Annotated in this window: 97 protein-coding genes, 1 other RNA gene and 2 pseudogenes (2 of these 100 cut by a window edge); 76 read left to right on the top strand and 24 right to left on the bottom strand. The window is 64.5% G+C overall.

Annotated elements, in window-relative coordinates; translation table 11 throughout:
- The 22 genes from AB4Y31_RS19080 to nagZ all read left to right on the top strand — a co-directional run.
- Window positions 1-309, top strand: partial view of a YceD family protein gene (locus AB4Y31_RS19080; RefSeq protein WP_368675244.1) — the end only. Its footprint begins 354 nt before the window's first position; 309 of the gene's 663 nt are visible here — the last part of the coding sequence; its start codon lies beyond the left edge, outside the window; it ends in the stop codon at window positions 307-309.
- A 115-nt stretch (window positions 310-424) separates the two neighbouring features.
- On the top strand, window positions 425-604 hold the full coding sequence (gene rpmF, locus AB4Y31_RS19075; protein ID WP_018441573.1) for a 50S ribosomal protein L32: 180 nt from the start codon (window positions 425-427) through the stop codon (window positions 602-604).
- A gap of 204 nt (window positions 605-808) precedes the next feature.
- A complete protein-coding gene (plsX, locus tag AB4Y31_RS19070; protein ID WP_368675243.1) occupies window positions 809-1,912 on the top strand; it encodes a phosphate acyltransferase PlsX in 1,104 nt (367 codons plus the stop codon).
- Complete coding sequence (locus AB4Y31_RS19065; protein ID WP_368675242.1) at window positions 1,912-2,901, top strand: beta-ketoacyl-ACP synthase III; 990 nt, start codon at window positions 1,912-1,914, stop codon at window positions 2,899-2,901. The genes plsX and AB4Y31_RS19065 overlap by 1 nt, the downstream gene beginning before the upstream one ends.
- Window positions 2,902-3,049: 148 nt before the next feature.
- Complete coding sequence (fabD, locus tag AB4Y31_RS19060; RefSeq protein WP_018441576.1) at window positions 3,050-3,991, top strand: ACP S-malonyltransferase; 942 nt, start codon at window positions 3,050-3,052, stop codon at window positions 3,989-3,991.
- Between the two features lie 72 nt (window positions 3,992-4,063).
- Complete coding sequence (fabG, locus tag AB4Y31_RS19055) at window positions 4,064-4,813, top strand: 3-oxoacyl-ACP reductase FabG (RefSeq protein WP_368675241.1); 750 nt, start codon at window positions 4,064-4,066, stop codon at window positions 4,811-4,813.
- Between the two features lie 157 nt (window positions 4,814-4,970).
- Window positions 4,971-5,210 carry an acyl carrier protein gene (gene acpP / locus AB4Y31_RS19050; protein WP_004197638.1) on the top strand — a complete coding sequence of 80 codons (240 nt, stop codon included), beginning with the start codon at window positions 4,971-4,973 and terminating at the stop codon, window positions 5,208-5,210.
- 174 nt (window positions 5,211-5,384) lie between these two features.
- On the top strand, window positions 5,385-6,623 hold the full coding sequence (fabF, locus tag AB4Y31_RS19045) for a beta-ketoacyl-ACP synthase II (protein WP_368675240.1): 1,239 nt from the start codon (window positions 5,385-5,387) through the stop codon (window positions 6,621-6,623).
- Between the two features lie 41 nt (window positions 6,624-6,664).
- The gene (locus tag AB4Y31_RS19040; protein ID WP_368675239.1) at window positions 6,665-7,084 is read left to right on the top strand and encodes a hypothetical protein; all 420 of its coding nucleotides are present in this window, start codon (window positions 6,665-6,667) and stop codon (window positions 7,082-7,084) included.
- Window positions 7,085-7,184: 100 nt separating this feature from the next.
- Entirely contained in the window at window positions 7,185-7,784 is a 600-nt protein-coding gene (gene rpoE, locus AB4Y31_RS19035; RefSeq protein ID WP_368675238.1) for an RNA polymerase sigma factor RpoE, read from the top strand.
- Window positions 7,785-7,898: 114 nt separating this feature from the next.
- Window positions 7,899-8,534, top strand: a complete 636-nt coding sequence (locus tag AB4Y31_RS19030; protein WP_368675237.1) for a sigma-E factor negative regulatory protein — start codon at window positions 7,899-7,901, stop codon at window positions 8,532-8,534.
- 4 nt (window positions 8,535-8,538) lie between these two features.
- Window positions 8,539-9,579 carry a MucB/RseB C-terminal domain-containing protein gene (locus tag AB4Y31_RS19025; RefSeq protein ID WP_368675236.1) on the top strand — a complete coding sequence of 347 codons (1,041 nt, stop codon included), beginning with the start codon at window positions 8,539-8,541 and terminating at the stop codon, window positions 9,577-9,579.
- Between the two features lie 117 nt (window positions 9,580-9,696).
- Window positions 9,697-11,232, top strand: a complete 1,536-nt coding sequence (locus AB4Y31_RS19020) for a DegQ family serine endoprotease (protein ID WP_368675235.1) — start codon at window positions 9,697-9,699, stop codon at window positions 11,230-11,232.
- On the top strand, window positions 11,229-11,513 hold the full coding sequence (locus AB4Y31_RS19015) for a glutaredoxin family protein (protein ID WP_368675234.1): 285 nt from the start codon (window positions 11,229-11,231) through the stop codon (window positions 11,511-11,513). Before AB4Y31_RS19020 ends, AB4Y31_RS19015 begins: the two co-directional genes overlap by 4 nt.
- A gap of 151 nt (window positions 11,514-11,664) precedes the next feature.
- Window positions 11,665-13,458 carry a translation elongation factor 4 gene (gene lepA / locus AB4Y31_RS19010; protein WP_368675233.1) on the top strand — a complete coding sequence of 598 codons (1,794 nt, stop codon included), beginning with the start codon at window positions 11,665-11,667 and terminating at the stop codon, window positions 13,456-13,458.
- 16 nt (window positions 13,459-13,474) lie between these two features.
- Window positions 13,475-14,368 (top strand): signal peptidase I, encoded by an 894-nt coding sequence (lepB, locus tag AB4Y31_RS19005; protein WP_368675232.1) that lies wholly within the window; start codon window positions 13,475-13,477, stop codon window positions 14,366-14,368.
- Between the two features lie 145 nt (window positions 14,369-14,513).
- On the top strand, window positions 14,514-15,932 hold the full coding sequence (gene rnc / locus AB4Y31_RS19000; RefSeq protein WP_368675231.1) for a ribonuclease III: 1,419 nt from the start codon (window positions 14,514-14,516) through the stop codon (window positions 15,930-15,932).
- A gap of 67 nt (window positions 15,933-15,999) precedes the next feature.
- Window positions 16,000-16,899, top strand: a complete 900-nt coding sequence (gene era / locus AB4Y31_RS18995) for a GTPase Era (protein ID WP_107152885.1) — start codon at window positions 16,000-16,002, stop codon at window positions 16,897-16,899.
- Window positions 16,886-17,773: a DNA repair protein RecO gene (gene recO, locus AB4Y31_RS18990; RefSeq protein WP_368675230.1), complete on the top strand. Its 888-nt coding sequence runs from the start codon at window positions 16,886-16,888 to the stop codon at window positions 17,771-17,773. The genes era and recO overlap by 14 nt, the downstream gene beginning before the upstream one ends.
- Window positions 17,770-18,534, top strand: a complete 765-nt coding sequence (pdxJ, locus tag AB4Y31_RS18985; protein ID WP_018441591.1) for a pyridoxine 5'-phosphate synthase — start codon at window positions 17,770-17,772, stop codon at window positions 18,532-18,534. The genes recO and pdxJ overlap by 4 nt, the downstream gene beginning before the upstream one ends.
- A gap of 9 nt (window positions 18,535-18,543) precedes the next feature.
- Window positions 18,544-18,969: a holo-ACP synthase gene (gene acpS / locus AB4Y31_RS18980; RefSeq protein WP_018441592.1), complete on the top strand. Its 426-nt coding sequence runs from the start codon at window positions 18,544-18,546 to the stop codon at window positions 18,967-18,969.
- Window positions 18,966-19,994, top strand: coding sequence for a beta-N-acetylhexosaminidase (nagZ, locus tag AB4Y31_RS18975; RefSeq protein WP_368675229.1), 1,029 nt, complete (start codon window positions 18,966-18,968; stop codon window positions 19,992-19,994). The genes acpS and nagZ overlap by 4 nt, the downstream gene beginning before the upstream one ends.
- A 16-nt stretch (window positions 19,995-20,010) precedes the next feature.
- On the opposite strand, the gene AB4Y31_RS18970 is transcribed toward nagZ, so the two are convergent.
- The 3 genes from AB4Y31_RS18970 to earP all read right to left on the bottom strand — a co-directional run bounded on the left by AB4Y31_RS18970 (window position 20,011) and on the right by earP (window position 23,595).
- Window positions 20,011-21,393: a sigma-54-dependent transcriptional regulator gene (locus AB4Y31_RS18970; protein ID WP_368675228.1), complete on the bottom strand. Its 1,383-nt coding sequence runs from the start codon at window positions 21,391-21,393 to the stop codon at window positions 20,011-20,013.
- A 385-nt stretch (window positions 21,394-21,778) separates the two neighbouring features.
- Window positions 21,779-22,336 (bottom strand): elongation factor P, encoded by a 558-nt coding sequence (gene efp / locus AB4Y31_RS18965; RefSeq protein ID WP_018441595.1) that lies wholly within the window; start codon window positions 22,334-22,336, stop codon window positions 21,779-21,781.
- Between the two features lie 83 nt (window positions 22,337-22,419).
- Window positions 22,420-23,595 carry an elongation factor P maturation arginine rhamnosyltransferase EarP gene (earP, locus tag AB4Y31_RS18960; RefSeq protein WP_368675227.1) on the bottom strand — a complete coding sequence of 392 codons (1,176 nt, stop codon included), beginning with the start codon at window positions 23,593-23,595 and terminating at the stop codon, window positions 22,420-22,422.
- Between the two features lie 141 nt (window positions 23,596-23,736).
- Here earP and uvrC point away from each other — a divergent pair, with 141 nt between their 5' ends.
- Window positions 23,737-25,824, top strand: a complete 2,088-nt coding sequence (gene uvrC, locus AB4Y31_RS18955; protein WP_368675226.1) for an excinuclease ABC subunit UvrC — start codon at window positions 23,737-23,739, stop codon at window positions 25,822-25,824.
- A gap of 90 nt (window positions 25,825-25,914) precedes the next feature.
- Window positions 25,915-26,511 carry a CDP-diacylglycerol--glycerol-3-phosphate 3-phosphatidyltransferase gene (pgsA, locus tag AB4Y31_RS18950; RefSeq protein ID WP_368675225.1) on the top strand — a complete coding sequence of 199 codons (597 nt, stop codon included), beginning with the start codon at window positions 25,915-25,917 and terminating at the stop codon, window positions 26,509-26,511.
- A 54-nt stretch (window positions 26,512-26,565) separates the two neighbouring features.
- On the opposite strand, the gene AB4Y31_RS18945 is transcribed toward pgsA, so the two are convergent.
- Window positions 26,566-28,518, bottom strand: a complete 1,953-nt coding sequence (locus tag AB4Y31_RS18945) for a tetratricopeptide repeat protein (RefSeq protein ID WP_368675224.1) — start codon at window positions 28,516-28,518, stop codon at window positions 26,566-26,568.
- Between the two features lie 135 nt (window positions 28,519-28,653).
- Here AB4Y31_RS18945 and AB4Y31_RS18940 point away from each other — a divergent pair, with 135 nt between their 5' ends.
- Window positions 28,654-30,438: an FAD-dependent monooxygenase gene (locus AB4Y31_RS18940; protein ID WP_368675223.1), complete on the top strand. Its 1,785-nt coding sequence runs from the start codon at window positions 28,654-28,656 to the stop codon at window positions 30,436-30,438.
- A gap of 1 nt (window position 30,439) precedes the next feature.
- On the opposite strand, the gene AB4Y31_RS18935 is transcribed toward AB4Y31_RS18940, so the two are convergent.
- Genes AB4Y31_RS18935 through AB4Y31_RS18920 form a run of 4 tightly spaced genes read right to left on the bottom strand, consistent with a single transcriptional unit; the run spans window position 30,440 to window position 35,756 of the window.
- Window positions 30,440-30,682, bottom strand: a complete 243-nt coding sequence (locus tag AB4Y31_RS18935) for a formate dehydrogenase subunit delta (protein WP_368675222.1) — start codon at window positions 30,680-30,682, stop codon at window positions 30,440-30,442.
- Between the two features lie 11 nt (window positions 30,683-30,693).
- Window positions 30,694-33,642, bottom strand: a complete 2,949-nt coding sequence (fdhF, locus tag AB4Y31_RS18930; RefSeq protein ID WP_368675221.1) for a formate dehydrogenase subunit alpha — start codon at window positions 33,640-33,642, stop codon at window positions 30,694-30,696.
- An 18-nt stretch (window positions 33,643-33,660) separates the two neighbouring features.
- Window positions 33,661-35,232, bottom strand: coding sequence for a formate dehydrogenase beta subunit (locus AB4Y31_RS18925; RefSeq protein ID WP_368675220.1), 1,572 nt, complete (start codon window positions 35,230-35,232; stop codon window positions 33,661-33,663).
- A complete protein-coding gene (locus AB4Y31_RS18920; protein WP_368675219.1) occupies window positions 35,229-35,756 on the bottom strand; it encodes an NAD(P)H-dependent oxidoreductase subunit E in 528 nt (175 codons plus the stop codon). Before AB4Y31_RS18920 ends, AB4Y31_RS18925 begins: the two co-directional genes overlap by 4 nt.
- Window positions 35,757-35,909: 153 nt before the next feature.
- Here AB4Y31_RS18920 and AB4Y31_RS18915 point away from each other — a divergent pair, with 153 nt between their 5' ends.
- Together AB4Y31_RS18915 and AB4Y31_RS18910 are read left to right on the top strand one after the other, a co-directional pair.
- Window positions 35,910-37,004: a substrate-binding domain-containing protein gene (locus AB4Y31_RS18915; RefSeq protein WP_018441606.1), complete on the top strand. Its 1,095-nt coding sequence runs from the start codon at window positions 35,910-35,912 to the stop codon at window positions 37,002-37,004.
- A 152-nt stretch (window positions 37,005-37,156) separates the two neighbouring features.
- Window positions 37,157-37,420, top strand: coding sequence for a hypothetical protein (locus tag AB4Y31_RS18910; RefSeq protein ID WP_018441607.1), 264 nt, complete (start codon window positions 37,157-37,159; stop codon window positions 37,418-37,420).
- A 770-nt stretch (window positions 37,421-38,190) separates the two neighbouring features.
- Here the strand turns inward: AB4Y31_RS18910 and AB4Y31_RS18905 are convergent.
- From AB4Y31_RS18905 to AB4Y31_RS18895, 3 genes are all read right to left on the bottom strand, one after another.
- Window positions 38,191-38,802 (bottom strand): hypothetical protein, encoded by a 612-nt coding sequence (locus tag AB4Y31_RS18905; protein WP_018443293.1) that lies wholly within the window; start codon window positions 38,800-38,802, stop codon window positions 38,191-38,193.
- Between the two features lie 85 nt (window positions 38,803-38,887).
- Window positions 38,888-39,481 (bottom strand): hypothetical protein, encoded by a 594-nt coding sequence (locus AB4Y31_RS18900; RefSeq protein WP_018443292.1) that lies wholly within the window; start codon window positions 39,479-39,481, stop codon window positions 38,888-38,890.
- A 1,193-nt stretch (window positions 39,482-40,674) separates the two neighbouring features.
- Window positions 40,675-41,091, bottom strand: a complete 417-nt coding sequence (locus tag AB4Y31_RS18895; protein WP_368675218.1) for a DUF5329 domain-containing protein — start codon at window positions 41,089-41,091, stop codon at window positions 40,675-40,677.
- Between the two features lie 419 nt (window positions 41,092-41,510).
- Between AB4Y31_RS18895 and AB4Y31_RS18890 the strand changes: the two genes are divergently transcribed.
- A complete protein-coding gene (locus AB4Y31_RS18890) occupies window positions 41,511-41,756 on the top strand; it encodes a hypothetical protein (protein WP_368675217.1) in 246 nt (81 codons plus the stop codon).
- Window positions 41,753-42,583, top strand: coding sequence for an undecaprenyl-diphosphate phosphatase (locus tag AB4Y31_RS18885; protein WP_368675216.1), 831 nt, complete (start codon window positions 41,753-41,755; stop codon window positions 42,581-42,583). Before AB4Y31_RS18890 ends, AB4Y31_RS18885 begins: the two co-directional genes overlap by 4 nt.
- Before the next feature lie 191 nt (window positions 42,584-42,774).
- On the opposite strand, the gene AB4Y31_RS18880 is transcribed toward AB4Y31_RS18885, so the two are convergent.
- Window positions 42,775-43,527 carry a phosphatase PAP2 family protein gene (locus AB4Y31_RS18880; RefSeq protein WP_368675215.1) on the bottom strand — a complete coding sequence of 251 codons (753 nt, stop codon included), beginning with the start codon at window positions 43,525-43,527 and terminating at the stop codon, window positions 42,775-42,777.
- 55 nt (window positions 43,528-43,582) lie between these two features.
- Between AB4Y31_RS18880 and AB4Y31_RS18875 the strand changes: the two are divergent.
- Together AB4Y31_RS18875 and AB4Y31_RS18870 are read left to right on the top strand one after the other, a co-directional pair.
- Window positions 43,583-43,858: pseudogene (locus tag AB4Y31_RS18875) on the top strand (integrase); the annotation flags it as partial.
- A 1,345-nt stretch (window positions 43,859-45,203) separates the two neighbouring features.
- Window positions 45,204-45,914, top strand: a complete 711-nt coding sequence (locus AB4Y31_RS18870) for a response regulator (RefSeq protein WP_368675214.1) — start codon at window positions 45,204-45,206, stop codon at window positions 45,912-45,914.
- Here AB4Y31_RS18870 and AB4Y31_RS18865 read toward each other — a convergent pair.
- Window positions 45,863-46,612: a sensor histidine kinase gene (locus AB4Y31_RS18865; protein WP_368675213.1), complete on the bottom strand. Its 750-nt coding sequence runs from the start codon at window positions 46,610-46,612 to the stop codon at window positions 45,863-45,865. The two genes, AB4Y31_RS18870 and AB4Y31_RS18865, sit on opposite strands and share 52 nt — an antisense overlap.
- Window positions 46,613-46,932: 320 nt before the next feature.
- Between AB4Y31_RS18865 and gspG the strand changes: the two genes are divergently transcribed.
- The 20 genes from gspG to AB4Y31_RS18765 all read left to right on the top strand — a co-directional run bounded on the left by gspG (window position 46,933) and on the right by AB4Y31_RS18765 (window position 74,311).
- Complete coding sequence (gspG, locus tag AB4Y31_RS18860) at window positions 46,933-47,400, top strand: type II secretion system major pseudopilin GspG (protein ID WP_368675341.1); 468 nt, start codon at window positions 46,933-46,935, stop codon at window positions 47,398-47,400.
- A 61-nt stretch (window positions 47,401-47,461) separates the two neighbouring features.
- On the top strand, window positions 47,462-48,664 hold the full coding sequence (locus tag AB4Y31_RS18855) for a type II secretion system F family protein (RefSeq protein WP_368675212.1): 1,203 nt from the start codon (window positions 47,462-47,464) through the stop codon (window positions 48,662-48,664).
- A 7-nt stretch (window positions 48,665-48,671) separates the two neighbouring features.
- Window positions 48,672-50,393 (top strand): GspE/PulE family protein, encoded by a 1,722-nt coding sequence (locus tag AB4Y31_RS18850; protein WP_368675211.1) that lies wholly within the window; start codon window positions 48,672-48,674, stop codon window positions 50,391-50,393.
- On the top strand, window positions 50,374-51,291 hold the full coding sequence (locus tag AB4Y31_RS18845) for a hypothetical protein (RefSeq protein ID WP_368675210.1): 918 nt from the start codon (window positions 50,374-50,376) through the stop codon (window positions 51,289-51,291). Before AB4Y31_RS18850 ends, AB4Y31_RS18845 begins: the two co-directional genes overlap by 20 nt.
- A 19-nt stretch (window positions 51,292-51,310) precedes the next feature.
- Window positions 51,311-51,844, top strand: a complete 534-nt coding sequence (locus tag AB4Y31_RS18840; RefSeq protein ID WP_368675209.1) for a PilN domain-containing protein — start codon at window positions 51,311-51,313, stop codon at window positions 51,842-51,844.
- Entirely contained in the window at window positions 51,841-52,407 is a 567-nt protein-coding gene (locus tag AB4Y31_RS18835) for a hypothetical protein (RefSeq protein ID WP_368675208.1), read from the top strand. Before AB4Y31_RS18840 ends, AB4Y31_RS18835 begins: the two co-directional genes overlap by 4 nt.
- Complete coding sequence (locus AB4Y31_RS18830) at window positions 52,404-53,063, top strand: secretion system X translation initiation factor (protein WP_368675207.1); 660 nt, start codon at window positions 52,404-52,406, stop codon at window positions 53,061-53,063. The genes AB4Y31_RS18835 and AB4Y31_RS18830 overlap by 4 nt, the downstream gene beginning before the upstream one ends.
- Window positions 53,064-55,457, top strand: a complete 2,394-nt coding sequence (locus AB4Y31_RS18825) for a secretin N-terminal domain-containing protein (RefSeq protein ID WP_368675206.1) — start codon at window positions 53,064-53,066, stop codon at window positions 55,455-55,457.
- 3 nt (window positions 55,458-55,460) lie between these two features.
- Complete coding sequence (locus tag AB4Y31_RS18820; protein ID WP_368675205.1) at window positions 55,461-56,009, top strand: type II secretion system protein; 549 nt, start codon at window positions 55,461-55,463, stop codon at window positions 56,007-56,009.
- Between the two features lie 8 nt (window positions 56,010-56,017).
- The gene (locus tag AB4Y31_RS18815; RefSeq protein ID WP_368675204.1) at window positions 56,018-56,422 is read left to right on the top strand and encodes a type IV pilin protein; all 405 of its coding nucleotides are present in this window, start codon (window positions 56,018-56,020) and stop codon (window positions 56,420-56,422) included.
- 116 nt (window positions 56,423-56,538) lie between these two features.
- Complete coding sequence (locus AB4Y31_RS18810) at window positions 56,539-57,051, top strand: type II secretion system protein (protein WP_368675203.1); 513 nt, start codon at window positions 56,539-56,541, stop codon at window positions 57,049-57,051.
- A gap of 172 nt (window positions 57,052-57,223) precedes the next feature.
- The gene (locus tag AB4Y31_RS18805; protein WP_368675202.1) at window positions 57,224-58,774 is read left to right on the top strand and encodes a multicopper oxidase domain-containing protein; all 1,551 of its coding nucleotides are present in this window, start codon (window positions 57,224-57,226) and stop codon (window positions 58,772-58,774) included.
- Between the two features lie 10 nt (window positions 58,775-58,784).
- Window positions 58,785-60,440 carry a multicopper oxidase domain-containing protein gene (locus AB4Y31_RS18800; protein WP_368675201.1) on the top strand — a complete coding sequence of 552 codons (1,656 nt, stop codon included), beginning with the start codon at window positions 58,785-58,787 and terminating at the stop codon, window positions 60,438-60,440.
- 21 nt (window positions 60,441-60,461) lie between these two features.
- Window positions 60,462-68,681, top strand: coding sequence for an Ig-like domain-containing protein (locus tag AB4Y31_RS18795; protein WP_368675200.1), 8,220 nt, complete (start codon window positions 60,462-60,464; stop codon window positions 68,679-68,681).
- Window positions 68,682-68,743: 62 nt separating this feature from the next.
- Complete coding sequence (locus AB4Y31_RS18790; protein ID WP_035468206.1) at window positions 68,744-69,241, top strand: hypothetical protein; 498 nt, start codon at window positions 68,744-68,746, stop codon at window positions 69,239-69,241.
- A gap of 63 nt (window positions 69,242-69,304) precedes the next feature.
- Window positions 69,305-70,183, top strand: coding sequence for an outer membrane lipoprotein-sorting protein (locus AB4Y31_RS18785; RefSeq protein WP_368675199.1), 879 nt, complete (start codon window positions 69,305-69,307; stop codon window positions 70,181-70,183).
- 16 nt (window positions 70,184-70,199) lie between these two features.
- Entirely contained in the window at window positions 70,200-71,045 is an 846-nt protein-coding gene (locus tag AB4Y31_RS18780) for a hypothetical protein (protein ID WP_368675198.1), read from the top strand.
- Window positions 71,046-71,157: 112 nt separating this feature from the next.
- Window positions 71,158-72,741 carry a cytochrome C gene (locus AB4Y31_RS18775; RefSeq protein WP_368675340.1) on the top strand — a complete coding sequence of 528 codons (1,584 nt, stop codon included), beginning with the start codon at window positions 71,158-71,160 and terminating at the stop codon, window positions 72,739-72,741.
- 248 nt (window positions 72,742-72,989) lie between these two features.
- Window positions 72,990-73,625: an SCO family protein gene (locus AB4Y31_RS18770; protein WP_368675197.1), complete on the top strand. Its 636-nt coding sequence runs from the start codon at window positions 72,990-72,992 to the stop codon at window positions 73,623-73,625.
- Between the two features lie 35 nt (window positions 73,626-73,660).
- Window positions 73,661-74,311: a lytic transglycosylase domain-containing protein gene (locus AB4Y31_RS18765; RefSeq protein WP_368675196.1), complete on the top strand. Its 651-nt coding sequence runs from the start codon at window positions 73,661-73,663 to the stop codon at window positions 74,309-74,311.
- Window positions 74,312-74,509: 198 nt separating this feature from the next.
- Here AB4Y31_RS18765 and AB4Y31_RS18760 read toward each other — a convergent pair whose 3' ends face one another.
- The 5 genes and pseudogenes from AB4Y31_RS18760 to AB4Y31_RS18740 all read right to left on the bottom strand — a co-directional run.
- The gene (locus tag AB4Y31_RS18760) at window positions 74,510-75,190 is read right to left on the bottom strand and encodes a cytochrome c (protein ID WP_368675195.1); all 681 of its coding nucleotides are present in this window, start codon (window positions 75,188-75,190) and stop codon (window positions 74,510-74,512) included.
- Window positions 75,191-75,320: 130 nt separating this feature from the next.
- The gene (locus AB4Y31_RS18755) at window positions 75,321-76,706 is read right to left on the bottom strand and encodes a cytochrome C (RefSeq protein WP_368675194.1); all 1,386 of its coding nucleotides are present in this window, start codon (window positions 76,704-76,706) and stop codon (window positions 75,321-75,323) included.
- Window positions 76,707-77,047: 341 nt separating this feature from the next.
- A complete protein-coding gene (locus AB4Y31_RS18750) occupies window positions 77,048-79,261 on the bottom strand; it encodes a hypothetical protein (protein ID WP_368675193.1) in 2,214 nt (737 codons plus the stop codon).
- Window positions 79,258-80,814: a cellulose biosynthesis cyclic di-GMP-binding regulatory protein BcsB gene (locus AB4Y31_RS18745; RefSeq protein WP_368675192.1), complete on the bottom strand. Its 1,557-nt coding sequence runs from the start codon at window positions 80,812-80,814 to the stop codon at window positions 79,258-79,260. Before AB4Y31_RS18745 ends, AB4Y31_RS18750 begins: the two co-directional genes overlap by 4 nt.
- A 901-nt stretch (window positions 80,815-81,715) precedes the next feature.
- Window positions 81,716-82,616 (bottom strand): annotated as a pseudogene (locus AB4Y31_RS18740) (glycosyltransferase); the annotation flags it as partial.
- 553 nt (window positions 82,617-83,169) lie between these two features.
- Here AB4Y31_RS18740 and AB4Y31_RS18735 point away from each other — a divergent pair.
- The 5 genes from AB4Y31_RS18735 (at window position 83,170) to AB4Y31_RS18715 (ending at window position 87,010) form a co-directional block, all read left to right on the top strand.
- Window positions 83,170-84,150, top strand: coding sequence for a protoglobin domain-containing protein (locus AB4Y31_RS18735; RefSeq protein ID WP_368675191.1), 981 nt, complete (start codon window positions 83,170-83,172; stop codon window positions 84,148-84,150).
- 4 nt (window positions 84,151-84,154) lie between these two features.
- Window positions 84,155-84,529, top strand: a complete 375-nt coding sequence (locus tag AB4Y31_RS18730) for an STAS domain-containing protein (RefSeq protein WP_368675190.1) — start codon at window positions 84,155-84,157, stop codon at window positions 84,527-84,529.
- Complete coding sequence (locus tag AB4Y31_RS18725) at window positions 84,519-84,920, top strand: anti-sigma regulatory factor (RefSeq protein ID WP_368675189.1); 402 nt, start codon at window positions 84,519-84,521, stop codon at window positions 84,918-84,920. The genes AB4Y31_RS18730 and AB4Y31_RS18725 overlap by 11 nt, the downstream gene beginning before the upstream one ends.
- Before the next feature lie 108 nt (window positions 84,921-85,028).
- Entirely contained in the window at window positions 85,029-85,649 is a 621-nt protein-coding gene (locus AB4Y31_RS18720) for a SpoIIE family protein phosphatase (protein WP_368675188.1), read from the top strand.
- Window positions 85,646-87,010 (top strand): PAS domain-containing protein, encoded by a 1,365-nt coding sequence (locus tag AB4Y31_RS18715; protein ID WP_368675187.1) that lies wholly within the window; start codon window positions 85,646-85,648, stop codon window positions 87,008-87,010. Before AB4Y31_RS18720 ends, AB4Y31_RS18715 begins: the two co-directional genes overlap by 4 nt.
- Window positions 87,011-87,067: 57 nt before the next feature.
- On the opposite strand, the gene AB4Y31_RS18710 is transcribed toward AB4Y31_RS18715, so the two are convergent.
- Window positions 87,068-87,517: an ATP-binding protein gene (locus tag AB4Y31_RS18710; RefSeq protein ID WP_368675186.1), complete on the bottom strand. Its 450-nt coding sequence runs from the start codon at window positions 87,515-87,517 to the stop codon at window positions 87,068-87,070.
- A 333-nt stretch (window positions 87,518-87,850) separates the two neighbouring features.
- On the opposite strand from AB4Y31_RS18710, the gene AB4Y31_RS18705 reads away from it, so the two are divergent.
- The 3 genes from AB4Y31_RS18705 (at window position 87,851) to AB4Y31_RS18695 (ending at window position 91,690) form a co-directional block, all read left to right on the top strand.
- Entirely contained in the window at window positions 87,851-89,503 is a 1,653-nt protein-coding gene (locus AB4Y31_RS18705) for an acetolactate synthase large subunit (RefSeq protein WP_018439117.1), read from the top strand.
- 54 nt (window positions 89,504-89,557) lie between these two features.
- Window positions 89,558-90,994 (top strand): aldehyde dehydrogenase family protein, encoded by a 1,437-nt coding sequence (locus AB4Y31_RS18700; RefSeq protein ID WP_368675185.1) that lies wholly within the window; start codon window positions 89,558-89,560, stop codon window positions 90,992-90,994.
- A gap of 186 nt (window positions 90,995-91,180) precedes the next feature.
- The gene (locus AB4Y31_RS18695; RefSeq protein ID WP_368675184.1) at window positions 91,181-91,690 is read left to right on the top strand and encodes a hypothetical protein; all 510 of its coding nucleotides are present in this window, start codon (window positions 91,181-91,183) and stop codon (window positions 91,688-91,690) included.
- Between the two features lie 139 nt (window positions 91,691-91,829).
- Here AB4Y31_RS18695 and ssrA read toward each other — a convergent pair.
- The 4 genes from ssrA to ompA form a co-directional block, all read right to left on the bottom strand.
- Window positions 91,830-92,188: a transfer-messenger RNA gene (gene ssrA, locus AB4Y31_RS18690) on the bottom strand.
- A gap of 106 nt (window positions 92,189-92,294) precedes the next feature.
- Complete coding sequence (locus AB4Y31_RS18685; protein WP_368675183.1) at window positions 92,295-93,017, bottom strand: HAD-IA family hydrolase; 723 nt, start codon at window positions 93,015-93,017, stop codon at window positions 92,295-92,297.
- A 67-nt stretch (window positions 93,018-93,084) separates the two neighbouring features.
- Window positions 93,085-93,783, bottom strand: coding sequence for a bifunctional 2-polyprenyl-6-hydroxyphenol methylase/3-demethylubiquinol 3-O-methyltransferase UbiG (ubiG, locus tag AB4Y31_RS18680; RefSeq protein WP_368675182.1), 699 nt, complete (start codon window positions 93,781-93,783; stop codon window positions 93,085-93,087).
- A gap of 213 nt (window positions 93,784-93,996) precedes the next feature.
- Window positions 93,997-94,659: an outer membrane protein OmpA gene (gene ompA / locus AB4Y31_RS18675; protein ID WP_107152935.1), complete on the bottom strand. Its 663-nt coding sequence runs from the start codon at window positions 94,657-94,659 to the stop codon at window positions 93,997-93,999.
- A gap of 607 nt (window positions 94,660-95,266) precedes the next feature.
- Between ompA and gyrA the strand changes: the two genes are divergently transcribed.
- The 17 genes from gyrA (at window position 95,267) to cysM (ending at window position 114,755) form a co-directional block, all read left to right on the top strand.
- Complete coding sequence (gene gyrA / locus AB4Y31_RS18670) at window positions 95,267-97,876, top strand: DNA gyrase subunit A (RefSeq protein WP_368675181.1); 2,610 nt, start codon at window positions 95,267-95,269, stop codon at window positions 97,874-97,876.
- Between the two features lie 153 nt (window positions 97,877-98,029).
- On the top strand, window positions 98,030-98,641 hold the full coding sequence (locus tag AB4Y31_RS18665) for a DUF2059 domain-containing protein (protein WP_368675180.1): 612 nt from the start codon (window positions 98,030-98,032) through the stop codon (window positions 98,639-98,641).
- Between the two features lie 297 nt (window positions 98,642-98,938).
- Window positions 98,939-100,021 carry a 3-phosphoserine/phosphohydroxythreonine transaminase gene (gene serC, locus AB4Y31_RS18660; RefSeq protein WP_368675179.1) on the top strand — a complete coding sequence of 361 codons (1,083 nt, stop codon included), beginning with the start codon at window positions 98,939-98,941 and terminating at the stop codon, window positions 100,019-100,021.
- 107 nt (window positions 100,022-100,128) lie between these two features.
- Window positions 100,129-101,211, top strand: a complete 1,083-nt coding sequence (gene pheA / locus AB4Y31_RS18655) for a prephenate dehydratase (RefSeq protein WP_368675339.1) — start codon at window positions 100,129-100,131, stop codon at window positions 101,209-101,211.
- Window positions 101,212-101,281: 70 nt separating this feature from the next.
- The gene (gene hisC / locus AB4Y31_RS18650) at window positions 101,282-102,394 is read left to right on the top strand and encodes a histidinol-phosphate transaminase (RefSeq protein WP_368675178.1); all 1,113 of its coding nucleotides are present in this window, start codon (window positions 101,282-101,284) and stop codon (window positions 102,392-102,394) included.
- A 6-nt stretch (window positions 102,395-102,400) separates the two neighbouring features.
- A complete protein-coding gene (locus AB4Y31_RS18645; RefSeq protein ID WP_368675177.1) occupies window positions 102,401-103,339 on the top strand; it encodes a prephenate dehydrogenase in 939 nt (312 codons plus the stop codon).
- A gap of 47 nt (window positions 103,340-103,386) precedes the next feature.
- On the top strand, window positions 103,387-104,760 hold the full coding sequence (gene aroA, locus AB4Y31_RS18640; protein WP_368675176.1) for a 3-phosphoshikimate 1-carboxyvinyltransferase: 1,374 nt from the start codon (window positions 103,387-103,389) through the stop codon (window positions 104,758-104,760).
- Between the two features lie 7 nt (window positions 104,761-104,767).
- Window positions 104,768-105,442 (top strand): (d)CMP kinase, encoded by a 675-nt coding sequence (cmk, locus tag AB4Y31_RS18635; RefSeq protein WP_018439100.1) that lies wholly within the window; start codon window positions 104,768-104,770, stop codon window positions 105,440-105,442.
- A 206-nt stretch (window positions 105,443-105,648) separates the two neighbouring features.
- Window positions 105,649-107,361, top strand: coding sequence for a 30S ribosomal protein S1 (gene rpsA / locus AB4Y31_RS18630; RefSeq protein WP_018439098.1), 1,713 nt, complete (start codon window positions 105,649-105,651; stop codon window positions 107,359-107,361).
- 23 nt (window positions 107,362-107,384) lie between these two features.
- Window positions 107,385-107,708 carry an integration host factor subunit beta gene (locus AB4Y31_RS18625; protein ID WP_018439097.1) on the top strand — a complete coding sequence of 108 codons (324 nt, stop codon included), beginning with the start codon at window positions 107,385-107,387 and terminating at the stop codon, window positions 107,706-107,708.
- 325 nt (window positions 107,709-108,033) lie between these two features.
- Window positions 108,034-108,327 (top strand): lipopolysaccharide assembly LapA domain-containing protein, encoded by a 294-nt coding sequence (locus AB4Y31_RS18620; RefSeq protein WP_018439096.1) that lies wholly within the window; start codon window positions 108,034-108,036, stop codon window positions 108,325-108,327.
- Window positions 108,328-108,397: 70 nt separating this feature from the next.
- The gene (lapB, locus tag AB4Y31_RS18615) at window positions 108,398-109,573 is read left to right on the top strand and encodes a lipopolysaccharide assembly protein LapB (RefSeq protein ID WP_368675175.1); all 1,176 of its coding nucleotides are present in this window, start codon (window positions 108,398-108,400) and stop codon (window positions 109,571-109,573) included.
- Between the two features lie 57 nt (window positions 109,574-109,630).
- Window positions 109,631-111,049: a UDP-glucose/GDP-mannose dehydrogenase family protein gene (locus AB4Y31_RS18610; RefSeq protein WP_368675174.1), complete on the top strand. Its 1,419-nt coding sequence runs from the start codon at window positions 109,631-109,633 to the stop codon at window positions 111,047-111,049.
- A 22-nt stretch (window positions 111,050-111,071) separates the two neighbouring features.
- Window positions 111,072-112,070 carry a D-glycero-beta-D-manno-heptose-7-phosphate kinase gene (gene rfaE1 / locus AB4Y31_RS18605; protein ID WP_368675338.1) on the top strand — a complete coding sequence of 333 codons (999 nt, stop codon included), beginning with the start codon at window positions 111,072-111,074 and terminating at the stop codon, window positions 112,068-112,070.
- A gap of 104 nt (window positions 112,071-112,174) precedes the next feature.
- A complete protein-coding gene (gene rfaD, locus AB4Y31_RS18600; RefSeq protein ID WP_368675173.1) occupies window positions 112,175-113,167 on the top strand; it encodes an ADP-glyceromanno-heptose 6-epimerase in 993 nt (330 codons plus the stop codon).
- 81 nt (window positions 113,168-113,248) lie between these two features.
- Window positions 113,249-113,608, top strand: coding sequence for a ComEA family DNA-binding protein (locus tag AB4Y31_RS18595; RefSeq protein ID WP_368675172.1), 360 nt, complete (start codon window positions 113,249-113,251; stop codon window positions 113,606-113,608).
- Between the two features lie 244 nt (window positions 113,609-113,852).
- Window positions 113,853-114,755, top strand: a complete 903-nt coding sequence (gene cysM / locus AB4Y31_RS18590; protein WP_368675171.1) for a cysteine synthase CysM — start codon at window positions 113,853-113,855, stop codon at window positions 114,753-114,755.
- On the opposite strand, the gene mltB is transcribed toward cysM, so the two are convergent.
- A protein-coding gene (gene mltB, locus AB4Y31_RS18585) for a lytic murein transglycosylase B (protein WP_368675170.1) crosses the window boundary here: on the bottom strand, window positions 114,725-115,343 show its 3' portion. 578 nt of this gene lie beyond the right edge of the window; the window shows 619 of its 1,197 coding nt (coding positions 579-1,197); its start codon lies beyond the right edge, outside the window; the stop codon is at window positions 114,725-114,727. The genes cysM and mltB overlap by 31 nt on opposite strands.

The following is a 115,343-nucleotide window of genomic DNA, read 5'->3' as shown; positions in this document are numbered from 1 at the left end:
GACGAATACCCGCTCGACGACGATGACCTCGACGTGATCGTAGGCTCGCGCCAGTTCGATCTCGTCGATCTGATCGAAGAGGAACTGCTGCTTTCCCTGCCGCTCGTGCCGAAGCACGATGTCTGTCCGCAGGTGCACGAGAGCCTGAGTTCGGGCGCCGCCGGCCGCGCGGAAGGCGATGACGGCGAGGCGGCCGGGGAAAACGAAAACGGCGAGTCCGGCGAGTCGGGCAAGCCAAATCCGTTCGCGGCGCTGGAAGCGCTCAAGCGCGGCGCGGGCGGAAAAGACGGCGGCGGCAAAAAGCACTGAAAAGCCGCTCGACGAGCAAATGGCAGCGCGACGCGGCACCCCTCGCCTGGCCTTTCGGCCATGGCGTTTCGCCGATCGGGCTGTGTTAGAATCCCGGAAATTTTTAGGAGTTATCATGGCAGTCCAGCAAAACAAGAAGTCGCCGTCGAAGCGCGGCATGCACCGCTCGCACGATTTCCTGACGGGCGCGCCGCTCGCGGTGGAGCCGAGCACGGGCGAAGTGCATCTGCGTCATCACATCAGCCCGAATGGCTATTACCGCGGCAAGAAAGTCGTCAAGACGAAGAACGACTGAAACTGACCGCGTTCTTGCGATGCTTGCCGAGCCCGGCCGTGGCCTGCGCGGCGAGCGGCTTGCGTGGCAGCTTGCTTGGAGGTTCCCGGGCTCGCCGAAGAGAGCACCCTTTCGAGGGGCTTTCTGAGGAAGTACTCTCGGGGTACTCAACGAAAAGGCGGCATTCGATTGCCGCTTTTTTGTGCCTGAAATTCGTCGCGGTTCATGACCACTAAGCTCACGATAGACTGCATGGGAGGCGACCACGGCCCGTCCGTGACGGTTCCCGCGGCAGTCAGCTTCGTACGTTCGCATCCCGATGCGCATCTCGTGCTCGTCGGTCTCGAAGCGCCGATTCGAGCTCAACTGAAAAAAGCGAAGGCGCTCGATCTGCCGGCGCTCAGCGTCGTGCCGGCTTCGGAAGTCGTCGCCATGGACGACCCGGTCGAAGTCGCGCTGCGCAAGAAGAAGGACTCGTCGATGCGCGTGGCGCTCGGCCTCGTCAAGGACGAGTCGGCGCAGGCTTGCATATCCGCCGGCAACACGGGTGCGCTGATGGCCGTCTCACGCTACGTGCTGAAGACGCTTCCCGGCATCGAGCGCCCCGCGATCGCCTCGGCGCTGCCGAATTCGCGCGGCTACACGATGATGCTCGACCTGGGCGCGAACGTCGATTGCGAGCCGCAGCATCTCGTTCAATTCGCCGAGATGGGGCACGCGCTCGTGTCCGCTCTCGAAGGCAAGGATCGGCCGACGATCGGTTTGCTCAACATCGGCGAAGAAGTCATCAAAGGCAACGAAACGATCAAGCGCGCGGGCGAGCTGTTGCGCGCGAGCACGCTGAACTTTCGCGGCAACGTCGAAGGCAACGACATCTACAAGGGCACGACGGACGTGATCGTCTGTGACGGTTTCGTCGGCAACGTCGCCTTGAAGACGTCGGAGGGTCTCGCGCAAATGCTCTCGGAGATCATCCGCGAAGAGTTCGGGCGCTCGCTGCTCACGAAGCTGATGGCGCTTCTCGCGTTGCCGGTCCTCATGCGCTTCAAGAAGCGCGTCGATCATCGCCAATACAACGGCGCCGCGCTGCTCGGGCTGCGCGGACTCGTCATCAAAAGCCATGGCTCGGCGGACGCGTACGCGTTTGAGTGGGCCATCAAACGCGGGTATGATGCAGTCAAAAATGGCGTCCTCGAGCGCCTCGCGCGGGCGATGGAGGAGAATGCCTATCCGCTCGAGCAGGCCGCGCGCGCCTCGGGCGGCGCCGGCTCCGCCAATCCCGCCGGCCGCCCGGCCGAGCCTTACGCCGCGGTATCTTCGAAAGCATAATGGCCCAATCCAAAATCTATTCCCGCGTGCTTGGCACGGGCAGCTACCTGCCGTCCAACCGCGTCACCAATCAGGAGCTGGCGGATCGTCTTGCCAAGCGCGGTGTGGAAACGAGCGACGAGTGGATCGTTGCGCGCACGGGCATCCATGCCCGCCACTTCGCCGATCCTGACCAGACCACGAGCGACCTCGCGCTCGTCGCGTCACAGCGGGCCATCGAGGCCGCCGGCATCGATCCGCAGTCGATCGACCTCATCGTCGTCGCCACGTCGACGCCCGATTTCGTCTTTCCGAGCACGGCCTGTCTGTTGCAGAACAAGCTCGGCATCAAAAACAACGGAGCCGCGTTCGACGTGCAGGCCGTCTGTTCGGGGTTCGCTTACGCAATCGCAACCGTCGACGCGCTCATTCGCAGCGGTCAGCATCGGACGGCGCTCGTGGTCGGCGCCGAGACGTTCTCGCGCATTCTCGATTTCGATGACCGCACGACGTGCGTGCTGTTCGGCGACGGTGCCGGCGCCGTCATCCTCTCGGCTTCCGAGGAGCCGGGCGTGCTCGCGAGCGCGCTGCACGCCGATGGCAGCCATGCGGACATTCTTTGCACGCCGGGGCATGTGAACGGCGGAGTCGTCGCCGGCAGCGCATTCCTTCATATGGATGGGCAGGCCGTCTTCAAGCTCGCCGTCACCGTTCTCGAGAAGGTCGCCGTCGAGGCGCTCGACAAGGCGCATCTGTCGCCCGGCCAGGTCGATTGGCTAATACCGCACCAGGCCAATATCCGTATCATGACGAGCACCTGTCGCAAGCTGGGCCTGCCGGCGGAGCGCATGGTCGTCACGGTCGGCGAGCACGGCAATACGTCGGCGGCGTCGATTCCGCTCGCGCTCGATGTCGCCGTGCGCGACGGGCGCATCAAGCGCGGCCAGCATGTGCTGATCGAAGGTGTCGGCGGCGGCTTCACGTGGGGAGCGTCCGTCATTCGCTATTGATGATCGGCGCTTGGCGTCGGCTATCGGGGCGGTGTTCTCCGGGCATGCGTGAGCGTTCCGCCGCGCGTGGGTTCCCCTGCAGTGGGCAGCCGCGACGCTCGATGCTCGCACTGACTTCCATAAAAGAACTTCTGTAATCGAGGAAGAGATGAAATTCGCGTTCGTATTTCCTGGGCAAGGCTCGCAATCGGTCGGCATGCTGGGCGCGTTCGCCGATAATGCGGCCGTGCGCGAAACGCTTCAGGAGGCGTCCGATGCGCTCGGGCAAGATCTCGGCAAGCTGATCGCCGAAGGTCCGGCCGACGAGTTGAACCTCACGACGAACACGCAGCCCGTCATGCTCACCGCGGCGTATGCGCTCTATCGCGCGTGGCGCGCGGCGGGCGGTCCCGCGCCGTCCGTCGTCGCGGGGCATAGCCTCGGCGAGTACACGGCGCTCGTTGCGGCTGGCGCGCTCGCTTTTCGAGATGCGCTGCCGCTCGTGCGCTTTCGCGCCCAGGCGATGCAAACGGCGGTTCCCGTCGGTGTCGGCGGCATGGCCGCGATCCTCGGTCTCGACGACGACACGGTGCGCGCGGTGTGCGCCGAGGCCGCGAGCGAAGGCGCGGGCGTCGTGGAAGCGGTGAACTTCAATGCGCCGTCGCAAGTGGTGATTGCCGGTCACAAGGCGGCCGTCGAAAAGGCCTGCGAACTCGCGAAGGGCAAGGGCGCCAAGCGCGCACTGCCGCTGCCGGTCTCGGCGCCGTTTCACTCGTCGCTGCTGAAACCGGCTTCGGACCGCCTGCGCGAGTACCTGGGGAGCGTCGAAGTGAATGTGCCGCAGATTCCCGTCGTCAACAATGTCGACGTGGCGACGACCATGGAGCCGGCCGCGATCAAGGACGCACTCGTGCGCCAGGCCGCGGGTGCCGTGCGCTGGGTCGAATGCGTGCAGTCGATCGCGAAGAGCGGCGCGACGCACGTGATCGAATGCGGTCCCGGCAAGGTGCTCGCCGGCCTCACGAAGCGCATCGACGCGAATCTCGTCGGCGGAGCGATCACGGACCCGGCCTCGCTCGAAGACATGCTGAAGGCCGTCGCGGCCGGGTGAAGCCGGCAAGGCTCGCCATCGGCGCCCGGCAATGAAGTCAACGGTAAGCGCAAAAGGATCAATCGGACGGATATGGAAAAAGCTCTCGATAAACAGGTCGCCCTCGTGACAGGCGCTTCACGTGGCATCGGCCGCGCCATCGCGCTCGAGCTCACGCGCCAAGGCGCGACCGTCATCGGCACGGCGACGAGCGAGGCCGGTGCGCAAGGCATCGGCGAGGCGCTCGCGGCGCAGGGCGGAGCGGGTCGCGGCGTGGTGCTCGACGTGAACGACGGCGCTGCGGTCGAAGCGCTCATCGAGAGCACGATCAAGGAGTTCGGCGCGCTCAACGTGCTCGTCAACAATGCCGGCATCACGCAAGATCAACTCGCGATGCGGATGAAGGACGACGATTGGGATGCCGTCGTCGATACGAATCTGAAAGCCGTGTTCCGTCTCTCGCGCGCGGTGCTGCGCCCGATGATGAAGGCGCGCGGCGGACGCATCATCAACATCACGTCGGTCGTCGGATCGACGGGCAATCCGGGACAGGTCAATTACGCGGCGGCCAAGGCCGGGGTCGCGGGCATGACGCGTGCGCTGGCACGGGAGATCGGCAGCCGCGGCATCACCGTCAACTGTATCGCGCCCGGGTTCATCGACACCGACATGACGAAGGTGCTGCCCGAGGAGCAGCAGGCGGCGCTCAAGGCGCAGATTCCGCTCGGCCGGCTCGGTTCGCCCGACGACATCGCGCATGCCGTCGCATTCCTCGCGTCGCCGTTCGCCGGGTATATCACCGGCACGACGTTGCACGTCAACGGCGGCATGTTCATGTCGTAACCGAAATCGGGTAACATCCGCGCCTTGGCGTATTTCCCCCTTGCGGGGAGCGCCGTTGCGACGGGTTTTGCCCTACCTTGCGCGTGCTTTTTCGCAGAACCAAACCTGATAAAATGCGCGCACTTGCATTTTTGAACTACTTTCCCTCGGAGGGGTAATGGACAACATCGAACAGCGCGTCAAGAAGATCGTCGCGGAACAACTGGGCGTCGCCGAAGCTGAAATCAAAAACGAGGCCTCGTTCGTGAACGATCTCGGTGCGGACTCGCTCGACACCGTCGAACTCGTCATGGCGCTCGAAGATGAGTTCGGCATGGAAATTCCCGACGAAGAGGCCGAAAAGATCACGACGGTTCAGCAAGCGATCGATTACGCTCGCGCGAACGTCAAGGCCTGACGCTCGTCGGACCTTTCGCTCGTTTTCGAGCTGGCCACGTCGCGCTCGTCAAGCGCGCGTCACGCCAATGCCAGGTACGGGCTGATGCTGAATTCATAGCCACGGGGCATGCAGGGCCGTTCCCTGCGGCCGCTGTGGCTTTTGCTTTTGTCATTCTATGGAAAAGAGGTTACCGTGAGCCGTCGTCGTGTTGTCGTTACAGGCTTGGGGCTCGTCTCGCCTGTTGGCAATGATGTTGCCGACGGATGGGCCAATCTGGTGGCCGGAAAGTCCGGCATTGCCAACATCACGAAGTTCGATGCGACGAACTTCTCGACGCGCTTCGCAGGCGAGGTGAAGGGCTTCAACGTCGAGGATTATCTCGAGGCGAAAGAAGCCCGCAAGATGGATACGTTCATCCATTACGGCCTCGCCGCCGGCATTCAGGCGATCAAGGATAGTGGCCTCGAAGTGACTGAAGCGGATGCGGAGCGCATCGGCGTCGTGGTCGGCTCGGGCATCGGCGGCCTGCCGATGATCGAAGCCACGCAAATGGAGCTGCACAACCGCGGCCCCCGGCGGATTTCCCCGTTTTTCGTGCCCGCCTCGATCATCAACATGATCTCCGGTCATCTGTCGATGATGTACGGTCTGAAGGGGCCGAATCTCGCGATCGTGACGGCCTGCACGACGGGTCTGCACTGCATCGGCGAAGCGTCGCGGCTCATCGAGTACGGCGATGCCGACGTGATGGTCGCGGGCGGTGCCGAGTCGACGGTCTCCCCGCTCGGCATCGGCGGGTTCGCGGCGGCGCGCGCGCTCTCGCAGCGCAATGACGACCCCGCAACGGCGAGCCGCCCGTGGGACACGGGCCGCGATGGCTTCGTGCTCGGCGAGGGCGCGGGCGTCATGGTGCTCGAGGAGTACGAGCACGCGAAGGCGCGCGGCGCGAAGATCTACGCGGAGATCGCCGGCTATGGCATGAGCGCCGACGCTTACCATATGACGGCGCCGCTCGAGGATGGCGACGGTGCGCGCCGCTGCATGCAGGCGGCGTTGCGCAACGCGGGCATCAATGCCGACGAAGTGAACTATGTCAACGCGCATGGCACGTCGACGCCGCTCGGCGATCTCGCCGAGACGATCGGCATCAAGCGCGCGCTCGGCGAGCAGGCGAAGCGCGTCGTCGTCAATTCGACAAAGTCGATGACGGGCCATCTGCTCGGCGGCTCGGGCGGGCTCGAGTCGGTGTTCACGGTGCTCGCCGTCCACCATCAGGTTTCGCCGCCGACGATCAACATCTTCGAGCAGGATCCCGAATGCGATCTCGACTACTGCGCCAACAGCGCGCGGGAAATGAAGATCGACGTCGCGCTGAAGAACTCGTTCGGGTTCGGCGGCACGAACGGGACGCTCGTTTTCAAGCGCATCTGAGTCGCTTGCCTGGCGGACCCGAACGTTCCTGGGCGCAGCGCGTGCCGCAAGGCATCGCGCTGTCGCGCTCGGTGGCCGTTCGGGCGAGCCTCTTCGTTTTCACGCTGCTCGCGGCGCTCGCGGTTCGGAGCGTCGTCATGCCGCATGGCGGCGACATGGCTGCCTTCGCGCTCGCCGCGGCCACCTTCGGTGCGCTCTCGCTTGCCGCGTTGGCTCATGAGCGCCGGCAACCCGCGGCGCTTTCACTCGAGCCCGACGGCATCGCGGCCTATGACCGCTCGGGGCGCTTGCTCGTGCGGGGCCGCATCGTCGGCTGCGCCCAATGGGCGAGCCTGCTCCTCGTCATCGCTGTCATGCCGCATGGCGGGGCGCGCCTGTCGAGGCTTCTCGTCGCGGCCGATGCGCTCCCCGCCGAAGCCTTTCGCGAACTGGCCGTGCGGGCGAGGCATGCGGCGATGTAACGACGGTAACCAACGTTACAGCCCATCCGGCGTCAGGCGTTGAAGGGGGCGCTACAATAGCGGTCCGCAACGCGCCCCCCAAAAGTAAACGGACCATCAGGTGAGCGAAAAAGAGATTGACCAGCTACTGGTCGAACGCGTGCAAAAAGGCGATAAAGCCGCGTTCGAGCTCCTGGTCTCCAAGTACCATCGGAAGATCATCCGGCTGATCTCGCGCCTCGTGCGCGACCCGGCGGAGGTCGAGGATGTCGCTCAGGATGCGTTCATCAAGGCGTATCGCGCACTGCCGCAGTTTCGCGGCGAGTCGGCGTTCTACACGTGGCTGTACCGGATTGCAGTCAACACGGCCAAGAACTATCTGGCCACGCAGAGCCGTCGAGCCCCGACCTCGACGGAGGCCGATGCCGAGGAAGCTGAAACTTTCTCGGACGCCGATCAACTAAGGGATATCAACACGCCCGAGTCTGTGTTGATGAGCAAGCAGATTGCCCAGACGGTCAATGCCGCGATGGCGTTGCTGCCTGAAGAGCTGCGCGTCGCCATTACGCTTCGGGAAATCGAAGGCCTCAGCTACGAGGAAATCGCCGAGATGATGGGGTGCCCGATCGGCACCGTGCGGTCTCGCATTTTTCGCGCGCGCGAGGCAATTGCGGCAAAATTGCGTCCGTTGCTCGATACGCCGGAGGGCAAGCGCTGGTAGCGGCTGCTGCTAGCGGCCAGGGGTGCGCCCCGCGGGTGCGACGGGCTACGGGCGGTGCTGGACGGGCGCGCGGAGCGGTTTGATTACGGGTGTTTGCAAGAATTGGGGAGCGTCATGGGGTCGGTATCGAAGGTTACGCAGGGCTCGCGAGGCGAGCGTTTATCCGCCTTTGTAGACGGCGAGTGGTTCGATGGAGCGGAACAAGCCGATGCCGTCCTTTCGGGGTTGAGCGGCGCCGATCGGGCCGCCTGGTCCGACTACCACCTGATCGGCGACGCGTTGCGCTCGGATGATCTGGCGGTTCATCCCGCGGCGAGCAGCGCATTCCTGCGCGGGTTCGCCGCGCGGCTCGAAGCGGAGCCGCACGTGCTTGCGCCGGCTTCTTCAGCGGCACCGGCCCCGCGCCGCGACGGTCGCGGCCTCTCGTTAGTCGGCCGGCGGTTCGCGCCGAGTCTCGCGGCTGCCGCTGCCGCGGCCGTGCTGACGTGGATCGTCGTTCCGCAAGTCCAGCATGCCGGCGGGCAGCAGGCGGCGCTGCAAACGGCGGCCGTTCAGGCCCGGCATGATCCGGTGCAAACGGTCGCGATGGCCGGTGGCCGCGATTCGTCGAATGCCGGCGAGCTCAACATCATTCGCGACGCCCGGCTCGACGAGTACCTCGAAGCACATCAGCAGTTCGCTCAGCAACCCGTGGTGCCGGGCTCCGCACCGTTCATCCGCGCGGCCGCGCTGACTTCGCAAGGCCAATAAGCTGATGCCGATATCGGGGGTTAGGCGCATCGCCGCAAAGAGTCGGCTGCCGCTCTGGCTGATCTTCGTGGCCGCGTTGCTGTCAGTTGCGCCGCAGGCGTTTGCTCAGGCGGGTGGTACCGCCGATTCGTCGGCCGAGGCCGCGAACCGGCTCGATCGGATTCCGCGCGCCGCGCAGCAGGAGAACTACGAGGGCGTGTTCGTCTATCAGCGCGGCACGTTCGTTCAATCTTCGCGGATCTCCCATTACGCGGTCCACGGCAGCGAGTACGAAGCGCTCGAAACGCTCGACGGCAAGCCGCGCAAGCTGTTGAGGCACGATGACGACCTCTTCACGTTCGTGCCCGAGCGCCATCTTTGCGTCGTCGAGAAGCGGCAGAACCGCGACGCGTTCCCCGCGCTCTTGAGCGAAAGCGGGCGCGACGTCCTTGCCGTCTACGATTCGAAGATGCTGCCTCCCGATCGCGTGGCCGGCATCGACGCGCAGGTGATCGAGCTCGATCCGAAGGATGCGTATCGTTTCTCGTACAAGCTGTGGACCGATTCGAAGACGGGGCTTTTGCTGCGCGCGCAGACGCTGGACGCAAGCGGCCAGGTGCTCGAGCAGATCTCGTTCACCCAATTGCGGATCGGCGTGCCGGCCCAAAAGGCGCCTATCGCGGCCGGGATTCGCAACACGGCCGGCTGGACGCTTGTGCATCCGCCCGTCGAGCCCGTCGACATGGAAGCCCAGGGCTGGTCGCTCAATCCCGACGTGCCGGGTTTTCGCAAGATTCGCGAGGTGCGGCGGCCCATGGCAGCCCGCGATGCGGGCGATCCGCCGATTCCCGTCGATCAGGCCGTCTTTTCCGACGGGCTCTCGACCGTTTCCGTCTTCGTCGAGCCCACCGAAAAAAATTCACGCAAGGAAGGCGCGGGCGCGAGCGGCGCGACGCACGTGCTCGTGACGCGGCACGGCGATTATTGGATCACCTTGCTTGGCGAGGTTCCTCAAGGCACACTGCAACTATTCGCCTCTGCCATAAAATACAAGGCTGCGAAATAAGCTTTCGATCCCTTTGAGTATTCAGCCGTTCGAGCGCTTCGGGTCCTTTTGCGTGATTCGAAGCATCGGCGGCGTGGCGGCAGCCTTTCGGTCAACGATTTCGGTCCAATCCCCCTTATGAATCACTCGGTGCGCAAATTCTTCGCGGCCGCCGCGCTGCTGGCTTGCCTGCCTTTCATGCCCGAGCTCGCCGCCGCCATGCCGGCCGCCAGCCTGCCCGATTTCACCGACCTCGTCGATAAAGTCGGGCCGGCCGTCGTCAACATTCGGACGACGGCGCATGTTTCGAGCGCGGGCCCGCAGCGCGCGCTTCCGCCGGGCACGGACGAAGGCGACATGTCGGAGTTCTTCCGGCGCTTTTTCGGCATTCCGCTGCCGCAGGCGCCGAACGGCCAAAACGGCAACGGCCAAAACGGGCAGAACACGCCGCGCGGCGGCCAGAACGACGGCGGCAACGGCGGCAACCAGGACGGGCCCGACAGCGACTCCGAGCAGAATGCCGGGGTCGGTTCCGGCTTCATCGTGTCGCAGGACGGCTACGTGATGACGAACGCCCATGTGGTCGACGATGCGGACACGATCTATGTCACGCTGACCGACAAGCGCGAGTTCAAGGCGAAGCTGATCGGCTCGGACGACCGCACCGACGTGGCGATCGTCAAGATCAATGCCGCGAATCTGCCCACGGTCACGATCGGCGATTCGAACAAGGTGCGCGTCGGCGAGTGGGTCGTGGCGATCGGTTCGCCATTCGGCCTCGACAATACGGTGACGGCCGGCATCGTCAGCGCGAAGGGGCGCGATACGGGCGACTATCTGCCGTTCATCCAGACCGACGTGGCGGTGAACCCGGGCAATTCGGGCGGGCCGCTCATCGACATGCAAGGGCAGGTGATTGGCATCAACTCCCAGATCTATAGCCGCACGGGCGGATTCATGGGCATTTCGTTCGCGATTCCGATCGACGAGGCCATGCGCGTGGCCGATCAGCTCAAGGCGACGGGGCGCGTCGTGCGAGGCCGCATCGCTGTCGCGATCGGGCAGGTGACGAAGGACGTCGCCGATTCGCTGGGGCTGCCAAAAGCCGAAGGCGCGCTCGTCAGCAATGTCGAGCCGGGCGGTCCCGCCGACAAGGCCGGCGTGCAGCCCGGAGACATCATCCTCAAGTTCAACGGCGCGCCCGTCGATACCGATACCGATCTGCCGCGCATGGTCGGCGACACGAAGCCCGGCACGCGGACGACGGTGACGGTCTGGCGCAAGGGGCAGTCGATGGACTTGCCGATCACCGTCGTGGAGACACCGTCGGAAAAGACGACGAAGACGGGCGACCATGAAGCGCCGTCGGCGAAACCGCAGCCGCGCAATCCGCTAGGGGTGACGGTCAGCGACATCCCGGCCGATCAGCGCAAATCGTTGAAGCTGAAGGGCGGCGTGCAAGTCGAGACGGTGGAGGGGCCCGCTGCGCGCGTCGGCCTGCAAAAGGGCGACATCATTCTGCGCATCGGCGATACCGACATCGGCAGCGCGAAGGATTTCCAGCAAGCCGTCGCGCACCTCGACCCGCAGAAAACCGTGGCCGTGCTCGTTCGGCGCGGCGAGAACACGCAGTTCGTACCCATGCGCCCGCGTGTGGCGATGGCGCAGAAATGACGCCGAGCTCGCGCGTGCCGACGCCGTTCGCGCCGACGCTCGCGCTCTATAGCCGCGCGTGGTGCCACTTGTGCGAAGAGATGCGGGCCGCGCTTGTCCCGCTGGCCGCCGAGTTCGGAGCGAATGTCGAGGTGATCGACGTCGATGCCGACCCGGCGCTCGTCGCCCGCTATGACGAACTCGTGCCGGTCCTGGTCTTGGACGGCATCGAGCTTTCCCGTTACAGGCTCGACGCCGGGCGCGTGCGTGCCGCGCTGGCGGCTCGGCGCATGGACGTCTGACGACGGGCCTGTGCAATACCCGCCGCAATGCGCCGTCGAGCCCGTCATTTCGGGTAAAATAGGCCGTTTTTCAGTACTCCCGAGGCGTGCTCAGCAGTTCTCCGAGCGCGCCTTTTTCGCTTCGATCGGCACGGCCTGCCTCACGCACTGAATGAATCATATTCGCAACTTCTCGATCATTGCCCATATCGACCACGGCAAGTCGACGCTCGCCGATCGCATCATTCAGATTTGCGGCGGCTTGTCCGACCGCGAAATGGAATCGCAGGTGCTCGATTCGATGGATCTCGAACGCGAGCGCGGCATCACGATCAAGGCGCAGACCGCGGCGCTCAGCTATCGCGCGCGCGACGGCGAGCTCTACAACCTCAACCTGATCGATACGCCGGGACACGTCGATTTCTCCTACGAGGTGAGCCGCTCGCTGTCGGCTTGCGAAGGCGCGCTGCTCGTCGTCGATGCGAGCCAGGGCGTCGAGGCGCAGACGGTCGCCAATTGCTATACGGCGATCGAGCTCGGCGTCGAAGTCGTGCCCGTGCTCAACAAGATCGACCTTCCCGCGGCCAATCCCGAGAACGCGATCGCCGAGATCGAGGACGTCATCGGGATCGATGCGGCCGATGCGGTACGCTGCAGCGCGAAGACCGGTCTCGGCGTCGAAGACGTGCTCGAGGCGCTCATCGCGAAGGTGCCGCCGCCGAAGGGTGACCCGCAAGCGCCGCTGCAGGCGCTCATCATCGATTCGTGGTTCGACAACTACGTCGGCGTCGTCATGCTCGTGCGCATCGTCAACGGCACGCTGCGGCCGAAAGACAAGATCCGGCTCATGGCGACAGGCGCGCAATACGGCGTCGAGCATATCGGCGTCTTCACGCCGAAATCGAAGAACCTCGACGAGCTTTCTGCCGGGCAGGTCGGCTTCATCATCGCGGGGATCAAGGAACTCACGGCGGCGAAGGTCGGCGATACGGTGACGCTCGCCAATCGGCCCGCCGACGAGCCGCTGCCCGGCTTCAAGGAAGTCAAGCCGCAGGTGTTCGCGGGGCTTTACCCCGTTGAAGCTAACCAATACGACGCGCTGCGCGAGTCGCTCGAGAAGCTCAAACTCAACGACGCTTCGCTGCAGTACGAGCCGGAAGTCTCGCAAGCGCTCGGCTTCGGCTTCCGCTGCGGGTTCCTCGGGCTCCTGCATATGGAAATCGTGCAAGAGCGGCTCGAACGCGAGTTCGACATGGACCTCATCACGACGGCGCCGACCGTCGTCTACGAGGTCGCGCTGAACGACGGCACCACGATCATGGTCGAGAATCCGGCCAAGATGCCCGATCCGTCGAAGACCGAGGAAATTCGCGAGCCGATCGTGACCGTGAACCTGTACATGCCGCAGGACTACGTCGGCTCGGTCATCACGCTTTGCACGCAAAAGCGCGGCTCGCAGATCAACATGCAGTACCACGGCCGCCAGGTGCAGCTCACCTACGAAATCCCGATGGCCGAGATCGTGCTCGACTTCTTCGATCGGCTAAAGTCGGTATCGCGCGGCTATGCGTCGATGGACTACGAGTTCAAGGAGTACCGCGCTTCGGACGTCGTCAAGGTCGACATGCTGATCAACGGCGACAAGGTCGATGCGTTATCGGTCATCGTCCACCGCTCCCAATCACAGTATCGCGGGCGCGAGGTGGCCGCGAAGATGCGCGAGATCATTCCGCGCCAGATGTACGATGTCGCGATTCAGGCGGCCATCGGCGCGCACATCATCGCGCGTGAGAACATCAAGGCGCTGCGCAAGAACGTGCTTGCGAAGTGTTATGGCGGCGACATCACACGCAAGAAGAAGCTGCTGGAAAAGCAAAAAGAAGGCAAGAAGCGAATGAAGCAGGTCGGATCCGTCGAGATTCCGCAGGAGGCTTTCCTCGCAATCTTGCGCGTCGAAGACAAATAACGAAGGACCTGACTACATGAACTTCGCGTTGATTCTTTTCGTGCTCGTCGTTTTGACGGGCTTTGCATGGATCGCGGACAAACTCGTTTTCTTGCCGCAGCGGCGTCAAGCCGCTGAAGCCGCCGTCGTGGAGTTCGATCGGCAGCAGGCGCGCGTCGGCGAGCGCTTCGCCGATGAGAACGCTCCCGTCACGCGCGCCCGCCTGCGTGACGAGAAGCTGCGCCAGCCGTGGTGGCTCGAATATACGGCGAGTTTTTTCCCGGTGATTCTCATCGTCTTCCTCGTGCGCTCGTTCGTCGTCGAGCCGTTCAAGATTCCGTCGGGCTCGATGGTGCCGACGCTGCTCGTCGGCGATTTCATCCTCGTCAACAAGTTCGAATACGGGCTTCGGCTGCCGATCACGAATACGAAGATCACGCAGGGCGAGCCGTTGAAGCGCGGCGACGTCGTCGTGTTTCGGTATCCGAAGGATGAATCGGTCGACTACATCAAGCGCGTGATCGGCTTGCCCGGCGACGTCGTTGCGTACGAAGACAAGAAGCTCACGATCAACGGCAAGCCGGTGCCCGAGACGCCGCTGTCCGATTACTTCGACGAAGAGCGCGTCGGTTATGCGAAGCAGTTCGAGGAAGACCTCGGCGACCGCAAGAACGCCATCCTGAACAATCCCGCCGTGCCGCCCTTCATCATCGGCGCCGAAGATTATCCGTATCGCGACAACTGCTCGTACAACAACCGCGGTGTCGTCTGCAAAGTGCCGCCGGGCAACTATTTCATGATGGGCGATAACCGCGACAACAGCGCCGACAGTCGCTATTGGGGCTTCGTGCCCGATGCGAACATCGTGGGACGCGCGTTCTTCATCTGGATGAACTTCAGCAATCTCAAGCGCATCGGCTCCTTCGAGTAGCGCCAGGCGCACGCGAAGCGGCGTCGGCTCGACGCATTGCGCTTTCGTTGTCCGCCATTCGGGGCCTCAGGCGGCCCCGATCCGCTTTTTTCGCGTCCCAAGCCCGCCAAGACGGTAGGCGAAAGGCGCGCGTTATACTCTGCACATGCCGCTATCTCCGCTGGAAAGCCGGTTGCGCTACGAATTTCGCAATGCGGAATTGTTGCGCCAGGCCCTCACTCACCGCAGTCACAGTGCCTCGCACAATGAACGGCTCGAATTTTTGGGCGATTCCGTTCTAAATTGCGCGGTGGCGGCCCTATTGTTCCAGCGATTCGGCAAACTCGACGAGGGCGACCTGTCGCGCGTGCGCGCGAACCTCGTCAAGCAGCAGTCGCTGTACGAGATTGCTCAGGCCCTCAATATTGCGGAAGGCCTTCGCCTCGGGGAGGGCGAGCTCCGCAGCGGGGGGTTCAGGCGCCCGTCGATTCTCGCCGACGCCTTCGAGGCGATCCTCGGCGCGATCTTCCTCGACGGCGGTTTCGAGGCCGCCCAGACCGTCATCAAGCGCCTTTACGTGCCGATTCTCGATCACATCGATCCTCGTACGCTCGGCAAGGACTCGAAGACGCTGCTGCAGGAGTACTTGCAAGGCCACAAGATCGCGCTGCCGACGTACACCGTCGTTGCCACGCATGGTGCCGCGCACAATCAACAGTTCGAAGTCGAATGCACGGTGCCGAAGCTCGACGTGAAGGTGTCGGGGTCGGGGGCGAGCCGCCGGGCAGCCGAGCAGGCCGCAGCGAAGAAGGCGCTCGAGGAGGTGATGGCGCTGGCGCCGGCGATGGAGGTCAAAGGGAAGCGTTCGCGCGGTTCGCGCGCTGCGAAGCAGGGTGAACCCGACATCGTGCCAGGCGTCAAGGGTGTGCAGGCGGCGCTCGATTTGCGCGCGCCCGATCGCGGCAAGCTTGAGAAAGACAAGGGTTCGCGCGGCGATGCCGACAAGGCCGCGCGCACAAGCGCGGAAGCAAAAGCGGCGCAGCCGGAGGCTGCGGACCGGGCGATGCCCGCGCCGCCTCCCGCGATGATTCGGGCCGCTCACATCGAGCATAAGCCGGCGCCGCGGGCCGATGCGCCGGCTGGGAAGGTCGAAGCAGGCGCCAGGCTAGAATCGCCGGCGCCGCAAAAGGCCGAAGGCCCTGGCAAGAGCGAAGCAGCGGCAAAGGCGGAGGCCGTGGCCGGCAAGTCGGAATCGGCGCCGCCCCAAAAAGCGGAAGGTGGCGGCAAAGGCGAGGCGACGGCCAAACCGGAAACCGCAGCGGTAAAGGCGGAAACTGCAATGGCCAAACCGGAAACCGCAGCGGCAAAGGCGGAAACCGCAACGGCCAAACCGGAAATCGCAGCGGCCAAACCGGACGCCGCAACGGCCAAACCGGACGCCGCAGGAGGCAAGCCGGACGCGTCGCCATCCTCGCAGCACGAAACTGAAGGCGGCGGCAAGCGCGCATCGGGCGGCGATGCCGAACTTGTCTCCGATATCGCGGGCGCGGCCCGGCTCCGGGCAGCCGAACCAGACCATTCTTGAGCGATACGGGCCTTCGCCACGCGACAAGCGAAGCGGGAGCCTTTGCTCATACCGGCACTAGAACAGCATGAACGCCTCCACTACTTCAGGTTTTCGTTGCGGCACGGTTGCGATCGTCGGCCGCCCGAATGTCGGCAAGTCGACGCTGATGAACGCGCTCGTCGGCCAGAAAATCAGCATTACGTCGCGCAAGGCGCAGACGACACGTCACCGGATCACCGGTATCCATACATTCGACGACGCCCAGTACGTCTTCGTCGATACGCCCGGCTTTCAGACGCAGCATAGCGGTGCGTTGAACCGATCGTTGAACCGTGCCGTCACGTCTACGCTGACGTCGGTCGACGCGGTGCTGTTCGTCATCGAAGCAGGCCGGTTCGGTGCCGACGATCAGAAGGTGCTCGACCTGATTCCGCCATCGGCGCCGACGCTGCTCGTCGCCAACAAGCTCGACCGCATCGCCGACAAGACGACGCTCTTTCCTTTTCTCAAGGCCACGAGCGAACTGCGCGAGTTCAAGGAAATCGTGCCGCTTTCGGCCAAGCAGCACGGCGATATCGAGCGGCTTTTGGCGACGATCAAGCCGTATCTGCCCGAGGGTGACCCGATCTATGGCGAGGACGACCTCACCGATCGCAGCGAGCGCTTTCTCGCCGCCGAGATCCTGCGCGAGAAGGTCTTCCGTTGGACGGGCGACGAGCTGCCCTATACGAGCACCGTGCTCATCGACAAGTTCGAGGAGGAAGGCCGCCTGCGCCGCGTCTTCGCGACGATCCTCGTCGATCGCGACTCGCACAAAGCGATGATCATCGGTCAGAAAGGGGCGAAGCTGAAGCAGATCAGCACGGAGGCGCGCCTCGACATGGAGAAGCTCTTCGGCGGCCCCGTCTACCTGGAGACGTTCGTGAAGGTCAAGAGCGGATGGGCCGACAACGAGGCCGGGCTGCGCGCCTATGGATACGAATGACATCTGCATGACTGTCGAAGGCGGCGAAGGCGGTGACGGCGGCGACAGCCGCGACACCGATCGCGATACGGGACGAGCGGCGCTAACGCCGGCCGAGCCCGAGCCGCGCAAGGGTGCCCGGCGCGCGAACGGGGAGCGGCGCTCGTCCGCTCGCGCATCGGAACATCGCGTCACCGGGCAGCCGGCCTTCGTCCTGCACAGCTATCCGTACCGCGAGACGAGCCTCATCGTCGACATCTTGACGCGCGACCATGGGCGGCTCGCGCTCGTCGCGAAGGGCGCGAAGCGTCCTCATTCGGCATTGCGCGGCGTGCTGCAGACGTTTCAGCCGCTTTCGATCGCATGGTCAGGCAAGTCGGAGATGCGCACGCTGACGGGAGCGGAGTGGGTCGGCGGCATGCTGCCGCTTTCGGGCGATGCGCTGCTCTGCGGCTTTTACGTCAACGAATTGCTCGTCAAGTTTTGCGCGCGGGAGGATCCGCATCCGCAACTCTTTCACCACTATGTCGTCACGCTCACGCGTCTGGGGCATGACGAGCCGGCCGTGCAGGTGCTGCGTTCGTTCGAGCGCGTGCTGCTGCGCGAGACCGGTTATGCGATGTCGCTCGATCGCACGGCGGCGCGCAAGGCCGTGATCGCGCACGGGCGCTACGTGTTCGACCCCGAGCGCGGCGTGCGCGAGGCATCGGACGATTTTCCGCGCCATTGGCCCGTCGTATCGGGCCAGACATTGCTCGATATGGAGAACGACGATTACCATCGTGCGCAGACGGTCGCGCAAAGCAAGACGCTGATGCGCTTTTTGCTCAATATCTATCTGGGCGGCGCGCCGCTTGCGACGCGTCAGATTCTGATCGACTTGCAAAATCTATGAGCTTCTTTCTGACGTCTCCCGAGGTCATCCATCTCGGCGTGAACATCGACCATGTCGCCACGCTGCGCAACGCGCGTGGAACGACCTACCCGGATCCGATCCGCGCCGCGCTCGCCGCCGAAGACGCGGGCGCCGATGCGATCACGCTCCATTTGCGCGAAGACCGCCGGCATATCGTCGATACCGACGTGCGCGCGCTGCGGCCGCGGTTGAAGACGCGCATGAACCTCGAATGCGCCGTCACGCAGGAGATGCTCGACATCGCCTGCGACGTCCGTCCGCACGACGTTTGCCTGGTGCCCGAGAAGCGCGCGGAGCTGACGACCGAAGGCGGGCTCGACGTGGCCGGCCGCTTCGAAGCCGTGCGCGCGGCCTGCCGCCAGCTTGCCGATGCGGGCTCGCGCGTATCCCTCTTCATCGATGCCGACGAGGCGCAGATCCGCGCCGCGCACGAGGCCGGCGCGCCCGTCATCGAGCTTCACACGGGCCGCTATGCCGATGCGCACGATGAAAGCGAGCAGCGCGGCGAGTATGAGCGGATCGTACGCGGCGTCGAGCTTGGCAACTCGCTGGGCTTGAAAGTCAACGCGGGTCACGGGCTTCATTACACGAACGTGCAGCAGATCGCCGCGATCGAAGGCATAGAAGAGCTCAACATCGGCCATGCGATCGTGGCGCAGGCGATTTTCACGGGATGGGAGAGCGCCGTGCGCGAGATGAAGGCGATCATGGTTGCGGCGCGGCTCGCCGCCATGCACTGAGCCGCGCGTATGGGAATCTACGGCATCGGCACCGACGTCGTTCAGGTGAGCCGCGTCAAGGGTGTCATGGAGCGCACGGGCGGGCGCTTCGCCGAGAAGGTGCTCGGCCCCGACGAACTGCGCGTCTATCACGCGCGCCGGGCGCGCTCCGAGGCGCGCGGTCTCGCTTATCTCGCGACGCGTTTTTCGGCGAAAGAGGCGTTTTCGAAGGCGATCGGCCTCGGAATGCACTGGCCGATGACGTGGCGAGCGTTGCAAACATTGAACGAGCCGAGCGGCAAGCCCATGATCGTCGCATCGGGCGAGCTCGCGGAATGGCTGGCCGCGCGCGGCATCCGCGCCCAAGTCACGGTCAGCGACGAGCGCGATTACGCCGTCTCGTTCGTCATCGCCGAGACGGACACCCCCTGGAACAATCTCCCGACGGAGCAATGAAAAATACTTTGGGACCGGTCATGCTCGACGTCGAAGGGACGTCGCTCAACGACAACGACAGGCGGCGCCTGGCGCATCCGCTGGCAGGCGGCGTGATTCTCTTCGCACGCCACTTCGAAAACCGGGCGCAACTGGTGGCGCTGACCGACGAGATTCGCGATGTGCGAGACGATCTCGTGATCGCCGTCGATCACGAGGGCGGACGCGTGCAGCGATTTCGCACGGACGGTTTCACGGTATTGCCGGCCATGCGCCGCCTGGGCGAGCTATGGGACAAGGATGTCCTGTTCGCGACGAAGGTGGCGACGGCGACGGGCTTCATTCTGGCCGCCGAACTGCGCGCTTGCGGCATCGACATGAGCTTCACGCCCGTGCTCGATCTGGACTACGGGCAATCACAGGTGATCGGCGACCGCGCGTTTCATCGCGACGCTCGCGTCGTGACGCTGCTGGCGAAGAGCCTCAGCCACGGCCTCGCGCTCGCGGGCATGAGCAACTGCGGCAAGCACTTTCCGGGGCACGGGTTCGCGGCGGCCGATTCGCATGTCGCATTGCCTGTCGACGATCGTCCGCTCGAGGCGATCCTGCGCGAGGACATGGCGCCTTACGACTGGCTCGGCATGACGCTCGCCTCGATCATTCCCGCCCATGTCATCTACTCGCAGGTCGACGACAAGCCGGCCGGATTTTCACGGATCTGGCTGCAGCGGATTCTGCGCGAACGGCTGCGCTTTACCGGGGCGATCTTCAGCGACGACCTTTCGATGGAGGCCGCGCGCGCGGGCGGCACGCTGACGGAAGCCGCCGGCGCGGCGCTGGAGGCCGGCTGCGATATGGTGCTCATCTGCAATCAGCCGAGCGCCGCCGAGATCGTGCTCGAACAGTTGCGATACACGCCCTCGAAAGAATCGGCGCGGCGCCTTCAGCGCTTGCGCGGCCGCGGCAAGGCGCCGGCTTGGCACAAGCTCGTCGCGCACGCCGACTATCAGGAGGCGCAGGCGCTTTTGCGGCGCGCGTTCGGTTAGCCGGACCTCTGCGCGATCACGACATCTTCATTCGCTGCAGCTTGTTGTAGAGCGTCTTTGGACTGATGCCGAGCAACGTAGCGGCCCGGTGGCGCGTGCCGCCGACGGCGTCGAGCGTCGCCCGGATCAGGAGGTCCTCGACGTCCGACAGCGGCGTGCCGACCGTCACCTGCACGCTGCCGCCGTTCAGGCGCCGGCCGCCGACCGTCGTCGTCTCGTCGGCGCGCAGCGTGTCGACGATCTCGTCGGAGATGTTGTAGGCGCGGCGGACGCGCTCGTGCAGCTCACGAACGTTGCCGGGCCAGTCGTAGGTCAGGCACTCGCGTATCAGATTCGGGCCGATCCGCTTGTGCACATGGGCGAGGCCGCTCGCATTGACGTCGCGATTGAGGTCGTCGACGAGCGCTTCGGCGAGCAACACCGCATCGTCGTCGCGCTCGCGCAACGGCGGCAGCACGATCGAGGCGGCGTCGAGCCGCAGCCATAGGTCCTCCCGCAACGCGCCGTCGGTCACGGCCTCGCGCGGAGACTTGCGCATCGTCGTCACGATCCGGCAATCGACGCTCACCTGACTCGTTCCGCCCACGCGCATGTAGGTCTGCGAATCGAGCGCCTTCGACAACGCCTCTTGCTGCGCAAGCGGCAGCTCCGCGATCTCGTCGAGCAAGAGCGTGCCGCCGCTTGCCTGCTCGAAAAGGCCCGGCTCGCGCCGCTCCGCGCTTGCTCCCAAACCGGGCTCCTGGCCGAACAGCAGGCTGTCGAGCCCGCGCTCGCCGCTGGGCTCGCGGGCGTAAGTGTGGCAATCGAAGACGACGAACGGGCCCTTGCGCCGCCGGCTCATCTCGTGCAGCGTGCGTGCCGCCACTTCCTTGCCCGTGCCGGCCTCGCCGCAGATCAGCACGGCCGTCTCGGTCGGCGCCAGGCGCTCGATCGTATCGTAGACGTGCTGGATCGCGTCGCTGCGCCCGATCATCGGCCCGAAGCGCCCGAGCCGCCGCAGCTTCGTGCGCAGCATCTGCACCTCCTCCGTCAACTCGTAGGGGCGCGGGATGCGAGCGAGCAGGCTGCGCAGGCGCGGTATGTTGACGGGCTTCAGCAGGTAGTCCCAAATGCCGTGGCGCAGACCTTCGATGGCGCTCTCGACGGTCGCATTGCCTGTCATGACGATGACGGGCAGCACGCCGTCCGGCTGCGCCGGCAAATGCGAGAGCAGGTCCAGACCGCTGCCGTCAGGCAGGTTCAGGTCGATCAGCACGACGTCGGGAATGAAACGGCTCAACGCCGCTCGCGCTTCCGCGAGCGAAATGGCCGTGTCGACGGAAAACCCGTCGGCTGCGACGATCGCCGATAAGCCGGACAGGCTGTTGGGATCGTCTTCGACAATCAGAGCATGTGGCATGACGGAGGCAAGCATTGAAGACCGGACGGCACCGGAATCGGGGCGCCATGCGCAGTCGGAAATCGTTTCATCGAAAGCGGCTAAATTGTCTGGCAAGCACGTTTCAGGCCATCATGGTTTTTTCTGTCAAAACAATGGTTTGGGCTCGAAGGCCATGGCGTCCCGCAGATTCCGCCGGGCCAAACGGTAAAATTCGACCGGTAAAGTTTTCTTCAACCATACACCACTCGTACGAAAAAAAAAGCGCCCACGAAGGGCGCTCGGATAATTCTCAACTCGCTGGCATGGCGCGGTTCGCTCTCGCGCCCCGGCTCGGCGGTTCCAGCAACCGTGCGCCGTCGTACGCGCACTTTGCTCCGGCAGCCCGTCGAGGGCGGCGATGCGCTTAGGCGCGGCTGCGGTACTCGTGCGTGCGCGTATCGATTTCGATCTTGTCGCCAATGTTGCAAAAGAGCGGAACCTGAAGTTCGAAGCCCGTGTTGATGCGCGCGGCCTTCAATACCTTGCCCGACGACGTGTCGCCCTTCACGGCCGGTTCCGTGTAGGTGATTTCGCGCACGAGCGTGGTCGGCAACTCGACCGAGATCGCCTTGTCGTTGTAGAAGACGACTTCGCAAGGCATGCCGTCTTCGAGATAATGAAGCGCGTCGCCCATCATCTCTTGCTCGACTTCGAATTGGTTGTAGTCCGCATCCATGAAGACGTACATCGGATCCGCGAAGTACGAGTACGTCACTTCCTTGCGCTCGAGCACGACGACGTCGAATTTGTCGTCCGCCTTGTAGACGGATTCGGTGCCGGCACCCGTCAGCAGATTCTTGAACTTCATCTTCACGACGGCGGCGTTGCGGCCCGATTTGTTGTATTCGGCTTTCTGCACGACCATCGCGTCGTTGCCGATCATGACGACGTTGCCCGTGCGGAGTTCCTGTGCGGTCTTCATAAAAAACACTGTCCTTGAAAAGCGAATGGGTCTTGCGAACGTCGGAGTGAGGGAACGCAAGGCCGTTGCAAATAGATAACCGCTTATTTTAACTGGGTTTTTATGAATCGCGCTAGGTTTTCCGCCAGCTCGCCGAGGGTCGCAAGCTCGTCGGCCCAGGCGGCCGCGCGCGCCTCGTAAGCGGCACGATGCGACCAGAATTCGCCCCAGTCGGGCGTTCCGGCCCCGTTCCAGGCATGCCAGAAGCGGCCCATCGCCGCTCGCGCCGCGGGGGGAAGCGGAGCAGCGTAGTGCGCGAGCGCCGCGTCGAGCTTCGGCAGGTGGGCGTCGTCGGCCTGCGGATAGATGTGCCAGACGAACGGGCGGCGCGCCCACTGCGCGCGCACGAACGAGTCTTCGCCTCGAACGAAGTTGAGGTGACTCGCCCAAAGCAGCGCGTCGTACCGCGCCTGAGGAACGAACGCGAGCGCGTGTGCACGCAGGCTGCCGCGCTCGGCATGCGCGCCCGAGGCAGCGCCGCCGGGCGCGGCCGCGAACGACGGCAGCCCGAAGAAACGCGCGACGGCGCCCGAGATGCGGCCTTCGGGCACGAGCAGGACGATCGGACCGGCGGCGTTGCGCCATTGCTCGAGCAGGCCGTCGACGACCGGGTTCTCATAGGCGAAGAGCGAGATCACCGTGGCTTCTTCCTCGGGCGGCGCCGCGCCCGTCGCCTGACGCCACCAGGCTTCGCGCGTGCCGGGCGAGCGCTCGAACGCTTCGCGCGCGGCGTCGAGCCCGCGCTCCTTCAACACGCCGCCCGTCCCCGGCCCCAGGCCGGGGAAGAAGAAGGTCTTCGTGAGCGGGTGAAGCGGGTGCGGCGACGGCTTCAGATGGAAATCGGCGACCCAATCCTCGCCGCTCAGATATTCGAGATTGATCCAGACGGGTGCGCGCGCGCGCCGCGCCATTGCCGCGATATAGGCGGGCGGCAATTCGCAGGCGAAAGCCTCGATGACGACATCGGGCACCGCGATCGTATCGCCCGCGTGCATCGGCTCATGCCAGCGTTCGATCGTGATGCCCGCGACCGTCTGGCGATCGCGCGCGATAGCGATGGCCGGCTCGAGCCGCGCGAACGTCCGTAGATCGTCGACGACGAGCCTCACTTGCCAGCCGTGCTCGTCGGCGAGCTCGCGCGCGAGGCGCCAGGAGACGCCGACATCGCCGAAATTGTCGATGACGGCGCAGAAGATATCGCAGGCGATCGGGGCAGACATGATGCGGGCGGGCGGGCGCACGCGGCGCGGCTCGCGCGGCGCTTGTCGCATGCGCAAATGTTCTAAACTGGCGATTCTAAAGCACGCTGCCCCGATGCGAGGCCCTTCGGCCGCATTGCGCGGCGCACTGTCCGAATCCGCATGACCGAACCGCAAGATCAAGAGACCGTTTTCGAACCGAAGCGGGTCCTCGCCCAGTTGCCGCATCTGCCGGGCGTGTACCGGTACTACGACAAGCTCGGCGAGGTGCTCTATGTCGGCAAGGCGCGCGACCTCAAAAAGCGCGTGTCGAGCTATTTCACGAAGACGCTGCTGTCGCCGCGCATCGCGATGATGGTGACGCGCATCGCGCGTATCGAGACCACGGTGACGCGCTCCGAGGCCGAGGCGCTGCTGCTCGAGAACAATCTCATCAAAGCCCTCGCGCCGCGCTACAACATCCTTTTTCGCGACGACAAGTCGTATCCGTATCTGAAGCTGACGGGGCACGCGTTTCCGCGCATGGCGTACTATCGCGGCGCCGTCGACAAGAAGAACCAGTACTTCGGCCCGTTTCCGAGCGCGTGGGCGGTGCGCGAGAGCATTCAGATCCTGCAGCGCGTCTTTCAACTACGGACCTGCGAAGACTCGGTCTTCAACAATCGCACGCGGCCGTGCCTGCTTCATCAGATCGGGCGCTGCACGGCGCCTTGCGTCGGTGCGATCGACGCGGCGGACTACGCGCGCGACGTGGAGAACGCCTCGCGTTTCCTGCTCGGCCGGCAAAACGAGGTCATGAAGGAGCTCGAAGCAAAGATGCATGCGTTCGCGGCCGAGCTCAAGTTCGAGCAGGCCGCCGCCGTGCGCAATCAGATGAGCTCGCTCGCGACGGTCCTCCATCAGCAGGCGATCGAAGTGGGCGGCGACAGCGACGTCGACATCCTCGCGGTCGTCGCGCTCGGCGGGCGTGTTTGCGTCAATCTGGCGATGGTTCGCGGCGGGCGCCATCTTGGCGACAAGGCCTATTTCCCGACCCACGCCGACAGCGCGATCGCGGCCGTGGAGGCCGAGCTCGACGAGGAGGAGAAGGAAGCGGCGGAGGATGTGGGCAAGAACGCGGGCGGGGGAGCCGTCGAGCAGCCGGCGGAGGCGGCGCCCGAGGCGCCGGCGCCCGCGACGGCCGCCGAGGCGATACCCGCACCCGGCGTCGAGGCCGAAGTGCTCGATGCCTTTATCGCGCAGCACTATCTCGGCAACCGCATTCCGCCCGTGCTCGTGGTGAGCCATGCGCCGGCGAACCGTGAGCTCGTCGAGCTGCTGGCGGCCGAGGCCGGGCACAAGGTCACGCTCGTGCGGCAGCCGCAGGGGCAAAAGCGGGTCTGGCTCGGCATGGCCGAGCAAAACGCGCGGCTCGCGCTCGCGCGGCTGCTCTCCGAGCAAGGGTCTCAGCAGGCGCGTACGCGCGCGCTCGCCGAGACGCTCGGCCTCGAATGCGAGGACCTCGCGCGTCTGCGCATCGAATGCTTTGACATCAGCCATACGATGGGCGAAGCGACGCAGGCGTCGTGCGTCGTTTATCGCGATCACAAGATGCAATCGGGCGAGTATCGTCGCTACAACATCACGGGGATCACGCCCGGCGACGACTATGCCGCGATGCGACAGGTTCTGACGCGCCGCTACGAGAAGCTCGTCGAAGCAGCCGCCGGCAATGCCGATGACCGCGCCGCGGCGTTGCAGATCGACGCGGCGACCGCTCCGGAACGCGCGGCCGATGCCGCCGCGCCCGTCGCGGCCGGCGGTGTGCTGCCCAATATCGTGCTCATCGACGGCGGCAAGGGGCAGGTCGAGATCGCGCGGCAGGTGTTCGCCGAACTCGGCATCGATCCGTCGATCATCGTCGGCGTGGCGAAGGGCGAGGGCCGCAAGGTGGGGCTCGAGACGCTCGTTTTCGCCGACGGTCGATCGTCGCTCGAGCTCGGCAAGGAAAGCGCGGCATTGATGCTCGTCGCGCAGATTCGCGACGAAGCGCACCGGTTCGCGATCACGGGGATGCGCGCGAAACGCGCGAAGGCACGGCAGACCTCACGGCTCGAGGAGCTCGACGGCGTCGGCGCAAAGCGCCGGCAGCGCCTGCTCGCGCGTTTCGGCGGCTTGCGCGGCGTCGTTGCGGCAAGCGTCGACGAGCTGGCGAGCGTCGAAGGCATCTCGCGCCAGCTCGCCGAGCAGATTTATCGACAGCTGCATTAATGTCCGAGGTCGGGAATTCCTGACCCACAACGCCGGGATGCGATAATCGCGGCATTTCCCGATCCCGCTCAAGCGCACCGCCACTCGCTCATGCCGTTCAATTTCCCGATCTTTCTGACATGGCTGCGGATCGTGTTGATTCCGCTCATCGTAGGCGTGTTCTACATGCCCGATACGGCGATGAGCGAGTTCTATCGCAATGTCGCGGCCTGCGCGATCTTCGTGCTGGCCGCGCTCACCGACTGGTTCGACGGCTTTCTCGCGCGCAAGTGGAACCAGACGTCGGCGTTCGGCGCCTTTCTCGATCCCGTGGCCGACAAGCTCATGGTCACCGCGGCGCTGCTCGTCCTCGTCCAGCTCGCGCGGATCGAGGCCGCGATCGCACTCGTCATCATCGGCCGTGAGATCGCGATCTCCGCGCTGCGCGAATGGATGGCGCACATCGGCGCGGCGAAGAGCGTCGCCGTCAATCGGCTCGGCAAGTTCAAGACCGTCTGTCAGATGATCGCGATCCCGATGCTGCTCTATTACGGCCCGTTGCCGCTGGTGCCCGGCCGGTTCGTCATCGATACGCGGGTCTGGGGGGGTTGGCTCATCTACGTCGCCGCGATTCTGACGGTTTGGTCGATGCTTTATTACATGAAGCTGGCCTGGCCGGAGATCCGCCAGCGCGGCCGCGCACTCTGAAATCGTCCCGTCGATTGACTGGGGTTAACCCTGGTACGGTAATCGAACCCCTCGCTAAGCGCGGCCCAACCCGTCTTCAAGCACGCGGACGGTCGCCAGAACCACTTCATCCCACGCCCCCGGCGCGCGCTGCCTGACGAGCCGCGCACTCGGATACCACGGGCTCCGGTCCGCGCCAATCTCGCGCAGCACCTTGCTCTGCGGGGCGAACCATCGCCAATCGGCCGCGAAAGGCAGCATCAGCAACAGCGGTTTGCCGAGGGCGCCGGCCAAGTGCGCGATCGACGTATCGATCGAGACGACGGCATCGAGGCCGTCGACGATCGCAGCCGTATCGGCGAAGTCGCGAATCCGGTCGTCGAAACGGTGAATCGACGCCGCGCGCGGATGCGCGTCGAGCGCACCGCGTTCGTCGTCGCTTAGATCGGGCTGCAGGACGATCCATTCGATATCGGCCAGCGCGAAAAGCGGCTCCAGCGAGGAGAGCGGCATCGAGCGCGTTTCATGCCGCTGGATGCGACCCGACCAGGCGAGCCCTACCTTGCGCTTTGTCGGCCCGCCCGGCAGATCGCGCCATCGATCGCGATACTGCTTCGGCACGTCGACATAGCGGCTCGCGGCCGGCAACGAGTCGGCCGCCGTGCCGAGCGCGAGCGGTAGACTCAGCAACGGGCAGTGCACATCCGCGTCGACGCGCGCCTCCCCGCGTCCCACGACATCGACCCGCCAAGCCTCGGCGAGCGGCGCGACGAGCGGCAGCAGTTCGCGCTGCACGGCGAAAACGATGCGCTCGACGCGCTCGCGCGCGAGCGGAACGAAGCGCATGAATTGCAGCGTGTCGCCGAAGCCTTGCTCGGCGTCGATCAACAGCGTGCGATCGGCGATCGGCTCGCCTCGCCAGCGCGGCAGCGTATCGGCCCACTCGTCGAAAGCACGCGTTCGTTCGTTTTCCCTTGCGCCGGCGTCATCGTGCTCAGCTTGCGCGCGTGCCGCGCGGACGAGATCGAGCCGCGCCTCGTAGTCGCGAAGCCCGCGATCGAAGTCGCCGAGCGCGAGCAGCGTCATGGCGCGATTGAGACGCGCCGAGGCCAGCTCGGGACGCAGCCTCAACGCCTGATCGTAAGCACGCAGCGCCGCCTCGTGCGCGCCTGTCGCATGGTGAGCATTGCCGAGGCTCAGCCAAGCGAGGCCCAAATGCGGATCGAGTCCCACCGCGCGTTCGAGCGCGGCAATCGCTTCCGCATGTCGGTCGAGCGCGGCCAGTGCGTTGCCGAGTCCGAGCAGCGCGGGCGGAAACCGCGGATGCAGCGCGAGCGCCGCTTCGAAGGCCGCCGCGGCTTGCCGATGCCGGCCGATCGCGTCGAGCGTGTTGCCCAGGTTGAAATGCGCCGCCGTAAAGCGCGGCTCGGCGGCGAGGGCCCGCTCGAAATGGACGACGGCTGCTTCGGCACGCCCGAGCGCGGAGAGCGCCATGCCGAGGTTGTTGTGCGCTCCCGCGTGCCCGGGACGCAGCTCGAGCGAGCGCGTGAACGCGTCGATCGCTTCTTCGTGGCGTCCGATCGCGTGCAACGAGTTGCCGAGGTTGTTCCAGATCGAGGCGTCGTCGGGCGACAGTCGCAGTGCCCGGCGAAACGCGTCGACGGCGTCTTCGTGGCGGCCGATCACCGCGTAAGCATTGGCCAGGTTGTAGTGCGCGAGCGCAAATCCGGGGGCGAGCGTGAGCGCGTTTCGAAAACGCTCGATGGCGCCATCGAGCCGGCCGAGCGCCTTCAGCGCGTTGCCGAGATTGAGCTGCAGGCCCGCATCGTTCGGGCGCAGCTCGACGGCGCGGCCGACGAGATCGGCCGCTTCGGCATGGCGTCCTTGCTGATGCCTCAGAACGCCCAGTAGATGCAGGGCGTCGGCGTGAGCGGGGTCGGCGTCGAGCGTGGCGCGATAATCGCGCTCGGCCTCGGCGAGGCGACCGTCGCGGTGAGCCGCAAAGGCGCGGGCGAAAAGTGTATCCATTGGCAGGGCAATCGGCGAAGGCGGCATTTTCCCATACCTGTGCCCCGTTGCCGCTCGGACGCATTGCCGCGAGCCTCCGGCCGGGTCGCGGCCAGCGTACACTAGGCGACGTGTCATGTTCGCCGGAGATAAAGCATGGCCGCCGCTCTCAACGACCAGCCGGTGTTGATCGTCGGCGCGGGCCCCACTGGGCTTTCCGCCGCGATGAGCCTTGCGCGCGCGCACATTCCCGTGCGCTTGATCGATCGAGCGCCGCGGCCAGCGCAACACTCGCGTGCGATCGGCATCCAGGCCCGGACGCTCGAGCTCTTCGAACAGCATCGCGTGGTCGAGCCGTTTCTCGAGGCTGGCCACCGGCTGCGCGCGGCCAATCTCTACTCGAACGGCCATCGGCTCGCTCGGCTCGACTTCGATCCGTTGCAGACGCGCTATCCCTATTTGCTCGCGCTCGATCAGACGGTCACGGAACGCTTTCTGACTGACCATCTCGCCACGCTCGGGGTCGCGATCGAGCGCGGCGTCGAGCTCGTCAGTCTGACGCAGGGCGCCTCGCGCGTGGAAGTCGGTCTTCGGCAAGCGGACGGCCGCGAGGAAACGGCGCACGTGTCGTATGTGGTTGCGGCCGACGGCGCGCACAGCACCGTGCGGCACCTGCTCGGGCTCAACTTCGCGGGCAAGGCGTTCGAGCAGACGTTCATGCTCGCGGATTTGCATGCCGACTCGGACCTCGCCGATGACGAGTTCCATCTCTTCGCGTCGGGCGACGGGCTCGCGGCGATTTTCCCGTTGGGCGGCGGGCGTCATCGATTCATCGCCGACAATCCGCCGGGCGACCCCGACGGTGCGCCGCCGAGACAGGAAGAGGAAGAAGCGAGCAGTGTGCCTGAGAAGCTGATGGCCGTGATGGCGGCGGGCGAAGCGCACGAGGTGGCCGCCGCCACGTCCGTCGAAGCGCGCGACCCGCTGGCGCCGCGCATCGAGCGCTTGCGCGCAGCCGCGCAACGACGCATCCACCGGCCGCTCGAGTTGTCGGCGCTCGAGTGGTCGTCGTATTTCAGGCTCCACAGCCGCATGGTCGAGAAGCTGCGCGTGCAGCGCGCCTTTCTTGCGGGCGATGCGGCGCATGTCCACAGTCCCGCCGGCGCGCAGGGGATGAATACGGGGATACAGGAGGCGTTCAATCTCGGCTGGAAGCTCGCGCGCGTTCTGTCCGGCCACGCGCCCGAATCGTTGCTCGACACCTACCAGACGGAGCGTCATCCGATCGAGCGCGATGTGCTGCGGCAAACGAGCTTCATCACGCAACTGGCCGAAGCCGAGCGCGGCCCGCTCAAGCTGCTGCGCGATCGGGCGATGCCGATGCTCGCCGCGTTCGGTCCGCTGCGCGACGCGGCGCGGCTGATGGTGAGCGAGCTCTCGATTCAGTACCGGCGCAGTCCGCTGACGCTCGAGCGCGTGCTCGACGGCGGCCCGCGTGCGGGCGAGCGGGCGCCCGATGCGCTCGTGCAGGTGATCGACGGGCCGCTCGGGCGCGCGCCGGGCACCGGATACATCTACGATCTGCACGATCCGGCGTGCTACACGCTGTTTTTGCTTGTTACGTTGCCGATCGATGCAAAGAAGCGTTTCGACGCGACGGGCGCGCTTCCGCCCGAGGCGGTCGGCGTCGATGGCGATCTCGACCGCCTCGCCTCGACGATCGACGGCGCCCTATCGGGCGCCGTGCGGATCTGGCGCGTCACCGACGCATTGACGGGCGGGGGGCCGTCGTTGACGGAGGCCTACGGGCGCACGCGGCCCGCGTTCTACTTGCTGCGGCCCGACGGGTACCTCTGCGCGCGCGGACGTCCCGCGTCCGATGCGAGCGCGCTCTTGCGGCATTGCGAGACCTGGTTCGCGGCCGCGCGCAAGCAACGATGATTCATGCGGCCTCGCGCGGCGTCAGTTCGCCGCGCGCCTTCACGAGCGCCTCTTTGACGATCGGCAGCAGCGGCGCGCTGGCGGCCGGATCGTCGAGCATGGCGAGGATCGTGCGCCGCATGCGCGGCTCCCAGAACTTGTGAATATGGTCGGCGATGCCGGCGAGCGCTTCGTTGTGATCGGGCATCGATCCGAAAAACTCGCCGATGCTGTTCGCCATATCGACCAAATGGTGTTGATTCATGATGGCGGCCCTCACTTGCCCGCGGTCACGGCGCCGAGCGCGCGCTCGCGCTCGTGCAGCAACGCGAGCTGCGTTTCCGAAAACCGCGAATAGTGCTGCTGCCACTCGGATGGCTGCTGTACCGGCAATACCTGGACGGCCGTCACCTTGTACTCCGGACAGTTCGTCGCCCAGTCGGAACTGTCCGTCGTGATGACGTTCGCTCCCGATTCGGGGAAGTGGAACGTCGTATAGACGACGCCCGGCTGCATGCGCTCGGTCACCAGCGCGCGCAGCACCGTGTACCCGGCGCGTGACTCGATGCCGACCCAGTCGCCCGTCTTGATACCGCGGTCTTCCGCATCGTGCGGATGGAGCTCGAGCCGGTCCTCGTCGTGCCACTGCACGTTTTCCGTTCGCCGCGTCTGCGCACCGACGTTGTACTGCGAGAGGATGCGACCCGTCGTCAGCAGCAACGGGAAGCGCTGCGTTACCTTTTCGTGCGAGGGCACGAACTTCGTGATGACGAACTTGCCCTTGCCGCGCACGAACTCGTCGACGTGCATCGTCGGCGTGCCTTGCGGCGCGGCCTCGTTGCAGGGCCACTGCACGCTGCCCAGTTCGTCGATGAGATCGTACGAGACGCCGTGGAACGTCGGCGTAAGCCGCGCGATCTCGTCCATGATCTCGGACGGATGCGCGTAGTTCATTTCATAGCCGAGCTCGCAAGAGAGCATTTGCGTGACTTCCCAGTCCGCGTAGATGCCAAGCGGCGTCATCACGCGCCGCACGCGGGAAATGCGCCGCTCGGCGTTCGTGAACGTGCCGTCCTTTTCGAGGAACGACGAGCCAGGCAGGAAGACATGCGCGTACTTGGCGGTCTCGTTGAGGAAGATGTCTTGGACGACGATGCATTCCATCGACGAGAGCGCCGAAGCCACATGCTGAGTGTCGGGGTCGGACTGCACGATGTCCTCGCCCTGGCAGTAGAGCCCCTTGAAGCTGCCGTCGAGCGCCGCATCGAACATGTTCGGGATGCGCAGCCCCGGCTCCGGATCGAGCGCGACGTGCCAGGCTTCCTCGAACTGTCCGCGCACCTCGGCGCCGCCTATATGGCGGTAACCGGGCAACTCATGCGGGAACGAGCCCATATCGCACGAGCCTTGCACGTTGTTCTGTCCGCGCAGCGGATTGACGCCGACGCCCTCACGGCCGATGTTGCCCGTCGCCATCGCGAGATTGGCGATGCCCATCACCGTCGTCGAGCCTTGCGCGTGCTCGGTGACGCCCAGGCCGTAGTAGATCGCTCCGTTGCCGCCCGTGGCATAAAGGCGCGCGGCCTCGCGCACCTGCTTCGCCGGCACGCCCGTCACGGCTTCCATCGTCTCGGGCGAGTTCTCTTCTTGCGCGACGAAATCGCGCCATTGCGCAAAGGCGAGCGGCTCGCAGCGCTCCGCCACGAACTTCTCGTCGACGAGCCCTTCGGTCACGATGACGTGCGCCAGCGAATTGACGAGCGCGACGTTCGTGCCGGGCCGCAATGGCAGGTGATAGTCGGCCTTCACGTGCGGACCGTCGACGAGATCGATGCGCCGCGGATCGGCGATGATGAGCTTCGCGCCCTCGCGCACACGCCGTTTCAGGCGCGAGGCGAAGACCGGGTGGCCGTCGGTCGGGTTCGCGCCGATCACGATGATCACATCCGATTTCGCGACCGAAGCGAACGTCTGCGTGCCGGCCGATTCACCGATCGTCGTCTTCAGGCCGTAGCCCGTCGGCGAATGGCACACACGCGCGCAGGTATCGACGTTGTTGTTGCCGAATGCCGCGCGCACGAGCTTCTGCACGAGGTAGGTTTCTTCGTTCGTGCAACGCGAAGACGTAATGCCGCCGACGGAGCCGCGCCCATACTTGTCCTGGATCCGGCGAAACTCGGAGGCCGCATACGAGATCGCCTCCTGCCAGCTCACCTCGCGCCAGGGATCCGTGATCTTCGCGCGGATCATCGGCTTCGTGATGCGGTCCTTGTGCGTCGCGTAGCCCCAGGCAAATCGGCCCTTCACGCAAGCATGACCCTCGTTGGCCTGGCCGTTCCTGTAGGGCACCATCCGCACGACTTGACCGCCTTTCATCTCGGCCTTGAACGAGCAGCCGACGCCGCAGTAGGCGCAGGTCGTCACGACGGAATGCTCGGCCTGGCCGAGCACCGTGACGCTCTTTTCCATCAGCGTCGCGGTGGGGCAAGCGGCCACGCAGGCGCCGCACGAGACGCACTCCGAGTCCATGAACGGCTGGTTTTCGCTGGCGGCGACGCGCGACTCGAAGCCGCGCGCGGCGATCGTCAGCGCGAACGTGCCCTGCGTTTCCTCGCAGGCGCGCACGCAGCGGTTGCAGACGATGCACTTGGACGGATCGTACGTGAAGTACGGGTTCGATTCGTCCTTCGCGTCTTTGAGGTGGTTGTCGCCGTCGAATCCGTAGCGCACTTCGCGCAAGCCCACGACGCCCGCCATGTCCTGCAGTTCGCAGTTGCCGTTGGCCGGGCAGGTCAGGCAGTCGAGCGGGTGATCGGAGATGTATAGCTCCATCACATTGCGGCGCAGCTCCTGCAGCCGCGGCGTTTGCGTCGAGACACGCATGCCGGCTTCGACCGGCGTCGTGCAGGAGGCCGGATAGCCGCGCTTGCCTTCGATCTCGACGAGGCAGAGGCGGCAAGAGCCGAACGGCTCGAGCGAATCGGTCGCGCAGAGCTTCGGCACGTTGATGCCGGCCTCGATCGCGGCGCGCATCACCGAGGTGCCCGCGGCCACCGTCACGGGGCGCCCGTCGATTTCGAGCGTCACGTCGGTGTCGGCGTAGCGGCGCGGCGTGCCGTAGTCGATGTCGTCGAGCGGGTTCAGGTTCAGCGCGGCGCTCTTGCAGGCACAGTTTCCCGAGCCGCAGCCACCGGTCGCTTTGGGTTGTGCGAATGCGTCGGACATGATGAGTTGCTCCATTCGTCAAGCCGCAGCCGCATTCGGCTGGACTGGGCGAAGACCGAAGTCTTCCGGGAAATGATCGAGTGCCGAGATGACCGGGTAGGGCGTCATACCGCCCATCGCGCAAAGCGAGCCGGACACCATCGTGTCGCAGAGGTCGCGCAAGAGCGTGACCTGCTTCTCGGACGTATCGCCATTGCGGATGCGCTGAATGACCTCGGCGCCGCGCGTCGAGCCGATCCGGCACGGTGTGCACTTGCCGCACGACTCGAGCGCGCAAAAATGCATCGCGTACTGCGCCAGCTCGGCGAGATTCGACGTGTCGTCGTGCACGACGATGCCGCCGTGGCCCACCACCGCGCCGACTGCCGCATAGGCTTCGTAGTCCAGCGGAATGTCCCACTGGCTCTCGGGCAGGTAGGTGCCAAGCGGTCCGCCGACCTGTGCCGCGCGCGCGGGGCGTCCGCTCGCGGTGCCGCCGCCGTAGTCGAATATGAGTTCGCGCAGCGTGACGCCGAACGCAAGTTCCACGAGCCCGCCTTGCTTGATGTTGCCGGCGAGCTGGAACGGCAGCGTGCCGCGCGAGCGGCCCATGCCGAAGTCTTTGTAGAACGCCGCGCCGCGCGCGAAGATGATCGGCACCGTCGCGAGCGTAATGACGTTGTTGATGACGGTCGGCTGGCCGTGCAGGCCCGCGAGCGCCGGGACCGGCGGCTTCGCGCGAACGATGCCGCGCTTGCCTTCGAGCGATTCGAGCAGCGCCGTTTCCTCGCCGCAGACATAAGAGCCCGCGCCCTTCGCGACGAAGAGATCGAACGCGCGATCCGAGCCGAGCACGCTCGTGCCGAGCCAGCCTGCCGCGCGCGCCTTCTCGATCGCCGCCTCGAGCGTCGCGATCGCGTGCGGGTATTCGCTGCGCACGTAGATGTAGCCCTCGGTCGCACCCGTGGCGACGCCCGCGATGATCATGCCTTCGATGAGCCCGAACGGGTCGCCTTCCATCGAGAGCCGGTCCGAGAACGTGCCCGAGTCGCCTTCGTCCGCGTTGCAGACGATGTACTTCTGCGGGGCCGAGGCGGCTCGCACGGTCCGCCATTTGATGCCGGCCGGAAACGCCGCGCCGCCGCGACCGCGCAGACCCGACTCGAGCACGAGCTCGCAGGCTGCCTCGCCGCTCATCGCGAGCGCGGCCTTCAGGCCCGCGAGCCCCTCGTGGGCCACGTAATCGTCGATCGAGAGCGGATCGGTGATGCCGAGCCGCGCGAACGTGAGGCGCTGCTGGCGCTTCAGATACGGGATGTCCTCGACGAGTCCCACCGAGCGCTCGTGCGCACCGCCCGAGAGCCATGCCTCGACGAGCGAGGGTACGTCCTCGACGCCGACGTTCGCGTAGCCCACGCGCCCATCGGCCGTTTGAACCTCGACGAGCGGCTCTAGCCAGAGAAGTCCGCGCGAACCGTTGCGGACGATGTCGACGGCCAGGCCGCGCGCCGCGGCAACGCTCGCGATCGCCTGCGCGACTTCGTCGGCGCCCATGGCGAGGGCCGACGAGTCGCGCGGCACGAAAATGCGGTGCGTCGTGGGCGAGTTCATGCGGACTCCTTGGCATTCGCTTCGACGCCCGCGGCGGCGCAGGCCGCGTCGAACAAGGCGTCGAACTTCGGCGGTGTCATTTTCGCGTAGAGCTTGCCGTTGATCGTCATGGCCGGCGAGAGCGCGCATTGCCCGAGGCAGTAGACGGATTCGAGTTCGACGGCTTCGTCATGACCCTGCGCCGCGGTATCGCCGCTGCCGTGCTTCGCATCGAACCGACAACCCGTGTGCGCTTCGACGTGCCGCGCGAGCGCCTCGGTGCCCATGCTGCGGCACGATTCCGCGCGGCACAGGGCGACCGTCACGCGTGCGGGCGGTGTCGTACGGAAATGATGGTAGTAAGTGATGACGCCGTGTACTTCGGCGCGCGAAAGATTCATCGCGCGCGCGAGCGGCGCAACGGCCTCTTTCGGGATGAATCCAACTTCATTCTGGATGGCGTGCAACACTGCAAGCAGCGATGCGCCTGCTTTGACGTGCCGGCGGACGAGCTCGTCCGGCGCGGCGGCGCGGGGATGTTCCACGTGGGGTCTCCTTTCTGTCCCTTGATTCAGGGCAACTGCCTTGCAATATGCACTTGCGGTACATATAGCCTGCAGATATGCTCGGCTTCTTCACTTGTTCTGGAACAATAGGCGCGTGCTTTTCGATATGCAATAGGAAATCGGACCACATAAATGATCGACATCCGGTGCGTCACTGAACTGATCGTGCGCGATAGCGCGGGCCATGAGGCGAGTTTGACCGATATCGCGCCGCTGCTCGCGCTCGTGGACGAGACGGGCAGCATCGCCCAGGCGGCCGAGCAGAGCCGCCTCTCGTACCGCCATGCGTGGGGATTGCTGCGCCTTTTCGAGGCGCGCCTCGGCGGTGACCTGATTTCGAAGGAGCGTGGCAAAGGCTCGGCCCTGTCGGATCTCGGTCACGCCGTCGTCAGGGCGCAGCGCCTCTGCGCGGAGCGGCTTGAAGGACCCATGCAGATGCTCGCGAGCGAAATCGCCGAGGAGCTCAACCGTCAGCTCGGGCGCGGCAGCGCGATCCGCATTCACGCTTCGCACGGCTACGCGGTGGCGGCGCTCGTCGCCGAGCTCGGGAGCCGCGGCGTCGTCGCGGTGGATATCAAGTATCGCGAGAGCGCCGAGGCCGTCGCGTCGCTCGCGCGCGGCGAGTGCGATTTCGCCGGTTTTCACCTGCCGGCCGGCCCGTTCCGCGAGCTCTGCGCCGACATTTACCGGCGCTGGCTCGACCCTCGGCGCCATGTGCTCATTCATCTGACGAAGCGCAAGCAGGGCCTTTTCCTCCAGAAGGGCAACCCGAAGGGCGTGCGGGGGCTCGACGATCTCGCCCGCAACGACGTGCGCTTCGTCAATCGGCAGCCCGGCTCGGGCACGCGGCTTCTGATCGACCTCGAGCTGCGCCGCGTCGGCGTCGACCCGGAGCGCATCAACGGCTATGCGTCGACGGAGCTGACGCATACGGCGATCGCGGCTTTCGTCGCGAGCGGGATGGCCGACGTCGGCTTCGGCGTGGCGCCGGCCGCGCACCATTTCGGGCTCGACTTCATTCCCGTCGTCGACGAGGATTATTACTTTGCCTGCGAGCGTGGGCGGCTCTCGTCGGCGCCGCTCGCGGCCGCGATCGAGGTGCTCAAGAGCGAGGCCTTCCAGGCGAGCGTCTCGCGTCTCGAAGGCTACGACCCGGCCGAGTGCGGCCTGCTCGTGGACGTCGCGAGCGGGTTGCGCGGCGGCGCGCCGGCACGAGTGTCGCGCTAGCGTCGTAGGGGCAGGGGCACCAGGCCTTTCGCCATGTATACGTGCGTAATACGAATCGATGCACAGCCGGCCGGTTCTGCGTTAGGCTTACCAGTCTCTTGGGTCGTCCCCAGCCATGACAGATGCGCCGACGAGGCGCAGCAAGAACGAACATGAAACCGCTCATCAATGCCTGCGCCGCCGCCCTCGCAGCCGGCGCGTTGACAGCCGTCGCAACGCTTGCCTTCGCCCAGAACTCGCCGGGCGTGCCGGGCGGCATCCTGAACGATCAGTTCCGGCTGCAGCAGCATCCTCAGCTGCAATTCGCCGCTTCGGCGCCGACCAAGAAGTATCAGACGCGCCGGTCCGAGCTGCGCAAGAAGGGCGACCTCGGCGATCCGGACGGCTGCAATCTCAAGTGCCCCGAAGATCAATGAGTGGCGCATAACACGGACACGCGCTTCGTCCGGTTGCCGCGGGCGATAAAGCATGCCCTCACGGTTGCTTCGAAGCATTCGCGCATTGAAATCGGCGCGGCTCCGCGCGAAGGGCGAATAGCCTCCCGCGCGGAGAATCGGATCGGCGGCTGCCTTATGAGTTCAGCGCCGTAGCATGCGTTGTGCTTGCAAGTCCCCGCGCCGGGCTTCCTGAGCTGTCTGCACGGACGTCTCCGTCGCCTCGGCGAGTGCGGCGCGCGCCGCGCTGCTGATCGAAACGGAATAGGATGCAGCCGGTTTTGTCGATTGCGCGGACGACGTGCTGTTCGGTTGCGGCGTCGCAGTCGCTTGTGTAGTGCCTTTCGCCAGCTGTGGCGGCGCACGGGAGGCGTCTGCTACGGGGCCGGCTGTTTGGCCGGTTATTGCGTTTATCGCCATGCTTCCCTCCAAAAGGTTGTGCCAGTTTGTGGCATCTAGTTTTATCGGCGCGCAGATGCATGGCTTGAGCAGTATGTTTTTTGTAACAACGCCGATTCTTAAGCTTGCCATAAGCAAGGGATGCTGCCGCGACAACGGATTCGTCGAGCGGGTGTGGCGCATTATGAAGATACTCGCGCTTATCCGGGAGTCAACATCAGCGAGCTACCCCTTGAGATCCCGTGCGGCGAAGGCCTGATCGAACTGCGGGGCGCACTGAACGGACTCCCGACCATATAGCGGAGCTCGAGCCGATTCAGCAGCGCTCACGCCGGGAGTTTGTTGAGAAACTACTATCGCGATAACGGAGCCGGCGTGTCCGCGAGGCGGTACTGCATGACACCGGGCGAGCCTGCGACTGGCACTAGCTTCGGATTGGATTGCGCCTCGGTATTCACGGTGGATGCAACTTTCGGCTTGTCCTCAAGGCAAGGAGAGTTGGTCTGCGCAGCCGCTGCCCGGAACGAATCGTCTTGGCACATGATGTTAAACGCGATGTCCTTGCGGTCCATCCGCCATGCGACCGCTGCATTGAGCCGGCGGTTGCAGTCGGCGTCTTTTATGGTCGCGGCGCCCGTAGCGCCGACGCCTACGACGGAGACCGCCGCCGATACAGAACCCCAACAGGTCTCTGTTACTGACGCCGTTAGCGACGGGGCATATACCGTCGGTGCGCTTCTGACCGTGTACGAACCGCTATATCCCACGGTAGATTCCGCAGGTACGGTCTGCGCATTCGCAACACCGGCCGGTCCGGAGCCTTGGCTGCCGGTACCGACGTTCACATTGACGTTTGTCGCTTGCTGCGCTGTTGACTGCGTACCATTCGTAATCGTTCCGTTTGCCTGTGCCATCGCGATTCCGCTCAGCAGCATCGCAGTGACAGCAAAAATGGCCTTTTGCATTTTTATTCCCCGATTTTTTGCCGGGCCGCGTATGGCCCGACACCGCTCAGATCACGTCTATCTTTGATCGCGGCATTCGCGCTGATTACCAGCGGTTGAAGCCCGTCTTCGACATAGATCCTTCGAATGAGCCAAAGCTGCCAAAGCCTGCACCCGCCACGCCGACAAAGCCATCTGCATTTGCTGTCGAGCTCCCCGTGGCGTCCGCCCATCCGCTCTGATCGGAGTCTCCCGCCCCCTTGGCGCTGAACGTGCTCGTGCCGAAATCTTCTGAACCCGTGTTGCTCGAAATCGAGAAACCGGTATTCGTGAAGTTGTTTTGGCCGTACGTGCTCGTTACCCCATTGTTCCCGTTGCCAGAGTTAGTGTTGGTGATGGAGTGCGTGTTGGTGAAGCCCGCGTTGGTACCGAACGTCACCGCGGTGTTCGCGAAGCTCTGATTGCCGGCTGTGAACGAACCGGCGCTTTGTCCCGGACCGTACATCGAGGCGCTGTAGTTGCCGTTGACGGTGGAGGTTGTATCGTTGCTCACGGCAAAGCCGCCGATACCGAGCGCACCACTTACCCCGCCGTTGGCGTTAGCCGCTATTGAACTATTCATGCCCGGCGCCGGGCCGCCTGCGAACGCAGTCGTTGAAAGGACGAATACCGCAACCGCCAGTACCATTTTCTGTTTCATTTTGGACTCCTAAGTAAAGAGGGGCGATATGGATTTCCGAGGCAGCCCCCCTCTTGCCCCGTAGCGCTTTTTGTCCTTGCGAATCGCAGTCACGGCATATGTTGGTAGCTTTGCAGTCGTCTTTTGCTCAGCCACCAGCAATACGGTATTCGCTACCGATGAGGAGCTTGCAGCCCGTCTTCATCCGCAATGTGATTCGTCTGTCCTCTGAGTGGGCATAATGTACGGTCGGCGCCGACACGGGGTATGTTCGGCTACAAACCAATCATAAGTTCCGTGAAGGTGCGTTCGGCCGATACATCGTGCGGTGGCTCGCTTTCGTCCAGTCCGAACGAGCCATATGCTGGGAATCGCGATGCCTTTTCGCCCACGGGCAATGGCGTACGGAACTTCAGCCCGCTCGTTCCCTTGCGGCGTATTCAGGCGAGCGCTCGTATGAATGGCTTCCCGCCATGGCTGGCAGAGCTCCCTCCGATGTACGCGGCGGCACGCTCGTTTCTGCGCTGTGGGCGGGTTAGTGCTAGCCAGCGTCATGAACGCGATACGCGATACGCGATACGCGGGACGTGACGTCACTGCGGCGATCGTCTTGCGCTGCCCATGCCAAGGCGGAATCAGGAATGAGACGCCGAGCAAAAACTGCGATCGGCTCTCGAAGCCGGGCAATTGGCGGGGTCGGCCTACTTGCCGTGCTCGCTGATGGGTTGCCCTCGATGACGGCGCCTAACGTTATGTGGCGCCACCCACGATCTCGAAAGGGCAAATCCGGATAGGATAGGTTCACTCACCCCCTGTCCTACGTTCAGGGGGCCTCGCCGCTCTTGTCCCCCGGCAAGAGCGGCATTTTTTGTCGATACGGTCAAGCAAAGCGGCCAGCTCAAAGCGATCGGCGCTTTCCAGCGTTGCCTGTCAACCGACACCTGATTGCGTTCCCACGCTGGCGTCGCGACTTCTCGATCGATGGCTACTCGCAAGAACGAACGTCGGCGCCCTCGCCGCACGCCGGTCCCTTAGCGCGCTCGCCGATGACGTTGGCGGGCTGCGCGGATGGTGGCCGAGGGGAGCCTAGCCGCGCAGCCCGATAACCGTGGTCATGATTCCAGCTTCGGCCACGTCAAACGCAGCATGCAGTTTTCCCGCGCGACGCGTTCCTATCTGCTGGAATCTTGTTGCGCTGGGCACGGCCAGTCATTTCACGGGGGTGCTGCCGGCCTAGACGACGTATTCGGACTGCTTGCGCGAGCCGCGCGCAGCGATTGCAATTGCGTCGTCAGCCACGTTGCGCTCGGGAGGGATGGCGCGTCGCCGCACTGGACCAAGTAGGGCTTGCCGCTGATGCTGCTTTTGCTCGCGGCAAGTCCAATGAACTGTTCGGTGCTCGTCAGGGTAGTGCGGTTTTCAAGGTAGTGGAGCTTGGTGAGCAAGTGCGCCTTCGCTTCCTTTCCCGAATACCACGCGCCGTTGCGATTGAACCTGCAGTTCGATGTTTCAACGCGGTTTAGCAAGGACATAATTTCCGCCTGCACAACGGGCTGAGTCTCGCCCGGCTGTGCGGTCATCGTCATGCCGACAGCCAGGACAACCAGCCCCATGCGAATGAGTTGCGACACAGCTGTGCTCCATGCGAATGCGCTCATGAGCGAGAGTCTCTTTCTTTCTGGATCCTAGAAAATGTCGTCCGGTCCCACGACGACAGACAGCACAGCGAAAACCATGCTCGGAAATTTCCCCGCGAGCTGCTGCGCTTAGTTCTCGACGCGACACGGCGATCAAACTCGCGGTTGTCGCTACGCCACCCAACTAGCCACGCGTGAGCGAAAAGAGGCTCTCCCGAAACCCTGCATGATGGAGGACAGGAGAGCCAAGATACCGCGTTCCGGGGAGCGGTGATCGCGGTATCATTGCAATTCTGTTGCATGTCGGGGCATCAACATGGGGCATCCAAGGCATGTTGAGAGGGCTTCACCCCTACGATTCGATGGGGGACTATGCTTTGCTTTGGTGGTTGTCGATGGTTCTGGGAGGCTCCATGGCGAGCTCATTGAAAGACAGGCTTTTCCAGGCCGCATTAGCCCGCATCGTCGCATCGCAAGTTCTTTCCGGCTGCATCGGCACTGGCGCGAAGCACGACCAGATAAAACGAAGTAACGGGTCCGATGCGGAGCCGCTACATGCGGCCCCGCCGGCTTGCTGTGCCGGCGGCGCCGCAATGACCGTTTTCGAGGGCAACACCAAGACAGCGTCCGCCCTTTGGGTGGCAAGGAGCAACGCGTGAGTCTTGGGTTCCTGATTTTCCTGAGCGTGCTGCAAGGGGTCACGGAACTGTTTCCCGTGAGCAGCCTCGGCCATACGCTGCTCGCGCCCGCGCTCGTCGGCATGCACGTCGACCAGCACGCGCCGCAGTTGATTCCGTTTCTTGTCGCGCTGCATCTCGGTACCGCACTCGCGCTGCTCTGGTATTTCAGGCAGCGCTGGATCGAACTCGTGAAGGGGTGGTTCGGCACGCTCTCCGGCCAGCGCAGCGACGACGGCCACATGATGTGGGCGCTCATCATCGGTACGATTCCGGCCGGGCTCGTGGGTCTCTTACTCGAAAAGCGGCTTGAGCAGGTCTTTCACGATTTGCGCATCGTCGCCATGGCGCTGATTCTGAACGGCGTGTTGTTGTGGGTCGGCGATCGCATCCAGCGGGCGCGCGCACACCAGCCGCCGGAAAAACTGAGTTTTCGGCAGGCGTTTCTCGTCGGACTGGCGCAGATCGGCGCGCTCGTGCCCGGATTTTCGCGCAGCGGGCTGACGATGATTGCCGGCAACGCGGCGGGCCTCACGGCTGAACGCGCGGCCGAATTCGCGTTCCTGCTTGGCACCCCGATCATCTTTGCCGCGGGCGTGCTCGAGTTGCCCAAGCTGTTCAGGGCACCGGAGCAACTTGGCGATGCGCTGCTGGGCGGCGTGCTAACGGCGATTGCCGCCTATCTGAGTGTGCGTTTTCTGATGCGGTATTTCGAGGGGCGCGGACGCCTCGCGACGTTCGGCGTCTATTGCATCGTCGCGGGCGCGCTTTGTCTCGCCTGGTTGATGACGCACGGGCAGCCAGCCTGACGGTGCCGGTCTTCGTCATTGCACTTCAGTACGCACGCGACTCTGCATGGACGTATCGCCAGGTTTTGCCCCAAGCTTGGAGCGGCAAGCCGACGATCGCATCTCGAGCGCAATGCGTGACCACGATGATACGTCAGCTGCTGCAGCGGAAGCGATCTCGCACTGGACAGCGCACGAGCAAAACAAGCCAACTAGAAGCGCTTCGAGAAGCCCACGGTAAACCCATGCGGGAGAATCTGTACAAATAAAGGCGTTTTCCACCGCGTGGCCCAGTAGCCCACTGCGGATCCGAGCGCCCAGCCCGCCAGTACATCGGTTTGCCAGTGCGCTTGACTTCTCACGCGGGCAACCGCATCGTAGGCCGGCAACAATTCGAGTGCCCAGACCCATGGATCGCGGCTACCGTAGTTGACGATGACGGGTGTGACGAAGGCTGCCTGCAGGGTGACTTCACCGCTCGGAAAGCTGTGTCCGCCGCTGGTAAACCATTGATTGGGGCCCTTGCCGGCCGTTGGCCGGGCGCGGCCGAACGCGTACTGCAGCCCCACGGCAGCGGCGGACGAAATCACGCCTGCGTCAATCGTCTGCCAGAACGTATGGCCCAGTTCGGTGTCGTTGCCAAGCCAGAGCGCGCCGCCGACCGCCGTCGCAATGACGCCGTACTCGAGGCTGAGTTGGTATCCCCGGCCCCAGATTCCTCCCTGATCGAATGCCAGCTCGTGGTCGATCCCGAGCGGGCCGCCGCCCGCTTGAGTGGTTGAGCACGCGAGTGCCAGTGCGGCCGCAGCACTCCCGCGTTTAAGCACCGGATAATTGCCAAGCGTCTTCCGAACCATGGGGACCTCGCTAAAAGGCGGGACCGGCTTTGGGAACCAAGACGGATCGAAACGGCTCAACTGCGCGACGTAGATTAGAACGCCTTGTTTTCGGTTGCCTTTCGGCATCGTGGTCCAGACCGCGACGGCACCCACCGCAATCGCGCTGGGCGCGCGGCGCTTGTGGAACCCGGCGACGCCGCTTGTCGCAAGCCTCGAAGAGGACAGGCACCCGGCTCTGGCGCGTGCTGAGGCGATTCTTCGTGCTGGTGGCCGACGCGCTCCAGGACGAGCGGCCGGGGACGGCCGAGAAGCTGCGCCGGGCGAGCCCGCATTGGACGCGGCACACGCACGCCTCGCACGCGCTCGCGCTCCCGCGGGGCGCCCAGCTGATCATGGTGCGCGACGATTGGCGCTATTCGTCGACCTCGACGACTATCTGCACCGCGACGAAGTTTAGCGCGCCTGGCAGTTGGGCCAAGCGTTTGCCGCACGGGACTTCAAGCAGTAGGCCGTTTATGCGGACTTCCACGTAAGCCCATCAGTTTTCACAACTTCGTCGCTTATGATAGGAATTTGCTTACCTTGTTCGGCCCCGCAATCTCGATCCAAGTGGGAGTTCGTTATAGCTTCATCTAGCTTACGCAATCGTTCGAGAAGTTGCGACGCCAGCTCAAGAACACGATCGGACGCCCCAAGTGGAGTCGACAAAGCTTCGACACGCGCTCGCCAATAGCGGGGCGTAAATACTGAACCGCGTTGCCCTTTTAGATCGGCTCCTCGCGCTTCCAGATAACTGACCATCCTGTCGATGTGAGCCAATTCGCACTCTTGCTCGTGTATGCTCATTTTGGTCTTCCCCGGCGGCCGGATGACATCGAACAATCCGTGCGTTGGCTCTGCTATCGAAGTGGAAATCGTCTCACGTTGTTGCCTAGACGATTAGCAAACATAATGCCCATTGCGGCGGGCGTCCGCAGGGCAGTTTGGCGAGACGTGAATGTGTCGGTATGTTCGCAGCGGCTTGGGCCGCCTGAAAAATCTGTTGCAACATTGAGATGGCGTGTCAAATCGCTTGTTCATTGGTTGAGGCGCTTCCTCAAAGCTACAGACCACGCTTTCCACGGCGGGCGCGGAATCGCTATCACAATCGAAGGCCAGCGTGCTCGCGTTTGCGATCCGTAACACCTGGGGCCTGCCCAGAATGTCTCCATTTTGAGACGGTTTCCAGCGTAGTTCACGCGATCACCGCATGATTGCCAAGAATCGATGGCGATCATCGAGCGCTCGGTCCGAGCTGCGCAAGAAGGGTGACCTGGGCGACCCGGACGGCTGCAACCTCAAGTGCCCCGAAGATCAATGAGCCACGCATAACACGGATCGGCGTTTCGGAAGCTCGGGGTCCAGCACGCCGCCGCCGCCGCGGCGTTTCCGGTCTTTGCCGACCACGCGTATCGTCTTTCTCACTCTTGAGACGCCGCCACCGCGGTTTGCCCGCGCGGGCGGGCGTACCTTCGCGTTGAACTCGCCTGTCGACCGTCCGGCGTTGCACGCCTGAAACGTTTATCGGCCGAGCGTGGGCTCTCGATATGGCGCTTCTTCGCTGGCGCCGCATCGCTAAGGGCGTGGCGCGATATTTGCGATCACGACGCGCATTGCACGCAGGGGATGAGCCGGCTCGCGAGTGCGGCCCATCGACCGCGGAAAAAATCGAGAAGCGGCCGGATAGCCGGCCGTGGCGCGCAGACGGCGCGCACGCCTCAGAGGCGGCGCGTACGAGCCAGGGATATGGGAAGGGGTGAGCCGTGAGCATAAAGCATCGCTTGTTGATCGCGGAAGATCATCATTTGCTTCGCTGCGGGCTGCGTTCGATGCTCAACGCGCTCGGCGACTATGAGGTGGTCGGCGAGGCCCGGGACGGCAAAGAGGCTTGTCAGCAGGCCATCGCTTTGGCGCCGGACGTGATCCTCACCGATCTCGCGATGCCGGGCATGAATGGCATCGATGCGGTGGCGACGATCAAGCGCCGTTCGCCGCAGATTCGCATCGTGGCGCTCACGGTGCACAAGGCTCAGGAGTACGTTCGCGAAGCATTGCGCGTCGGCGTGGACGGCTACGTGCTCAAGGACGCTTCGTTCGACGAACTCGTGGCGGCGCTGCGCGCCGTGATGCAGGGCAAGCGCCACTTGAGCGCCGACGTCTACGGCAACCTCGTTCAGTCGTTCGTGACCGGCCGCGACGCGTCGGCGCCAAAAAGCGCGTGGGAGCTTCTCACCGCGCGTGAGCGCAGTGTGCTGAAGCTCGTGGCGGAGGGACGCACGAACCGCCAGGTGGGGCAGTATCTCAATCTCAGCCCGAAGACGATCGAGAAATACCGCGCGAATCTCATGCACAAGCTCGACATCTGCAACCTGACCGGGCTCGTGCTTGCCGCCATCGACATGGGCCTGATCGCGCCGATGTCTCATACGCTCCAGATTGCCGAGACGAGTGTGCCGCCCGTTACGCTCGAGTGAACGACGAAGGTGCCGCCGGCCGCCTCGACGCGATGCTTCATGCCGATCAGGCCGAGACCGCCGTCGAGGTCGGGATCGGTGGCCGGGCAGAGCGTGTCGAAGCCGACGCCGTCGTCTTCGATCGTCAGCGACAGGGCATGTTCTGTGCGGTGCAGCTTCACGTCGATCGTCTTCGCCGAGCCGTGTCTCAGCGCGTTGGTGAGCGCCTCCTGGGCGACACGGAAAATGTCCGCCCTAAGGTTGCCGGGAACCTCCGCGTCCTGAGCGCCGCAATCGAAACGGACGCTGAGAGTCTCGACGCGTTCATCGACGCGCGCGCAAAGCGATGCGAGCGAAGCGACGAGCCCGAGGCGCTCGAGCAGCAAGGGATTCAACTCGTTGCATATCTGGCGTACGTCGCCGATCGCTTCGCAGATGCTGATGACGGCGGCGTCGAGCAACTCGCGCGCTTCGAGCGTGCGGCCTCCGCGAAGGCGGATGCGCGCGTCCTCGATCGTCAGCTTGATGAGCGTCAGCGCCTGGCCCAGTCCGTCGTGCAGTTCGGACGTGATTCGTTTTCGCTCGAGCTCCTGGCCGATGACGACGGCGGCGCCGAAATCCTTGCGATTGTGCCGAGCCGCGAACACGCGTCTGCGCACGGCATCCATGACCTCGCGCCACTTCATGTTCCGGAGTCCGCCGGGTGGCAAAGCGATCATGAGGCCTCCGAAAACGGTATGTGCGTGCGAGCAGCCGCGCCAGATCGCGCGCGGCCGGAGCATGCGGGGTAACGCCCGTACGTCGGCCCGCGCGGTCCATCGGATTCGCCGTTATGTACGCGGGCTAACTGAATTCTTGTGTTTCGACGGCTCTCGCGCAACGGGGCGCCGTCAGGCAACCGCGTAGCGGGGAATTACCCATGCGCGCGGGCGGGCGTTCCTCACTTATTGCACCGTGATGGACAGACAAGAATGGGATCAAGCCCAATAGGGCGCGACGCCGGGGCGGCGAAGGAGGGATCGTGAACATCGATAGGCAGATGATGTCGCGGCTCGCACAGTTGCGCGGCGATCGCCGGCACGACGGCCCGCATCGCCGCATACGGCAAGGTGCCGGCTTCACGCTGCTCGAGCTGCTCGTCGTCATGGTCATCATCGGACTTCTGGCGGGGCTCGTCGCGCCGCAATACTTCAATCAGATCGGCAAGTCGAACGTCAAGATCGCGAAGGCGCAGATTGACTCGCTCGGCAAGGCGCTCGATCAGTATCGGCTCGACGTGGGCCAGTATCCGACTACGGAGGAAGGGCTCGATGCGCTCTTCACGAGGCCGCAGAACGAGCCGCGCTGGAGCGGGCCGTACCTGAAGAAGGCGGTGCCGCCCGATCCGTGGAACCGTCCTTACGTTTATCGCTCGCCGGGCGAGCATGGCGAGTACGACCTTTACACGCTCGGACGGACGGGGCAGCCGGGCGGCACGGGCGAGGACGTCGCGATTACGTCGTGGTGAAAACGGGATGGGGCTGCGCGGTCCGCCGCGAGAACGGGCGGGCTGCCGGGGGAGGGGTAAAGTGAAGTACTCGTTGCGCGTCTTCGATGCGGCCGGTCTGGTGCAGACGATCAGCCTCGAAGGGGATACGTCGGATGGCGCCGCCAGCATTGCGCGCTCGCGCGGCCTGCGCGTGATCTCCGTTCGAGCCGATGGCGTCGCCCGCCGTCGGCTCGCGCAACGTACGGCGCTCGGCGGCGCGAGGTTCAATGTCGAGCTCTTCGCGCGCGAGCTCGCCGCGCTCATCGATGCAGGCGTCAGCGTCATCGACGCGTTGCGCACGCTTGGCAGCAACGAGCGCCGCGAAGCGTCGGCGCAGGTCTATCGCGATTTGCTGCGCCGGCTCGAGGAAGGTCATTCGTTATCGGCCGCGCTCAACTTCGCGGACGATGTGTTCCCGCCCGTGCTCGTCGCCTGCGTGAAGGCGAGCGAGCAGACCGGCGGCCTCGCCGAAAGCCTCAAGCGCTATTCGCGCAACAGCGCCACCCTGCAGGCGCTGCGCGCGCGCGTGATTTCGGCGTCGGTCTATCCGGCCGTGCTGCTGGCCGTCGGCTCGGTCGTCGTGCTGTTTCTGCTCGCGTTCGTCGTGCCACGGTTCGCGGGCCTGCTCGAGCACAGTGGACATGAGCTGCCGTTGCTCTCGCAATGGCTTATGGCCTGGGGTTCACTCGTGCACGCGCATGGCGCCGAGCTCGCGACGGCCCTCGCGATCGTCGTGCTGGGCTTGCTCGTTGCGATGCGCCGTGCTTCGGTGCGTAACTGGGCGGCCGACCGGGTGCTTGCCTTGCCGGGCCTCGGCGAGTACTTCCGCATCTATCGGCAGGCGCAGTTCTTTCGCACGGCGGCCATGCTCGTCGATGGCGGCATTCCCGTCGTTCAGGCATTCGATCTCGCGCAGGCACTCGTCTCGCGCGCCGATCGCGCAGCGCTCGTGCTTGCGTTGGAGCGCGTGCGCAACGGCGGCAGGATTTCCCAAGCGTTTCTCGACTGCGGCCTCGCGAGCGCGATCACATTCCGCTTGCTGACCGTCGCCGAAAAGACGGGCGGCCTCGGGCCCGTGCTCGACAAGGTCGCGAGTTTTCAGGAGGCGCACGTCTCACGTGCGATCGATCTGATCTCGCGGCTCATCGAGCCCGCGATGATGATCGTCATCGGTGTCGTGATCGGCGGCATCGTCGTGCTGATGTACATGCCGATCTTCCAGTTGGCATCGAGCATCGAGTAGGGACGACATGGATACCGATACCATCTGCGCGAGTGCCGAGCCCAACCGGACGCCGTATCGCGAGGCGCTCGCGTTGCTCGTCGAGCACCATGGGTCGGCCGCCCGCGCGCTCGAGGCGCTGCCGGCGCATATGGGCGTGGACGGCGAGACGGCACTCGCCGGGCTGGCCGAAGCGTTTCGCATGACGCCGATCGGCATGCGCGAGATGCACCGGCTCGAGCCCGACTTCGAAATCATGCCGTTCATCGAGGCGGCGTCGCGCCTCGCGATCTGTTTCCGAGACGGCGAGGCCAGCAGCGAGCGGCTGCTGTTCGTGATCGCCGATCCGCTCGATGCACGCACGCGCGGCTGCGTGGATCAACGCATGCGCGCGCGGCCGCGCGTGCCGTACCGCTGGGCGCTCGCGAGCGTCGGCGATCTGAATGCCTATCTGGCCGCGCGCGAAAAAGACGTGCGCGCGATGGACACGGTCGCGCTTGGGGAAACGGCGAAGCACGCGAGCGACACGGCCGCGCTCGCGCTGACGCTGCAGGGCATCAGCCATGACGACAGCCCCGTCGTCAGGCTGCTCAACTCGACGATCTACGACGCGCTCAAGATGCAGGCGAGCGACATTCACCTCGAATGCCGCGGCAACGGTCTCGTGATCAAGTACCGCATCGACGGCGTGCTCAGCGTCATTAGCCGGATGGAGGGCCGCGAGCTCGCGGACCAGGTTCTGTCGCGCCTCAAGGTGATTTCCGAGCTCGACATCGCTGAGCGCCGCGTGCCGCAGGACGGGCGCTTCAAGGCGCAGTTCGCCGCCCGCGAGATCGACTTTCGCGTCTCGATCATGCCGAACCTCTTCGGCGAGGATGCGGTCTTGCGCATTCTCGATCGTTATCAGCTTTCGCAGGCCGCGGGCGGCCTCACGCTCGAGGCGCTCGGTTTTCAGGCGGCCGACATGACCTTCATGCGCACGGTCGCCGCGATGCCGTACGGGATGCTGCTCGTCACCGGGCCGACAGGCAGCGGCAAGACGACGACGCTCTACGCGATTCTGACCGAGATCAACGACGGCCTCGAGAAGACCGTGACGATCGAGGATCCCGTCGAGTATCAGCTCGGCGACATCCTGCAGATTCCCGTCAACGAAGCGAAGGGGCTCACGTTCGCGCGCGGGTTGCGCTCGATCCTGCGGCACGATCCGGACCGCATCATGGTCGGCGAGATCCGCGACACGGAAACGGCGCAGATCGCCGTGCAGGCCGCGCTCACGGGCCACCAGGTCTTCACGACGGTGCACGCGAACAACGTTTTCGATGTGATCGGTCGCTTCACGAACATGGGCGTCGACTCGTACAGCTTCGTGTCCGCATTGAACGGCGTGATCGCCCAGCGTTTGTTGCGCCAGTGCTGCGGCGAATGCGCCGTGGAAGAGACGATCGCGCCGGAGCTGCTCGCGCGCTCGGGCATCGATCCCGGCACGGCGCACGAGTACCGGTTTCGTCGCGGGATCGGTTGCGCGGCGTGTCGCGGCACGGGCTATCGAGGGCGCCGTGCGATCGCGGAGGCGCTGCGGATGAACGACGAATTGCGCCAGTTGCTGTCGGAGCGCGCGCCGCTCGGTCAGATCAAAAGCGCGGCCCTGCGCTGCGGAATGACGACGCTGCGGCGGGCCGCAGTGAAGCTGCTCGCGGCCGGCGAAACGACGCTCGAGGAGATCAATCGTGTCACGATCGTCGACTGACACACTCGCCATCGGCCTCGGCACCTGCGACGTCGCGGTTGGCCGGCGGCGCCGGTCATGGCTGCGGCGCGCGGCGCGCGATGCGGCACCGAGCGCGGTGCGGATCGTCGAAATCGAATCGGCGCTGCGCTACACGGACGCGGGTCTCTTCGATGCGTTCGGCCGCGCGCTGGACGATGCGAGCACCGATGCGAGCACCGATGCGAGCGCCGATGCCGAAGACGGATCCCTATCGAGCGTCGATGCGCGCACCGGTCCCCGCCGCGCCGCCATCGTGCTCGACGACTTCTGGGGCCGTCACGCGATCCTGCGCGGCGACTTTCGCAGTCTGCGCGCACGCGATTTGGACGAGGTGGCCGGCGCCTACTTCGCCGATACGTTCGGCGTCGACGGCGAGACGCTGATCGTCCGGTGGCAAGTGCAGCCGGGCGGCCGGACGCTTTTCGCGAGCGCCTTGCCGCGCGCGCTCATCGAGGGAATTCGCGAGAAAAGCGCCGAGGCGCGCGTCGATGTCGCGAGCATCGTGCTTGCGCTGCCGCGAATATTGAACCGCGTCCGGTCCGCAATCGGGGGCGGCGACGGTTGGCTGCTCGTCGCGACGGACACGCTGCTGCACGCCGTGACGGTCGGTAAGGGCGGCTGGTCCGCGTACGACACCGAACGCGTTTTTCGCGACGGCGCAGAGGAAGGCGACGCGGGCGCGCATGCCGTTGCCGATGCCGCGCGGCAAATCTTCGAGCGGTCGGCGGCGGCGCGCGGGGCCGAATGCGGGGTTTATCTCTGCGGCCTTGCGCTCGATCCCGAGCCGTTCGAGCGGAGCTTCGCGCGCTTCACCGCGCTGCACGCCCACATGAGCAGCGCGCCGCCGGCTCTCGGGCTGATGGAGCTCGCAACATGAACGACCCCCGGGAGGCATCATGACGCCGCTTCTCACGCTCGATTTCGCACGACGCGGCGCGCGCAATCCGCGGGCCGGCGTTGCGCTCGCGATCTTCGCCGCGCTTGCGGCGCTCTTTGCGGGCGATGCGCTATGGCATGCGTACCGCGCCAACGAACGCGCACACGACACACTCGCCGCTTTCGTGCATCTTCATGCGCCGGCGCCATCGCGCCACGACAGCGCGGCTTCGACGCCCGCCGCGCGCCAACAGGCGAAGGAGATCAATGCCGTCTTCAGCGAGATCACGGTGCCGTGGCAGGACTTGCTCGCCATCGTGGAAGGGTACCGCGAGCACGATGTCGCGCTGATCGGCATCGATCAGAGCCCGGCGCAAGGGCAAATTCGCATCACGGCCGAAGCGAAGGATTTCGATGCGATGGTCCGGTATCTGAAGTACCTGCAGGGCAGTGCCTTGCTGCGCGAAGCCGTCCTCAACACGCATCTCGTCGAGACCACGACGCCTGGCGTGCCGGTTCGCTTTCAGATCACCGCGATATGGAGAAAGCCATGAAAGCGACTGGGGTCAGCGACCTGGCGCGGACCGCGCGTTTCGAGTTGCGGCGCTCGTTCGGCTGGCCCGGCCTCGCCGGCGCCGCGGTGCTTGCCGTGGCGGCCGCGGCGTCGAGCGCGGTGCCGGCCTTGAACGCCGATACACGAAGTGTTCACGAGCGCATCGTGCTTGCGCATGCCGCAAAGGCCGCCCATCCCGAGCATCGAAGGCATGCCGACGACCCGGCTCTGGTGCTTGCCGCATTGCCCGAGCTTTTTCCTTCGTTCGCTCAAAACGGCGACGACGTCGCGACGATTCTTGCGCAAGCCCATGCCGCGAATCTGACGCTGGGCTCGGCGCAATATCAGGTCGGCGGCGATCGATCCGGGCCGTTCACGACCTACCAGGTGCTCTTGCCCGTCAAGGATCGCTATGTCTCGATCCGGCGTTTCGTCGCGCTCGTGCTCGACAGCGTCCCCAACGCGGCGCTGCAGGAGATTCACGTCGAACGGCCCGCCGTGAGCGGAGACGTGCTCGAAGCGAGGATCCGCTTCAACCTCATTTATCGCGCGAGCCGATCATGAAGCCGCTATCCGCCGCCCTGTTGGCCGCCAGTGCGGCAATGCTCGCCTGGCTCGGCGCGCGCTATCTGAGCGTGACCGATGCATTCGGCGCGCTCGCCTCCCGCGAGAGCGTGCTGAGCGTCGGCGCGGCCCGGCCGCGTGGCGCGGCGGGGCTCGCGCCGCGCGCGGCTGCGCGTCCCCTAACGACTGCGACGGCTTCGAGCGCGCCTGCCAAAGGTGAAGCAATTCGTGGCGCATCGTCACCGCAAGCGCAAGCGCAAGCGCGAGCCTCCGATGACGATGCCCTCGCGGGTACGGCGCGTCAGAAGCTCGCCGCGTTACGGGCGCCGCTCTCCCCGGAAGCGCAAAACGATCCGTTCAACGTGCAGTCCTGGCTGCCGCCGCCGCCGCCGCCGCCCGCGCCGGTGGCCGAAGCGGTGCAGGCGCCGCCGCCCGTGGCGCCTCCGCTGCCGTTCACTTATGTGGGAATGTCAAATGCGAATCAGGCGAAGCCGCAGGTCTTCCTGGCGAATGGCGATCAATTGCTGATCGTCTCGCCGGGCGACGTAGTCGACGGCCGTTACCGGTTCGAATCGATCGCGGCCACGGGGGCCGTGTTTACGTATCTGCCGCTCCAAGAGAAGCAGGTAATGACCATCGAGGGCGAGGGGAACTAAATGAAACCGTCATCGAGACGGGGTGTTGCGCGCGAAGCGGACCGTTGCCACCTGCCCCGGGATTTGAAGTTCGCGCCGCTTGCCTGCGGCGTTGCTTGGGCCGTCGTCTTGTCGCTCGTCGGCGGATGCGCGACCAATATCGACGATTTGCGCACCGCGAGCAAACGCGAGCCGACGAACGCGAAGGCGCAGCTCAAGTATCTCGACGAGCGCGACCATGAGGTCACGGCGCTGCTCGACGATGCCGACCAGCTCCGCGTCCGGCACGACTACGGCGCGGCGATCCAGAAGCTGCAGGAGGCGTGGAAGCTCGATCCGACGAGCGAGCGCGGCAAGCGGATCGGCTCGGCGATCGAGCTGGATCGGCGCGACGACTTCATCTTGAGCGAAGTGGACCGGATGGTGAAGCGCGGCTCGCTCGATAGCGCCGCTCAGCGGCTCGATCAGGTGCTCGCGGAAAACCCGAATAACGTCGCGGCGCTGCGGCTCTATCGCGAGCTCGCCGAGAAGCGCCGCCAGGTTCGACTTGCGGCCGACGAGCAAAACGCATCGTCGTCGATCATGAAAAAGCCCGTATCGCTGCAGTTTCGCGACGCCAATGTGCGGATGGTGTTCGAAGCGCTCTCGCGCACGACGGGCCTCAATGTCATTTTCGACCGCGACGTGCGCGCCGATCTGAAGACGACGATATTCGTTTCGAACGCCTCGCTCGACGATACGGTCGACATGATCCTCATGCAGAACCAGCTCGAAAAGAAGGTGCTCAACGCGAACACCGTGTTCATCTATCCGGCGACGCCGGCGAAAGAGCAGGAGTACGAAGATCTGAAAGTCCGCACGTTCCAGCTCTCGAACACGGATGCGAAACAGATCCAGACGCTCCTGAAGAGCCTTCTGAAAATCAAGGAGGTCGTGGTCGACGAGCGTGCGAACACGGTAACGATTCGTGCGACGCCGGAGACGATCCGCGTGGCCGAGCGGATGATCGCCGCGCAGGATATTCCGGACCCCGAAGTGATGCTCGAGGTGAAGGTGCTCGAAGTGTCGCGAGATCGGCTGACCGATCTCGGCATCGACTGGCCCAACAGTTTCAGCGCGTCGACGCCGAACTCAGTGCAGACATGGGCCGACCTCCATCATTTGCCGGTCAATGCGCTCGCCGTGAGCGGGCTGTCGGCCACCGCCAACTTCAAGCTGACCGACACCGATGCGAACCTGCTGGCGAGCCCGCGCATTCGGACGCGCAACAAGGAGAAGGCGAAAATCCTCATTGGCGACAAGGTGCCGGTGATCTCGAGCTCCAGCGTGCCGAGCACGAGCGGCCCGGCCTATTCGCAATCGATCCAGTACCTCGACGTGGGCATCAAGCTGGAAGTCGAGCCGCAGGTCTACCGCGACAATGACGTCGGCATGAAGCTGAACCTGGAAGTCAGCAACATCACGAACACGATCTCGAGCAGCAACTCGCAAAGCGGACTCAGCTCGCTCGCTTATCAGATCGGCACGCGCAGCGCGTCGACGAGCTTGAGGATGAAGGACGGCGAGACGCAGATCCTCGGCGGCTTGATTCAGGACGAAGACCGCGACGCGGCCGACAAGGTGCCGGGGCTCGGCCAATTGCCGGTGCTCGGCAGGCTCTTCTCGAATCACAACGGCGACCACAAGAAGACCGAGATCGTGCTGATGATCACGCCGCACATCATCCGGCCGCAGCTCGCGGCCGATGCCGATACCCGCGAGATGTGGTCGGGCACCGACGAGAAAGTGCGTACCGAGCAGCTGCGGCTCGATCCGCCGAGCGTGGATACGGCCTCGGCATTGCCCGCGCTTCCCGCTCCTGCTCCCGCGACGGCTTCCGGCGCGGCGTCGGTTACTGCCGTCGCCCCTGACGCGGTCGTTGCCGTGACGCCTGGACATGTCGGCGGCGGCAATGCTGCGCCGGGAGCGGACAAAGCGGGCGCGGCGGCGAGCGGCGCCGCGACGGTTCCCGTAACGGGCGCGCTCGGCGTTCCACCTGCGACGCCGCGTACAACGGCGCCGCCCTCGATGTTCGGCGGCCGGTTCATGACGTCGGTGCCGTTACCGGCAACGGCGGTTGGCGGCGGTGCAGGGAGCGCAGGCGCGGCGGCAGGCGGTGCGGCGGCAAATGGGGCGGCCGCCGATCATGCCCAGGCGGCGGACGCGGGAGGAGCGGGCGGTTCGGCGCCCACGGCCGACAACGCTGCCGCGCACGAGTCGACCGGAGCGGCAACGGCGGGACAGCAGAGCTCAACGGCGCCCGCGCCTCAAGCGGCGGCGTCGACGGCTCCGTCCCCGCCACCGATCATGCCGGCGCAGCCGAGCGACATGGCGAGTGACAACCCGCTGCACGCCATTCCCGTCGACTCGAACTGAGCCATGTTGCGACGCGCTGCGCACCCTTGCCCTCGCGGACCTTGCGCGATCGGACGCGTTCGCGGCTTCACGCTTATCGAGCTCGTCATGACGCTCGCGCTCGTGGCCATCGTCGCGCTCGCGGTCGTCCCCTTCGCGGAGCTGAACGTTCAGCGCGACAAGGAGCAGGAACTGCGTGTGTCCCTCCGAGTGATCCGCACGGCGATCGACGCCTACAAGGACGCGAGCGATTCCGGCGCGATCGAGCACCCGCCCGGTGCGTCAGGCTATCCGCCGTCGCTCACGGTGCTCGTCGATGGCGTGAAGGACGCGAAGGATCCGAACGGAGGGCTGATGACGTTTATGCGCCATGTGCCGCGCGACCCGTTCTTCACGGGCGACCCGACGACGCCCGCCGAGGAAACGTGGAATACGCGCGCCTACGGCGTCCCGCCCGAAGGCGCGCAGGGCGGCGACAGCCCGGGCTCGAGCGTGAGCGACGACGACATCTTCGACGTCAGCTCGAAGTCGGACGGCGTCGGGCTCAACGGCATTCCGTACAAAGAATGGTGAGGCCGCTCATGAAGCGCACAAGCAAACATGTAGTCTGTTTTCGAGGGTTCACGCTGATCGAGCTCGTGGTCGTCATGGCGATCATCGGGCTGCTGCTGACGATCGCATTGCCGCAATACTTCCACAGCATCGAGCGCGGTAAGAGTCAGGTGCAGCAGCAGAACATCTCAGTGATTCGCGATGCCATCGACAAATACTACGGGGACAATGGCCAATACCCCGACACGCTCGAGGATCTCGTCGCGAAGCACTATCTGCGCAGTATTCCCGTGGATCCGGTGAGCGGCGGCACGGCCTGGACCGTCATCGCTTCTCCCGATACGTCGAAAAGCGGTGTCTACGACGTGGGTCCGGCAAGCGAGGTGCGCGCCGCGGCGCCGGCACCTTCATCGGCGGTGGCAGCGACGAAATGAAGTCGTGCTTGGCAATCGGCGCGCACGTACGTGGGAGCGCTTGCGCATCTCGCCGGATCGCTGCTGCGCGCCGAGCCAACGGAACACTCGGCCGGCGCCGTCCTTGCGGGCTGGTGATGCTCGCGCTTCTGATCGCGCTCGCGCTTGCATCGATCGCGCTGCTCGCGGGCCTCGACGTCTGGGCGCTCGAAAAGCAGCGGCGCCAGGAGGAGGAGCTCCTGTTCGTGGGCAACCAATATCGGCTCGCGATCCAGCGCTATTACCTCGCGGGCCGGACCTTGCCAGCGACGATCGACGATCTTCTCGAAGACAAGCGCTTTCCCGTTCCGATTCATCATTTGCGGCGAGCCTACCCCGACCCGATGACGGGCAAGACCGACTGGCAGTTCATGCGCGACGGCAACGGCATCTATGGGGTCTATAGCAGCTCCGATCGCGTACCGATCAAGCACGCGAATTTCCCGCGGCTCTTCGCGTTCTTCGACAAGGCGCAGACCTATTCGGACTGGAAGTTCTTCTATCCGCCGCCCGGATGGCGCGGCAATACCGCGGCCGGCGTGCCTTCGGCGCCGTGGTCGCAGTCTTCGTCGATGCCGTTCATCCGCCCACCCGGTAGTCCCCGCCGCTGACTCTGGCTTGCCCTACCTCCGCTGTAGGAGCTTCACCCATGCCGCGTTCCTCATGCGCTAAGCACAATAAGACATGCCGGGGATGAGCGTGATGACAGCACGGTCGCCGAGCGGGACGGAACGATGATCCCGCAGCGGATCGCGCGGAGATGACCAGATTCCAGGAGGTCATATGTTCGCTATTTGCGTGGCGCGCGGCGGGATCGCGATGCTGATGTTGCTGCTGTTCGCGTTGCCCGTTCGCGCGCAATCGTTTCGCGTGCAATGTCCATTTGCCACGATCACCCATCCCGATCCGACCGACACGTCGCATGGCGGGATCAAGTGCCAGCAGATTTCGGGCGGCGACGGCTACTCAACGATGGGCGACGGCGTGCAGACGTACATGTTTTCGTTCGGCCCGCTTTCGGGGCTGGCGAACATTCGTAACGGATTGCCCGGCACTGAGCCGCCCTCGATCTTCAACATGCCGGGCGATCCATACAACGACGCGACGTTCAACGGCGCGGTCGGCCTGACGGCGGACGGCGCCGCTGTCGATCCAACCTCGCCGCCTAACGAGCAACTGATCTCCGGCCACGTCGATCCGCGGCCGATCATGGACATCGGCGTCATGAACGGCAACATCCCCGCGCCGACGATGGCCATCGACGAGGACGACGAGTTCTTCCTCACGCTCACGAACGTCGGCATGATCATGCGGCCCGACTTGTTCGAGCGGCACACCGTCCACTTCCACGGCTACCCGAATGCCTCTTCGTTCTATGACGGTGTGCCCGATGCGTCGGTTGCGATCAACATCGGTGCGAGCTTCACCTACTACTACCTTGCACCCGATGCCGGTACCTACTTCTGGCACTGCCATATCACGCCTCCCGAGCACTTGCAAATGGGCATGGTCGGCCAGATCTTCGTGCGGCCGAGGCAGAATCGCGTGCCGGCAGGGGCTTCGCTTTACCAGGGGCTGCTCGCTCAGCAGCTCGATCCGCGTACCGCCTGCGGCGCGGACATCCACAATCCGCAGCGCGGCGCCGGCACGGACATTCTGTGCTCGACGCCATTGCCGGCGGCGAACAGCGTGCTGCATGCGCTCAACAAGAGCGGCGCGCCGACCCTTTACGCCTACAACGACGGTGATGGCTCGACGGCCTATGACGTCGAGTACCCGATCCAGATTCACGGCTTCGACCCAAACTTCCACTTCATCGGGATGACGTTCAATCCTGAGCCGTTCACCGACATGAAGGATAAGTACTTCCTTTTGAACGGGCGCGGCTATCCGGACACCGTCAATCCGAACCCGCTGACGACGCAAGTCGCCGACGGCACATCGCATTACTCGCAGCCGCTGCCGACGCTCATCAACATCCCGGCTGGCGGCAGGGCGCTGCTGCGGATTTCGGATCTCGACGTCACCGAGTACCAGACACTCGCGTCGCTGGGCATCCCGATGCACGTGATCGGGATCAACGCGAGGCTGTTGCGCGACATGGCCGGCAACGACATGACGTACTTCACGAACTCGATCACGTTGGGGGGCGGAGAGTCGCTCGATCTCATTCTCGACGCGAGCGACACGACGATGTATCCGGTGGGATCGACGTTCTACCTCTACACGCCGAATCTCGATCACCTCGCGAACGACGCCGAGAACTTCGGCGGCCTAATGACCGAGGTCCATATTTGCAACGCCGTCGACCCCACGACGAAGAAGTGCTCTTAGGAGGACTGCCGTGAGCCACATTACATGGAAGACATGGAACGCGAGGCTCGCGCGATTCGTCGCGATCTTCGTCGGCATGCTGTTTTCGATGGCCGTGCGCGCCGCCGTTCCCGGCGTCGCGGGCCCGACGTTCGATCTGACAGCGGAACAGAACCGCGTGAATCAGCCCGACGGGCAAAGCATCTACTCGTGGGGCTACGGCTGCAATCCGCGCACGACGGTGAACTTCTTGCCGAGCGCGAATCAGCTCGACGGCGCCAACTGCCAGAGCATGCAGGTTCCGGGGCCGACGTTGATCGTGAAACAGGGCGACGTCGTGACGATCACGCTGACGAACAATCTGCCCGCAGCCGCCGGGAATACGTCGATGCTGTTTCCGGGCTTTCAGGTGTGCGCCGCCAAGCTGAATACGGACGGTACGTGTCCGGCTGCGCTGACCGGAGTGCCAGGGCTGCTCACGCGCGAGGCAGTGCATGGCGGAACCGTCACGTACAGCTTCGTCGCCACGACGGCGGGCACGCACGCATATTACAGCGGCACGCAGGGCGATCTGCAAGTCGAGATGGGATTGTACGGTGCGCTCGTCGTACTGCCGGCAAGCGGTGGAACGGCTGTCGTGCCCGCCGGATGCCGGGCCGTGAGCGCCACGCTGCCTGACGGGCAGCCTGACTACCGTGACGCGGCGGCGGCGTACAACCATAGCGAAACTTGTTACGACCGTGAGTATCTCTTCCAGTTCTCGGAGATCGACCCGCGTATTCATCTGCAGGCCGAACAGCAAGCGAACGTCGCCTGCACGCAGCCGACAGGTTGCATGAACATCCAGACCGAGCCCTATCACCCTGCGTACTTCATGATCAACGGCCGCTCCATGCCGGACGACATGGATGCTAACTATGCGCCGGCGTATCCGCACCAGCCCTATAACGGAAACCCGCACATGCATCCCGGCGAACTCGTCTTGTTGCGGATCATCGGCACCGGGCGATGGCAGCACCCGTTCCACGAGCATGGCAATCACGTACGCATCCTCGCGCGCGACGGCAATCTGCTGCTCGCCGCGACCGATCCGACGAAGCTTGCAGGGCCACTGCTCTTCACGACGACGACGACGCCGGGCATCGCGATGGACGGCATCTTCTACTGGACCGGCAAGGGCCTGAACTGGGACGTCTACGGCAATACGACGTCGGGCCCCGGCAGCGTCTACAACGTCCGTCCCACGGACACACTGCATACGAGCTACAACGGCAAGAGCGTCGTCTGTACTCCCGATGCGAACGGCTATTACACAGCCGATCCTCTCGCGCCGAATTACTTCGAGTGGTGCGCCGATCACGACAAGCCGCTGGAAGCGCATCCGTTCGGCACCGTCGCGAGCGGAGGTCCCGTGACGTTGCCCGATCCGAACATCTTCGCTAACGGCGCCTGGTATTCCGGCAGCGCCTACCTCGGGCCCGACGCGCTGATTCGCGCGGTGGGTGCGACGGGCACGACGCCGCCGAGCGGGCTGATCGTGAATCCGCCGACGACGGAAGCGGGCTTCGCCTACATGTGGCATTCGCACAATGAGCGCGAGATCACGACCAACAACATCTTCCCAGGCGGAATGATGATGATGATGCTCGTCGATCCGCAAGCTTTCACGATCAACGAGTCGAACTAGAGAGAGACAAGGGGAACCGCAATGAGAACCGATGTGCTTAAAGCACCGATCATGGGTCTCGCCAGGACGGCGGCAGTAGCGGCTTCTATACTCGCGTTCACGAGTGGGATGGCGCTTGCGCAAAGCGTCAACTTGACGGTGAAGGCCTCGACGGCCAATCTTCCCGACGGTCAGAGCGTGCCGATGTGGGGCTACGTCTGCGGCACGGTGACGGCACCCGCTACTTGCGCGGCGTCGAACGCCAATGCCGGGACAGGATGGTCGCCCGTCGTCATTAGCGTCCCGCCCGGCCCGTTGACGATCAATCTCACCAACAGCCTGCCCGGGCAGGTTCCGACGTCACTCTCGATCATCGGTCAACTCGGCGGCGGACTCGGAGCGACCGCCACGTCGACGCCGAGCCCCGCGCATCCGCCGCAGGTCGCGACCTGGCCGATCGCGGGCAGCGCGACGAGCGCCACGGCCGCGAAATTCACACCGCCGGCGCAAGGGCCGCGCGTGCAGTCGTTTTCGACCGAAGTGTCAAACGGTTCGACGACCGCGCTGACATGGAACAACCTGCGGCCCGGCACTTATCTGATCGAATCGGGCACGCATCCGTCAATCCAAGGACCCATGGGGCTCTATGGCGTGCTCGTCGTTCGCACGCCCGCCAACGGAACGACGCAGGCGCAGGCTTATCCGGGCGTCAACTATGACGCTGATGTCCCCTTGCTCTTGAGCGAAATCGACCCGGTGCAAAACGCGGCGGTCGCGAAGGCCGTGGTCACGAACGGCTTCAGCGAGACGAAGGTATGGTCCGGTCAGCCGGGGCAGTGCGGCGATCCGACATCGAGCACGTACGGCACCTGCTATCCGCCCGTCGTCAACTACGACCCGCGCTACTACCTGATCAACGGCGTGTCCTTCGACCGGACCAATGCGGTCCGCTCGCAGTTTTCGGCAGCGGCCCCCGCGGGAACAGGGCAAGTGATGCTGCGCTTCGTCAACGCCGGGTTGCGCATGCACGTACCGTCCGTCGTTGGTGCGCAGACCGTGGCGGGTTTGCCGGCGGGCAGCGCGCCGACCCCGGGTTTTGCGTTGATCGCCGAAGACGGCAACGTGCTTCCCGGCCTTCCGAAGATTCAGAATGAAGTGTTTCTGCCTGCAGGCAAGACGTACGACGTGATGATGAATGCACCGGTCACGGGCGCGGCAGCGTTGCCTGTCTTCGACCGTGAGCTGAGCCTGTCGACGAACAATCAGCGCGACGGCGGAATGCAGGCCTATGTCAGCGTCAACGGTGGCGCTGTACCGACCGCGACGACGGGCGGCGATACGGCCGTCGCGAAGGCCGGTCACTACTATTTCGACATGAACACGCCGCTGACGGTCTCGGACCCGATGAAAGGCGTCATCGGGAGCAACACCGGCATCTACGGCGTCACGTTGCTGACCCAAGCGAAGGGCGGCACGGTGACGCTGAATTCCGATGGGACGTTCACCTACGTGCCGAATGCGGGCACGACGTCGGACAGCTTCGTCTACCAGGCGAACGGCAACGCCGCGATCACGGCCACCGTCACGCTGACCGCCTGCACGACCGCCAACGGCTGCCTCGGCCGCCCGCCGCGCGCAAGCGACCAAAGTTATACGAGCAGCATCGCTTCGACGTTCCATCTGTCATCGCCAGGCGTGCTTGCCTATTCGAGCGATCCTTTGGGCTTGCCGATGACGGCCGTCATGTCCGGCACGGCGCAGGGCGGTACCGTGACGTTGAATGCGGACGGCTCGTTCACCGCGATACCCGCCACCGTGCCGACGGGGACTTCCACGTCGACGGTGCGGTTCCACTACAAGGCCGTCAATTCGCAGAATACGGCGAGCGAGGCCGAGACCGTCACGGTGACGTTCCATGCGGGCAGCGGCTTGCAGGTGGCCGTGCAAGATGCGAACACGGGCACGCCGATTACTGACTATCGCTGGATCATCGAAGAGGATCGCACGTTCTATATCGACCCGGCTTGCCAGGTCAATAGCCGGAACCGGCCGGCAACCTGCCCGCCGTTGCCGGTGCCGAGCCTCGGCACGAACTTCCACACGAGTTATATGCCGGTCGTGGCGTCCGGATGTGTCGGCCAGTATGCGTGCGAGTATGGGCAGACAGTCTTCGATCCGACGAGCAACGCGCACGTGCCCGCGGTCTGTGACATAGGCGACGGCGTGTGTCGCACGACGGCGGCGCAGCAGACGCCGGCGAACCCGAGTCAGGTCGTGCTGGACCCGAGGAAGCGCTACTACATCTCGATTTTGCCCGGTGACGCCGGCAATCCGTTCGCGTCAGGCGCCGGTGCACCGGTACCCGTCGACCCGAACAATCCGAGCGGACCGACGCGGCAATTCAGCATCGCGCTCGATTGCCCCTCTGGCCCAAGCGGTGCCGATTTCGCCCCGGGCACCGGCAAGTGCGGGCATGGGATGGGCGGCGCGCCGATCGCGGCGGGGCAGAAGGGCGTCAGCGTCGTACTGCAGCAGACGCCGTTCCAGACGGCCAAAGTCTCAGTGTTCGTATTCGAGGACGATTCGCCGCTCAACGGTGAAGTCGACGTTCACGGCGGCAGTGACAACTTCGGCACCGCTCGCGAGCCCGGCCTCGGCGGCTTCGAAATCAAGTTGTGGGACGATGCGGGCGGCACGGGTGACGCGACCGGACAGATGACCTACGACATGTTCAACATGCCGTTGTCGAACTCGCTGCAGGGCACGATCGATCCGACGACAGGGCTCAACGCATGTCCGATCTCAGCCGCGAGCGACGGCATCGTCGGCATGATCCCGACCTGCCCGAACTACGAGTCCGACGGCAAGACCCCGTCGCCGCTCGCAGGCCAGGCGGTGATCGCGAACCTGATGCCTGGGCGCTACGGCATCGTCGCGACACCGGCCGCGGATCGCATCGCGCGCGGCGAGCAGTGGCTGCAGACGAACACGCTCGACGGTCAGAAGGCGCACGACTCATTCATCAAGATCGGCGGTCCCGCCTACTTCCAGGAGTTCGGCCCCGCGGGCTTCCACGTTTCGATCGGCTTTGCGAATCCGAAGATCATCAACGATCGACTGCCCGGCGTATGCGCGGGCACGACTTGCACGAGCGGCGTGACGGGACGCGTCACGAATCTTCACTACAGCCGGCCGCCCAACGAGAACCTCTACGGCAGCCAATCGCGCAAGCCACTCAGCTTTACGCAGTGCTATGTGAGTCTCGGCTCAACTGACGGCGACGACATCGCTTTCACGAAGTGCAACGAGGACGGCACGTTCAGCTTCAGCGGGCTGCCTGCGGGGACGTGGCGAGTCACGGTCTTCGATCAATGGAACGATCAGATTGTGGATGGGCTCGCGAGCGCATTCACGCTGCAGCCGGGACAGACGCTCAACGTCGGCGACATCGCGGTGCTGCAGTGGCAAACGAACCTTTACACGAGGACATTCCTCGACCTGGCCGGAGACGGCGTCTCGCACGATTCCGATCCGGGCCTGGCGATGGTGCCGATGAACATTCGGTTCCGCGATGGCAGCTACTCGAACCTGGGCGTCACCGACATGAACGGCTACATGTCGTTCAACGAGGTATTCCCGCTCTTCAACTGGTATGTCGCCGAGACTGATACGACACGCTACAAGCAGACCGGCGTGCATGTCGTCTACGACGCCGGTGGGCCACCCGACGGCACGCCCGGCGGCGGCACATCGACGATCGCCGCGAATCTTGCGAATACTAAGGAATCGTCGACGGCTCATTTGCCGACCAACCTGCGAGTGCCCGGCGCCGTCTACTGCGACAACGCCGATTGCAACGGCTTTTCCATCGCCAACGGTCCCGGCAGCAGCACGTCGAACCCCTCGACGGGACGCATCGATCCGCCGTGGGTGACGACGGAGGGCTGGCAGGGATTCTCGGGTCAGGCCGGCTTCATCGAGTTCGGCAAGAAGCCCTTTGCGACCGGAGAGAACGGCGGCATTCGCGGCGAGGTGGTCTACGCGTCGACGCGCGCGTTCGACGACCCGACGCTGACGGTCCATGCAAGGTGGATACCGAATATCCCGCACGTGACGGTCAATCTGTATCAGGAGGGCACAGCCGAGGATGGCACCGCGAGCCTCAAGCTCGTGGATACGACGCAGAGCTCGAGCTGGGACGATTGGGCGCAGGGCTTCCGGTTGAACGGCGTGCCGAACATGAACTGCCCGGGTCAGGAGACGAACGATCCGTTCTTCTTCACGTTGAAGAACTCGCCGACGACGCTCAATCCGAATCATCCGTTACCGCACAACTCGCAGTTCAAGTGCTATGACGGCATGCACGTGTTCAACCAACTGCAGCCGGCGCCGTACGACGGGATGTACCAGTTCCCGAGCGTGACGGCACGCAATCCGTCGACCGGGCTGCCGATCGGCACGAACTGCAAGATTTGCGTCAGGAATCCGACCGGCGACGGGACGTGGATGCTGCCGGCCGGAAAGTACGTAGTGGAGGTGATCGTACCGCCCGGCTACGAGCTGATGAAAGAGGAGGACAAGAATATTCTCATCGGCGACAACTTCATCGCCCCGGTGACGCAGGAGTTCGCTGCCTTGTCGAACATTTTCATCCTGCCCGACCAAGCCGCGGTGAACAGCGCCTACAACAAGAACAACGCACAGAACCCGACGACCAATCTCGGATCGGTTACGTACCCACGCGAGGAAGGCGATACGGGCACGACCGAAACGTATTGGCCTTGCGTCGGCGAGCTGCGCATCGTTCCCGACTACCTGAGCCTCTTCCCCGAGGCGCAGGAAGTCTCGCCGTTCGCGGGCGCGTCGCGCCACCTCTGCGATCGCAAGGAGATCACGCTGACCGATCAGATAACGGCCGAAGCGAAGTTCTATCTGTTCAGCTCGACGCACGTCTCCTCGCATTACACGGGTTTCATGCTCGACGACTTCTCGTCCGAATTCGATCCGTACTCGCCGCAGTTCGGCGAGAAATTTGCGGTGCCGAACGTTCCTGTCTCGATCAAGGATTTCGCGGGCAACGAGATCGAGCGCGTCTATTCCGACCAGTGGGGCATCTTTAACGGACTCACTTATTCGACGTGGGAGGTCAACCCGCCGAATCCGACGGGCTATGCGCCGACGATGATGGTGGCCTGCATGAACGATCCCGATATGCCTGATCCGGCCCATCCGGGCAAGACAATTCGCGATCCGCTTTACAACCCCGGATACAGCCAGTTCTGCTACGAGATCCCGTTCATGCCCGGGCAAACGCAATACATGGACACGCCCGTCGTCCCCGTGCAGGCCTTCGCGGATGGCTACAATCCGCCCGATTGCGCCTATCCCGACGCCACGCCGGCCGTATCGACGGTGACGGGAGACAGCCTGCCCGGCGGAGGGAGCGGACCTTGGGTGAGCGCTGCCGGCAATACCGTGACGATCAATGCGCTCGGCGATCAGCAAGTGCCCAACAACGGCTACACCGGGCCTCAGGCGACGACGGCGCCGTTCAACGAGAAGTTCATCAAACGGCACTATGGCTTCGGCACTCGCGGAACCGGCAGCAAAGTGACGATCGGCGGGCAGGCAGCGACGATCGTGTCGTGGAGCGATACGCAGATCAAGGTGCAGGTGCCCGCGCTCACGGCGGCGCAATCGAGCTGCACCGTGCCGCAGCTCGGGTTGCCCGCGGGCACGCCGCAGGCACTTTGCGGGGAGCTCGTGATCACGGCGGCGAACGGCAAGCAATCGATCGACGCGGTGACGGTCACCATCGGCGGCAAGACGCCGACCTACGTGAACGGCGAGAACGCGACGAACAACGCGATCCAAGCCGCGCTCGACAACGCGAGCCCCGGCGACATGGTCATCGTCGGCCCCGGCAACTATCAGGAGATGCTGCTGATGTGGAAGCCCGTGCGGCTACAGGGTGTCGGTGCGCCTTCCGTCGTCGTGAATGCGAACACGCACCCGTCGGGCAAGATGGATCCGTGGCGCAGGCAGACGGCGTGCCTCTTCGGTGTCGCACTCAACGGCGCGATGATCTCTTCGACGAATCCGTACGACCCGAGCGGCGACTATAGCTGCCCGGCGGCGATGCAGCGCCAGGTCGATCCGATTCCGTTCGAGCCGATCGTCGGCTGGGATTCGACGTTGAATGGTGACCTCGCCGAGTTGCTGATGGAGCCGACGTTGATGGGCGCCTACGAAGGGGCCGGCATCACGGTGCTCGCGAAGGGGGTGCGCGACGTGCCTGTCAACGGCGCGCTGCAACCCGATCCGAACTGCACGGCGAACGGTATCTGCACGCCGCTCACGAATAGCGCGGCCGATTGCAGCACCTACCCGAGCAACTTCCTTTGCAATCCTTCGAGCATCGACGGCATGACGTTTTCGAACAGCTCGCAGGGCGGTGGCGGGATCTTCCTGCACGGATGGAACCACAACATGCAAGTCGCCAACAACCGCGTGCAGGCCAACGCGGGGACGCTCACCGGCGGCATCACGATCGGCCAAGTCGAGGTGCCCGACGCGACGATTGCCGCGGACGGCGTGACGGAGGTTCCATTCGGCTACAACCAGAACGTCAATGTCCATCACAATTCGGTGACATCGAACGCTGCGTATGGCGACGAGATCAATTCGACCACGCCGGCATCGGCGGGCGGCGTGACGTTCTGCACGGGCGCCGACTACTACCACTTCAACTACAACTGGGTCTGCGGCAACATCAGCAGCGGCGATGGTGGAGGTCTCGCGCACTTCGGCTTCAGCTACAACGGCGACATTTCGCACAATTGGGTGCTCTTCAACCAGAGCAACAACCCGACCTTGCCGACCTACGGGGGCGGGATCGTCGCGATGGGCGTGCCGCCGGACGGGACCTTCTGCGAGAACTCGACCGTCGACGTCGACTGCGCGCCGCAACTCACCGATGGTGCCGGGCCGGGGCTCGTCATCGACAGCAACCTGCTGATCGGCAATACGGCTGAAAGCGGCAAGGGCGGCGGGCTGAGGCTGCAGTTGATCAACGGCACCGACGTGCAGCGCAGCCCGAGCGATCCGAGCAAGTGGTACTCGGTCAAAGTGACGAACAACATCATCGGCGACAACGTCGCGGGTTGGGCTGGCGGTGGCGTGTCGCTGCAAGATGCCGTGAACGTATCGTTCATCAACAACACGGTCGTCTCGAACGATGCCACGGCCTCCTCGGGTGTGCTGTTCAACACCGATGGCGCGACCCAGGCCAACGTCGGGCCACCGAACTGCACCACCGTCGGTGGCGAAACGACGTGCCAGCCGATCACGACGTCGACGAACCAGCCCGCGGGACTGGAGACGGCGCCCCACACGGCGAACCTCGTCACGGCCTTCGCCGGTGCGAGCGGGGCCTGCCCGGCGGGCGTGTCGAATTGCACGCAGGTCTCGAGCCCCGTGATCGCGAATAACATCTTCTGGCAAAACCGTACGTTCCATATCACCGTGGGAGGACTCAACGCCGGTATCCAAGGCTTGCAGAACATCGTGACGCTGAACCCGACGCTGAACCAGGCCGGGCATCCGACGGGCTACTGCCCGGCGGGCGCGGTGTACTGGGACATCGGCGTGGCCGGCGACACGGCGGCAAGCAATCACGGCTCGGGCTTCACGCTGAGTCCGACGTACTCGATCCTGACGGACGCGACCGACTACACGGGCCAGAACAACGTCGGAGGCAATCCGGCGGTGGTCAGCCAATACTGCAACGGTTCGCGCATGCCGCCGGAGGCGGGCGGGAACGGCATTCAGGTGCCGCCGGGCATCGCCGATGCCGTGCTGCCGAACCCGCTGTTCAGCCTGCAGCCGTCGGCCACGCCCGATGAAGGCAACAACTGGATCAATCTGCAGTATGGGCCTATCTCGCTTTTCAACGAGGCGCTCGTGGCAGGCCGGCCGGGGTACAACGTGCCGCTCGGCAACTATGCGATCCAGTCGAATTCGCCTGCGATCGGCAGCGCGACGGCGCAAGGCGCTCCGGCCTATGACTTCTTCGGCAATCCGCGCACGCCGCGGAAAAACGGGCAGGTCGACATCGGAGCGGTGGAGTACGTCAGCACGCCGACGCTGGGGGGCCTGCTCGCGGGCACGCCGTTCCTTCCGCTTCCCGTCGGCGATAGCCAGAACGGCGCGGTCGGGCTCGCCCGCTCGCATGGCGTGAGCTTCACGGGGACGCCGCGATGACATCGGCCTCGCGAACGGAAGCAGGCTCCGGCGGCGGTAGGGACGAGCGCCGCCGGAGGTCGATGCGTGAGTGTGCCGATTTCGCGGCTGTCGCCGTGATCTGGGGATTCGCCGCGTTCTGTGTCGCAATCGGGGGCGCGAAGGCTGCAGCGCCGCCGAGCGCTTCGATAGCGGCGAAGAAAGAGTCCCCCTATTTCCCGGCAAGGGCGACCGCCCGGGCACTGGAGTTCTATGCAGCGTCCGGGGGAATCGCCGAGCCGCACGTGCAGCTGACGGCATCTGGCAATCTGGTTCGCTTCAGCTATCGGGTGGTGGACGCGTCGGCCGCAAAACTGCTCGTCGATCGACACGCCACGCCGTATTTGTTCGCGCCGCGCACTCACGCGCTGCTGCACGTGCCGGAAATGGAGCAAATCGGCCCGTTGCGGCAGACGGGCGAGGCCGAAGTCGGCAAGGCCTATTGGATGGTGTTTTCGAACAAAGGCAATCTCGTGAAGGCCGGGGATCGCGTAAGTGTGATCGTCGGCACATATCACGTCGACGGCTTGATGGTCCAATGAGCGTTCGAGCGCGAGCAATCGGTTCGGACGAGAAGCAGGTAAAGCATGGAGGGGGATGCGATCATGACGCGATTACTATGGCTTGAGATCGGGCTCGTGGGCTGTGTCGCGGCCACGACGCTTTCGGCGACGACAGCGACGGCGGCTGCCGCGGCATCGACGAAGGTGGCGAAGGTGGCGAAGGCGGTGAAGCCAGCGGCTGCGGATAAATCCGGGCAGGCGATCTCGTTGCCTTCGCTCGGCGCGGAGCAGATCGTCGAGCGAAGCATCGCCGCAAGTGGCGGATTGCAGGCCTGGCGCGCGGCCAACACGATGGTGATGTCCGGGCAGATCGAGGTCGGCGGCAAGCATAACGTGACGTTGCCGTTCACGATGACGATGAAGCGGCCGAAGAAGAGCCGCTTCGAGGTGCGCTTCGACGGCCAGACTGCGTTTCAAGTCTATGACGGTGCCGAAGGATGGAAAGTGCGACCTTTCCTTGGCCGCGATGAAGTCGATCCTTACACGCCGGCCGAGGTCAAGCAGGCGGCAGAAGCCTCGGAGCTCGACGGCTTGCTCGTTGACCACGCGCAAAAAGGCACCAAGATCGCGCTTGCGGGCACCGAAAAAGTCGAAGGCCATGGTGCGTACAAGCTCAAGCTCACGTTAAAGGACGGTACGCAGCGAATGATGTGGGTCGATGCGACGAGCTTTCTGCAGCTTAAGGTCGAGGGCGATCCACGCAAGCTCGACGGCAGGATACATCCCGTCTTTGTCTTCCTTCGCGACTACCGGAACGAAGGAGGCCTCAAGGTGCCGCATGTCATCGAGACAGCGGTGCAGGGCGTCAAGCAAACGCACAAGATGACGATCGAGCATGTAGCGGTGAATGCGGCCGTCGACGACGCCCTCTTCGCCAAGCCTACGCTGGCGATGGCGAAGGCCGCCGCGCAAACGCACTAGTGCGGGGAGCGCGATCATGAAACGAATCCCACTCTTGGGGGTGGCGCTCGCCTTATCGGTGACGGTGGCGGCGTGTGCGGGTTCCGACGAAGGGGGCTCGGCGAGCCTCGGCGTGGAGCAGATCGTCGCAAAGAACGCGTCGGCACGCGGCGGCGCGGATGCGTGGCGCAAGATCGATACGATGGTCTGGATCGGGCGCGTGGACACGAGCAACGGCGGCATGCCGGCTCGATTCGTGCTCGCCATGAAGCGGCCCAACAAGACACGCTTCGAAATCGTGTCGATGAACCGGATGGCGTTGCGCGTCTTCGACGGGACTCACGGATGGAAGCTGCGGCCAATGCGGCGCGGCGAAGAGGGCAGCATGCAGCCCTACGATGCACAGGAGCTCCGGTTCGCGCACGACGAGCAGGTCATCGACGGGCCACTCATCGACCACGCGGAAAAGGGCATTCAAGTGAAGCTCGGCGGCGTGGACGAGATTGAAGGGCACAAGGCTTACCGGCTCGAGCTGCGCCTACCTTCCGGCGCGACGCCGCGCGTCTGGGTCGACGCGAGCTCGTTTCTCGAGGTCAAGTCCGAGCACGAGAGCCACACACCGCTCGGATCCGGTTCGCCCGTTGATGTCTACTACCGGGAGTACCGCACCGTCGAGGGCGTGAAGCTTCCCGTGGTGATTGAAAGCGGCCCCGCTTCCGCGCCGCCGGCGGACCGACTTACGATTGAAAAGGTCGAAGTCAATCCGATGATTGACGACAAGATGTTCGCGCGTCCGCTCGTTGCTTCACCGCGCAACCATTCGATCGAATTGCCCCCTGTCGGTGCGGTTCCTGCGCTGCCGGGCAGCGCGCCGGGCCGCTAGTCAAATGGAGACCGAGCGGCTCGCGCGCGCGGCGCATGCCTGGATCGGCTTCATCGTCTCGATGGCCATTGCGCTGCTGCCGCTCATGGGAATCGCGGCAAGTGCGTCAGGCATGGCGGACAAGGCCGGCGCGTTCTCCATCATGCGGCCACGGCCGATAGAAGATCCGGGACAAGCCATATTCCGCGAAGGCCGACTCCCTTCAGGCGCGCCGCTCGAAGCGGTACGCGAAGGCGGCATGCACGTTGAAGGCGCTGCGGCGGCATGCATGAATTGCCATCGGCGGAGCGGCTTCGGTTCGAAGTCGGGGCTTACGTCGATTCCGCCGATCACGGGCCGATACCTGTTGCATCCGCGGGCGCAAACGGTCCAAGACCTCGACATTCCTTTCGTCGAGACGATGCGATTCGACCGCGATCCGTACACGGATGCGACCATCGCGCGGGCGGTTCGCGACGGAATCGATTCGCAGGGACACGCATTGAGTTATCTGATGCCCCGCTTCGAGCTGAACGATGCCGATATGGCGTCGCTCATCGGCTATCTGAAGCGGCTCGACCATCATCGCGTGCCCGGCGTCGAGGACACGGTCCTCCATTTCGCGACGGTCGTGACGCCCGATGCCGACCCGGTGAAGCGTGACGGCATGCTGGACGTCATGAAGCATTACTTCGAGGACAAAAACGCGTTTCCGTTGGGTGCCACGCCGCCGCTGCGCACGTCGCGCAAGATGATGTTCATGGTCAACCGGCGCTGGGCGCTGCATGTCTGGACGCTGACAGGACCTGCTTCGACTTGGAAGGCTCAACTTGAGCAGCACATGGCGGCCGAGCCCGTGTTCGCGATCGTATCAGGCATCGGCGGAAAGAACTGGGCGCCGGTGCAGGCGTTCTGCGAGGAAGCCGAGGTGCCGTGTTTGTTTCCGAACGTCGAGGTACCTGGCGATAGCGGGGCGAATTTCTATCCGGTCTTCTTTTCACGCGGCGTTCGGCTCGAGGCCGACCTCATGGCAAAGAGGATCGCCGGCGCTCAGGGTGGCCATCGGTTCGAACGCGTCGTCCAGCTTTATCGCGCCGGAGACAACGGCGAAGCGGGTGCACAAGCGCTCGCGACGGCGTTGCGGCGCGAAGGCATCGACGTGACGAGCCATGCGCTCGGGCCCGCCGAGTCCGTTGCAGCGGCGCTGCGCGCAACCACCAGCGACGACGCGCTCGTGCTCTGGCTGCGTCCCGCCGATATCGCGCGGCTCGGCGATCGCCCGCGTGCGCGCACCGTCTTCATCTCGGGCCTCATGGCCGGCCTCGAGAATGCGCCTTTGCCCGCCGGCTGGAGATCGGTGACGGAAATGGCTTATCCGTTCGATCTGCCGGAAAAGCGCCGCTGGCGGCTCGATTTCGCGCTCGGCTGGTTCTCGATACGGCATATTCCCGTCGTCGATCTGCAGGTGCAAGCGGACACGTACCTGGCATGCGGGATCCTCGCCGAGACGTTGAGCCACATGACCGATGCATTCGTGCGCGACTACCTCGTCGAGCGGATCGAGGACATGCTCGAGCATCGCCTCGTGACGGGTTACTACCCGAGGCTGACCCTTGCGCCGGGGCAGCGCTTCGCATCGAAGGGCGGATATTTCGTGCGATTTGCGGACCCGCGTGGAACGCGCATTGTCGCCGACGGCAATTGGCTCGTGCCTTAGCTGTGCCTTAGCGCACGCCGCGGCGGGCAGCACGATCGGGTCAGCCACGGCCGCGGCTGAGTACCGTTCCAACCCGCCATCCGCTGCGATGGTCGACCCCATGCATCGATGGGGAAGGTACCCCATGCCGCGCCGACGCGCCCCTGCCGACAATGGAAGGGTGGGTCGGTGTCGAAAAACTTCAGGACTCCCGACGAACGATCGGAGTTCTGACCGGCCGCTTGGCGAGCTATTGAGGAGTCCGAACCATGAACACATTCAGAAAGGTGGCGGCCCGTGCGGCCGTCGTGGCCGCCGCCGCTGCCGCTGCTTGCGCGGCCATTCCATTGGCCATTGCGCACCAAGACGCCGACGGGCAGATGATGCATATGCATCATGAAATGACGCGCGATGTGAAAACTTCGAGCGTCGCGTACAACGTGCCGCCGATCACGCTCGTGCGTGCCGACGGGCGCCCGATCGACCTGAAGAGCGAGCTCGACGACGGTCGTGCAGTCGTCATGACGTTCATTTACACCACCTGCACATCGATCTGCCCCGTCATCTCGCAGACGTTCGAGCAATTGCAGGACAAGCTCGGACCCCAGCTCTCCCACGTTCATCTCGTCTCGATCACGATCGATCCCGAGAACGACACCCCGGCGCGCCTGCGCGAATATGCGGCGAAGTTCGGCGCGGGGCCCGAATGGCAGTACTACACGGGCACCGTCGATGCCACCATCGCGGCGCAGAAGGCCTTCAACGTCTATCGAGACGACAAGATGGACCACAATCCGGTCGTCTTCGTGCGAGCAGCGCCGGGCCAGCCGTGGTTGCGCGTCGACGGCTTCGCAACGGCTGACGAGCTGCTGCGCTCGTATCGGCAACTCGTCGCGTCGAATTGACATCGAGGCCGATCGGCGGCAATGCGAGGCGCGAAATGTTCTTGCCGACCGCAAGCGCCGGAGCCGTCGCGTCGCTGGTCGTGTCGCTCGCCTGGCCGGCTGCGTCGTGCGCGCAGGTGTTTGGCGCCGTCCGCCCAAGCGGGCTCGTGGTGCTGACCAACATCCCGAAAGAAACGAGCGAAACGGGCTTGAAGGTCATCGTCGCGGGCCCGCCCGGCGTGCCGGACGGCAACGCCGCCGTGGCATCGGGGACAGCACCGGGAGAGGGCGGCGGGAACGATGACGTCGATACGTCGCGATTCGCCGAAATCATCGCGGAAGCCGGTCGCAGGTGGAACGTGCGTCCCGAGTTGCTGCGGGCCGTCATCGCCGTCGAATCGAAGTTCAATCCGCTCGCGGTTTCGAAGCGCGGCGCGCGCGGCCTGATGCAGCTCATGCCGGAGACGGCGAAGCGCTTTGCGGCAGGCAATCTCTTCGATCCGCGCGTCAATGTCCTGGCGGGCGCCCAGTACCTTCGCGCATTGCTCGACCTGTTCGACGACAATGTCGAGCTCGCCGTCGCCGCCTACAACGCCGGTGAGCAGTCCGTCATCAGAGCCGGCTATCGAATCCCGACGAACCCCGAGACGAAAGCGTACGTGCCCGCGGTCATGGCGCGCTATCGGCGCTTGATCGCGGGCCTTTGATGGACTCGATCCCGCTTCAGCGGTAGGACGCTATCGGCGCGTGCGAGATCGCCGCGATAGCGGCTGGCCGCAAGCGCCCGCAACGACGGCACGGCAATGCCGGCCGTCAGTATAAAAAGAGCGCCCGCCGGGGGACGAGGCGCCAAGAAACCGATGAGTTCGAGGTAGACGTGCATGACGGAGTGAGGTTCGAGCCGCTCATTGAGCCGCGGCTGATTTTGCTTCCTGCATCGGCGCGACGCCATCCGCTGGAAACGCCTCGACGAAGGCGGCCACGGCCCGCATGTCATCGTCGGACATGTTTGCGCATACCGCTTTCATGAGCTCGCCGCGCGGCCTGTCGGTCGTGCCTTGAAAGACTCGCAATTGCTTGAACACGTAGTCGGCATGCTGCCCGCCGAGCCGGGGGAATTTATCCAGGCCTTCGCCATGCTGGCCGTGACAGGCGACACATGCCGCGACGCCCTTCGCGGGCAGTCCCGAAAGGTAAATCTCCCGGCCCGCATTCATGAGCGCCGAGTCGGCGGGCTCGCCGACGACAGCCGGTTGACTCGAGAAATAGGTGGCGATGTCGCCGATCTGCGCATCGGTCAAATGCGTGAAGCCCCACATGAATCGCTTCGCGTTCGGGTCCGAGCGAGCATGCGTCTTGAAGTCCGTCAGCTGCGCGACGAGGTATTCGCGCGGCTGGCCGGCGAGCTTCGGAAAAGCGGGCGAGACGGAGACGCCCTTCAGGCCGTGGCAGTTCGAGCAGACCTGCAACGCGATCGTCTTGCCGGGGACCGACGCGTCGCCGACATCGCGCGAACGCTCCAGATCATGACAGCCCGAGCCGCCGATCAGCATCGCCAACGATATGACTTGCGCCCAGGCTTTCATGTCTTCGACTCCCCGACGCATTGCGCGTCGCGCTTGCATTCGACGCTTCCGTTCTCGCCGGCATTCGTTCGTCGCGCGAGAGCGTCGGCACATCCGATCGCGACACCCGACGGGTATCGTCCACGCCTCATCACCAAATAGCGGCCCATAGGTAGAAAAACAGCGTGTCGTTGTCTGACGCGTTGCGTCCGGTGCCGTCGTAATTCGCCTTCGATCCGAGGTATTTCGTGAAATGCGTGTACTGCACGCCGATCCGCACGTACTGATAAGGAATCCAGAATAGTTCCGGCATCCAGCCTTGAGTGTTCGGGTGGAGGTTCGCGCTGCTGGCGTAGGCCACGCTGTCGGCGCTGCCGGTCACATTGAAGAAGGACAGGCTCACGCCATACTTCGCCTGGTAGATGTAGGAGGCCTTGAGGCGCAAGGACCCGAGATTGGCCGACTGACTATCGCCGAACACGAAGTTCTGCGCATCGCCGACGTTCTCCTTGATGTACCGCGCCTGCGCGGTGATCGTATGCGGCTCGAGCAGGTACTGATATTGCGCGTCCACTCCGACGTCGCGATAGCGCGTGACGCCTTGCGCGAAGATCGGGATCGAGTCGCCGTCGTTCGGATAGACGTTGGCGATGAGGCCAAACGTGCCGAACATGACGTTGTGCGGGCCCCATTCATGGGTCAAGGCGAGACGCCAGTACGGGTTGTAGCCGCGCAGGTAGGTCTGCGGGTGGTTCGGATCGCCCGGCTTGTTGCCTTTGCTGAGAAACGACCAGATGCCGTCCGCTGTACTGTATGCGGTCAGCTCGGCATAGAGCAGCTTGTTCCAGTAAAGATAGGCGCCCGTGCCCACCACTTGCTGCGCGAGCCCTCCTTCGATCAGCGGAAGGAACTGCGGAGACGCGACGTTGCTGACCGGTGACGAAATATACGGGTAGCTCCACGCGGGCGCCGTATTCCAGACATCCTGCACGGTCGGATTGTTGTGTACGGTCAAGCCGAGGATGACGTCGTTCGCCGCGCCGATGAACCGGTCGGCGAACCGGAAGTCGGTGTTGTCCGAGCCCCAATGTCCGATCCACTTGCCGTCGCCGTTCTGGTGATCGTAGTTGGTGTAGGTGTATTGCGCGAACGCGCCGATCTTGTCGGTGATCTTGCCGCCGAGAAAGATGCTGGCGGCGTCCCAGACGAAATTTCCGTCCTTGGGCGAGATCGGATTCCCATTGACGTCTTTGTTGTTGCGCGTTTTGGTAAAGTCCGCCGTCCCCATGAACGCAAGCGGAATCGTGCGCTCGCCGGCCGTATAGCCCGTCAGCTTGAACATACGGCCGTACGGCGTGAGCTCGGGGAACTGGCCGCCCGCGTGGCAGGCGACGCAGTTTTGTCCCGTCTGGCGCGCGAAAATCGGCAGCGCGTGGGCGGGAATGGCCTGCCAGAGGCAAAGCATCGCGAGACTGGCGAGCGTAACGTAGTGCATCAGACGATGAAACGCGTGCGAGCCCGCGAAGACCGTGGCCATGACCCACCCCCCCTCCAACGTCGGGATCCGCTCGTTGCGATCATCACTGCAACGCCATCACGCCGCGTGCTTCTGTTGCATCCGAAGACGATGAGCGGGAACGAAACGATGCTCGCCGCAAGCTAGAACGGTCGAGACATCGCGGTTATTCCGATCGATGCTCGAATGCTCTCGTCTTGTTCGTATTGTGCTGATGCGTGGGAAGCGAGCGTATGGGGCAGGGTCCTACTGCTCGAGTAGGAAAGATGCTCGAAAGTCCCGGTATGTGGACCGGTGGGGCTGACCCTGAGCACCGCGCGCCACCTTCGAGCATGGGGCGGACCGATCGGGGCCCGATCCGCTCAAAAGCCGCGTGGCATGACGAGATCGGCGGCTCGAAGATGCGATCGGGCGTCCAATGGGATCTTCAGCCAGGCGAACACGCTCATGTCTTGATAGCCCGGCGACGCCCGATAGCCTATGCCACCCCCGACAATGAGATTCGGCGCCACGAGGATGGCGAGCGTCGTCGTATCTTCGCCGAACGCGCCCGAAGCGCGGCCCGTGAAGAGCTCGCGCGTGGCGTAGCCGATGCGGCCCCCGGTTTTGAAAAGGAATCGATGATCCTCGGCGGTTTGGGCGTTGAAAACGAGTCCGGCTTCGCGATTCGATTTCGGACTCCAATAGCCCGCATAGGGCCCGTCGAATCGATTGGCGTCGTATCGGTATGAGCTGAGCCGAATTTCCGGTCCGGCATTGAGCCAGCTCCATCCTTTTACCGAGAAGTCTCGCGTGAGCGCGAGACTTGCCGCGTAGAACGGGTTGAATGCGGTATTCGTCGCCGTGACCGTACCGCCTCCCAGCGTTTCGCCGACGTACCATGCCGTCCGACCGATCGGTTCCCGCGCGGCCACTTCGAGCGAAGACGAGACGGCCGGGCCCGATCCCGACAGGCTGCCTTCGTATGCGCGCAGCGAATCGTAGATGCTGTCGCGCATGGCGGTGATGCGCACGAACGATTGCTCGTTCTGAGCGACGCGCTGGTATTGAATCTTGCCGAGTACCTGAGTCGGGCCGCGGCCCGGCATCTCGATCGCCGCCCCGGCGACGAGCTCGCCTTCGTTCCAGTCGGTCCGCGCCGCGGCGGCAAAGAGCTTGCCCCAAGCACGGCGTTCGCCATCATCGAGCCGCATGACCGTGGCGTCGAGGCGCAATGAGAGCGAAGGGGTCGGCAAAAGTACAGCGGACAACTGCGGGATCGTCCAGACGGTCAGCTTGTCCCGCCCCGGCGTCCCGGATTTTCGGTCCAGCGAGAAAAGCGACTGCAGCGCCGCTTCATGCCCCTCGATCGAGTGTCCCGCGAGCGAGCGGGCTCGAGCGTCGAGACCAAGGCGCTCGTCGTGCTCGGCAAGCATCTGGCGGGCGGCGACCGGCGTGCGCGAACCGTTTTCGGCGACGAGCGCATCGAGCGCCGCATAGTCGTGGGCGGCGGCGGACGAGAATGCCAGGCCTTGCGCGTACTCGTCGTTCTGCGGCGCTTCGCGGTGCAGCGTGCGGAAAATGTCCTCGGCTTGCATCGGGCGTTTGCTCGCCAACATGGCCCAGCCGATCATCGAGCGCGTCGCGGCATCGCGTGCCCCGCCCGTTTCGTCGATGAGTTTCAGCGCGGCATCGACCTCGGCGGGATTGCCCGACGCTTTCGCACGCTGGAGCGCGATTTCCGCGTGCAGGCGCCGGCCCTCCGGTGTCGTCAAGGCGCGCGATTCGGCTTCCGCTTCTTCGAGTCGGCCTTGATGCATCAGCGCCAGAGCGAGGCCGAAGTGCGCCGGCGCCGGGTCCTCCGCGCCTTTCAGCGCCTCGCGGAAAAGGCGCTCCGCCGTTGCGTCGTCGTCTGCTTTCTCCTCGAGCCAGCCGGATGTCTCGAGCGCGGCGGCGTCGAGCGTGACGGAGCGATCGGCTCGCAGCGCGCGCGAGTAGCCGAGGGCGTCTTCATAGCGGCCTGCCGTATTGGCCGCGTACATGCGCTGCAGTTCGATGTCGGTGCGGATCTTGTGCAATGCCGGCATGTCGAACGCAGGGTCGGCGAGCAGGCGATCGACGTATGCCGCCGGAAGCGCGTTGGCCGCTTTCCATGCGGTGCCCTCGAGCTCGGGCCCGACGGGGCAGGTATGCAGGAGCTGGAGGTAGCTCGCGTAAGCCTGCTCGGGATGGCCCGTCGCGGCCAAGCGCTGCGCGCGATCCCACTTCGCCGGCAGGTCCGCGCAGCTGGGCGATTCAGCCGTCGGTGCGGCGGAGGCTCGCGATTTGGCCGCCGGTGCGACGTAGGCGCGCGTCCGACCCGTCGTCGTTGCCCTGCGCTTGTGATCGACATTACCGTGCGTCCCGACGCCGGCGGCGGGCTCCGCGAGCTTGACGGAATTCTGCGCTGCTGGCGCGTCGCCCCACGCGCCTTGGGCCGATACCGATTGGCGCGACGCCTGCGGCGCCCGGGGCGACGCAGGTGACGATTGCTCCCCCGCGGCGTTTTGCGCGGAAAGGAGAGCGCCGAAAGCGGCGAGCGCGAGCAGGCTCTTCATGGTTGTCGCCCGGACCTGGAATCGGGGAAGGGGGGCTTGCCCGCTGCCGCGAGCCGCTCGGCGACCTGGGCTTTCAACGCCGCATTGAGAAAGACGAAGCAGGCGAAAAGCAGTGCCGTCAGAATCGACCAGAAGACCACCGGATCGGCGAGGAAAAGCCGGACTTCCGCGATGGGCGAGCGCCGCGCGACCGCGAGCGGGATCGCGGAGTCGGCACGCGTATCGAAGAGCGTGGCGCGTTGCGTGAACAGCGACCAAACGGCCGGCCGGCGCAGCATGTCGACCGCGCGGCTCACGGCGGCATCCGAGATCCCGAGCAGCGCGATGCGCGGTGCGAGGCCGTTGCGGCCGGGAACCGACACAACCTGACCGGGTTGCAGTGGCGGATAGGCGGGCAAGAAGCGCCGTAGCCGCGGCGACAACGCGGAGTCTTGACCGAAGAAATAGTTTGCCTGGCTCGCGTCGGCGGAGAAATCGATCGCGACGTCGGCGGTGGCGCCGGTTGCGCGGGCGTGCAGCGCGGCGAAATTGAGCGCTGCTCGCATCAGCGCGGGGTTGGCCTCGGCCAGCGTGATCGCCATGCGCGTTGCCGGCGTTTGAAGGGTCGTCGTGCTATCGATTGTCATCGCGGAACGAGCCGGAAGCGATGCGGTCGTATCCGCGAACGCCTGCGCCGCTCGAAGACAGTCGGCGTCCGTGTTCCCGGAAAGAACGACGATGACCGACTTGCCGGCGCGAGCTGGATAGATGCCAAGGAACGGGCCGCTGATGGTGCGCGCGACCGATTCGGGCAGCAAGTCGGAGAGTGCGCTGCGCGTGCCGACGAGCAGCATGTCCGCCCCGTCCTCGTCTTCTTGCTCCAAGCCCCACGAAGCCGGGTCGCGAGGCCAGTCGATCAGCTTCCTGTCGCTGCGATACTGGACGGCGACATCGACCTCTCGCATACGCGCTGCGATGCCTTCGACGGCGAGTACGGCCGCCCCCAGCCGCTCAGGCGATATTGCGCCCCGCCCCAGGTCGACCGTGACGGTGCGCGCCAGCCACGAGCGTCCGTCGAATGCAAGCGGCAGCTGCGCCAGCGTGGGCGCGGCGTTCGGGCGAAGGCCAGCGAAATCGAGGGTAATCGAGGATCGAATGTCGTTCGTCGGGGCCGCGCGCGTGCTCGCATCGGCGCCGCTTACCGGCGCCGTGCGCGGCACGAGGGCCACCTGGATGCTGTTGATCCCGGGCACGAAGACTTGCGGCGGGAGAGCCAGCGTCTTGTCGGTCGCGCCGGCATCGGGGGCGGCATCGGCATCGGCGGCAGGAGCGCCATTGACCCAAACGACGTACTTCGAATCCGCGGGCGGCGGTTCGGCAGGCACCAAGTGGAGGCGCACGCCGCTCAGCGCTTCGCGGGGCGCGAGTTCGACGATGAGCGCATGGCCGGCGGCAGCGGCGCCGCCGGTGGCTCGAAGCGCCGAGAATGGCCGCGTCGCCGTCTGTCCGAGGGCGGACGCCGCGACCACGCACAGCAAGCACGCGGCGGCGGCGTGGGCCCATCGGTTAGCCATGGAAGACCTTTCGGCCAACATGCCGAGCATGCGCATGGGCGCCCTTCGCGGAGAGGGCAAGCATGCCGATGAAGGACCTGAGGAAGTTCGCCGGCGCCTCCCGCTGCTTCCACTGGCGCAACCATCGTTCGCTGTCGCCGTAGGCCAGCACGACGGCGGCGCGCTCCTCCTCGGCCGATTGCGGCGTATAGAGGCCGACGTATTCTCCTCGCGCACCATCGACGGTGCTGATGACGCGCGCGTTGAGCAGTCGGTCGCCGAACCTGAGCGCGAAGCGCTCGAGCGAGAACGGCTCGTGCAAGCGTATGCGCAGTCCGAGTTCGTTGGCATCGACAAGCACCGCTTCCCGTTCGCCGAACGGACCGACGAGCGTAACCGGGTCTCCCATCACGATGCGCGGTCGCACGCGGCGCTGCGCTTTTTCGAAGAGGGCGCCGAGCGCGCCGAAGCTCAAAAAGAGGTTGAAGCCGATCCATGCGACGGCTGCCACCAGGATCGCGCGCGATTCCGGCTCGAGCGCCAGGCGAACGCCGCCCCATATGAGGCCGACAAGCGAGCCGGCGAAAATGGCATAGAACGGCAATCGAAAATCGCTGATGAAGTCGACGTCGCTTTTTTCCCCTTTCGGAGTGACCTGAAATATCGGCGAGTTGGGTCGCAAGAGCGCCGAGACCAGGGCGGGAAGGACGTAGAACGCTTGTATCGTCTCGTACAGCTCGGACGAGAAGATGCGCCTGAAGCGGCCGTTCAATCGCTCGGCGGTCAAGACGGCCGCGACGAGATAGGGCAGCGTATAGCCGAAGAGGTTGTTCGCTCCGCCCGGATACGTCTGCAGCTTGAAGACGATGCTCAAAATCGGCACGGCGAAAGTGATGAGGCGCGCGAACGGGAAGAACCAGAAAAGACCGAGGGACGAGTAGGCGACCCGCTGCGTCAGCGAAAGGCCGCGCACGAGCCACGGATTTTGCTTCATCAGGATCTGCATCATCCCGACGCCCCAGCGGATGCGCTGAACGAGGAAGCCGGAGATCGTCTCCGGCTGCAGACCCGCCACCATCGGCCGACTCAAGTAGGCGGAGTGCCATCCGCGCTGATGCAGCTTGACGGAGGTCGAGGCGTCTTCCGTAATCGAATCCGTCGATTTCCTCCATGGCGGCACGCCTTACCAGAGCGCCGGAGCCGCAGCAAAACGACGCATTCCAGGTATCCAGGCCCTTTTGCACCACTCGATAAAAGAGGTCGTTCTCGGCCGGCGTTCGACTGAACAGCCCGAGATTTTTTTCGATTGCATCCGGGTTCGTAAAGAAGTGAGGTGTCTGCACGAGGGCAATTTTCGGATCGGCGAGAAAAAAGCCGACGGTGGCCCGAAGGAAGTCGCGGGTCGGCACGTGATCGGCATCGAGGATTGCGATCAGATCGCCTGACGTGCTGCGCATCGCCGCGTTGAGATTGCCGCTCTTCGCGTGCGCGTTCGATTCGCGGGTCAAGTAGACGGCGCCGTGACGTGCCGCGAGCGCCTTCAGCCGCTCGGCGCGTTCGGCGAGTTCCCGCCTTTGCTCTGCGCGTTGCGCTGTCCTGGCGCGCGGAAAGCCGTCGTCGAGCACGAAGACGCGAAAGCGTTCCTTCGGATAGTCGATTTCCACGGCGCCGCAAACGGTCGGCGCAACGACGGACAGCGGTTCGGAATAGGTGGGGATGTAGACGTCGACGAACGGCAGCGCCCGCGGATCGTCAGGCAGCGGGAGCGGCCGCCGCTCGAGCGGCCGAGCGCTCACGAAATAGCTGAGCAGAACGATCCCCATGCAATAGAGCTCGGCCGCGAGTAGCGCCGCCGCGACGAGTTCGGACGGCAAGCCGCCGCCGATCGGAAAGGATGCGAAGCGCCAGGCGATGTAGCGCGTGATGAGAAAACCGCTGAAAGCCAGTAGCAACGGCCGCGTGAGAGGCGTTTGCACCGGAAGCAGGATCGCGAGGACGGCAAGCAGCCCACATGCGTTGGCAATCGGGTGCGGCAAGCCGACCGAAAGAACGGCGAGCGCGGCAAGTCCCGCCAGCGAAAGCACGGCCGTCATCTTGTAGACGTTCGGTAGCATTTGCGACTTCCGCCTATTGATCCGACGTTAACGGACCGGCAATTAGTACGAGCATAATAGGAAAATCACGGCAATGCCACGTCTGTCGTGCGCGGCGGCCGTACCGCGTCGCGGCGAAGGGCGGCGCGACGCGATCGGTGCGGCTTGCGAGTTGGCGATTCATGGTTATACTAAAAATCCGACGAAACCGACCCTGATTCAAACCCAAATTACGGAATGCCGGAAGCGGTCAGGCGTAGGGCGATAACGAGAGAGGGCGTGCATGGCCACACCGAACGAGCAACGCGAGGCGCTTACGCTGATGCATCAGATGGGGCTCAGCGATGGCGCCATCGACCGACGCAAGAAGATAGTCGGTCTCGAGTCGACCGACGTCACGCGGATTGCCGCGATCAGGGACCCGGTGCTGCACCGGCTCGACGAATATGCCGGCATCTTCTTCGATCATCTCGCGGGTCTCGATGAAGCTCGCCCGCTGCTTCAGAACAACGCGCTTGCCGAAAAAGCGAAACGCCTCAAGAAAGACCATTTGCGCGCGATGGTATCGGGCGATTATGGCGCGGCCTATGTCGAGCAGCGCATCGAACTCGGCCTGCTCTATGCGGTCGCCGGTCTCGACACCCGACTTTTTCTCGGCGCCTTCCATCATCTGTTGGGCAACATCGGCGTAGACGTCGTGAAGCATGCCGGACATGCGGCCTTCGATGCATTCGAGAGCTACATGTCGCTGAAGAAGGTGGCCTTTTTCGATATCGGCCTTATCGTCGACGTGCTCGTGTTCGAGCGCGAGCGCGTCATTCGCCAGCAGCAGGAGGCGATACGCGAGCTCTCCACGCCGGTGCTGCAGTTGCGCGAGCGCCTGCTGCTGTTGCCGATCATCGGCGTCATCGATACTTATCGCGCGCGGCTCATCACCGAAAGCCTGCTGCAGGAGATCCGGGCCACCCGCGCCCGCGTCGTCGTCATGGATATCACGGGCGTCGCCACGATCGATTCGCGCGTCGCCAATCACATCATGCAAACGGTCGCGGCGGCGCGCCTCATGGGGGCGCAGGTCATCGTGACCGGCATCAGCGCCCCCGTGGCTCAGTCGCTCGTGGCGCTCGGCATTGAGCTCGGCACGCTCGACACCGTCGGCGATCTTCAAGGCGGCATCGAGCGCGCCGAACACACGCTCGGTTATCGCTTGATGCAGGCGGGCGCGCCGGAGCTCGTCGACGGCCGTCTGAACGGGGCGAGCTAACGCCGTGTCCGTTCCGATCCTCAAACAAGGCGATGTGCTCATCGCGTCGATTCAATCCGCGCTGTCGGATCAGGATCTCATCGACCTTCGCGACGGGTTCGCGGAGCGGATAGGGCGCTTGCGGATCAAAGGCGTCCTCATCGACGTGACCGCACTCGACGTGCTCGATTCGTTCGCGACGCGCACGATGCGCGCGATCGCCTATGTCGCGAAGCTGCGCGGCGCCGCGACGGTCGTCGTCGGCATTCAGCCCGACGTGGCGTTCGCGATGGTGCAACTCGGGCTTTCGCTCGACGGCGTCATCACCGCGCTCGATCTCGAAGAGGGGCTCGCGCATCTCGGCGGTCAAGCGAGACGGGGCCGCCGCCATGACGGATGAAGTGCGGGTCCCGATCGAGCGCGAAGCCGATATCGTCACGGCTCGCCAGAAAGGTCGCGAGCTCGCCGCCGCGACGGGATTTTCGACGACGGACCAGACGATTATCGCGCTCGCGATCTCGGAGATGGCCCGCAACATCGTCTCCTATGCGAAGAGCGGCGAAATCGTGCTCTGCCGCCTCGATGACGGCGCGCGCAAGGGCATTCAAATCGTCGCTCGGGACGAAGGGCCGGGCATTCCCAACATCGAGCTTGCCATGCGTGACGGGTACTCGACGGGGAGGAGCCTTGGCGTCGGCCTGCCCGGCACGAAGCGCGTCATGGATGAATTCGAGTTGACGTCGGCGCTCGGCAAGGGCACGACGATCAAGATGAAGCGATGGCTGAGATGAAACGACCCCCACGCTCACTATCGTTCGCTGCCCCCCGAGGGGGCCTCAGCCTCCCTTGGGGCGGCCCCGGCGCCCGCAAGGAAGTCCCCGTGGGGACGGGAGGCTGAGATGATAACCACCTTGCCGCCCGAAGGCCCCATTGTCGAATGGGGATGGGCGGGTCGTGCGCTCGACGGGCCGTCGGGCGATCTGCACGTCGTCGTCCCGTTCGATGGCGGCACGCTCGTCGCATTGCTCGATGGGCTTGGGCATGGCGATGCGGCGGCGGCCGCCTCACAGGCTGCAGTTCCCGTGCTCGAAGCGCATGCGTCCGAGCCGGTCGCGCGCCTCGTGCAGCGATGCCACGAGGCGCTGCGCGGGACGCGAGGCGCCGTCATGACCCTGGCGTCGTTCGACGCGCGCGATGGCTCGATGACGTGGACTGGGGTGGGCAACGTCGACGGCATTCTCCGCCGCATTCGCGACGGCCGACAGCGGCGCGACGAAGCGATTTCCACGCGCGGCGGCGTCGTCGGCTATCGGCTGCCGCCGCTGAAGGCGGACCGACTCCCGTTGTCGCGAGGCGACACCCTCGTCATGGCGACAGACGGCATTCGAAGCAATTTCTCCGCCGGCGTGACGATGGAATACAGCCCCCAGGAAATCGCCGAGTCGATCCTCGTGCGCTACGGGAAGGATTCCGACGACGCGCATGTCGTCGTCGCCCGCTATCTCGGGGCCGGCTCATGACCACGCGGCTCGACGCGCTCGTCGACGAATACGTCTCGGGTCTCCAGGCGTATCTCGGGCAGCGCGACGAGGCCGCACGGACACGCGCCTACGAATTGGGCCGGCGTGCGATGGTCGAGGGCTTGGGCGTGCTCGAGATGGCCGCGCTGCATCGCGCCGCATTGGATACGCTCGTGTTGCCGGCTGCCGCCGATCGACAGGAACGGCTCGATGCTTCGACGGAGTTTTTCAACGAACTGCTCGCACCGTTCGAGATGTCGCTGCACGGCTATCGGGCGGCGCTCGCGGCGAGCGAGGAGCGGTTTCAACTTGCCGTGAGCGGCGCGACGGCCGGACTGTGGGACTGGAATCCGCAGAGCGGAGAAGTCTATTTCTCGCCCCATTTCAAGGGGATCATGGGCTATGCGGATCACGAGCTGCCCAACGAGAGTCGTGCACATCTCGATGCAGTCCACCCCGACGATATCGGCCGCGTGAAGCAAAGGCTGAACATGCATCTGCGCGAGCGCCGCCCGTACGATGTCGAGTATCGGCTGCGCACGAAATCGGGCGGTTTCCGATGGGTTCAATCGCGCGGGCAGGCGTTATGGGACGATGCCGGGGAGCCCTATCGGATGGTGGGGTGGATCATGGACATCACAGATCGCAAGCGCGACGAGGAAGCGCTGCGCGTTTCGCGTGAAGAGCTGCGGCGCCTCTCCGCGCATATCCAGCGGATTCGTGAGGAGGAGAAGGCCCGGATCGCGCGCGAGCTGCACGACGACCTGGGGCAGCAGCTCACCGCGCTGAAGATGGCTGTGACGCTCGTCGAGCACAAGAGCTCGAACCGCGCGGCGCCGTCGCTATCGCAGGGCGACATGCGCGGCATGTACGCGATGATCGATCAACTCATCGATTCCGTGCGGCGGATCGCGGCGGATCTGCGTCCGGTCATGCTCGACGATCTCGGGCTGATTCCAGCGATCGAATGGCTCGCCAGCGACTTTTCCGCACGCTACCGCGTCAAGGTGGTCCGGCATATCGATGTCGATGCGATCGAGTTCAATCGCGAATGCAGGATCGAGGTGTTTCGCATGGTGCAGGAGGCGCTGACGAACGTTGCGCGCCATTCCGGCGCGACCGAGGTGGTGCTCGACATCGTCCGGCGCGATCCGCATTGCATCGTGCGCGTCGTCGACAATGGCCGCGGCGCCGCCGCGCGAGACTCCCGCCCCGGCCGGCACTCGTTCGGCCTGATCGGTATGCGAGAGCGCGCGGCGTTGCTCGGCGGCGAAATCCAGATCCGCACGACGCCGGGCTCGGGCTTCGAGCTGACCGCCATCTTGCCACTCGCGGCCATCGAAGCGCGCGAAGAGAAATGATTCGGCGCGTCGCGAATCGGTGCCGCCGTCGGCGTCTCGCGAGCGGCCGCGCTCGCTTCAGAGCGGTTTGTCCCAACCCCAATCGATTGCGTCGTTCCACTGCTTGAGCGTCACCGTCACGCCTGCGCCCTCGATCGAATCGATCTCGAACTCGTCGACGAGACGCCTTGCGCCAGACAGCCCCAGGCCCAGCCCATCGCCGGTCGAATAGCCGTCCTGCATAGCCTGCGCGACATCGGCGATGCCCGGCCCCCAGTCGCGAGCGAGAACGGCAACGCCACGGCGTCCGCCGTCCGCGAGAGTGCCGAACGAGAGCTCTCCCTTTCCGGCGTGCACGAGGATATTGCGCGCGATCTCAGTGACGGCGGTTTCCAGCGCCGCGATCTTGGGCGGTGGAAGCGCTTCCTGCGCACCCAGCTCGCGAACGCGGCGCCGCGCAACCGCGACGTCCGAATCGTCGCGGATAGCCAGACGGTCGGCGGGTCCGGGCGCTCGGTTCTCGGTCATGATCCGAACCTGCTGGCGGACGCGAAGACTTCCCCGGATCCGAGATGCGCAGGGCGCGATGGCACAGCGTTGAGCCGACTCATGGCCCCTCCTGCGGAGCGAGCGAAACTGCCCAATAAGATAAGCGAAGGCCCGGATGCAAGCCAATGTTTTGTTACCGGAGTAATCTGTCCGACACGCGCGAGCGCGGCAGACAAGGGTCGCGCTGATCGTTCGCTCGCGCAATCTGCTCTTTCGTTCGATCGCAGTTGCAGTTCCTCTTGCGCACGCCGGGCGTTTCATCCGCCGCTCGCGCGCGCCCGCAATCGTCAAACGAATCCAACGAGAGTCCTCATGAAAGCATCCGATTTGTTCGTCAAGTCGCTCGAAGCCGAAGGCGTCGAATACGTATTCGGCATTCCGGGCGAGGAAAACCTCGATCTGCTCGAGTCGCTGCGCCGCTCGAAAATCAAGCTGGTGCTGACGCGCCATGAGCAGGCGGCCGGTTTCATGGCCGCGACGTACGGGCGGTTGACGGGTCGCACGGGCGTGTGCCTCTCGACGCTCGGCCCCGGCGCCACCAACTTCGTCACGGCCGCGGCCTACGCTCAGCTCGGCGGCATGCCGATGCTGATGGTGACGGGCCAAAAGCCGATCAAGACGAGCAAGCAGGGGCACTTTCAGATCGTCGATGTCGTGCGCATGATGGAGCCGCTCACGAAGTACTCGCGGCAAATCGTCTCCATCGGCAATATCCCCGCGCTGGTGCGCGAGGCGTTTCGCCGTGCCGAGGAGGAGCGGCCGGGTGCAACGCATCTCGAGCTGCCGGAAGACGTCGCGCACGAAGAGGGCGACGGCAAGCCGATTCCGAAGAGCTACAGCCGACGTCCCGTCGCCGAGGAAAAGGCCGTCGCGCATGCCGTCAATGCGATCGGCGGGGCGAGGCACCCGCTTCTGATGATCGGCGCCGGCGGCAACCGCAAGACGACGCGCAAGGTGCTGCGCGAATTCGTCGATCAGACCGGCATCCCGTTCTTTACGACGCAGATGGGCAAGGGCGTGATCGACGAATCGCACCCTCTGTGGCTCGGGAACGCGACGCTTTCGGACGGCGATTTCGTGCACCGCGCGATCGATCACGCGGACTGCATCATCAATGTCGGGCACGATGTGATCGAGAAGCCGCCGTTCTTCATGCGCGGCGCCGACGCGGGCGAGAAGACGGTGATCCACGTGAATTTCCTCGGTGCCGAGGTCGACCCTGTCTATTTCCCGCAGATCGAAGTCGTCGGCGACATCGCGAACGCGGTATGGCAGTTGAAGGAGAGCCTGAAAACGTGCGAGAAGCGGTGGGACTTCACGCGCTTTACGGAAATCAAGGAGCACTTCGAGGCGCACCTCGTGAAAGGGCAGCATGACGACCGGTTTCCGATGTACCCGGTACGGATCGTCAACGACGTCTACGAGACGATGCCCGAGGACGGCATCATCTGCCTCGACAACGGCATGTACAAGATCTGGTTCGCGCGCTACTACCGCGCGCACGAGCCGAACTCGCTGTTGCTCGACAACGCGCTCGCATCGATGGGCGCGGGCTTGCCCTCCGCGATCGCAACGAAGATCGTGCATCCCGATCGCAAAGTCATCGCCGTCTGCGGCGACGGCGGCTTCATGATGAACTCGCAGGAGCTCGAAACGGCCGTACGGCTCAAGCTCGATCTGGTGGTGCTGATCTTGCGCGACGATGCATTCGGCATGATCCGCTGGAAGCAGGAGAACATGAACTTTCCGGACTACGGGATGACGCTCGCGAATCCCGATTTCGTCGACTATACGAGGAGCTATGGCGCCCAGGGTCACCGCGTCACGTCGGCTGCCGAGTTCGCGCCGCTCGTACGCGATTGCTTCGCGACGCCGGGGGTGCATGTGATCGACGTGCCCATCGACTATTCGGACAACGAACGCGTGCTCAATCGCGAGATCAAGCGCTTGTCGGCGCGGATTTGAGCCGCAGCGCATTGCTTTTCCTAAGCGAACGAATCGCATCCAGGAGAACATGACATGTTGAAGCCAACTTACCCGTACTACCTTGCGAACGAACCGGTTGCGGCCAACGCCGATCTCGAGGTGACCGACAAATACAGCGGCGAGGTCGCGACGCGTGTCGCGCTTGCCGACGCGCAGGCCATCGACAAGGCGATCTCGGCCGCCGTGGACGCGATGCCGGCGCTGCGCGCCTACCCGCCGTTCAAGCGGCAACTGGTGCTCGAGCATTGCGTGAAGCGCTTTCGCGAGCGCTACGACGAGCTCGCGATGGCGCTTTGCATAGAAGCCGGCAAGCCGATCAACGATTCGCGCGGCGAGGTCACCCGGCTCATCGATACATTCAAGGTCGCGGCCGAAGAGTCTGTCCGCATCGACGGCGAGATCATCAACCTCGAAATATCGCAGCGGGCGAAGGGTTATCACGGTTATGTGAAGCGTGTGCCGATCGGACCGTGCTCCTTCATCTCGCCGTTCAATTTCCCGCTCAACCTTGCCGCGCACAAAGTCGCGCCGGCGCTTGCGGCGGGGGTGTCCTTCGTGATGAAGCCGGCGAGCCGCACGCCTATAGGCGCGCTCATCATTGCGGAGGTGCTGGCCGAGACGGATTTGCCGAAGGGCGCCTTCTCCGTGCTGCCCGCGCATCGCGACGGAGCAGACTTGTTTACGACCGACGAGCGCTTCAGGCTGCTTTCGTTCACGGGGTCGCCGGCCGTCGGCTGGGAACTCAAGAAAAAGGCGGGGAAGAAGAAAGTCATCCTCGAGCTCGGCGGCAATGCGGCCGCGATCGTCGACGGCGATCAGGGTGGCAAGCTCGACTACGTGGTGGACCGGCTCGCGTTCGGCGCGTTCTATCAGTCTGGGCAAAGTTGTATCGGCGTTCAGCGGATTCTCATTCATGCGTCGCTCTACGACGCGCTGCGGGAGAAGCTGATCGCGAAGACGAAGTCCCTCAAAATGGGCGACCCAAAGGACGAGAAGACGTTCGTCGGGCCCATGATCTCCGAATCGGAGTCGCGGCGCCTTGCCGGCTGGATGGAGGGTGCGGTGCAAGCGGGAGCGAAAATCATCGCGGGTGGGAACGTGGACGGCGCGATGTTCGAAGCGACGCTGCTCGAAGGCGTCAAGCGCGATACCGATCTCTATCGGCGCGAGGCATTCGGGCCCGTGGCGATCCTCGAGCGCTTCAGTGACTTCGAAGAGGCGCTCGCGGTCGTGAACGACAGCGACTTCGGGCTGCAGGCAGGGATCTTCACCGATTCCCTCGCGCATGCGCATCGCGCGTGGGATGCACTGGAAGTGGGCGGCGTGGTGATCAACGATGTGCCGTCGTTTCGGGTCGACAACATGCCGTATGGCGGCGTGAAGGATTCGGGGCTTGGCCGCGAGGGTATTCGCTACGCGATCGAGGATATGACTGAACTGCGGCTGATGGTCGTGCGCGAGACGTGGTGAGCGCTGTGGGGCCGGCACCATAGTCACTCAACGGCTGCTGGCTCCGCTCGGGGGCGGACTTGTCCAAATGGTGAATTCGAGCCCGGGTTGATGGCAGAACGCTCGATAAGAGTTTCGAGACGGATATGCTGGCAATTCTCGCCGAGCATGGCGACCCCGACCCACTGAGATCGACCCAGTTCGCTCATGACCGCACCGACGAAAGAAGATTTCGAGCTACACCTGCGCCACTTGGACGATAGGCTCGAGGCGACCGCCAGGCTCTTCGACGAAAGGCTGGACTCGCATAGGAAACTGTTCGATGAGCGCGTCAACAGTGAGCGCGCCCAGCTTGCGCAGTGGCGCGAGGCGCAACAAAAGTTGATGGATGAACGGGATGTGCGTTTTGGGACAGTGTTGGAGGAATTTCGGAGCGAGTGTGCTTCCGCTCGCGCCGAGGCGGCGCAGCATGCTCGAAGTCTCAAGATTTTTATGGTGACGACCGCGATCGCGACCGTGGGTAGCATTGCGACTTTCAATGCCACCGTGCTGTCGAACATGGTGGCGTCGTTCGACTCGGGCAGAACCTTGGCAGCCTCGCTCGCTGAAACCACCAGTGAGTTGAAGCAAATCCAAAACGATGTAACAAAGACTCGGCAGGAAGTGCAGGAGCTGGTGCAGAGTCTCAAAGCAGACGTCGGATCGAAAAAGCCGTAGCGCGGCTGCAGCGGTAGCCAGCAGGCCGTTTGCCGCGCAGGCAACTGCCGCACGATTTCTTCTTGCCCGGACAGACGAAAAAAACCCGCGATGCGTCGAGCTATCGCGGGTTTCATGAGGACTTCTTCGAAGCGGAATCTGGTGGAGCCGGCGGGAATCGAACCCGCGTCCGCAAATAGTCCACAGCCAGTTCTACATACTTAGTTCTGTCATTTGATTTAACCGCACCGACGCGGACGAACACGCTTCGTTACGGCGAGTCGCTAGATTTTCGGCTCCGGCCTCGCGACGCTGCCGGAGATTAGCTGACGTGAATGACCTCGCTGGTCTTGCGACCCTAGCCCGTCAGCGAGCCAGTGCGAGGTTGGCGGGGTTTAAGCCGCCAATGCGTACGTTTCGTCGTTCGCAGTTACTTAAGTTCCCATTGATTTACGAGGTGACGGGTCCTCGGTATGCCCTGCACTGCTTCGTTATCCACGTCGAAACCAGGTCGGCCCCGGTCGAAGGATGAATTATCCCACAGAACGCAAGATGGTGCGCCCCCTCGGGAATTCAAGAGCGCGGTGAGGGAAGCCGAGGGCCCTCGATCGCCGGCGTCTTCGGTTCAGGCGCGACAGTTGAGCCCGGCGAGTAGCCGCCGCAACTGAACCGGCGAGTCGACGATATGCTGCGCGTGCCACATCGCCGGCGGCAGGTCGGTGCCGCAATAGCCGTAGGCCGCCGCGACTGTCACCATGCCGGCGGCGAAGCCCGCCTGAACATCGCGCAGGTCGTCGCCCACATAGACGATGATGTCGGGCCGCATCGCCAGCACCTCCGCCGCGTGAAGCAGCGGGGCGGGATGAGGCTTCGCGTGAGGCGTCGTGTCGCCGGCAACGACGCAGTGCGCCCGGCTTGCGAGCCCCAGTCGTTCGACGAGCGGCATTGTCAGCCGACCGACCTTGTTCGTCACGATCCCCCAGCGGATATCGCGCGCGTCGAGCTCGTCGAGCAGTTCGGCGATGCCGGGAAAGAGCGTCGTCTCGATGCAGAGATCGGCCTCGTAATTGGCGAGAAACTCCTCGCGCATCGCCGGGAATTCTCGATGCTCGGGCCCGATCCCGAATGCGCCGCCGATGAGCCCGCGCGCACCTGCCGAAGCGAGCGGTCGCAACTGCTCGAGCGGCACCGTGTCCAGTCCGCGATCCGCGCGCATTTTGTTCGCGGCGGCCGCGAGATCGGGTGCCGTGTCGGCCAACGTGCCGTCCAGATCGAACAGAACGGCCCGGCAAAGATCGATGGGGCCGACGCCAAGGCGCGGATCGGGTTGGGGAATCGGTTGATTCATGGGAAGTAGGGCGTGAAAAGCGGGAAGGCGACGGCCGCCGGCTCGAGCCTGCGGCCACGCTTGTGCCTCAACCGTCGCGGCGGCAGGCAAACATATAGTTGACGCTCGTATCGTCCGAGAGCCCGAAGCGCTTGCCGAGCGGCCGATACGTGATGCCTTTGAGGTCGGCAGCGGTGAGCCCCGCGGCCCGAGCGAAGGCCGCCAGCTCGGACGGGCGGATGAAACGCGCATAGTCGTGCGTGCCTTTCGGCAGCATCTGGGCGATGTATTCGGCGCCGATGACCGCGAAAAGGTACGACTTGACGTTCCGGTTCAGCGTCGAGAAGAAGACCCATCCGCCCGGCTTGACGAGCGTGGCGGTGGCTTTCACGATCGCGGCCGGATCGGGCACGTGCTCGAGCATTTCCATGCACGTGACGACGTCGTAGCTCGCCGGCTCTCGCGCCGCGAGCGCCTCGGCCGAGATCTCCTCATACTCGACGGAAACCCCGCTTTCAAGACTATGGAGATCGGCCACGCCGAGCGCTTCCGACGAAAGATCGATCCCTTTGACTTGCGCGCCGAGCCCCGCCATCGATTCGGACAGGATGCCGCCGCCGCAGCCGATATCGAGAACACGCTTGGCCGGAAGATGCGCATGGGCGTCGATCCAGCCGAGCCGAACGGGATTCAGCTCGTGCAGCGGCTTGAACTCCGCGTTCGGATCCCACCAGCGATGAGCGAGATCGCTGAATTTCTGGAGCTCATGGGGATCGGCGTTCGTCATAGGTTCGAAGGGAGTCAAAGCCTGCGGTCAGTTCCGAGTATATCGAGGCTCGTGCGCTGACAAAAGCAAACCGGCGCCAACTGACGGCGCAACGGCGCCCACGCGCGGAAATGATCGGGAAAGCCGGCCCGGCGACGGTGGCCGGCAGAAAAAAACCCCGCCGAGGCGGGGTTTTGCCGCAAGACGCCCGCAAGGGCGCCATTGCTTCTGTTATTACTGACCTTGCTGCACTTGCTTCGTGCCGACGACTTCGACTTCCACGCGGCGGTTCGGCTGCAGGCAGGCCTTCAGAGCGGCCGTGACCTTCTTGCCCGCGCATTCCTTGACCGGATTGCGCTTGCCCTTGCCTTCCGTGTAGATCTTGTTCGCCGGGATACCCTTGCTGACCAGGTATGCCTTCACAGCTTGCGCACGACGCAGCGACAGACGGTCGTTGTACTTGTCCGAACCGATGCGGTCCGTGTAACCCGTGGCGACGACCACTTCGAGGTTCGTGTTTTGCAGCTGGCTCGCCAGATCGTCGAGCTTGGCCTTGCCTTCCGGCTTCAGGACAGCCTTGTCGAAGTCGAACAGCGTGTCAGCCGAGAACGTGACCTTTTGGCTCGTGATAGCCGGCGGCGCGGGCGGCGGAGCGACCGGCGGCGTCGGGGCTTGCGCGACGAGAGCGCCGTCGCACTTGGCGTTCGCCGTTGCCGGCGTCCAGAAAGCATCGCGCCAGCAAAGCTCGTTCGTGCCGTTCATCCACACGTATTCGCCGGTGCCGTTGACCCAGTTGTCATTCGTGGCTTGTCGCGACGCCGGCACGGACTGTGCCGAAGCGGATGCAGCCATGACTGCGGTAGCTGCAATGAACGCGAGCTTTGAAAGTTTATTCATATTTCTCCTCTCGAAATTGAGATTACCGCAGGTTTACTGCGAGCTTTGATGACAAAGACTAGTCATACATTGCTCGAAGTATAACATCGGTGCAGCGCAGAAACGGGCGGCCATGCAGACACTTCGAGCAGCGTCTAGCCGAGTGCGTTGGCATTTTGCCATATCGTTCCCTTCTTACGAAAAAAAAGTTCCCCGACGTTGGGCCGTCTCATTCGAATGTGGTGCATCAGCAACAGCGAAGCAGGACGGGCGTTTGCGGGCGGTGCGCCTGGGCACGGTCCGTGCCAGCGCGGAAGAAAATTCGACTCGCGGCGCGCGCGCCGGGTGAGTCAAATCTTCCGACGGACACGCTGCACGCCGCACGGGTCGCGGCTCGCGAAATGCCTCGACAACGCCTTCCCGACTTTCCTCAATGGGGGATACGTACCCGCGGCGGGCGGGCGTCTGCCGCGTGTTAGAATCGCGTGATGCCCGGCGCTCGCTTGGGCCGTGCGGGAACGAACCGGATTGAGGCGACTCTAGGCGGTCGGACAAAGGTCGGCGCATCCTGCCGGCCGTCGTCGAAACGCCTGTCCGGGCTCGTCCTCGCCTGAACAAGACACGGATAATGGATCAATTCGCCAAAGAGACTCTGCCCATCTCCCTCGAGGAGGAAATGCGCCGCTCGTACATCGAGTACGCGATGAGCGTCATCGTGGGGCGCGCGCTTCCCGACGTCCGGGACGGCCTGAAGCCCGTGCACCGGCGCGTCCTCTACGCGATGCACGAGCTCAACAACGACTGGAATCGCGCCTATAAGAAGTCGGCGCGTATCGTCGGCGACGTTATCGGTAAGTACCATCCGCACGGCGATCAGGCGGTCTACGACACGATCGTGCGCATGGCGCAGCACTTTTCGCTGCGCTACATGCTCGTCGACGGGCAGGGCAATTTCGGTTCGGTCGACGGCGACAACGCCGCGGCGATGCGGTACACCGAAATTCGCATGGCGAAGATCGGCCACGAGCTGCTCGCCGACATCGATAAGGAAACGGTCGACTTCGGACCGAACTACGACGGCAGCGAGAACGAGCCGCTGATTCTGCCCGCGCGCATTCCGAACCTGCTGATCAACGGCTCGTCGGGCATCGCGGTCGGGATGGCGACGAACATTCCGCCGCACAATCTCGGCGAGGTCGTCGACGCCTGCCAGCATCTTCTGAAGAATCCGGCCGCGGGCATCGACGAGCTCCTGGAAATCATCCCGGCGCCCGATTTCCCGACCGGCGGCATCATCTACGGCCTCGCCGGCGTGCGCGAGGGCTACCGCACGGGCCGCGGGCGCGTCGTGATGCGCGCGAAGACGCATTTCGAGGAGATCGACCGCGGCCAGCGCATGGCGATCATCGTCGACGAGCTCCCCTATCAGGTCAACAAGCGCTCGCTGCTCGAGCGCATCGCCGAGCTCGTCAACGAGAAGAAGCTCGAGGGCATTTCCGATATTCGCGACGAGTCCGACAAGAGCGGCATGCGCGTCGTGATCGAGCTCAAGCGCGGCGAGGTGCCCGAAGTCGTCCTCAATAATCTGTACAAGGCGACGCAGCTCCAGGATACGTTCGGCATCAATCTCGTCGCGCTCGTCGACAACCAGCCGAAGCTCCTCAATCTGAGGGAAATGCTCGAGGCGTTCCTCTCGCACCGGCGCGAGGTGCTCACGCGGCGCACCGTCTACGAGCTGCGCAAGGCGCGCGAGCGCGGCCACGTGCTCGAGGGCCTGGCGGTCGCGCTCGCGAACATCGACGAATTCATCGCCATCATCAAGGCGGCGCCCACGCCGCCGATCGCGAAGCAGGAGCTGATGGCGCGCGCCTGGGATTCGTCGCTCGTGCGCGAGATGCTGACGCGCGCCGAAACCGACAATGCGGCGGCGGGCGGGCGCGAAGCCTACCGGCCCGAAGGGCTGAACCCGGCGTTCGGCATGCAGGGCGACGGGCTCTACAAGCTTTCCGATACGCAGGCGCAGGAAATTCTGCAGATGCGCCTGCAACGCCTCACGGGCCTCGAGCAGGACAAGATCATCGGCGAGTATCGCGAGGTGATGGCGCAGATCGCCGATCTGCTCGACATTCTCGCGCGCCCCGAGCGGATCACGACGATCATCGGCGACGAGCTCGCCGCGGTGAAGGCCGAGTTCGGCGATGCGCGCCGCTCGACGCTCGAGCTCAACGCGACCGAGCTCAACACCGAGGATCTGATTACGCCGCAGGATATGGTCGTCACGATGTCGCACGCGGGCTACGTGAAGTCGCAGCCGCTTTCCGAATATCGGGCGCAAAAGCGCGGCGGGCGCGGCAAGCAGGCCACGCAGATGAAGGAAGACGACTGGATCGACACGCTCTTCATCGCGAATACGCACGACCACATTCTCTGCTTCTCGAACCGCGGACGCGTCTATTGGGTGAAGGTCTACGAGGTGCCGCAAGGCTCGCGTAATTCGCGCGGGCGGCCGATCGTCAATATGTTCCCGCTGCAAGAAGGTGAAAAGATCAACGTCGTCTTGCCGGTCAAGGAATTTTCGGCCGACAAATTCGTTTTCATGACGACGTCGCTCGGCACGGTGAAGAAGACGCCGCTCGAGGCTTTCAGCAGACCATTGCGCAAAGGTATTATTGCCGTCGGGCTCGACGAGGGCGATTATCTGATCGGCGCCGCGATCACGGACGGCCAGCACGATGTGATGCTGTTCTCCGACGCGGGCAAGGCGGTGCGCTTCGACGAAAACGACGTTCGCCCGATGGGCCGCGAGGCGCGCGGCGTGCGCGGCATGCAGCTCGAGGAGGGGCAGCAGGTCATCGCGATGCTCGTGGCGGGCAGCGAGACGCAGTCGGTGCTGACGGCAACCGAGAACGGCTACGGCAAGCGCACGCCGATTGCCGAGTACACGCGGCACGGCCGCGGCACGAAGGGGATGATCGCGATCCAGACGTCGGAGCGCAATGGCAAGGTGGTCGCGGCAACGCTCGTCGACGCCGAGGACGAAATCATGCTGATCACGACGACGGGTGTGCTGATCCGCACGCGCGTCTCGGAGATCCGCGAGATGGGCCGCGCGACGCAGGGTGTTACACTCATCAGCCTTGACGAAGGCACGAAACTCTCCGGTCTTCAGAAGATCGCCGAAGCGGACGCGGATGCGGAAGGCGCCGAGGACGGCAACGGCGAGGGCGGCGAAGCCTGATCGACACATGGATGGACGTCTCGCCGAACGGCGTTTTGCGCTCGGCGGACAGTACTCGGCCATGACGCGCGAATGGCGGGGGAGAGGGCCGCGCAGCGTAAGCTGCGAGCCACGCGCGCGAGAAAATCGACTTATTTTTTAGAGGGAGTGAAGATGCAACGACGTTTCAAGCAATGGATGCTGCTGGCCGCCTTCGTGCCGACCTTCGCGATGGCGCAAGCGCTCCAGTCGCAGCAGTCGGCTCCGGCGGCGCCGGCACCGGCCGCCGATGCGAACGATCCGGCCAAGCAAGGCGCGATCAAGGAACTGCTTGCCGCGATCGACGCGCAAAAACTCGTCAGCGCGATCGGCAACAGCGCGCAGATGCAGGCAAAGCAGCTCGTTCCGGCGATTCTGTCGGACGCGTTGACCGAGAACAAGACGATGACCGATAAGCAGAAGCAGGCTGCCGTGCCCGCTCTGCAGAAGAACGCGGTGCCGAAGCTCGTCGACTCGGCCGGCCAGGTTTTCGCGAGCGACCAGTTCCGCCAGGACGCGATGCAGGCTCAATATGAAGCCTACGCGAAGTACTACACGACGCAGGAAATCAAGGACCTGACGACGTTCTACAAGAGCCCGACCGGCCGCAAGTTCATCGAGGTGCAAGACCAGGTGGGCCGCGACGTTGTGAACGGCCTCATGCAGAAGTACATGCCGCAATCGATCAAGGCGACGCGCGATCAGGCCGACAAGGAAGTCGCGGGAGTCAAGCCGGCGGCCAAGTAAGCCGGGCGGCGAGCAGCATCGGCCGCTCTCGGGCGGCCGTGGTCGTGGCGACGGCTGGGGCTGCGGCACCCTGCCCGACGTGCCTTGGGCCTTCCGAACGGAGGCTTTGGCGCCAGGCATCAGGCGCGTTCCGTCGTCGTTTATACGGCAGTGCGATAAAATGGTCGTTTGCGCGATATGCGCGGACGGCCATTTTTCTTTTTTCGACTGCATCGGCCTCTCGCAGCCGGGCCTGTCGGCGCCAAGCCGTCCGCATTCGCCGCAGCGCTTCACCATCGATCTCAGGGGTTTTTCACGATGCGCGTCTTCAACTTCGCTGCCGGGCCGGCCGCCATGCCGGAGGAGGTCCTGCGTCAAGCGGCCGAAGAAATGCTCGATTGGCACGGCAGCGGCATGAGCGTGATGGAGATGAGCCATCGCGGGCGCGAGTTCATGTCGATCCACGAAGAGGCGCTGAGCGATCTGCGCGAGCTGCTCGAAGTGCCCGCGAGCCATCACATCCTTTTCATGCAGGGTGGCGGACTGGCCGAGAACGCGATCGTCCCGATGAACATGCTCGGCTCGCGCAAGACGGCCGATTTCGTCGTGACGGGCTCGTGGTCGAACAAATCGTTCAAGGAGGCGGCGAAGTACTGCACGCCGCACCTCGCCGCGAGCGGCGAGACGTCCGACGGCTTCACGCGCGCGCCGCGGCGCGCCGAATGGCAACTGTCCGACGATCCGGCGTACGTCCATCTCTGCACGAACGAGACGATCCACGGCGTCGAGACGTTCGACATCCCCGATCTCGGCGACATACCGCTCGTCGCGGATGTCTCCTCGCACGTGCTGTCGCGCCCGCTCGATGTCGCCAAGTTCGGCGTGCTGTTTGGCGGCGCGCAGAAGAACATCGGCATGGCGGGCGTGACGCTCGTCGTCGTGCGCGAGGACTTGCTCGAGCGGGCGCTGGCGATCTGCCCGTCGGCGTTCGAGTGGAAGACCGTCGCCGCGAACAACTCGATGTACAACACACCGCCCACCTACGCGATCTACATCGCGGGGCTCGTCTTCAAGTGGCTGAAGCGCCAGGGCGGCGTGCGGGCGATCGAGGCGCGCAACGTCGAGAAGTCGAAGCTTCTTTACGACACGATCGACGCGAGCGACTTTTATATCAACAAGGTCGAACGCGCTTCGCGTTCGCGGATGAACGTGCCGTTCTTTCTCGCGGACGAGTCGCGCAATGAAGATTTCCTTGCCGGCGCGAAAGCGCGCGGGCTGATGCAGCTGAAGGGCCACAAGTCCGTCGGCGGCATGCGGGCGTCGATCTACAACGCGGTGCCGCTCGAAGGCGTCAAGGCGCTCGTCGAGTATATGAAGGAATTCGAAAAGGACCGCGCATGACGCGCGAAACCGGGCGCGCGCCGGATGCATCGCGTGTCGATCCGCCGGATGGCGATCGACGCGAGGGCACCGGCCGCATGCCGACTTTCGACATGGCCGTTTCACGCATGGACGACGAACTGAATTCAAAATTGAAGCCGCTGCGCGACCGCATCGATGCGATCGACGAGCAGTTGATTGCGCTGCTCAACCAGCGTGCGGCGATCGCGCTCGAAGTGGGCGAGGTCAAGAAGGACTACAACGCACCGGTGTTTCGGCCGGAGCGCGAGCAGCAGGTCATCGCGCGTCTGCAGCGGATGAGCGGCGGGCCGCTCGCCGACGATCACATCGACGCCATCTGGCGCGAGATCATGGCGGCGAGTCGTGCGCTCGAGCGGCCAATTACCGCGGCGTTTCTCGGTCCGCTCGGCACCTATAGCGAAGAAGCGGTGCATGAGTATTTCGGGCATTCGATCGAGGGCGTGCCATGCCTCACGATCGACGAGGTGTTTCGCGCCGTCGAAGCGGGAAGCGCGGAATACGGCGTCGTGCCCGTCGAGAACTCGAGCGAGGGAGCCGTCGCGCGTACGCTCGATCTGCTCTTGCAGACGCAGCTCTTGATCGGCGGCGAAATCGTGCTGCCGATCCGCCACAACCTGCTCACGCAAGGCGGCGGTGTGACCGGCGTCACGCGCGTTTGCGCGCATGCGCAGTCGCTCGCGCAGTGCCAGCGCTGGCTCGCCGCGAATCTGCCGCATGTCGAGCGCCAGGCCGTGTCGAGCAACGCGGAAGGGGCGCGGCTGGCGGCGGAAGATCCCGGTGTCGCCGCCATCGCCGGCGAGCGCGCCGCCTCGCGTTACGGGCTGCAGATCGTCCATGCGGCGATTCAGGATGATCCGCACAACCGCACGCGTTTCGTCGTCATCGGCCGTGCGCCGGCCGGCGTGAGCGGCTACGACCTGACTTCGCTGATCGTCTCGGTCAAAAACGAGCCGGGTGCCGTCTTCAAGCTGCTCGAGCCCCTCGCGAAGCACGGCGTCTCGATGACGCGCTTCGAATCGCGGCCCGCGCGCATGGGGACGTGGGAGTACTACTTCTATATCGATGTCGAGGGCCATCGCGACGATGCGTCGGTGGCGGCGGCCCTCGCCGAACTCGGGACAAAGGCGGCGTTCCTCAAAATTCTCGGCTCGTATCCGCGCTCGCGCTGAAGCGCGCGCCGCCGCCATCCACGATCCATTCCGTACTCAGTCGAGAGAGACGTTTGCCCTGGAGACATATATGACCATGCAATACGGCCCTTCCTACGTGCGCCAGATCGCGCCCTACATCGCCGGCAAGCCGATCTCGGAAGTCGCGCGCGAGTTCGGGCTCGACGAGGCGCGCATCGTGAAGCTCGCATCGAACGAGAATCCGCTCGGCATGCCCGACTCGGCGAAGGCCGCCATGGCGGCGGCCGTGGCGGAGCTGGGCCGTTATCCCGATTCGAATGCCTTCGAGCTGAAAGAGGCGCTCGCCAAGCGATACGAGGTGCCGGCCGAGTGGATCACGCTCGGTAACGGCAGCAACGACATCCTCGAGCTCGCCGCGCATGCGTTCGTCGAAAAAGGGCAATCGATTGTCTACGCGCAATACTCCTTCGCCGTTTATGCGCTTGCGACTCAAGGGCTCGGCGCACGCGCGATCGTAACGCCGGCCGTCAAGTACGGTCATGACCTCGATGCGATGCTGCGCTCGATCGAACCCGACACGCGCCTCATCTTCATCGCGAATCCGAACAACCCGACCGGCACGTTCATCGAAGGGCCCGCGCTCGAGGCGTTTCTCGAGAAGGTGCCGAAGAACGTCGTCGTCGTGCTCGACGAGGCCTACACCGAGTACCTGCCCGTCGAGAAGCGCTACGACTCGATCGCCTGGGTGCGCCGCTATTCCAACCTGCTGGTCTCGCGGACTTTTTCGAAGGCCTACGGCCTCGCCGGGTTGCGCGTCGGCTTTGCGATCGCGCAGCCTGAGCTGACCGATTTGCTGAACCGTCTGCGGCAGCCGTTCAACGTCAATACGATCGCGCAGGCCGCCGCCGTTGCCGCGCTCGGCGATCGCGCGTTCCTCGAAAAGAGCGCCGCGCTGAACGCGGCCGGCTATCGGCGCTTGACCGAGGCGTTCGACAAGCTCGGACTCGAGTACGTGCCATCGTTCGGCAACTTCGTGCTCGTGCGCGTCGGCAATGACGACGGCGCGGGCGCGCGCGTCAATCTCGCGCTGCTGAAGGCGGGCGTGATCGTGCGGCCCGTCGGCAACTACGGGTTGCCGCAGTGGCTGCGCGTGACCATCGGCCTGCCCGAGGAAAACGAGGCGTTCATCGCGGCGCTCGAGCAGGCACTCGCGGTGGGCTGAGCCGTCGTGACTTCATTCACTTTCGAGAAACTCGTCATTTTCGGCGTCGGCCTGATCGGCGGCTCGCTCGCGCGCGCGTTGCGCGAAGGCGGGCGGGCGGCGGCGGGCGGCATCGTCGTCGGCGTCGGCCGCTCGCTCGCCACGGCCGAGCGGGCGAAGGCGCTCGGCGTCGTCGACGAGGTCGCGGCGCTCGACGACGACGACGCTTTGCGCCGCGCGCTTGGCGGGGCCGACCTCGTCCTCATCGCGGCGCCCGTCGCTCAGACCGAGCCGCTGCTCGCGCGGATCGCGCCGTTTCTCGGCGAGACGACGCTCGTCACCGATGCCGGCAGCACCAAAACGGACGTCCTGGCGGCCGCGCGCGCGGCGCTCGGCGCGTCGATCGCGCGGTTCATACCGGGTCATCCGATCGCGGGCCGCGAGTCGAGCGGCGTCGAGGCGGCGCTGCCCGATCTTTATGTCGGGCGCAACGTCGTGCTGTGCCCGCTCCCCGAGAACCGGTCCGCCGACGTCGCGCGCATCGAGGCGCTTTGGCGGGCCGCCGGCGCCGAAGTTCGGACGATGGAAGCCGCGCAGCACGACCGCGTGTTCGCGTCGGTCAGCCATCTGCCGCATCTGCTCTCGTTCGCGCTCGTCGAGCAGATTCTCGGCGAGCCCGACGCGGCGTTGAAGTTCTCGTTTGCCGCGGGGGGCTTTCGCGACTTTACGCGGATCGCGGCTTCGAGCCCCGAAATGTGGCGCGACGTTTGCTTGGCGAACCGGACTGCGCTGCTCGCCGAGCTCGACGGCTACGCGGCCGTGCTCGCGCGGCTGCGCGCGGCGATCGTGGCCGGCGACGGCGCCACGCTCGAAACTGTCTTCACCCGCTCGCGCGAGGCACGTGCCGCGTGGCAGGAGCGCGGCGCCCAGGCTTCCGGCCCGGCCGGCGATCTCGCCGCCAAATGAATCGATCCGGAACGATCCGGAGCAGACCCGAACAGGACCCGACAGATATGGACTTTCTCGACCTCGGACCGTATTCCCATGCCGAGGGCACCGTCAGGCTGCCCGGCTCCAAGAGCATCTCCAACCGCGTGCTGCTGCTTGCCGCGCTCGCCGAGGGCGAAACGACGATCTCGAACCTGCTCGATTCCGACGATACGCGCGTCATGCTGGACGCGCTCGCGAAGCTCGGCGTTCGATTCGTGCGCGAAGGCGACACCTGTGCCGTAACGGGCACGCGCGGCGCATTCACGGCGAAGTCGGCCGATCTCTTTCTCGGCAACGCGGGTACTGCGGTGCGGCCACTGACGGCCGCGCTCGCCGTCAACGGCGGCAACTATCGCGTATTCGGCGTGCCGCGCATGCATGAGCGGCCGATCGGTGACCTCGTCGATGGCTTGAGGCAGATTGGCGCGCGCATCGACTACGAAGAAAACGAAGGCTTTCCGCCGCTTCGGATCCGCCCGGCGGAGATTGCGGTCGACGGCCCGATCCGCGTGCGCGGCGACGTGTCGAGCCAGTTCCTGACGGCACTGTTGATGACGCTGCCGCTCGTGCGTGCGAAGCGGCCGGCGGGCGAGGCGGGCAGCGCGCCCGAGGTCGCTTCGAGCGCGGGAGCGGGCGTCGGCGAGCGGGTCGACATGATCACGATCGAAGTCGACGGCGAGCTGATCTCGAAGCCCTATGTGGAAATCACGATGCGTTTGATGGAGCGCTTCGGCGTGATCGTCGAGCGTGACGGGTGGCGGTGTTTCCGCGTGCCGGCCGGCGTGCGCTACAAGTCGCCGGGCTCGATCATGGTCGAAGGCGATGCATCGTCGGCTTCGTATTTTCTCGCGGCCGGCGCGCTCGGCGGCGGCCCCGTCCGTGTCGAGGGCGTCGGGCGCGCGAGCATTCAGGGCGACGTCGAGTTCGCCGAGGCGCTTGCGCAAATGGGCGCCAACGTCTCGATGGGCGAGGACTGGATCGAGGTGCGCGGCGTCGGCCACGACGACGGCCGGCTCCAGCCCGTCGACATGGACTGCAATCTGATTCCCGATGCGGCGATGACGCTCGCCGTCGCGGCGCTCTCCGCGCGCGGCGTCACGCGCTTGCGCAACATCGGCAGCTGGCGCGTGAAGGAGACGGACCGCATCGCGGCAATGGCGAACGAGTTGCGCAAAGTCGGCGCCACGATCGAGGAGGGGCCCGATTACATTGCCGTCAGGCCGCCCGCGGCGCTCACGCCCAATGCGGCGATCGACACCTACGACGACCACCGGATGGCGATGTGCTTTTCGCTCGTGAGCCTCCTCGGGGTGCCGGTGCGCATCAACGATCCGAAGTGCGTCGCGAAGACCTTCCCCGACTACTTCGACCGCTTCAAGACGCTCGTCGCACCGTGACCGCCCGATGAAATCGACCCGTCCCTACCACCAGACTCCCGTCATCACGATCGACGGGCCGACCGCCTCCGGCAAGGGCACGGTCGCCGCGCTCGTGGCGGCTCGGCTCGGGTTCCACCTGCTCGACAGCGGCGCGCTGTACCGGCTCGCCGCGCTCGCGAGCCTGCGCTACGACGTGGCGCCCGATGCGGCCGATGCCCTAGTCGCGCTCGTCGACGATCTCCACATCACGTTTCGGGAGGGGCTGGCCCAGCTCGACGGCGTCGACGTATCGGACGACATCCGCGCCGAGGCCATCGGCAACCGCGCTTCGGCGATTGCCGTGCACCAGCCGGTGCGGGCGGCGCTCGTGGCGCGCCAGCGCGCGTTTCGCAAGCAGCCGGGGCTCGTCGCCGACGGCCGCGACATGGGCACGGTGATCTTTCCCGACGCGGCGCTGAAGGTGTTCCTGACGGCGAGTGTCGAGGCACGCGCGGAGCGGCGGTATAAGCAATTGATCCAAAAAGGCTTTTCTGCTAATATGGATGACTTGCTCCGGGATTTGCGTGAGCGCGACGCACGCGATACTAACCGCGCCGCCGCGCCGCTCAAGCCCGCTGCAGATGCGAAGCTGCTCGATACCTCCGCGCTTTCGATCGACGAAGCCGTCGATCAGGTGGTGCAGTGGTATGGGGCACAGTAGGTGTTTCGCGAGCGCGTCCGAAGTTGCCGGGAAGTCGATGCGGATGATGGCGGCCGAGGGCGCGAAAGCGTGAAACGTGGTGTTAACCCTTAACCCCGTATGGCGTTCGCCGTTGTGCGCGCCCCGGTTCGGTGCCCGCTCGTGATTCATTCGAGCGCGAGGCCGAGTCCAGGCGCTTCGCGCGAAGCCATGCAAATACGATTTTTATGTCCGACCTGCAAACCTCCAACCCGAATACCGAATCTTTCGCGGCTCTGTTCGAAGAGTCGCTGACCAAGCAAGACATGCGCGCGGGCGAAGTCATCTCCGCCGAAGTCGTGCGCGTCGACCACAACTTCGTGGTCGTCAACGCGGGTCTCAAGTCCGAAGCCTACATTCCGATCGAGGAATTCCTGAACGATCAGGGCGAGGTGGAAGTGCAGGCGGGCGACTTCGTCTCGGTCGCGATCGACGCGCTCGAGAACGGCTATGGCGACACGATCCTGTCGCGCGACAAGGCGAAGCGCCTCGCTTCGTGGCTGTCGCTGGAAAAGGCGCTCGACAACAACGAGCTCGTCACCGGCACGATCACGGGCAAGGTGAAGGGCGGCATGACCGTCATGGTCAACGGCATCCGCGCGTTCCTGCCGGGTTCGCTCGTCGACACGCGCCCCGTCAAGGATACGACTCCTTACGAAGGCAAGACGCTCGAATTCCGCGTCATCAAGCTCGATCGCAAGCGTAACAACGTCGTGCTCTCGCGCCGTGCCGTGATCGAGGCGACGCAAGGCGAAGAGCGCGCGAAGCTGCTCGAGACGCTGAAGGAAGGCGCGATCGTCAACGGCGTCGTCAAGAACATCACCGATTACGGCGCGTTCGTCGACCTCGGCGGGATCGACGGCCTGCTGCACATCACCGACATCGCATGGCGCCGCGTGCGTCACCCGAGCGAAGTGCTGTCGGTCGGCCAGGAAGTCACGGCGAAGATCCTCAAGTTCGACCAGGAAAAGAACCGCGTCTCGCTCGGCATCAAGCAGCTCGGAGACGATCCGTGGGAAGGCATCTCGCGCCGCTACCCGTCGGGCACGCGTCTTTTCGGCAAGGTCACGAACATCACTGACTACGGCGCGTTCGTCGAAGTCGAGTCGGGCATCGAAGGTCTCGTCCACGTTTCCGAAATGGACTGGACCAACAAGAACGTTGCGCCTTCGAAGGTCGTTCAGCTCGGCGACGAAGTCGAAGTCATGGTGCTCGAGATCGACGAAGACCGTCGTCGTATCAGCCTCGGCATGAAGCAGTGCAAGCCGAATCCTTGGGACGACTTCAGCCGCAACTTCAAGAAGGGCGACCGGATCAGCGGCGCGATCAAGTCGATCACCGATTTCGGTGTCTTCATCGGCCTGCCTGGCGGCATCGACGGTCTCGTCCACCTGTCGGATCTCTCGTGGAGCGAGTCGGGCGAAGAAGCCGTCCGCAAGTACAAGAAGGGCGACGAAGTGGAAGCGGTCGTGCTCGGCATCGACGTCGAGAAGGAGCGCATTTCGCTCGGCATCAAGCAGCTCGAAGGCGATCCGTTCAGCAACTTCGTTGCGATGAACGACAAGGGCTCGATCGTCGACGGCACGGTCAAGTCGGTCGATGCCAAGGGCGCGGTGATCACGCTCACGGCTGACGTCGAAGGCTATCTGCGCGCGTCGGAAATCGCGCAGGACCGCGTCGAGGATGCCCGCAACGCGCTCAAGGACGGCGACAAGGTCAACGCGATGATCATCAACATCGATCGCAAGTCGCGCAGCATCAACCTGTCGATCAAGGCCAAGGATTCGGCCGAGCAACAAGAGGCGATGCGCGGTCTGCAAGCCGATACGAGCGCGGCGGCTTCGGGTACGACGAACCTCGGCGCGCTGTTGAAGGCCAAGCTCGACGGCCAGAATCAGTGAGCTCTTGAGAGGTCGGCCGCAGTATGACCAAATCCGAATTGGTCGCCCAGCTGGCAGCGCGATTTCCGCAACTCGTCTTGAAGGATGCGGATTTCGCGGTGAAAACGATGCTCGATGCGATGTCCGAGGCGCTCGCCAAGGGTCATCGCATCGAAATTCGCGGCTTCGGCAGTTTCGGCCTCAATCGTCGTCCTTCCCGTGTGGGACGCAATCCGAAGTCCGGGGAGAAGGTGCTCGTGCCGGAAAAGCACGTGCCGCATTTCAAGCCCGGGAAGGAATTGCGGGAGCGGGTGGACCGTCGCGCAGGTGAGCCGCTGAAGGTCGCCGACGATGCCGACGATGCGTGAGCGCCCTGCGCCAAGCGTCATCGTCGGCCGTAGTCGACTGCCGGCAACCGATCGAATGCCGATCGATGGCAAAGAAAAAGCGCCTCAGGGCGCTTTTTTTGTGGGTGACGGATACCGCGGCGAGGGCAGCCTCCAGTCTTTCGCTGGCACGCACCACGCCCGACGAATGGAGCCTTTCCATTACAATACGGGGCGTTTCGCCAGGGCGCCGGCGCGCCCTGGGGCCGTTGCATTCCGAAGCTGCTCAGTTGGCTGCCTACCGCTCTCGTCCATGGGCGTTTCGCGCGGCGCCGCCCTGGATTGAGCCTACCCTCAAGAGTGACCTATGAAAGTCATCGTCTGGTTGATCCGTGCGCTGGTCTTCGTGCTGCTGCTCGTGCTCGCGCTCGCGAACACGCAGAGCGCCACTTTGAATTTCCTGGCCGGATACGCCTGGCAAGCGCCGTTGATCCTGATCGGCCTCGCCTTTTTCGGCGTCGGTCTGCTTGCCGGGCTCGTTTCCGCGCTGCCGGCCGTGGTGCGGCTCAGGTTCGAGAACGGGCGGCTCAAGCGCGAATTGCGCACGGCGCGCGAAACGCCGGCTGCCGTCAGCGAGCCGCCGCTACCGCCTGTGGTCTGACGCTCGACGCTCGCGAGCCCGCGGTCGTCCCCTTTCTCCTATCGTTTGACCGACCAACGTCCACCCACGTATGGATCTCGATTTCTGGTGGCTGCTCATCATCCCGGTGGCGTTCGCGCTCGGTTGGATGGCGGCGCGCTACGACCTGAAAGCGCTGCTCTCCGAGAGCGCCAATCTTCCGCGGTCCTATTTCCGCGGCCTCAATTTTCTGCTCAACGAGCAGCCGGACCAGGCCATCGATGCATTCATCGAAGTCGTCAAGCTCGACCCCGAAACGATCGAGCTTCACTTCGCGCTCGGCAACTTGTTCCGGCGGCGCGGCGAGACGGACAGAGCGATCCGGATTCATCAGAACCTGCTGAGCCGCGCCGACTTGCCCGCCAACGAGCACAGTCACGCGCTGATCGAGCTCGGCCAGGACTTTCTGAAGGCGGGCCTGCTCGATCGTGCGGAAGAGACGTTCGCGCGGCTCGATAGCGGCGAGCATGCGCTCGCCGCGCAGCGCGCGCTGTTGACGATCTACGAAATCGAAAAGGAATGGCGCAAGGCCATCGAGACCGCCGCCAAGCTCGAGGCCATGGGCGCCCCATCGCTCGCCAAGGAGGTTGCCCAGTTTCGTTGCGAGCTGGCGCAGGAGGCGCTCAACCGGAAGAACGGCGCGCAAGCGGCGGACGAGCTTGCGTTGGCGCTCGAGGCCAACCCGCAGAACGTTCGGGCGACGATATTGGCCGGCGACGTGGCCGCGGCCGCCGGTGAGCATGAGGCTGCGATCGCGGCCTGGCGCCGTGTCGAAGAGCAGAACGCCACGTATTTGCCGCTCGTGGCCGAGAAACTGATGAAGGCCTACGCGGCTCTTTCGAGAGCGGACGAAGGCGCCGCGCTGCTGACGGAATACGTCAAGCGCTATGGATCGAGCGACCTGCTCGATATCGCTTACCCGCACGTCGCGGCGTTGCGCGGCGACGACGTCGCTCATACGTTGGCTCGCGAGCAAATGCGCGCATCGCCGAATCTCGCCGGCATGACGCGGCTCATCGAGGCGCAAATGGCGGCGGCCGAAGAGCCGCGCCGCAGCGAGCTCGAGCTGATTCGCATGCTGATCAAGCAGCGCACCAAAAATCTGCCACGATACACGTGCCAAAATTGCGGTTTCCGGGCGAGGCTTTTCTATTGGCAGTGCCCCGGCTGCAGCGGCTGGGAAACCTATGCGCCGCGCCGGGTCGAACCGATCGCGACGCCGCAATGAAGTTGCTCGCCGGCTGCCGTTAGCGGCCGGCCCCAACCAGTGAACGTTTGAACGCTCATGAAAATCACCATCATCGGTACGGGTTACGTCGGTCTTGTCACGGGTGCCTGTCTTGCGGAAATCGGCAACGACGTCTTCTGTCTCGACGTCGATCCGCGCAAGATCGACATTCTCAATAACGGCGGCGTGCCGATCCACGAGCCGGGGCTTCGGGAAATCATCGCGCGCACGCGCGCTCACGGGCGCATCACGTTTTCGACGGACGTGAAAGCGAGCGTCGAGCATGGCGAGATCCAGTTCATCGCCGTCGGCACGCCGCCCGACGAGGACGGTTCTGCCGATCTGCAATATGTGCTCGAGGCGGCACGCAATATCGGCCGCTATATGAATGGCTTCAAAGTCATCGTCGACAAATCGACGGTGCCCGTCGGCACGGCCGAGCGCGTGCGTTCCGTCGTCATGGCCGAGCTCGAGGCGCGCGGCGCCGGCGGCAGCGACGCTCACGCGTTCTCCGTCGTTTCGAACCCGGAGTTTCTCAAAGAAGGCGCGGCGGTCGAGGACTTCATGCGGCCGGACCGCATCGTGATCGGCATCGACGACGACGAGCGGGGCCGGCTCGCGCGCGAGAAGATGAAGCGCCTCTATGCGCCTTTCAACCGCAATCACGAGCGCACGCTCTACATGGACGTCCGCTCGGCCGAGTTCACGAAGTATGCGGCCAACGCCATGCTGGCCACGCGAATCTCGTTCATGAACGAGATGTCGAATCTGGCCGACCGCGTCGGAGCCGACATCGAAGCCGTGCGACGCGGCATCGGCTCGGATCCCCGCATCGGCTATCACTTTCTCTACGCGGGCGTCGGCTACGGCGGCTCGTGTTTTCCGAAAGACGTGCAGGCGCTCGTGCGCACCGCGGGCGAGAATGGGCACCGACTGCGCATTCTCGAAGCGGTCGAGGACGTGAACCATGAGCAAAAGGAAGTGCTCGTGCAAAAGATCGAGAACGTGCTCGGCCGCGACCTGACGGGGCGCACGTTCGCCGTCTGGGGGTTGTCGTTCAAGCCGAACACCGACGACATGCGCGAGGCGCCGAGCCGGCGCGTGATTGCCGCGCTGCTCGCGCGCGGCGCTCGCGTGCGCGCCTACGATCCTGTTGCGCTCGATGAAGCGCGGCGCGTGTTCGCGCTCGATCTGGCTCATGAGCCCGATGCGCTCGCGCGGCTCTCGCTCGTGAGCTCGCAGGAAGAAGCGCTGCCGGATGCCGACGCGCTCGTGATCCTGACCGAATGGAAGGAGTTCAAGAGCCCCGATTTCATGCATATGACGTCGGTGCTGAAAACCTCCGTCATTTTCGACGGCCGCAATCTCTACGAACCGGAAGCGATGGCCGAGCTCGGCATCGACTACTACGCGATCGGGCGCCCTCATGTCCAAATCGACACCGCAATCCACTCCTCGACCGATCACGGCGCCTGACGCGGACATGCGCGTTCAAGCCATGCAGACGGCTCGTCCGGCGACATCGCCGATTCCCGCCGCCGGACCGGCGCCCGCGGTGCCCGTCGTGCCACGCGAACGGCTCGCGGCGGCGCGCGTGCTCGTGGTCGGGGACGTGATGCTGGATCGCTATTGGTTCGGCGATGTCAACCGCATCTCGCCCGAGGCGCCGGTGCCCGTTGTTCACGTGCAGCGGCAGGAAGATCGACTCGGCGGCGCCGCCAACGTCGCGCGCAATGCGGCCGCCCTCGGCGCACAGGCGGGGCTGCTCTGCGTCGTCGGGCGGGACGAGCCCGGTGAGCGGATCGTCGAGCTGTTGCAGGTGAGCGGCGTCGCGCCTCACCTGGAACGCGACCCGGCGCTTTCCACGACGATCAAGTTGCGCGTGCTTTCCCGTCAGCAGCAATTGTTGCGGATGGATTTCGAAAACATGCCGACGCACGAAGCGTTGCTCGCGGGACTGGCGCGTTTCGACGCGCTGCTCGCGTCGCAAGATGTCGTCTTGTTGTCCGATTACGCGAAGGGCGGTCTTACGCACGTCACGCAGATGATCGAGAAGGCGCGCGCGGCCGGCAAGCCCGTGCTCGTCGACCCGAAAGGCGACGACTGGGAGCGCTATCGCGGCGCGACGCTGATCACGCCGAACCGGGCCGAGCTGCGCGAGGTCGTCGGACAGTGGAAGTCCGAGGAAGACCTGCTTGCGCGCGTCACGGCGCTGCGCACGTCGCTCGCGCTCGACGGCTTGCTGCTCACGCGCTCGGAAGAGGGGATGACGCTTTTCACGGCCGACGGCGAGCTTCACGTGCCGGCTGTCGCACGTGAAGTGTACGATGTGTCCGGTGCGGGCGACACTGTCATCGCCACGCTGGCCGTCATGCTCGGCGCGCGCCTGTCGCTCGTCGATGCGATCGTGCTCGCGAATCGCGCAGCGGGGATCGTCGTCGGCAAGCTCGGCACGGCCACCGTCGACTACGAGGAACTGTTCGCGCCGGCCGGTTGAACCGGCTGATCGGAAACGCAAAGGGGCCCGCCGCCCGCTTCCGTTTCCCGCGCGCTTTTGCGTTTTCCAGCTTTTGCGTTTTTCATTTTCTTAGCCCTACCATCATGACCATCATCGTCACCGGAGCCGCGGGGTTCGTCGGCAGCAATATCGTCAAGGCGCTCAATGACCGCGGCGAGGCGCGCATCATCGCTGTCGACAATCTCACGCGCGCCGACAAGTTCAAGAATCTCGTCGACTGCGAAATCGACGACTACCTCGACAAGAACGATTTCGTCGAGCGCTTTGCCCGCGGCGAGTTCGGCCAGGTGCGCGCCGTGTTTCACGAAGGTGCGTGCTCGGACACGATGGAGACCGACGGCCGCTATATGATGGACAACAACTTCCGCTATAGCCGCGCCGTGCTCGACGCATGCCTCGCACAAGGGGTGCAGTTTCTGTATGCGTCGTCGGCGGCGATCTACGGCGGCTCGACGCGGTTCGTCGAAGACCGTGAGGTCGAAGCGCCGCTCAACGTCTACGGCTATTCGAAATTCCTGTTCGACCAAGTGATCCGACGCGTGCTGCCGAGCGCTAAAAGCCAGATCGTCGGGTTCCGTTACTTCAACGTCTACGGGCCGCGGGAGGCGCACAAGGGCCGCATGGCCTCGGTCGCGTTTCACAACTTCAATCAGTTCCGAGCCGAGGGCAAGGTCAAGCTTTTCGGTGAGTACAACGGCTATGCCGCGGGTGAGCAGACGCGCGATTTCGTATCGGTCGAGGACGTCGCCAAGGTCAATCTGTTCTTCTTCGATCATCCCGAGAAGTCAGGCATCTTCAACCTCGGCACCGGCCGTGCCCAGCCGTTCAACGATATTGCTTCGACCGTCGTCAATACGCTGCGCGCGCTCGAGAATCAGCCGGCGCTCTCGCTCGCCGAGCTCGTGCAGCGCGGGCTCATCGAGTACGTGCCGTTCCCGGACGCGCTGCGCGGCAAGTATCAGTGCTTCACGCAAGCCGATCTCTCGCGCTTGCGTGCCGCCGGCTACGATGCGCCGTTCCTGACGGTGCAAGAGGGCGTCGATCGTTACGTGCGTTGGCTGTTCGGCCAGCTGTAAGACGCGCTTCGTTCTCCCTACACTGGGGTCTCGCGGTTGGCCTTCCAGGGCTGGCTGGCCGCCACGTTCAACGGAGATCCCATGTCCAGACGATTTCTACACTGGTTTGCCGCCGCCGCGCTCGTCGCGGCCCACAGCCACGCATTCGCGGCTGTGGATGTCAATGCTGCCGACGAGGCGGCGCTCATCAGCATCAAGGGTATCGGGCCCGCGAAGGCACGCGCGATTCTCGACGAGCGCGCCGCCGGCGGCCCCTTCCGCGATGCGGCCGATCTGGCGCAGCGCGTCAAAGGGATCGGCGGTCGTGCGCTCGAGCGGTTGCAGGCCGAGGGCCTCGAGATCGGGCCCGCCATCGAACATGCCCCTACCAGCGGAGCGTTCGCCGCGCGCGGTCTCGCGCGTGCGCAGGCGCGTCCCGCCGCCATGGCGATAGGGCAGTAGCCGACGTTTCGGGGCCCCATCGTGCGCATCGCGCGCATCGTGCGCGAGCGGCCTCCATTGATTGCCTCGGTATTTCGTCTCCTTCACCGTCAGACCGATGACGGCTTCCCGCGGCTTTGCCGCGGGCTTTTTGCGTTGGCTCGCGGCATGGCGATCCGGGCTCCGGCGCGTCCTCGCCCGGTGTTCTACAATCGCAGTCGTTTATTCACGTTTCCAGCCTAGACGCCCAAGCGCGCAACCCCTCATGCCTTACAAGACCATCGAAGACACGATAGGCAACACGCCACTCGTTCAACTCGTGCGCTTGCCGGACGACGAGATCCGCAGCCGCAACAACGTTATCCTTGCCAAACTCGAAGGCAACAACCCCGCGGGCTCCGTGAAGGACCGGCCGGCGCTGTCGATGATCAAGCATGCCGAGGCGCGCGGGCGCATCAAGCCCGGCGACACTTTGATCGAAGCGACGAGCGGCAATACAGGTATCGCGCTCGCCATGGCGGCGGCCATTCGCGGCTACAAGATGGTGCTCGTGATGCCCGAGGACCTGTCCGCCGAGCGCCGTCAAAGCATGGCCGCGTACGGCGCGGAAATCCTGCTCACGCCCGTCAAGGGCGGGATGGAGTACGCGCGCGATCTCGCCGAAGAGATGCAACGCGAAGGCAAGGGCGTAATCCTCGATCAATTCGCGAACCCTGACAATCCGCTTGCGCACTACGAAGCGACGGGTCCCGAGATCTGGCGCGATACCGAAGGGCGCGTCACGCACTTCGTCTCGTCGATGGGAACAACGGGCACGATCATGGGCGTCTCGCGGTTTCTGAAGGAAAAGAACGGCGAAATCGAGGTCATCGGCGCGCAGCCCGAAGAAGGCTCGCGCATTCCGGGGATTCGCAAATGGCCTGAGGCGTATATGCCGAAGATCTTCGATCGGAGCCGCGTCGATCGCACCGAGAACGTCTCGCAGGCGGCGGCCGAGGCGACGGCGCGGCGCATGGCGGCCGTCGAAGGGATCTTCTGCGGGATCTCGTCGGGCGGCGCATGCGAAGTGGCGCTGCGCGTCGCTCGCCAGGTCGAGAATTCGACGATCGTCTTTATCGTCTGCGATCGCGGCGACCGTTATTTGTCGACAGGCGTATTTCCGGCCTGAAGCATGCGAGCCTTGACGGTTTCGCCGAGCTCGTAGACGGCGAGCGCGTAGAAAAAGCTGCGGTTGTAGGTCGTGAGGACAGAGAAGTTGTTCAGGCCGAGCATGTAGTCGGTCGGTTCGCCGGGAGTCGGCAAATCGATGACGAGCACGGCCGTGCTCGCTTCGGTCGTCGTATCGAGTCCCGGCTCGTCGAGCACCATGCCGGCGCGCAGCATTTGCGAGAGCGGCCAATGCGGCTCGGGCCGCCCGTCGGCCGCCGCCTGCGCGATGCCGAGACTGCCCGCATCGTGCGAAATCTTCCAGACGACGGGGCGCCCCGTGCTCCAGCCGTTTGCATTCAAATAGTGAGCAACGCTGCCGATCGCGTCGGCGACGCTCGTGCGCAAGTCGATGTGGCTCGTTCCATCGAAGTCGACCGCGTACTTGAGCACGCTGCTCGGCAGGAACTGCGGAATGCCGATAGCGCCCGTGTATGAGCCGCGCACGCTCGTCGGATCGAGTCCGGCGTTACGCGTCCAGACGAGGTAGTCCTCGAGGTTCTTGCGGAACGTCATTTCGCGCTCGGCGCGGTTCGGCGTGTTCGGATAG

Source organism: Trinickia sp. EG282A (genome assembly GCF_040965455.1).
Lineage (GTDB): Bacteria > Pseudomonadota > Gammaproteobacteria > Burkholderiales > Burkholderiaceae > Trinickia > Trinickia symbiotica.
This window is presented reverse-complemented; position numbering and strand designations above follow the sequence as displayed.

Excerpts from the sequence above, each read along its gene's own strand:
- rpmF (WP_018441573.1), top strand. The coding sequence starts at position 425 with ATGGCAGTCCAGCAAAACAAGAAGTCGCCGTCGAAGCGCGGCATGCAC.
- plsX (WP_368675243.1), top strand. The coding sequence starts at position 809 with ATGACCACTAAGCTCACGATAGACTGCATGGGAGGCGACCACGGCCCG.
- AB4Y31_RS19065 (WP_368675242.1), top strand. The coding sequence starts at position 1,912 with ATGGCCCAATCCAAAATCTATTCCCGCGTGCTTGGCACGGGCAGCTAC.
- fabD (WP_018441576.1), top strand. The coding sequence starts at position 3,050 with ATGAAATTCGCGTTCGTATTTCCTGGGCAAGGCTCGCAATCGGTCGGC.
- fabG (WP_368675241.1), top strand. The coding sequence starts at position 4,064 with ATGGAAAAAGCTCTCGATAAACAGGTCGCCCTCGTGACAGGCGCTTCA.
- acpP (WP_004197638.1), top strand. The coding sequence starts at position 4,971 with ATGGACAACATCGAACAGCGCGTCAAGAAGATCGTCGCGGAACAACTG.
- AB4Y31_RS19030 (WP_368675237.1), top strand. The coding sequence starts at position 7,899 with ATGGGGTCGGTATCGAAGGTTACGCAGGGCTCGCGAGGCGAGCGTTTA.
- AB4Y31_RS19025 (WP_368675236.1), top strand. The coding sequence starts at position 8,539 with ATGCCGATATCGGGGGTTAGGCGCATCGCCGCAAAGAGTCGGCTGCCG.
- AB4Y31_RS19020 (WP_368675235.1), top strand. The coding sequence starts at position 9,697 with ATGAATCACTCGGTGCGCAAATTCTTCGCGGCCGCCGCGCTGCTGGCT.
- AB4Y31_RS19015 (WP_368675234.1), top strand. The coding sequence starts at position 11,229 with ATGACGCCGAGCTCGCGCGTGCCGACGCCGTTCGCGCCGACGCTCGCG.
- lepA (WP_368675233.1), top strand. The coding sequence starts at position 11,665 with ATGAATCATATTCGCAACTTCTCGATCATTGCCCATATCGACCACGGC.
- lepB (WP_368675232.1), top strand. The coding sequence starts at position 13,475 with ATGAACTTCGCGTTGATTCTTTTCGTGCTCGTCGTTTTGACGGGCTTT.
- rnc (WP_368675231.1), top strand. The coding sequence starts at position 14,514 with ATGCCGCTATCTCCGCTGGAAAGCCGGTTGCGCTACGAATTTCGCAAT.
- era (WP_107152885.1), top strand. The coding sequence starts at position 16,000 with ATGAACGCCTCCACTACTTCAGGTTTTCGTTGCGGCACGGTTGCGATC.
- recO (WP_368675230.1), top strand. The coding sequence starts at position 16,886 with ATGGATACGAATGACATCTGCATGACTGTCGAAGGCGGCGAAGGCGGT.
- pdxJ (WP_018441591.1), top strand. The coding sequence starts at position 17,770 with ATGAGCTTCTTTCTGACGTCTCCCGAGGTCATCCATCTCGGCGTGAAC.
- acpS (WP_018441592.1), top strand. The coding sequence starts at position 18,544 with ATGGGAATCTACGGCATCGGCACCGACGTCGTTCAGGTGAGCCGCGTC.
- nagZ (WP_368675229.1), top strand. The coding sequence starts at position 18,966 with ATGAAAAATACTTTGGGACCGGTCATGCTCGACGTCGAAGGGACGTCG.
- AB4Y31_RS18970 (WP_368675228.1), bottom strand. The coding sequence starts at position 21,393 with ATGCCACATGCTCTGATTGTCGAAGACGATCCCAACAGCCTGTCCGGC.
- efp (WP_018441595.1), bottom strand. The coding sequence starts at position 22,336 with ATGAAGACCGCACAGGAACTCCGCACGGGCAACGTCGTCATGATCGGC.
- earP (WP_368675227.1), bottom strand. The coding sequence starts at position 23,595 with ATGTCTGCCCCGATCGCCTGCGATATCTTCTGCGCCGTCATCGACAAT.
- uvrC (WP_368675226.1), top strand. The coding sequence starts at position 23,737 with ATGACCGAACCGCAAGATCAAGAGACCGTTTTCGAACCGAAGCGGGTC.
- pgsA (WP_368675225.1), top strand. The coding sequence starts at position 25,915 with ATGCCGTTCAATTTCCCGATCTTTCTGACATGGCTGCGGATCGTGTTG.
- AB4Y31_RS18945 (WP_368675224.1), bottom strand. The coding sequence starts at position 28,518 with ATGGATACACTTTTCGCCCGCGCCTTTGCGGCTCACCGCGACGGTCGC.
- AB4Y31_RS18940 (WP_368675223.1), top strand. The coding sequence starts at position 28,654 with ATGGCCGCCGCTCTCAACGACCAGCCGGTGTTGATCGTCGGCGCGGGC.
- AB4Y31_RS18935 (WP_368675222.1), bottom strand. The coding sequence starts at position 30,682 with ATGAATCAACACCATTTGGTCGATATGGCGAACAGCATCGGCGAGTTT.
- fdhF (WP_368675221.1), bottom strand. The coding sequence starts at position 33,642 with ATGTCCGACGCATTCGCACAACCCAAAGCGACCGGTGGCTGCGGCTCG.
- AB4Y31_RS18925 (WP_368675220.1), bottom strand. The coding sequence starts at position 35,232 with ATGAACTCGCCCACGACGCACCGCATTTTCGTGCCGCGCGACTCGTCG.
- AB4Y31_RS18915 (WP_018441606.1), top strand. The coding sequence starts at position 35,910 with ATGATCGACATCCGGTGCGTCACTGAACTGATCGTGCGCGATAGCGCG.
- AB4Y31_RS18910 (WP_018441607.1), top strand. The coding sequence starts at position 37,157 with ATGAAACCGCTCATCAATGCCTGCGCCGCCGCCCTCGCAGCCGGCGCG.
- AB4Y31_RS18905 (WP_018443293.1), bottom strand. The coding sequence starts at position 38,802 with ATGCAAAAGGCCATTTTTGCTGTCACTGCGATGCTGCTGAGCGGAATC.
- AB4Y31_RS18900 (WP_018443292.1), bottom strand. The coding sequence starts at position 39,481 with ATGAAACAGAAAATGGTACTGGCGGTTGCGGTATTCGTCCTTTCAACG.
- AB4Y31_RS18890 (WP_368675217.1), top strand. The coding sequence starts at position 41,511 with ATGGCGAGCTCATTGAAAGACAGGCTTTTCCAGGCCGCATTAGCCCGC.
- AB4Y31_RS18880 (WP_368675215.1), bottom strand. The coding sequence starts at position 43,527 with ATGCCGAAAGGCAACCGAAAACAAGGCGTTCTAATCTACGTCGCGCAG.
- AB4Y31_RS18865 (WP_368675213.1), bottom strand. The coding sequence starts at position 46,612 with ATGATCGCTTTGCCACCCGGCGGACTCCGGAACATGAAGTGGCGCGAG.
- gspG (WP_368675341.1), top strand. The coding sequence starts at position 46,933 with ATGATGTCGCGGCTCGCACAGTTGCGCGGCGATCGCCGGCACGACGGC.
- AB4Y31_RS18850 (WP_368675211.1), top strand. The coding sequence starts at position 48,672 with ATGGATACCGATACCATCTGCGCGAGTGCCGAGCCCAACCGGACGCCG.
- AB4Y31_RS18840 (WP_368675209.1), top strand. The coding sequence starts at position 51,311 with ATGACGCCGCTTCTCACGCTCGATTTCGCACGACGCGGCGCGCGCAAT.
- AB4Y31_RS18835 (WP_368675208.1), top strand. The coding sequence starts at position 51,841 with ATGAAAGCGACTGGGGTCAGCGACCTGGCGCGGACCGCGCGTTTCGAG.
- AB4Y31_RS18830 (WP_368675207.1), top strand. The coding sequence starts at position 52,404 with ATGAAGCCGCTATCCGCCGCCCTGTTGGCCGCCAGTGCGGCAATGCTC.
- AB4Y31_RS18825 (WP_368675206.1), top strand. The coding sequence starts at position 53,064 with ATGAAACCGTCATCGAGACGGGGTGTTGCGCGCGAAGCGGACCGTTGC.
- AB4Y31_RS18820 (WP_368675205.1), top strand. The coding sequence starts at position 55,461 with ATGTTGCGACGCGCTGCGCACCCTTGCCCTCGCGGACCTTGCGCGATC.
- AB4Y31_RS18815 (WP_368675204.1), top strand. The coding sequence starts at position 56,018 with ATGAAGCGCACAAGCAAACATGTAGTCTGTTTTCGAGGGTTCACGCTG.
- AB4Y31_RS18810 (WP_368675203.1), top strand. The coding sequence starts at position 56,539 with ATGCTCGCGCTTCTGATCGCGCTCGCGCTTGCATCGATCGCGCTGCTC.
- AB4Y31_RS18805 (WP_368675202.1), top strand. The coding sequence starts at position 57,224 with ATGTTCGCTATTTGCGTGGCGCGCGGCGGGATCGCGATGCTGATGTTG.
- AB4Y31_RS18795 (WP_368675200.1), top strand. The coding sequence starts at position 60,462 with ATGAGAACCGATGTGCTTAAAGCACCGATCATGGGTCTCGCCAGGACG.
- AB4Y31_RS18790 (WP_035468206.1), top strand. The coding sequence starts at position 68,744 with ATGCGTGAGTGTGCCGATTTCGCGGCTGTCGCCGTGATCTGGGGATTC.
- AB4Y31_RS18785 (WP_368675199.1), top strand. The coding sequence starts at position 69,305 with ATGACGCGATTACTATGGCTTGAGATCGGGCTCGTGGGCTGTGTCGCG.
- AB4Y31_RS18780 (WP_368675198.1), top strand. The coding sequence starts at position 70,200 with ATGAAACGAATCCCACTCTTGGGGGTGGCGCTCGCCTTATCGGTGACG.
- AB4Y31_RS18775 (WP_368675340.1), top strand. The coding sequence starts at position 71,158 with ATGGCGGACAAGGCCGGCGCGTTCTCCATCATGCGGCCACGGCCGATA.
- AB4Y31_RS18770 (WP_368675197.1), top strand. The coding sequence starts at position 72,990 with ATGAACACATTCAGAAAGGTGGCGGCCCGTGCGGCCGTCGTGGCCGCC.
- AB4Y31_RS18765 (WP_368675196.1), top strand. The coding sequence starts at position 73,661 with ATGTTCTTGCCGACCGCAAGCGCCGGAGCCGTCGCGTCGCTGGTCGTG.
- AB4Y31_RS18760 (WP_368675195.1), bottom strand. The coding sequence starts at position 75,190 with ATGAAAGCCTGGGCGCAAGTCATATCGTTGGCGATGCTGATCGGCGGC.
- AB4Y31_RS18755 (WP_368675194.1), bottom strand. The coding sequence starts at position 76,706 with ATGGCCACGGTCTTCGCGGGCTCGCACGCGTTTCATCGTCTGATGCAC.
- AB4Y31_RS18750 (WP_368675193.1), bottom strand. The coding sequence starts at position 79,261 with ATGAAGAGCCTGCTCGCGCTCGCCGCTTTCGGCGCTCTCCTTTCCGCG.
- AB4Y31_RS18745 (WP_368675192.1), bottom strand. The coding sequence starts at position 80,814 with ATGGCTAACCGATGGGCCCACGCCGCCGCCGCGTGCTTGCTGTGCGTG.
- AB4Y31_RS18735 (WP_368675191.1), top strand. The coding sequence starts at position 83,170 with ATGGCCACACCGAACGAGCAACGCGAGGCGCTTACGCTGATGCATCAG.
- AB4Y31_RS18725 (WP_368675189.1), top strand. The coding sequence starts at position 84,519 with ATGACGGATGAAGTGCGGGTCCCGATCGAGCGCGAAGCCGATATCGTC.
- AB4Y31_RS18720 (WP_368675188.1), top strand. The coding sequence starts at position 85,029 with ATGATAACCACCTTGCCGCCCGAAGGCCCCATTGTCGAATGGGGATGG.
- AB4Y31_RS18715 (WP_368675187.1), top strand. The coding sequence starts at position 85,646 with ATGACCACGCGGCTCGACGCGCTCGTCGACGAATACGTCTCGGGTCTC.
- AB4Y31_RS18710 (WP_368675186.1), bottom strand. The coding sequence starts at position 87,517 with ATGACCGAGAACCGAGCGCCCGGACCCGCCGACCGTCTGGCTATCCGC.
- AB4Y31_RS18705 (WP_018439117.1), top strand. The coding sequence starts at position 87,851 with ATGAAAGCATCCGATTTGTTCGTCAAGTCGCTCGAAGCCGAAGGCGTC.
- AB4Y31_RS18700 (WP_368675185.1), top strand. The coding sequence starts at position 89,558 with ATGTTGAAGCCAACTTACCCGTACTACCTTGCGAACGAACCGGTTGCG.
- AB4Y31_RS18695 (WP_368675184.1), top strand. The coding sequence starts at position 91,181 with ATGACCGCACCGACGAAAGAAGATTTCGAGCTACACCTGCGCCACTTG.
- AB4Y31_RS18685 (WP_368675183.1), bottom strand. The coding sequence starts at position 93,017 with ATGAATCAACCGATTCCCCAACCCGATCCGCGCCTTGGCGTCGGCCCC.
- ubiG (WP_368675182.1), bottom strand. The coding sequence starts at position 93,783 with ATGACGAACGCCGATCCCCATGAGCTCCAGAAATTCAGCGATCTCGCT.
- ompA (WP_107152935.1), bottom strand. The coding sequence starts at position 94,659 with ATGAATAAACTTTCAAAGCTCGCGTTCATTGCAGCTACCGCAGTCATG.
- gyrA (WP_368675181.1), top strand. The coding sequence starts at position 95,267 with ATGGATCAATTCGCCAAAGAGACTCTGCCCATCTCCCTCGAGGAGGAA.
- AB4Y31_RS18665 (WP_368675180.1), top strand. The coding sequence starts at position 98,030 with ATGCAACGACGTTTCAAGCAATGGATGCTGCTGGCCGCCTTCGTGCCG.
- serC (WP_368675179.1), top strand. The coding sequence starts at position 98,939 with ATGCGCGTCTTCAACTTCGCTGCCGGGCCGGCCGCCATGCCGGAGGAG.
- pheA (WP_368675339.1), top strand. The coding sequence starts at position 100,129 with ATGGACGACGAACTGAATTCAAAATTGAAGCCGCTGCGCGACCGCATC.
- hisC (WP_368675178.1), top strand. The coding sequence starts at position 101,282 with ATGACCATGCAATACGGCCCTTCCTACGTGCGCCAGATCGCGCCCTAC.
- aroA (WP_368675176.1), top strand. The coding sequence starts at position 103,387 with ATGGACTTTCTCGACCTCGGACCGTATTCCCATGCCGAGGGCACCGTC.
- cmk (WP_018439100.1), top strand. The coding sequence starts at position 104,768 with ATGAAATCGACCCGTCCCTACCACCAGACTCCCGTCATCACGATCGAC.
- rpsA (WP_018439098.1), top strand. The coding sequence starts at position 105,649 with ATGTCCGACCTGCAAACCTCCAACCCGAATACCGAATCTTTCGCGGCT.
- AB4Y31_RS18625 (WP_018439097.1), top strand. The coding sequence starts at position 107,385 with ATGACCAAATCCGAATTGGTCGCCCAGCTGGCAGCGCGATTTCCGCAA.
- AB4Y31_RS18620 (WP_018439096.1), top strand. The coding sequence starts at position 108,034 with ATGAAAGTCATCGTCTGGTTGATCCGTGCGCTGGTCTTCGTGCTGCTG.
- lapB (WP_368675175.1), top strand. The coding sequence starts at position 108,398 with ATGGATCTCGATTTCTGGTGGCTGCTCATCATCCCGGTGGCGTTCGCG.
- AB4Y31_RS18610 (WP_368675174.1), top strand. The coding sequence starts at position 109,631 with ATGAAAATCACCATCATCGGTACGGGTTACGTCGGTCTTGTCACGGGT.
- rfaE1 (WP_368675338.1), top strand. The coding sequence starts at position 111,072 with ATGCAGACGGCTCGTCCGGCGACATCGCCGATTCCCGCCGCCGGACCG.
- rfaD (WP_368675173.1), top strand. The coding sequence starts at position 112,175 with ATGACCATCATCGTCACCGGAGCCGCGGGGTTCGTCGGCAGCAATATC.
- AB4Y31_RS18595 (WP_368675172.1), top strand. The coding sequence starts at position 113,249 with ATGTCCAGACGATTTCTACACTGGTTTGCCGCCGCCGCGCTCGTCGCG.
- cysM (WP_368675171.1), top strand. The coding sequence starts at position 113,853 with ATGCCTTACAAGACCATCGAAGACACGATAGGCAACACGCCACTCGTT.